The 112,988-nt window shown below is 63.0% G+C and carries 106 protein-coding genes, 3 tRNA genes and 1 riboswitch (1 of these 110 running past the window's edge); of the genes, 66 read left to right on the top strand and 43 right to left on the bottom strand.

Going from position 1 to position 112,988, the window contains the following annotated elements:
- The 3 genes in view from BN1143_RS02895 to BN1143_RS02885 are tightly spaced (at most 11 nt apart) and all read left to right on the top strand, a layout consistent with a single transcriptional unit that may run on beyond the window.
- Positions 1 to 385: the end of a CheR family methyltransferase gene (locus tag BN1143_RS02895; protein ID WP_017779178.1), read on the top strand. 419 nt of this gene lie to the left of the window's left edge; only the last 385 of its 804 coding nucleotides appear in the window; its start codon lies beyond the left edge, outside the window; the stop codon is at positions 383 to 385.
- 11 nt (positions 386 to 396) lie between these two features.
- On the top strand, positions 397 to 867 hold the full coding sequence (cheD, locus tag BN1143_RS02890; RefSeq protein ID WP_017779177.1) for a chemoreceptor glutamine deamidase CheD: 471 nt from the start codon (positions 397 to 399) through the stop codon (positions 865 to 867).
- 10 nt (positions 868 to 877) lie between these two features.
- Positions 878 to 1,939 (top strand): protein-glutamate methylesterase/protein-glutamine glutaminase, encoded by a 1,062-nt coding sequence (locus BN1143_RS02885; protein ID WP_017782069.1) that lies wholly within the window; start codon positions 878 to 880, stop codon positions 1,937 to 1,939.
- A gap of 46 nt (positions 1,940 to 1,985) precedes the next feature.
- On the opposite strand, the gene BN1143_RS02880 is transcribed toward BN1143_RS02885, so the two are convergent.
- The gene (locus tag BN1143_RS02880; RefSeq protein WP_042049602.1) at positions 1,986 to 3,218 is read right to left on the bottom strand and encodes a cysteine desulfurase-like protein; all 1,233 of its coding nucleotides are present in this window, start codon (positions 3,216 to 3,218) and stop codon (positions 1,986 to 1,988) included.
- Between the two features lie 330 nt (positions 3,219 to 3,548).
- Between BN1143_RS02880 and BN1143_RS02875 the strand changes: the two genes are divergently transcribed.
- From BN1143_RS02875 to BN1143_RS02845, 7 genes are all read left to right on the top strand, one after another.
- A tRNA-Tyr gene (locus BN1143_RS02875) sits at positions 3,549 to 3,633 on the top strand.
- 31 nt (positions 3,634 to 3,664) lie between these two features.
- Positions 3,665 to 3,749 (top strand) — tRNA-Tyr (locus BN1143_RS02870).
- 31 nt (positions 3,750 to 3,780) lie between these two features.
- Positions 3,781 to 3,865, top strand: a tRNA-Tyr gene (locus BN1143_RS02865).
- A gap of 134 nt (positions 3,866 to 3,999) precedes the next feature.
- Positions 4,000 to 4,272, top strand: coding sequence for a hypothetical protein (locus BN1143_RS02860; protein ID WP_042049600.1), 273 nt, complete (start codon positions 4,000 to 4,002; stop codon positions 4,270 to 4,272).
- A 740-nt stretch (positions 4,273 to 5,012) separates the two neighbouring features.
- A complete protein-coding gene (locus tag BN1143_RS02855; protein WP_042049599.1) occupies positions 5,013 to 5,750 on the top strand; it encodes an EAL domain-containing protein in 738 nt (245 codons plus the stop codon).
- Between the two features lie 219 nt (positions 5,751 to 5,969).
- Positions 5,970 to 7,334 carry a prephenate-dependent tRNA uridine(34) hydroxylase TrhP gene (gene trhP / locus BN1143_RS02850; RefSeq protein WP_005303943.1) on the top strand — a complete coding sequence of 455 codons (1,365 nt, stop codon included), beginning with the start codon at positions 5,970 to 5,972 and terminating at the stop codon, positions 7,332 to 7,334.
- A 1-nt stretch (position 7,335) separates the two neighbouring features.
- Entirely contained in the window at positions 7,336 to 7,584 is a 249-nt protein-coding gene (locus BN1143_RS02845) for a YfhL family 4Fe-4S dicluster ferredoxin (protein WP_005303946.1), read from the top strand.
- Between the two features lie 78 nt (positions 7,585 to 7,662).
- On the opposite strand, the gene alr is transcribed toward BN1143_RS02845, so the two are convergent.
- Both alr and dnaB read right to left on the bottom strand, forming a co-directional pair.
- Positions 7,663 to 8,736: an alanine racemase gene (gene alr, locus BN1143_RS02840; RefSeq protein WP_017784372.1), complete on the bottom strand. Its 1,074-nt coding sequence runs from the start codon at positions 8,734 to 8,736 to the stop codon at positions 7,663 to 7,665.
- 176 nt (positions 8,737 to 8,912) lie between these two features.
- Complete coding sequence (gene dnaB / locus BN1143_RS02835) at positions 8,913 to 10,307, bottom strand: replicative DNA helicase (RefSeq protein ID WP_010673258.1); 1,395 nt, start codon at positions 10,305 to 10,307, stop codon at positions 8,913 to 8,915.
- Between the two features lie 445 nt (positions 10,308 to 10,752).
- Here dnaB and BN1143_RS02830 point away from each other — a divergent pair, with 445 nt between their 5' ends.
- The 6 genes from BN1143_RS02830 (at position 10,753) to BN1143_RS02805 (ending at position 17,257) form a co-directional block, all read left to right on the top strand.
- Positions 10,753 to 11,613 (top strand): Tim44 domain-containing protein, encoded by an 861-nt coding sequence (locus BN1143_RS02830; RefSeq protein ID WP_005303956.1) that lies wholly within the window; start codon positions 10,753 to 10,755, stop codon positions 11,611 to 11,613.
- Positions 11,614 to 11,771: 158 nt separating this feature from the next.
- On the top strand, positions 11,772 to 13,313 hold the full coding sequence (locus tag BN1143_RS02825; RefSeq protein WP_042049597.1) for an EAL domain-containing protein: 1,542 nt from the start codon (positions 11,772 to 11,774) through the stop codon (positions 13,311 to 13,313).
- Positions 13,314 to 13,546: 233 nt separating this feature from the next.
- On the top strand, positions 13,547 to 15,385 hold the full coding sequence (locus BN1143_RS02820) for a bifunctional metallophosphatase/5'-nucleotidase (protein ID WP_010634889.1): 1,839 nt from the start codon (positions 13,547 to 13,549) through the stop codon (positions 15,383 to 15,385).
- A gap of 86 nt (positions 15,386 to 15,471) precedes the next feature.
- On the top strand, positions 15,472 to 15,813 hold the full coding sequence (locus BN1143_RS02815; protein ID WP_042049596.1) for a DUF2956 domain-containing protein: 342 nt from the start codon (positions 15,472 to 15,474) through the stop codon (positions 15,811 to 15,813).
- A 125-nt stretch (positions 15,814 to 15,938) separates the two neighbouring features.
- Entirely contained in the window at positions 15,939 to 16,274 is a 336-nt protein-coding gene (locus tag BN1143_RS02810; protein ID WP_005303968.1) for a hypothetical protein, read from the top strand.
- A gap of 113 nt (positions 16,275 to 16,387) precedes the next feature.
- The gene (locus tag BN1143_RS02805; RefSeq protein ID WP_042049595.1) at positions 16,388 to 17,257 is read left to right on the top strand and encodes a tetratricopeptide repeat protein; all 870 of its coding nucleotides are present in this window, start codon (positions 16,388 to 16,390) and stop codon (positions 17,255 to 17,257) included.
- A gap of 81 nt (positions 17,258 to 17,338) precedes the next feature.
- Here BN1143_RS02805 and BN1143_RS02800 read toward each other — a convergent pair whose 3' ends face one another.
- Positions 17,339 to 18,745, bottom strand: coding sequence for a sigma-54-dependent transcriptional regulator (locus tag BN1143_RS02800; RefSeq protein ID WP_042049593.1), 1,407 nt, complete (start codon positions 18,743 to 18,745; stop codon positions 17,339 to 17,341).
- Positions 18,746 to 18,884: 139 nt separating this feature from the next.
- On the bottom strand, positions 18,885 to 19,691 hold the full coding sequence (fkpA, locus tag BN1143_RS02795) for an FKBP-type peptidyl-prolyl cis-trans isomerase (protein WP_005303977.1): 807 nt from the start codon (positions 19,689 to 19,691) through the stop codon (positions 18,885 to 18,887).
- A gap of 119 nt (positions 19,692 to 19,810) precedes the next feature.
- Between fkpA and BN1143_RS02790 the strand changes: the two genes are divergently transcribed.
- The gene (locus BN1143_RS02790) at positions 19,811 to 20,779 is read left to right on the top strand and encodes a WD40 repeat domain-containing protein (protein WP_010634893.1); all 969 of its coding nucleotides are present in this window, start codon (positions 19,811 to 19,813) and stop codon (positions 20,777 to 20,779) included.
- Positions 20,780 to 20,793: 14 nt separating this feature from the next.
- Entirely contained in the window at positions 20,794 to 21,009 is a 216-nt protein-coding gene (locus BN1143_RS02785) for a SlyX family protein (protein WP_005303987.1), read from the top strand.
- Between the two features lie 60 nt (positions 21,010 to 21,069).
- On the opposite strand, the gene BN1143_RS02780 is transcribed toward BN1143_RS02785, so the two are convergent.
- A complete protein-coding gene (locus BN1143_RS02780; protein WP_005303992.1) occupies positions 21,070 to 21,708 on the bottom strand; it encodes an FKBP-type peptidyl-prolyl cis-trans isomerase in 639 nt (212 codons plus the stop codon).
- Between the two features lie 232 nt (positions 21,709 to 21,940).
- The gene (locus BN1143_RS02775) at positions 21,941 to 22,147 is read right to left on the bottom strand and encodes a YheV family putative zinc ribbon protein (RefSeq protein WP_005303994.1); all 207 of its coding nucleotides are present in this window, start codon (positions 22,145 to 22,147) and stop codon (positions 21,941 to 21,943) included.
- Positions 22,148 to 22,186: 39 nt separating this feature from the next.
- Here BN1143_RS02775 and BN1143_RS02770 point away from each other — a divergent pair, with 39 nt between their 5' ends.
- The 4 genes from BN1143_RS02770 to BN1143_RS02755 all read left to right on the top strand — a co-directional run bounded on the left by BN1143_RS02770 (position 22,187) and on the right by BN1143_RS02755 (position 25,345).
- On the top strand, positions 22,187 to 22,873 hold the full coding sequence (locus tag BN1143_RS02770) for a hypothetical protein (protein ID WP_042049592.1): 687 nt from the start codon (positions 22,187 to 22,189) through the stop codon (positions 22,871 to 22,873).
- A 182-nt stretch (positions 22,874 to 23,055) separates the two neighbouring features.
- Positions 23,056 to 23,955, top strand: a complete 900-nt coding sequence (locus tag BN1143_RS02765; RefSeq protein WP_005304001.1) for a chemotaxis protein — start codon at positions 23,056 to 23,058, stop codon at positions 23,953 to 23,955.
- Between the two features lie 56 nt (positions 23,956 to 24,011).
- Positions 24,012 to 24,995, top strand: a complete 984-nt coding sequence (locus BN1143_RS02760; RefSeq protein ID WP_042049591.1) for a hydrolase — start codon at positions 24,012 to 24,014, stop codon at positions 24,993 to 24,995.
- A 107-nt stretch (positions 24,996 to 25,102) separates the two neighbouring features.
- Positions 25,103 to 25,345: a YheU family protein gene (locus BN1143_RS02755; RefSeq protein ID WP_042049590.1), complete on the top strand. Its 243-nt coding sequence runs from the start codon at positions 25,103 to 25,105 to the stop codon at positions 25,343 to 25,345.
- A gap of 425 nt (positions 25,346 to 25,770) precedes the next feature.
- Here the strand turns inward: BN1143_RS02755 and BN1143_RS02750 are convergent, their stop codons facing one another.
- Positions 25,771 to 27,117, bottom strand: a complete 1,347-nt coding sequence (locus BN1143_RS02750; RefSeq protein WP_042049589.1) for a UDP-glucose dehydrogenase family protein — start codon at positions 27,115 to 27,117, stop codon at positions 25,771 to 25,773.
- A 221-nt stretch (positions 27,118 to 27,338) separates the two neighbouring features.
- Between BN1143_RS02750 and arnB the strand changes: the two genes are divergently transcribed.
- From arnB to BN1143_RS02705, 9 genes are all read left to right on the top strand, one after another.
- Positions 27,339 to 28,475 carry a UDP-4-amino-4-deoxy-L-arabinose aminotransferase gene (gene arnB, locus BN1143_RS02745; protein WP_042049588.1) on the top strand — a complete coding sequence of 379 codons (1,137 nt, stop codon included), beginning with the start codon at positions 27,339 to 27,341 and terminating at the stop codon, positions 28,473 to 28,475.
- A 6-nt stretch (positions 28,476 to 28,481) separates the two neighbouring features.
- Complete coding sequence (arnC, locus tag BN1143_RS02740) at positions 28,482 to 29,462, top strand: undecaprenyl-phosphate 4-deoxy-4-formamido-L-arabinose transferase (RefSeq protein WP_042049587.1); 981 nt, start codon at positions 28,482 to 28,484, stop codon at positions 29,460 to 29,462.
- Positions 29,459 to 31,450, top strand: coding sequence for a bifunctional UDP-4-amino-4-deoxy-L-arabinose formyltransferase/UDP-glucuronic acid oxidase ArnA (gene arnA, locus BN1143_RS02735; protein WP_042049586.1), 1,992 nt, complete (start codon positions 29,459 to 29,461; stop codon positions 31,448 to 31,450). Before arnC ends, arnA begins: the two co-directional genes overlap by 4 nt.
- The gene (gene arnD, locus BN1143_RS02730) at positions 31,443 to 32,342 is read left to right on the top strand and encodes a 4-deoxy-4-formamido-L-arabinose-phosphoundecaprenol deformylase (RefSeq protein WP_042049585.1); all 900 of its coding nucleotides are present in this window, start codon (positions 31,443 to 31,445) and stop codon (positions 32,340 to 32,342) included. The genes arnA and arnD overlap by 8 nt, the downstream gene beginning before the upstream one ends.
- Positions 32,343 to 32,411: 69 nt before the next feature.
- The gene (gene arnT / locus BN1143_RS02725) at positions 32,412 to 34,055 is read left to right on the top strand and encodes a lipid IV(A) 4-amino-4-deoxy-L-arabinosyltransferase (RefSeq protein WP_042049584.1); all 1,644 of its coding nucleotides are present in this window, start codon (positions 32,412 to 32,414) and stop codon (positions 34,053 to 34,055) included.
- Positions 34,055 to 34,399 carry an EamA family transporter gene (locus BN1143_RS02720; protein WP_017787715.1) on the top strand — a complete coding sequence of 115 codons (345 nt, stop codon included), beginning with the start codon at positions 34,055 to 34,057 and terminating at the stop codon, positions 34,397 to 34,399. The genes arnT and BN1143_RS02720 overlap by 1 nt, the downstream gene beginning before the upstream one ends.
- Positions 34,396 to 34,809 carry a 4-amino-4-deoxy-L-arabinose-phosphoundecaprenol flippase subunit ArnF gene (gene arnF / locus BN1143_RS02715; protein WP_042049583.1) on the top strand — a complete coding sequence of 138 codons (414 nt, stop codon included), beginning with the start codon at positions 34,396 to 34,398 and terminating at the stop codon, positions 34,807 to 34,809. The genes BN1143_RS02720 and arnF overlap by 4 nt, the downstream gene beginning before the upstream one ends.
- Positions 34,810 to 34,974: 165 nt before the next feature.
- Positions 34,975 to 35,844: a phosphoribulokinase gene (locus BN1143_RS02710; protein ID WP_010634905.1), complete on the top strand. Its 870-nt coding sequence runs from the start codon at positions 34,975 to 34,977 to the stop codon at positions 35,842 to 35,844.
- A gap of 15 nt (positions 35,845 to 35,859) precedes the next feature.
- Positions 35,860 to 36,393, top strand: a complete 534-nt coding sequence (locus BN1143_RS02705; protein ID WP_024943050.1) for a DUF4136 domain-containing protein — start codon at positions 35,860 to 35,862, stop codon at positions 36,391 to 36,393.
- A gap of 62 nt (positions 36,394 to 36,455) precedes the next feature.
- On the opposite strand, the gene BN1143_RS02700 is transcribed toward BN1143_RS02705, so the two are convergent.
- Both BN1143_RS02700 and BN1143_RS02695 read right to left on the bottom strand, forming a co-directional pair.
- Complete coding sequence (locus tag BN1143_RS02700; RefSeq protein ID WP_017763891.1) at positions 36,456 to 36,752, bottom strand: MliC family protein; 297 nt, start codon at positions 36,750 to 36,752, stop codon at positions 36,456 to 36,458.
- 49 nt (positions 36,753 to 36,801) lie between these two features.
- On the bottom strand, positions 36,802 to 37,206 hold the full coding sequence (locus BN1143_RS02695; RefSeq protein ID WP_005304045.1) for an OsmC family protein: 405 nt from the start codon (positions 37,204 to 37,206) through the stop codon (positions 36,802 to 36,804).
- 311 nt (positions 37,207 to 37,517) lie between these two features.
- Here BN1143_RS02695 and crp point away from each other — a divergent pair, with 311 nt between their 5' ends.
- Together crp and BN1143_RS02685 are read left to right on the top strand one after the other, a co-directional pair.
- Complete coding sequence (gene crp, locus BN1143_RS02690) at positions 37,518 to 38,156, top strand: cAMP-activated global transcriptional regulator CRP (protein ID WP_005304048.1); 639 nt, start codon at positions 37,518 to 37,520, stop codon at positions 38,154 to 38,156.
- 126 nt (positions 38,157 to 38,282) lie between these two features.
- Positions 38,283 to 39,083: a putative RNA methyltransferase gene (locus BN1143_RS02685; RefSeq protein ID WP_010634908.1), complete on the top strand. Its 801-nt coding sequence runs from the start codon at positions 38,283 to 38,285 to the stop codon at positions 39,081 to 39,083.
- Between the two features lie 59 nt (positions 39,084 to 39,142).
- On the opposite strand, the gene BN1143_RS02680 is transcribed toward BN1143_RS02685, so the two are convergent.
- From BN1143_RS02680 to BN1143_RS02665, 4 genes are all read right to left on the bottom strand, one after another.
- Positions 39,143 to 41,065, bottom strand: a complete 1,923-nt coding sequence (locus tag BN1143_RS02680) for a glycoside hydrolase family 19 protein (RefSeq protein WP_331428969.1) — start codon at positions 41,063 to 41,065, stop codon at positions 39,143 to 39,145.
- A 75-nt stretch (positions 41,066 to 41,140) separates the two neighbouring features.
- Positions 41,141 to 43,519: a M66 family metalloprotease gene (locus BN1143_RS02675; RefSeq protein WP_042049581.1), complete on the bottom strand. Its 2,379-nt coding sequence runs from the start codon at positions 43,517 to 43,519 to the stop codon at positions 41,141 to 41,143.
- 68 nt (positions 43,520 to 43,587) lie between these two features.
- Positions 43,588 to 46,197, bottom strand: a complete 2,610-nt coding sequence (locus BN1143_RS02670; RefSeq protein WP_042049580.1) for a glycosyl hydrolase family 18 protein — start codon at positions 46,195 to 46,197, stop codon at positions 43,588 to 43,590.
- A gap of 110 nt (positions 46,198 to 46,307) precedes the next feature.
- A riboswitch (cyclic di-GMP riboswitch) is annotated at positions 46,308 to 46,395 on the bottom strand.
- 174 nt (positions 46,396 to 46,569) lie between these two features.
- Positions 46,570 to 50,070, bottom strand: a complete 3,501-nt coding sequence (locus BN1143_RS02665; RefSeq protein ID WP_017779157.1) for a hybrid sensor histidine kinase/response regulator — start codon at positions 50,068 to 50,070, stop codon at positions 46,570 to 46,572.
- A 219-nt stretch (positions 50,071 to 50,289) separates the two neighbouring features.
- Here BN1143_RS02665 and BN1143_RS02660 point away from each other — a divergent pair, with 219 nt between their 5' ends.
- From BN1143_RS02660 to BN1143_RS02650, 3 genes are read left to right on the top strand one after another with little or no spacing between them, the layout of a single operon-like run.
- Positions 50,290 to 50,901, top strand: a complete 612-nt coding sequence (locus BN1143_RS02660; protein WP_042049578.1) for a DUF2975 domain-containing protein — start codon at positions 50,290 to 50,292, stop codon at positions 50,899 to 50,901.
- Positions 50,902 to 50,908: 7 nt separating this feature from the next.
- Complete coding sequence (locus BN1143_RS02655; RefSeq protein WP_005304071.1) at positions 50,909 to 51,118, top strand: helix-turn-helix domain-containing protein; 210 nt, start codon at positions 50,909 to 50,911, stop codon at positions 51,116 to 51,118.
- 6 nt (positions 51,119 to 51,124) lie between these two features.
- Complete coding sequence (locus BN1143_RS02650; protein ID WP_042049577.1) at positions 51,125 to 52,333, top strand: hypothetical protein; 1,209 nt, start codon at positions 51,125 to 51,127, stop codon at positions 52,331 to 52,333.
- A 74-nt stretch (positions 52,334 to 52,407) separates the two neighbouring features.
- Here the strand turns inward: BN1143_RS02650 and BN1143_RS02645 are convergent, their stop codons facing one another.
- The gene (locus BN1143_RS02645; protein WP_042049574.1) at positions 52,408 to 53,562 is read right to left on the bottom strand and encodes a 3-phenylpropionate MFS transporter; all 1,155 of its coding nucleotides are present in this window, start codon (positions 53,560 to 53,562) and stop codon (positions 52,408 to 52,410) included.
- Between the two features lie 266 nt (positions 53,563 to 53,828).
- Positions 53,829 to 55,922, bottom strand: a complete 2,094-nt coding sequence (locus BN1143_RS02640; protein ID WP_042049573.1) for a TonB-dependent hemoglobin/transferrin/lactoferrin family receptor — start codon at positions 55,920 to 55,922, stop codon at positions 53,829 to 53,831.
- Between the two features lie 188 nt (positions 55,923 to 56,110).
- Between BN1143_RS02640 and BN1143_RS02635 the strand changes: the two genes are divergently transcribed.
- From BN1143_RS02635 to BN1143_RS02625, 3 genes are read left to right on the top strand one after another with little or no spacing between them, the layout of a single operon-like run.
- A complete protein-coding gene (locus tag BN1143_RS02635; RefSeq protein WP_017763883.1) occupies positions 56,111 to 57,094 on the top strand; it encodes a ChaN family lipoprotein in 984 nt (327 codons plus the stop codon).
- A 60-nt stretch (positions 57,095 to 57,154) separates the two neighbouring features.
- Positions 57,155 to 57,706 carry a cysteine hydrolase family protein gene (locus tag BN1143_RS02630; RefSeq protein ID WP_042049571.1) on the top strand — a complete coding sequence of 184 codons (552 nt, stop codon included), beginning with the start codon at positions 57,155 to 57,157 and terminating at the stop codon, positions 57,704 to 57,706.
- A 39-nt stretch (positions 57,707 to 57,745) separates the two neighbouring features.
- Positions 57,746 to 58,150 carry a hypothetical protein gene (locus BN1143_RS02625; protein ID WP_017779150.1) on the top strand — a complete coding sequence of 135 codons (405 nt, stop codon included), beginning with the start codon at positions 57,746 to 57,748 and terminating at the stop codon, positions 58,148 to 58,150.
- 70 nt (positions 58,151 to 58,220) lie between these two features.
- On the opposite strand, the gene hutZ is transcribed toward BN1143_RS02625, so the two are convergent.
- Together hutZ and hutX are read right to left on the bottom strand one after the other, a co-directional pair.
- Complete coding sequence (hutZ, locus tag BN1143_RS02620; protein WP_011704904.1) at positions 58,221 to 58,778, bottom strand: heme utilization protein HutZ; 558 nt, start codon at positions 58,776 to 58,778, stop codon at positions 58,221 to 58,223.
- The gene (hutX, locus tag BN1143_RS02615) at positions 58,775 to 59,287 is read right to left on the bottom strand and encodes a heme utilization cystosolic carrier protein HutX (RefSeq protein ID WP_005304096.1); all 513 of its coding nucleotides are present in this window, start codon (positions 59,285 to 59,287) and stop codon (positions 58,775 to 58,777) included. Before hutX ends, hutZ begins: the two co-directional genes overlap by 4 nt.
- A 168-nt stretch (positions 59,288 to 59,455) precedes the next feature.
- On the opposite strand from hutX, the gene BN1143_RS02610 reads away from it, so the two are divergent.
- The 4 genes from BN1143_RS02610 to BN1143_RS02595 are packed head-to-tail and all read left to right on the top strand — an operon-like array spanning position 59,456 to position 62,992.
- Complete coding sequence (locus tag BN1143_RS02610; protein ID WP_042049569.1) at positions 59,456 to 60,295, top strand: heme/hemin ABC transporter substrate-binding protein; 840 nt, start codon at positions 59,456 to 59,458, stop codon at positions 60,293 to 60,295.
- A complete protein-coding gene (locus BN1143_RS02605; RefSeq protein WP_042049567.1) occupies positions 60,292 to 61,323 on the top strand; it encodes a FecCD family ABC transporter permease in 1,032 nt (343 codons plus the stop codon). The genes BN1143_RS02610 and BN1143_RS02605 overlap by 4 nt, the downstream gene beginning before the upstream one ends.
- A 14-nt stretch (positions 61,324 to 61,337) precedes the next feature.
- Positions 61,338 to 62,126, top strand: coding sequence for a heme ABC transporter ATP-binding protein (locus tag BN1143_RS02600; protein WP_042049566.1), 789 nt, complete (start codon positions 61,338 to 61,340; stop codon positions 62,124 to 62,126).
- A 50-nt stretch (positions 62,127 to 62,176) separates the two neighbouring features.
- Positions 62,177 to 62,992: a substrate-binding periplasmic protein gene (locus BN1143_RS02595; protein ID WP_017787701.1), complete on the top strand. Its 816-nt coding sequence runs from the start codon at positions 62,177 to 62,179 to the stop codon at positions 62,990 to 62,992.
- Here the strand turns inward: BN1143_RS02595 and BN1143_RS02590 are convergent.
- Positions 62,980 to 63,606: a YitT family protein gene (locus tag BN1143_RS02590; RefSeq protein ID WP_017787700.1), complete on the bottom strand. Its 627-nt coding sequence runs from the start codon at positions 63,604 to 63,606 to the stop codon at positions 62,980 to 62,982. The genes BN1143_RS02595 and BN1143_RS02590 overlap by 13 nt on opposite strands.
- A gap of 323 nt (positions 63,607 to 63,929) precedes the next feature.
- Between BN1143_RS02590 and BN1143_RS02585 the strand changes: the two genes are divergently transcribed.
- The 4 genes from BN1143_RS02585 to BN1143_RS02570 all read left to right on the top strand — a co-directional run bounded on the left by BN1143_RS02585 (position 63,930) and on the right by BN1143_RS02570 (position 67,354).
- Positions 63,930 to 64,949, top strand: coding sequence for an NAD-dependent epimerase (locus BN1143_RS02585; protein ID WP_017763875.1), 1,020 nt, complete (start codon positions 63,930 to 63,932; stop codon positions 64,947 to 64,949).
- 210 nt (positions 64,950 to 65,159) lie between these two features.
- Complete coding sequence (locus BN1143_RS02580; RefSeq protein WP_011704892.1) at positions 65,160 to 65,348, top strand: hypothetical protein; 189 nt, start codon at positions 65,160 to 65,162, stop codon at positions 65,346 to 65,348.
- Between the two features lie 206 nt (positions 65,349 to 65,554).
- Positions 65,555 to 66,409 (top strand): lytic transglycosylase domain-containing protein, encoded by an 855-nt coding sequence (locus BN1143_RS02575; protein WP_042049564.1) that lies wholly within the window; start codon positions 65,555 to 65,557, stop codon positions 66,407 to 66,409.
- A 108-nt stretch (positions 66,410 to 66,517) separates the two neighbouring features.
- Entirely contained in the window at positions 66,518 to 67,354 is an 837-nt protein-coding gene (locus BN1143_RS02570) for a phosphorylase family protein (protein WP_042049563.1), read from the top strand.
- 90 nt (positions 67,355 to 67,444) lie between these two features.
- On the opposite strand, the gene BN1143_RS02565 is transcribed toward BN1143_RS02570, so the two are convergent.
- Together BN1143_RS02565 and BN1143_RS02560 are read right to left on the bottom strand one after the other, a co-directional pair.
- The gene (locus BN1143_RS02565; protein ID WP_042049562.1) at positions 67,445 to 67,954 is read right to left on the bottom strand and encodes a YgjV family protein; all 510 of its coding nucleotides are present in this window, start codon (positions 67,952 to 67,954) and stop codon (positions 67,445 to 67,447) included.
- Positions 67,955 to 68,011: 57 nt separating this feature from the next.
- Positions 68,012 to 68,587 carry a Crp/Fnr family transcriptional regulator gene (locus BN1143_RS02560; protein WP_042049561.1) on the bottom strand — a complete coding sequence of 192 codons (576 nt, stop codon included), beginning with the start codon at positions 68,585 to 68,587 and terminating at the stop codon, positions 68,012 to 68,014.
- Between the two features lie 241 nt (positions 68,588 to 68,828).
- Here BN1143_RS02560 and ettA point away from each other — a divergent pair, with 241 nt between their 5' ends.
- The 3 genes from ettA (at position 68,829) to BN1143_RS02545 (ending at position 72,532) form a co-directional block, all read left to right on the top strand.
- Positions 68,829 to 70,496 (top strand): energy-dependent translational throttle protein EttA, encoded by a 1,668-nt coding sequence (ettA, locus tag BN1143_RS02555; protein ID WP_010634931.1) that lies wholly within the window; start codon positions 68,829 to 68,831, stop codon positions 70,494 to 70,496.
- A gap of 96 nt (positions 70,497 to 70,592) precedes the next feature.
- Entirely contained in the window at positions 70,593 to 70,928 is a 336-nt protein-coding gene (locus BN1143_RS02550; protein ID WP_010634932.1) for a hypothetical protein, read from the top strand.
- Between the two features lie 260 nt (positions 70,929 to 71,188).
- Entirely contained in the window at positions 71,189 to 72,532 is a 1,344-nt protein-coding gene (locus BN1143_RS02545) for an NCS2 family permease (RefSeq protein ID WP_042049646.1), read from the top strand.
- 77 nt (positions 72,533 to 72,609) lie between these two features.
- On the opposite strand, the gene djlA is transcribed toward BN1143_RS02545, so the two are convergent.
- Genes djlA through BN1143_RS02530 form a run of 3 tightly spaced genes read right to left on the bottom strand, consistent with a single transcriptional unit; the run spans position 72,610 to position 75,135 of the window.
- Positions 72,610 to 73,440 (bottom strand): co-chaperone DjlA, encoded by an 831-nt coding sequence (djlA, locus tag BN1143_RS02540; RefSeq protein ID WP_017779140.1) that lies wholly within the window; start codon positions 73,438 to 73,440, stop codon positions 72,610 to 72,612.
- A 19-nt stretch (positions 73,441 to 73,459) separates the two neighbouring features.
- Entirely contained in the window at positions 73,460 to 74,128 is a 669-nt protein-coding gene (gene murU, locus BN1143_RS02535) for an N-acetylmuramate alpha-1-phosphate uridylyltransferase MurU (RefSeq protein ID WP_042049560.1), read from the bottom strand.
- Positions 74,125 to 75,135, bottom strand: a complete 1,011-nt coding sequence (locus BN1143_RS02530) for an aminoglycoside phosphotransferase family protein (protein WP_042049559.1) — start codon at positions 75,133 to 75,135, stop codon at positions 74,125 to 74,127. The genes murU and BN1143_RS02530 overlap by 4 nt, the downstream gene beginning before the upstream one ends.
- A 174-nt stretch (positions 75,136 to 75,309) precedes the next feature.
- Between BN1143_RS02530 and lptD the strand changes: the two genes are divergently transcribed.
- Genes lptD through BN1143_RS02500 form a run of 6 tightly spaced genes read left to right on the top strand, consistent with a single transcriptional unit; the run spans position 75,310 to position 82,063 of the window.
- On the top strand, positions 75,310 to 77,742 hold the full coding sequence (lptD, locus tag BN1143_RS02525; protein ID WP_042049558.1) for an LPS assembly protein LptD: 2,433 nt from the start codon (positions 75,310 to 75,312) through the stop codon (positions 77,740 to 77,742).
- A 30-nt stretch (positions 77,743 to 77,772) separates the two neighbouring features.
- Positions 77,773 to 79,071 (top strand): peptidylprolyl isomerase SurA, encoded by a 1,299-nt coding sequence (gene surA / locus BN1143_RS02520; protein ID WP_005304159.1) that lies wholly within the window; start codon positions 77,773 to 77,775, stop codon positions 79,069 to 79,071.
- On the top strand, positions 79,071 to 80,066 hold the full coding sequence (gene pdxA, locus BN1143_RS02515; protein WP_042049557.1) for a 4-hydroxythreonine-4-phosphate dehydrogenase PdxA: 996 nt from the start codon (positions 79,071 to 79,073) through the stop codon (positions 80,064 to 80,066). The genes surA and pdxA overlap by 1 nt, the downstream gene beginning before the upstream one ends.
- Positions 80,056 to 80,868, top strand: coding sequence for a 16S rRNA (adenine(1518)-N(6)/adenine(1519)-N(6))-dimethyltransferase RsmA (gene rsmA, locus BN1143_RS02510; protein ID WP_005304162.1), 813 nt, complete (start codon positions 80,056 to 80,058; stop codon positions 80,866 to 80,868). Before pdxA ends, rsmA begins: the two co-directional genes overlap by 11 nt.
- A gap of 4 nt (positions 80,869 to 80,872) precedes the next feature.
- The gene (gene apaG, locus BN1143_RS02505; protein WP_005304166.1) at positions 80,873 to 81,235 is read left to right on the top strand and encodes a Co2+/Mg2+ efflux protein ApaG; all 363 of its coding nucleotides are present in this window, start codon (positions 80,873 to 80,875) and stop codon (positions 81,233 to 81,235) included.
- Positions 81,236 to 81,241: 6 nt separating this feature from the next.
- Positions 81,242 to 82,063: a symmetrical bis(5'-nucleosyl)-tetraphosphatase gene (locus BN1143_RS02500; RefSeq protein WP_005304169.1), complete on the top strand. Its 822-nt coding sequence runs from the start codon at positions 81,242 to 81,244 to the stop codon at positions 82,061 to 82,063.
- A 152-nt stretch (positions 82,064 to 82,215) separates the two neighbouring features.
- Here BN1143_RS02500 and BN1143_RS02495 read toward each other — a convergent pair whose 3' ends face one another.
- Positions 82,216 to 82,716: a 2TM domain-containing protein gene (locus BN1143_RS02495; protein WP_042049556.1), complete on the bottom strand. Its 501-nt coding sequence runs from the start codon at positions 82,714 to 82,716 to the stop codon at positions 82,216 to 82,218.
- A gap of 233 nt (positions 82,717 to 82,949) precedes the next feature.
- Complete coding sequence (locus BN1143_RS02490; protein ID WP_042049555.1) at positions 82,950 to 83,939, bottom strand: luciferase-like monooxygenase; 990 nt, start codon at positions 83,937 to 83,939, stop codon at positions 82,950 to 82,952.
- Between the two features lie 155 nt (positions 83,940 to 84,094).
- On the opposite strand from BN1143_RS02490, the gene BN1143_RS02485 reads away from it, so the two are divergent.
- The 3 genes from BN1143_RS02485 (at position 84,095) to BN1143_RS02475 (ending at position 87,990) form a co-directional block, all read left to right on the top strand.
- Positions 84,095 to 87,067, top strand: coding sequence for an HD domain-containing phosphohydrolase (locus BN1143_RS02485; protein ID WP_082038408.1), 2,973 nt, complete (start codon positions 84,095 to 84,097; stop codon positions 87,065 to 87,067).
- Between the two features lie 133 nt (positions 87,068 to 87,200).
- Positions 87,201 to 87,551 (top strand): hypothetical protein, encoded by a 351-nt coding sequence (locus BN1143_RS02480; protein WP_005304182.1) that lies wholly within the window; start codon positions 87,201 to 87,203, stop codon positions 87,549 to 87,551.
- 85 nt (positions 87,552 to 87,636) lie between these two features.
- A complete protein-coding gene (locus BN1143_RS02475) occupies positions 87,637 to 87,990 on the top strand; it encodes a hypothetical protein (RefSeq protein WP_042049552.1) in 354 nt (117 codons plus the stop codon).
- A 40-nt stretch (positions 87,991 to 88,030) separates the two neighbouring features.
- Here BN1143_RS02475 and BN1143_RS02470 read toward each other — a convergent pair whose 3' ends face one another.
- The 5 genes from BN1143_RS02470 to rplU form a co-directional block, all read right to left on the bottom strand.
- Entirely contained in the window at positions 88,031 to 89,725 is a 1,695-nt protein-coding gene (locus BN1143_RS02470; RefSeq protein WP_042049550.1) for an AMP-binding protein, read from the bottom strand.
- Positions 89,726 to 89,893: 168 nt separating this feature from the next.
- Positions 89,894 to 91,264, bottom strand: a complete 1,371-nt coding sequence (locus tag BN1143_RS02465; protein ID WP_042049548.1) for a YjiH family protein — start codon at positions 91,262 to 91,264, stop codon at positions 89,894 to 89,896.
- A gap of 393 nt (positions 91,265 to 91,657) precedes the next feature.
- Positions 91,658 to 92,860 carry an Obg family GTPase CgtA gene (gene cgtA / locus BN1143_RS02460; RefSeq protein WP_017763857.1) on the bottom strand — a complete coding sequence of 401 codons (1,203 nt, stop codon included), beginning with the start codon at positions 92,858 to 92,860 and terminating at the stop codon, positions 91,658 to 91,660.
- A 188-nt stretch (positions 92,861 to 93,048) separates the two neighbouring features.
- Positions 93,049 to 93,306 carry a 50S ribosomal protein L27 gene (gene rpmA, locus BN1143_RS02455; RefSeq protein ID WP_005304202.1) on the bottom strand — a complete coding sequence of 86 codons (258 nt, stop codon included), beginning with the start codon at positions 93,304 to 93,306 and terminating at the stop codon, positions 93,049 to 93,051.
- Between the two features lie 17 nt (positions 93,307 to 93,323).
- Positions 93,324 to 93,635 carry a 50S ribosomal protein L21 gene (gene rplU / locus BN1143_RS21680; protein WP_005304210.1) on the bottom strand — a complete coding sequence of 104 codons (312 nt, stop codon included), beginning with the start codon at positions 93,633 to 93,635 and terminating at the stop codon, positions 93,324 to 93,326.
- A gap of 242 nt (positions 93,636 to 93,877) precedes the next feature.
- On the opposite strand from rplU, the gene ispB reads away from it, so the two are divergent.
- The gene (gene ispB / locus BN1143_RS02445) at positions 93,878 to 94,849 is read left to right on the top strand and encodes an octaprenyl diphosphate synthase (RefSeq protein WP_010634945.1); all 972 of its coding nucleotides are present in this window, start codon (positions 93,878 to 93,880) and stop codon (positions 94,847 to 94,849) included.
- Positions 94,850 to 94,936: 87 nt separating this feature from the next.
- Here ispB and BN1143_RS02440 read toward each other — a convergent pair whose 3' ends face one another.
- The 10 genes from BN1143_RS02440 to BN1143_RS02395 all read right to left on the bottom strand — a co-directional run bounded on the left by BN1143_RS02440 (position 94,937) and on the right by BN1143_RS02395 (position 105,733).
- The gene (locus tag BN1143_RS02440; protein ID WP_042049546.1) at positions 94,937 to 95,125 is read right to left on the bottom strand and encodes a DUF2065 domain-containing protein; all 189 of its coding nucleotides are present in this window, start codon (positions 95,123 to 95,125) and stop codon (positions 94,937 to 94,939) included.
- Between the two features lie 128 nt (positions 95,126 to 95,253).
- The gene (gene hflC, locus BN1143_RS02435; RefSeq protein WP_005304220.1) at positions 95,254 to 96,138 is read right to left on the bottom strand and encodes a protease modulator HflC; all 885 of its coding nucleotides are present in this window, start codon (positions 96,136 to 96,138) and stop codon (positions 95,254 to 95,256) included.
- A gap of 3 nt (positions 96,139 to 96,141) precedes the next feature.
- A complete protein-coding gene (gene hflK, locus BN1143_RS02430) occupies positions 96,142 to 97,293 on the bottom strand; it encodes an FtsH protease activity modulator HflK (RefSeq protein ID WP_005304223.1) in 1,152 nt (383 codons plus the stop codon).
- A gap of 91 nt (positions 97,294 to 97,384) precedes the next feature.
- Positions 97,385 to 98,671: a ribosome rescue GTPase HflX gene (gene hflX, locus BN1143_RS02425; protein WP_042049545.1), complete on the bottom strand. Its 1,287-nt coding sequence runs from the start codon at positions 98,669 to 98,671 to the stop codon at positions 97,385 to 97,387.
- 63 nt (positions 98,672 to 98,734) lie between these two features.
- Complete coding sequence (gene hfq / locus BN1143_RS02420; RefSeq protein WP_005304228.1) at positions 98,735 to 98,998, bottom strand: RNA chaperone Hfq; 264 nt, start codon at positions 98,996 to 98,998, stop codon at positions 98,735 to 98,737.
- Between the two features lie 70 nt (positions 98,999 to 99,068).
- A complete protein-coding gene (miaA, locus tag BN1143_RS02415) occupies positions 99,069 to 99,986 on the bottom strand; it encodes a tRNA (adenosine(37)-N6)-dimethylallyltransferase MiaA (RefSeq protein ID WP_025202167.1) in 918 nt (305 codons plus the stop codon).
- A 93-nt stretch (positions 99,987 to 100,079) separates the two neighbouring features.
- Positions 100,080 to 101,954 carry a DNA mismatch repair endonuclease MutL gene (mutL, locus tag BN1143_RS02410; RefSeq protein ID WP_042049544.1) on the bottom strand — a complete coding sequence of 625 codons (1,875 nt, stop codon included), beginning with the start codon at positions 101,952 to 101,954 and terminating at the stop codon, positions 100,080 to 100,082.
- A 229-nt stretch (positions 101,955 to 102,183) separates the two neighbouring features.
- On the bottom strand, positions 102,184 to 103,749 hold the full coding sequence (locus BN1143_RS02405; RefSeq protein WP_042049543.1) for an N-acetylmuramoyl-L-alanine amidase: 1,566 nt from the start codon (positions 103,747 to 103,749) through the stop codon (positions 102,184 to 102,186).
- Positions 103,740 to 104,213 (bottom strand): tRNA (adenosine(37)-N6)-threonylcarbamoyltransferase complex ATPase subunit type 1 TsaE, encoded by a 474-nt coding sequence (gene tsaE, locus BN1143_RS02400; RefSeq protein ID WP_005304245.1) that lies wholly within the window; start codon positions 104,211 to 104,213, stop codon positions 103,740 to 103,742. Before tsaE ends, BN1143_RS02405 begins: the two co-directional genes overlap by 10 nt.
- An 8-nt stretch (positions 104,214 to 104,221) precedes the next feature.
- A complete protein-coding gene (locus BN1143_RS02395; protein ID WP_042049542.1) occupies positions 104,222 to 105,733 on the bottom strand; it encodes a bifunctional ADP-dependent NAD(P)H-hydrate dehydratase/NAD(P)H-hydrate epimerase in 1,512 nt (503 codons plus the stop codon).
- Positions 105,734 to 105,919: 186 nt separating this feature from the next.
- Between BN1143_RS02395 and queG the strand changes: the two genes are divergently transcribed.
- Together queG and ppgK are read left to right on the top strand one after the other, a co-directional pair.
- Positions 105,920 to 107,047: a tRNA epoxyqueuosine(34) reductase QueG gene (gene queG, locus BN1143_RS02390; RefSeq protein ID WP_042049540.1), complete on the top strand. Its 1,128-nt coding sequence runs from the start codon at positions 105,920 to 105,922 to the stop codon at positions 107,045 to 107,047.
- Between the two features lie 83 nt (positions 107,048 to 107,130).
- Complete coding sequence (gene ppgK, locus BN1143_RS02385) at positions 107,131 to 107,886, top strand: polyphosphate--glucose phosphotransferase (protein ID WP_042049539.1); 756 nt, start codon at positions 107,131 to 107,133, stop codon at positions 107,884 to 107,886.
- Between the two features lie 105 nt (positions 107,887 to 107,991).
- Here the strand turns inward: ppgK and BN1143_RS02380 are convergent, their stop codons facing one another.
- Positions 107,992 to 108,447, bottom strand: a complete 456-nt coding sequence (locus BN1143_RS02380; protein ID WP_010634952.1) for a hypothetical protein — start codon at positions 108,445 to 108,447, stop codon at positions 107,992 to 107,994.
- Between the two features lie 471 nt (positions 108,448 to 108,918).
- On the opposite strand from BN1143_RS02380, the gene metN reads away from it, so the two are divergent.
- The 4 genes from metN to rfaH all read left to right on the top strand — a co-directional run bounded on the left by metN (position 108,919) and on the right by rfaH (position 112,019).
- Positions 108,919 to 109,962 (top strand): methionine ABC transporter ATP-binding protein MetN, encoded by a 1,044-nt coding sequence (metN, locus tag BN1143_RS02370; protein WP_019840629.1) that lies wholly within the window; start codon positions 108,919 to 108,921, stop codon positions 109,960 to 109,962.
- On the top strand, positions 109,943 to 110,596 hold the full coding sequence (locus tag BN1143_RS02365; RefSeq protein ID WP_011704854.1) for a methionine ABC transporter permease: 654 nt from the start codon (positions 109,943 to 109,945) through the stop codon (positions 110,594 to 110,596). Before metN ends, BN1143_RS02365 begins: the two co-directional genes overlap by 20 nt.
- Before the next feature lie 25 nt (positions 110,597 to 110,621).
- Positions 110,622 to 111,422 carry a methionine ABC transporter substrate-binding lipoprotein MetQ gene (gene metQ / locus BN1143_RS02360; RefSeq protein WP_042049537.1) on the top strand — a complete coding sequence of 267 codons (801 nt, stop codon included), beginning with the start codon at positions 110,622 to 110,624 and terminating at the stop codon, positions 111,420 to 111,422.
- Positions 111,423 to 111,518: 96 nt separating this feature from the next.
- Entirely contained in the window at positions 111,519 to 112,019 is a 501-nt protein-coding gene (gene rfaH, locus BN1143_RS02355) for a transcription/translation regulatory transformer protein RfaH (protein WP_005304273.1), read from the top strand.
- 95 nt (positions 112,020 to 112,114) lie between these two features.
- On the opposite strand, the gene BN1143_RS02350 is transcribed toward rfaH, so the two are convergent.
- Positions 112,115 to 112,988: methyl-accepting chemotaxis protein (locus BN1143_RS02350; protein WP_042049536.1), on the bottom strand; the 874-nt coding region annotated here is incomplete at its 5' end.

Below are 112,988 nucleotides of genomic sequence, written 5' to 3'. Positions count from 1 at the left end.
GACCCGGGTGCTGGAACAGGCGAGAACGGGGCTCTATCCCATCGAACGGGCCCACAACATCCCGCTGCCATTGTTGATGAAGTACTGCCTGAAGGGGGTCGGCTTTCAGGAAGGCACCTTCATCATCGATCGCAAGCTGCGCGAGAAAGTGCAGTTTTACCATATCAACCTGAATCAGGAGTTGCCTGACATCGGGCTGTTCGATGTCATCCTGATCCGCAACGTGATGATCTATTTCAACCGGGAAACCAAGGGACAGGTGCTGCAGCGACTGGTGCCGCGCCTGAGAAAAGGGGGCTACCTCATCGTCAGTCACGCCGAGAGCCTGAACGGCCTGCCCCACGGCCTGCAACTGGTATCCCCTTCCATCTATTTGAAACCTTGAGTTTTTTCAGTATGAAAGAGGTCATGCTGCAACCGGGCGAGTTCTTCTTTGGGCAGGATGACGCCATCATCCGCACCCATCTTGGCTCCTGCGTGGCCATTACCATGTGGCATCCGGAGCAGAAGCGAGGTGGCATGTGCCATTACATGCTGCCCAGCCGCGGCCACAGCGCACCGGGTCTGGACGGTCGTTATGCCGATGAGGCAATCCAGCTGTTTATCCACGAAATAGGCAAGCACCCCGCCCCCATCCACGAATACGAGGTCAAGCTGTTTGGCGGCGGCAACATGTTTATCGAACAGCAAACGCTCAACACCATGAATGTGGCCATCAAGAACATCAAGGCGGCCTGGCAGCTGACCCAGCACCTGGGCCTGACCATCAAGGCCCACCATCTTGGCCATGCGGGACACAGAAGTCTGATTTTCGAGCTGGCCAACGGCAATGTCTGGGTACGTCATCATCGCTTGCCACACCGCTAAGGGGACGGGAATGAAACAGATAAGAGTCATGCTGGTGGATGATTCCGCCGTGGTGAGGCAGGTGTTGCAGGCCATTCTCGAGCAGGAGCCCGATATCAAGGTGATTGCCACCGCCTCCGACCCGCTGTTTGCACAAGAGAAACTGAAGAAGGAGTGGCCAGACGTGATCGTGCTGGACGTGGAGATGCCACGTATGGATGGCATCACCTTCCTCACCAAGATCATGGCCGAGCACCCCACCCCAGTGGTGATCTGCTCCTCCCTGACCGAGAAGGGGGCGGAAACCACGCTGCAGGCGATGGCCGCCGGCGCCGTCGACATCATCACCAAGCCCACGGTCGGTCTGAAAAGCTTTCTGCAGGAGTCGGCGCAGGAGCTGGCCATGGCGGTGCGCGCCGCCGCCCAGGCCAATGTCAGACGCCAAGTCAGAACCCAGTCCACCACGGTCGCCCCCAAGCTCAATGCCGACGCCATCATGGCGCCGGCCAGCCAGCATGCCATGGCCCAGACTACGGAGCGGATCGTGGCGATCGGCACCTCCACCGGCGGCACCCAGGCGCTGGAGGCCGTGCTGACTACCCTGCCCCGGGTCTGCCCCGGCATCGTCATCGTGCAGCACATGCCGGAGAAGTTCACCGCCTCCTTTGCCGAGCGGCTCAACAACCTGTGCCAGATAGAGGTGCGGGAGGCCAGAAGCAATGATCGGGTGATCCCCGGGCTCGCGCTCATCGCCCCCGGCGGCAAGCACATGCTGCTCAAGCGCAGCGGCGCCTACTATCACGTCGACGTGATGGACGGCCCCCTCATCAACCGCCACCGCCCTTCGGTGGACGTGCTGTTTCGCTCGGTGGCCAAGTTTGCCGGCAGCAATGCCACCGGCATCATCATGACCGGAATGGGGGATGACGGTGCACGCGGTCTGCGCGAGATGATGGAGGCAGGCGCCAATACCTTCGCCCAGGATGAGGCCTCTTGCGTGGTCTTCGGCATGCCCAAGGAGGCCATCAAGCTCGGCGCCGCTCGCCATGTCCTGCCGCTGCAGGATATCCATCACGCCATCGTGGGACGCTAGCAGACAAATGAGGTGACACAGCCCGGCCTGACCGGGCTGTGTTGTTTCAATGCGGCATATCGTCGAGCAGGGCGAACAGGCGATCAATCTCCGCCGAGGTGTTGTAGTGCATGCAGCCTATTCGCAGTACACCGTCGCTCACCCCCAGCTGCTCCACCAGCGCCAAGGCATAGAAGTGGCCGGCCCAACTGCATACCTGATGTTGCCCCAGAAACTCGGCCATCTCGGCCGGACTATGCCGGCTTGAAGTGAGGGCGAAGGTAGGAGTGCGCCCCTTGCTGCCCTGAATGCCGTGCAGGGTGAACCAGGGGCGCTCAACCAGCCTGGCCAGCAAATGCTCGCTGAGCTGCCGCTCATGGGCCTGGCTGCGGGCAAACGCCAGATCGAGGCGAGCTTCCAGCTCATGCTCAGTGCCGTCCAGCCCGGACAAGGAGGCCAGATACTCTACGGTCGCTTCTACTCCGGCCAGCGCCTCCCAGCTCTGGGTACCGGTTTCCCACTTGTAGGGCGCCACATTTTTGGCCGGCTCGACTTTGTAGGGGGTGAAATGCGCCAGGTGGCGATGCTTGCCGAAGAGGATGCCGAGGTGCGGGCCGAAAAACTTGTAGGCGGAGCAACCGAGGAAGTCGCAATCCCAGGCCTGCACGTCGATGCGCTCATGGGGCGCAAAGTGCACCGCATCTACATAGAGCAGGGCCCCCACCCCGTGCACCGCATCGGCGATACGCGGAATATCGACCAGAGTGCCTGTGGTGTTGGAGGCCGCCGTCACCGCCACCAGCCGGGTTTTGGGCCCGAGCAGGCTGAACAGATGCGCATAGTCCAACCCCCCGGTCGTCACATCTACTCTTGCCTGATGCACTACCACGCCGCGATCCGCTGCCGCTTGCTGCCAGCTGGAGACGTTGGAGTAGTGATCGAGCGCGCTGACGATAATCTCGTCCCCCGCCTGCCACTCTCTGGCCAAGGCACGACTCAGCGCAAAGGTCAGGGTGGTGAAGTTGGCGCCGAACACTATCTCTTCAGCCCGCTCCGCCCCCAGCAAGGCCGCCACCGCCAGCCTGGCCCGCAGGGCCTGCTGCTCGGTCGCCCTGGCCGAGAAAAAGGGGCCGCCCAGATTGGCGTTGAAGCGGCCGAGGTAATCTGTCATGGCCGTGAGCACGGCGTGTGGCACCTGGGCCCCGCCGGGGCCGTCAAAAAAAACGGGGGTTTTGCCTTCAACCAGCTGATTGAGAGCGGGGAACTGGCCGCGCAACACGGCGATATCGAGAGCCTGCATAGGAGAAGTCCACAATCCATGTTAACAGTTGAATAACATGGCGAGAGTAAAATGCGGCAGCAGCAATGTCCATCAGTGAAGCGGTCAGCCATCACACTTACAAAATAAGGTGAATTTTTCAGTATAAAACGCTGCCTGATGGCAACCGGCTGGTGCGACACCTCGCCACCATCCTGATCAATGCCAGACAGCAGCAGGGAAGTCGTTGATAAGCGTGAAAAATGAGCGACAAATATCAAAAAATGACCGAATGATACTTTTTTGTCGCCAGATATGCCCGCAAGGGGTTCACAAAGAGCGAAGATCTGATAGTATGCGCCTCGCACTTGGGGAGGGGTTCCCGAGCGGCCAAAGGGATCAGACTGTAAATCTGACGGCTCTGCCTTCGAAGGTTCGAATCCTTCTCCCTCCACCATTCAAGTGCAACAATCAGGAAAATACCCCGTGGAGGGGTTCCCGAGCGGCCAAAGGGATCAGACTGTAAATCTGACGGCTCTGCCTTCGAAGGTTCGAATCCTTCTCCCTCCACCATATTCCTGAACAATTTGTGTAGTACCCCTGTGGAGGGGTTCCCGAGCGGCCAAAGGGATCAGACTGTAAATCTGACGGCTCTGCCTTCGAAGGTTCGAATCCTTCTCCCTCCACCATCATTCAAGAAAACCCGGCCTAGTGCCGGGTTTTCGCTTTTCACGCATCTATCCATTTGACACTGTCAGATCTGACAATTGCCTGTGGGCCCGCTTTTGGAAACAGTATTGCCATATCGTTCAAGGACATGACCATGTTTGAGATCTGGGATGAAGCAGGGCAGGCGAAAGGATTGAACCTGCAGCAGTTGCAGCAGCGGCTGACCAGCTACCGGGGTGAGGTGATGGTGCGTTATATCAACCGCATCGGCTTGCCGACCACCCTGTTCCTGACGGTCGACAAGGGCCTCGCCTATCAGCGCTTCAAGGCCGACACCCCCCTGCTCGACTGGGACTGGCTGGCACAGGCCATAGAGCCAGAACAGCGCAAAACCCCATTGCAGCCGCTTGAGGCCATTGCCCGCTGATAGTCAGTGCCCGCGATACCGTTACATGCAGAAATGAATTCAATATCGGCGTTTATTTTAAAAGTTATGTCCAAGACTTTTGCTACAAGCTACTCACTATAGCTGGCCATGCGGCTGGATATATTTTCTCAACCAGGTAGTACATTTCTTCAATTCCCACCACAATCCCCCTATCATTATCCCTGCGAAATATCCCGCCAAGCTATGATTCCATGAAAACAACCTTGATAAAATACATTGAAAACTCGCCATCAATATTTTTTGTCAGTCACCAAGTCTGTTTCTCATAAACATTCGATTTGCCCCTCCCCTGCTGGCCTGGTTGATGACCCCAGAGGGAACGCCACCTAAGTCCTGCCGACTTTGCTCTGCTCAGGTGGTGACCAAGGCAGGCCAGCTAACGGGTAATCCAACGAATGGCAACCCTCACCAACACCTTGGCACCCGCCAGTTTGCGTGCCCAATTGTTACCAAATCATGCTGACCTGCCATACAGCGTTGACATACTTGTTCAAGCCGACATTTAGGCGCTGTTATTTAATGCCAGCATCCGGTTAACTTCTCTTCTGCATGATTACCTGCAGTCAGGAAGTATTGATTTTATATAAAAAATATATTTCATCGAGGCACATCCATATATCCAGCCGGCTAACTCATCCATATTATCAGAGAATTCCTACAGAACATTCCGCGCTCCCTCCGCTATTATCCACGGCCATATCCGTCAACAGGTGAGTGCCGTGTTTGCATTTCAAGAAGAGTACCCAATGAGTGACATGGCAAGCATCCCGGTGGCCGAGCTTGCTGTGCCCTTCTATCAGCCGATCATAGGGCGGGACCATCAGGTCAAGGGTTATGAGGTGCTGGCCAGACGCTGGGATCCGGCGCTGCTGAGCTATCAGGGCATCGACTTTACCTCTCTCAGTGAGGAGCAGACATTGCATCTGGACATCGTCATGCTCAGAGCCGTCATGCGAGATCTACCGACCCTGGCAAAGGTGGGCTCCTATCTGCTCTCCATCAACCTCAACCCGACCCTGAGCAGCCCCACCTATCAGAACCTGTTGCTGCTGGTGCTGATGCAGGCGCGCAAGCTGGGGATCGAGATCTGGTTCGAGGTGCTGGAGCACGCCCCACTGCACCCTCCGCATCGGGCGCTGATCGAGGTGCTGCGCGAGCACGGTGCCCACATCGCCTACGACGATTTTGGCACCCAAGCCTGCAACTTCCAGCGAGTGATGGCGCTACCCTACGAGATCATCAAGCTGGATCGCTCCCTGCTGCTGCAAGCCAGCAAGACACCCCATGCCCTGCGCATGCTGACCGGTCTGGTGGAGTACCTGCAGCGGCTTGGCATCAAGGTGGTGTGCGAAGGGGTCGAAACCCTGCAGCACATCGAGACAGCCAACCGGCTCGGCTGCGACTATCAGCAGGGCTACGCCTACGCCATGCCTTCCCCCCTCTCCCGCTGGGCCTGAGCGGCCCATTTTACCCGTCGACTCGCGCCGGGGATGATTCCCTGCCAAATTGCATGATGCGGTGAGGGCGAGTACAATCTCGCACCCCGTTTATCCGGCCGATGCCGGGTATGCCGTGACCGGGTGTGCGGTGTGAGTCTCCACTCCCGGCGCAGCTCAACCCATACGACGCCATCAGGTGGCGCCGTCCTGATTTGCAATCAGACATAAGAGTCCGACATGTTTAAACCAGAATTGCTCTCCCCCGCAGGTTCCCTCAAGAACATGCGTTACGCCTACGCCTATGGCGCCGATGCCGTTTATGCCGGCCAGCCCCGCTACAGCCTGCGGGTGCGCAACAACGAATTCGATCACGAGAACCTGCAGCTCGGCATCAACGAAGCCCATGCGCTGGGCAAGCAGTTCTACGTGGTGGCCAACATCCAGCCTCACAACTCCAAGCTCAAGACCTTCATCCGCGACATGCGCCCCGTGGTGGAGATGAACCCGGATGCGCTGATCATGTCCGACCCCGGTCTCATCATGATGATGCGTGAAGCCTTCCCGGACATGCCCATTCACCTCTCGGTGCAGGCCAACGCGGTCAACTGGGCCACGGTGAAGTTCTGGCATCAGATGGGCCTGACCCGTGCCATCCTCTCTCGCGAGCTGTCGCTGGACGAGATCGAAGAGATCCGCATGCAGGTGCCTGAGATGGAGCTGGAAGTGTTCGTCCACGGAGCGTTGTGCATGGCCTACTCCGGCCGCTGCCTGCTCTCCGGCTACATCAACAAACGCGATCCCAACCAGGGCACCTGCACCAACTCCTGCCGCTGGGAGTACAAGGTGCACGAGGGTAAAGAGGACGAGGTGGGCCAAATCGTCCATCGTCAGGAGCCCATCGCCGTGCAGAAAGTGGACCCGACTCTGGGCGCCGGCAAACCGACCGATGCGCTGGTGCTGCTGGAAGAGTCCAACCGTCCGGGCGAGTACATGAGCGCGTTCGAGGACGAGCACGGCACCTACATCATGAACTCCAAGGATCTGCGCGCCGTCGAGCACGTGGAGCGGCTGACCAGGATGGGCGTGCATTCGCTCAAGATCGAAGGCCGTACCAAGTCCTTCTACTACTGCGCGCGCACCGCCCAGGTCTATCGCAAAGCGATCGATGATGCGGTGGCCGGCCGGCCGTTTGACCGCAGCCTGATGGGCACCCTCGAGAACCTGGCCCACCGCGGCTATACCGAGGGCTTCCTGCGCCGTCACAACCACAGCGAATACCAGAACTACGACTACGGCTACTCGGTCTCCGACACCCAGCAGTTCGTCGGCGAGATCACCGGTCGCAACGGTGACATGGTGGAAGTCGAGGTGAAGAACAAGTTCCTGGTGGGCAACAGCCTGGAGCTGATGACCCCGCAGGGCAACCTCAGCTTCAATCTGGAGCAGATGCAGAACCGCAAGGGCGAGCTCATCGACACCGCGCCGGGCAACGGCCACGTGGTCTACGTGCCGGTACCGAAGGAAGTGGACGTTAACTACGGCATCCTGCTGCGCAACCTCGGCGAGCGCGAGGACACCCGTCAGCCCCACTCGGCCGCCTGAGATGTCCCTGCTCATCACCGACAAGTGCATCAACTGTGACATGTGCGATCCCGAGTGTCCGAACCAGGCTATCAGCCTCGGTGAGGAGATCTACGAGATCGACCCCAGTCGCTGCACCGAGTGCGTCGGTCACTACGAGAAGCCGACCTGCATCAGCGTCTGCCCCATCGACTGCATTATCTGGGATCCAGCCCACGTTGAAACCGAAGAGCAGCTGATGGAGAAGTTCGTGCGGATGCACAGGCAGTAAGAAGAAGCTGCAGGTCGCAACAACATCATAAAAAAAGCCCCGCATGCGGGGCTTTTTCACGTTTGGCGCTCACGGCAGCTAGACGTATTCCATAAAGACGCGGGAGGTGAGCTTGGTGATGAGCTCGTAGGGGATGGTGCCGATCTGATCGGCCACCCGCTCCACCGGCAGCCCCTCGCCCCACAGCACCGCCTCGTCGCCGGCCTTGTCGGTGGCGCCTGGGCCGAGATCCACCGTGGTCATGTCCATGGAGACCCGCCCCACCAGGGGTACGATGCGGCCATTGACCAGCACAGGCGTGCCGTTGGGGGCCATCCGTGGATAACCGTCGCCGTAACCGATGGCGATGACCCCGAGCCGGGTATCGCGATCCGACACCCAGTTGGCGCCATAGCCCACCGGCTCGCCCGCCTTGTGATCCCGCACCGCAATCAGTTGTGTCTTGAGGGTCATCACCGGCTGCAGGTCATAATCCGCCGCCACCGTATTGGGGAAGGGCGATACGCCGTAGAGAATGACGCCCGGGCGCACCCAGTCGCAGTGGGAATCCGGCCAGGCCAGGATGCCCGCCGAGTTGGCCATGGCCCGCTCGCCCAACAGCGGCGCGGTCAGCTGGCTGAACAGATCGATCTGCTCGCGGGTGGTGGGCTGCTCCAGCTCATCGGAGCGGCTGAAGTGGGTCATGATGTTGAACGGCTGCACCACGTTCTTGCACTTGCCGAGCCGCTCGATAAAGGCAGGCATCTCATCAGCCCGTACCCCGAGCCGGTGCATGCCGGTGTCGAGCTTGAGCCAAGCTACCACGGGGGCAGGCAGCTCGGCCTGCTCCAGCGCTTCGAGCTGCTCCCAGGTGTGCACCGCGGTCTGCAGGTTGTTGGCCGCCAGCACCGGCAGGTCGGCGGCGCTGAAGAAGCCCTCCAGCAGCACGATGGGCTTGACCACGGCGCAGGAGCGCAGCATCAGCGCCTCTTCGATGCGGGCCACCGCGTAGGCGTCCGCATCCACCAGGGTACGGGCAACCGGCAGCAAACCGTGGCCATAGGCGTTGGCCTTGACCACCGCAATGATCTTGCATTGGGGGGCGTGGCGTTTGACCACGGCGAGGTTGTGGCGCAGGGCCGCTGTATTGATTTGGGCGATAGCCGCTTTCATCTGTTTTCCCTTACGAGGGCATGATAACGCGCCAACGCGTCAGGCACCGGGTGGTGTCAGCCCTCAAATGTCATCGTCTAAGGCCGGACCGGCAGAATTGTCGAACCGGGAAAACTGTTTATGGAACTCTCTTTACCATCATCAGGGTGACGCACGCAGAGCGGGTCACCTGATGATCAGTAGTCATCATCAAACGCCGGACCCGCGTAGTTGTCAAAACGCGAGAACTGCCCCTGGAAGGTGAGCCGCACCCGGCCGATGGGGCCGTTACGCTGTTTGCCGATGATGATCTCGGCGATCCCCTTGTCGGGGCTGTCGTCGTGATAGACCTCGTCGCGGTAGATGAACATGATCAAGTCCGCATCCTGCTCGATGGAGCCCGATTCACGAAGGTCCGAGTTGACCGGACGCTTGTCGGCGCGCTGTTCCAGGCTTCGGTTCAGCTGGGAGAGCGCCACTACCGGGCACTGCAGCTCTTTCGCCAGCGCCTTGAGGGAGCGGGAGATTTCACCGATCTCCAGGGTACGGTTGTCGGAGAGGCTGGGCACCCGCATCAGTTGCAGGTAGTCCACCATGATCATGCTGATGCCGCCGTTGTCCCGCGCCACCCGACGGGCGCGCGAGCGCACTTCGGTCGGGGTCAGGCCGGAGGAGTCGTCGATGTACATCTTGCCCTTCTCCAGCAGCAGCCCCATGGTGGAGGAGAGCCGGGCCCAATCCTCGTCGTCGAGCTGACCGGTCCGCACCTTGGTCTGGTCGATGCGCCCCACCGAGGCGAGCATACGCATGATGATCTGCTCGGAGGGCATCTCGAGGGAGAAGATAAGCACCGGCTTGTCGGCGGTGAGCGCTGCGTGCTCGCACAGGTTCATGGCAAAGGTGGTCTTGCCCATGGAGGGACGGGCCGCGACGATGACCAGATCCGAGCGCTGCAGGCCAGCGGTCATCTTGTCCAGGTCGTTGTAGCCGGACGAGACGCCGGTCACCCCGTTGTGGGGGGTTTTGAACAGCTCTTCAATCTTGTCGACGGTCTGCTCGAGGATGAGCTTGAGCGGCTGGGGGCCCTCATTGGCACTGGTGCGCTGCTCGGCGATCTGGAACACCTTGCTCTCGGCAAGATCCAGCAGATCGTTGGAGGTACGGCCCTGGGGCTCGTAACCCGCTTCGACTATCTCGTTGGCGACCGAGATCATCTCCCGCACCACCGCCCGCTCACGCACTATCTCGGCGTAGGCGCTGATGTTGGCGGCACTCGGGGTGTTCTTGGCGATCTCCACCAGATAGGCGAAGCCACCGGCCTCCTCCAGTTGCTCGGAGCGCTCGAGCTCCTCCTGCAGGGTGATGAGGTCGATGGGGTTGCCCGCGTTGGAGAGGCGGGTCATGGCCTGGAAGATCAGGCGGTGCGGGCGGCTGTAGAAATCCTTGTCGATCACCCGTTCGGCGACCCGATCCCAGGCCTCGTTGTCCAGCATCAGGCCGCCCAGTACGGACTGTTCGGCCTCAAAAGAGTGGGGAGGTACTTTCAGCTGTTGTGTCTTGGCGTCTTTTTTCGCCGTCACTTGCTCTGCCATACACATAAAAACCGCAGCGGGAAGGGGACGGGAATTTTACAAAAGAAACCCCGCCATCGCGAGCGCAAATACGCGCTATTCACTTCTCTGTGGCCCAACCGCCCTCCTGTTGGTTGCTGCCATCGCCTCCTGATCTCCGTTGCCGCGCAAAACGGGGCTCAAACCACGATAAAGGGCCAGACCAGGGTCAGTTCACCCTTGCTCTGTCTGGTTTTGCTGCGCAGTTTGCGCTCCTTGCGGCTCAACCGTCTGTTTTTCATGGGACACACTCCTGCCATTGACACCCACACGACGTGGTTCTTCGTTCATGAATAATTCATGCCAATCATGGTACATATCGGCCCAAGCTGCGACACATTTAGGGACATGCAGCCTGCCATGCGCCTCGCTGAGCTTGCCAAAGCAGAGCATGCCCCACCCACAGACGAGAGTGAAAAGAGTCAAAATGAAAAAGATGCTGACCCTGTTTGCCGTGATCCTGGCCATTGGCCTGGGGGCACCTCACGCCGAAGCCAAGAAGTTTGGCGGCGGCAAATCCTTCGGCAAGAGCTACAAGACGGCGCCGGCCCAGCCCGCCGCCAAGCCGGTCGACACCAAGAACCCCACCGTGGGCGCCCAGACCCCGCCGAAAAAGAGCGGCATGATGGGTGGTCTGCTGGGTGGTCTGCTGGCCGGCGGCCTGTTCGCCTACCTGCTGGGCAGCGGTGCCTTCGAAGGCCTGCAAGGGATGGACTTCCTGCTGATCGCCCTGCTGGCACTGGGCGGCGTATTCCTGTTCCGCACCCTGCGCAAGGGCAAGATGGCGGCATCGCAGCAGCAACAGACGGCCTATGCCGGCTATCAGCCGCCCCAGAGTGCGGCTCCCCAGCAGTTCGAGCAGAACCACAGCGCCCCGCAGGCCACCGGTTTCGCCGACAGCGACGTGCCGTTCCGCCTGCCGCCAGGTTTTGACATGAACGGTTTCCTGGCCGGTGCCCGCGATCACTACCGCACCCTGCAGGAAGCCTGGAACAAGAACGATCTGGAGAAGATCCGCGAATACGTCAGCCCCGAGCTGTTCGAGCAGCTCAAGGCCGACCGCGCCGAGCTGACCGGTGAGCAGCACACCGAGGTGATGTATGTGGATACCCAGCTGGTGCGCGCCGACTACGGCAGCGACTGGGCCCAGGTGAGCGTGCGCTTCAGCGGCCGCTACATGGATCGCCAGGAGCAGGTAGAGGAGGACATCAAGGAGGTGTGGCACCTCGAGCGCAACCTGGCCAAGGACAATGCACCCTGGCACATCGTCGGCATCGAGCAGCTGTAAGCTCGACCAGCCAGAGATGACGGATAAAGGCGGCCTGCGGGCCGCCTTTGCTTTTTGGAGGTCGCTGAAGCCCCTTGTAGTGGCTAGGAGATTGAGGTGTGATTGTGTAGTATGTCCGACCTTTTTTTGTTCAATTGAACCTTCACGAGGCGTGGTACATGGTGTTCCCCTTTCTGCGTAGCAGCAACATGCCTCGTCTCCTGGCCAGCCTGCTCTGCTGCGCCATCCTGATCCTCATCTCCCTTGCCACCCTCTACTGGCAAACCTGGTCGATGACCCGGCAGCAGGCCCAGACCGCCGCCGAACGCGCCATCATGCAGATCGACAGCGCTCTCTCCCATTCGACCCAGGCGGCCAGGGCGGCCCTGCCGCTGGCCAGCCGCCCCTGTCGCGAGGTGGCCCGGGAGCTGCGGGTGCTGGTCGCCACCTCCCCCTATGTGCGCTCGATCAACCTCTCCCGCAACGGCCGCCTCTACTGCTCCTCCATCTTCGACGAGATCGATCTCGAGGACCGGCTGCAGGACGCTCGCCACGAGCGACTCAGACTGGAGGCCGTGACCCGGCTCGGACGCAAGCCGTCGCTGCTGTTTTATCACCTGAGTGAGGGGAATAACGCCGTGGTGGTCGCCATCAACCCCTATCACCTGAGCAAACCGCTGCAGTGGCGCCTCGCCGGGGCGCACAGCTGGGTACAGATAGGCGAGCAGTGGCTCGACCTGCGTGGCAAGGTGCACGATGGCCAACCGCCCAGGCTGCGGGGCTTCAACTACCGACTCGACTCGGCGGCATTCAACTACAGCCTCAATCAGGGATTTCCGCTGAGCGCCGTGCTGACCACCACCTTGCAAAAACAGAGCTCCATCATACTGCTGATCCTGCTCCTGGGAGGGCTGGCCGGCCTCGCCACCTACCGCTGGTGGAGCCATATCTCGACCCCGACCCAGGAGCTCAGACGCGCCATCATCAAGCAGGAGTTCATCCCCTATCTGCAACCCATCGTCGTCAGCCAGAGTGGCCAGCTGCACGGCTGCGAGGTGCTGATGCGCTGGCAGCATCACAGCCAGGGGCTGATCCGACCGGATCTCTTCATCCCGCTGGCGGAGGAGAGCGGCCTCATCATCCTGATGACCCAGACCCTGATGCAGCAGGTGCGACTGCAGTTCGCCCCCCATGCGGCGGCGCTGCCACCCCGCTTCCACTTCAGCTTCAACATCTGTGCCCGTCACTGCCAGCAGCTGAGCCTGGTGGATGACTGCCGCACCTTTCTCGCCGCCTTTGCCGCCAACGAGGTCACCCTGGTGCTGGAGCTGACCGAGCGCGAGCTCATCACCCCCAACCAGCTCACCGGGCAGCTGTTTGACGAGTTGCGGCAGATGGGGGTCAGGATAGGGCTGGACGACTTTGGTACCGGCCACTCCAGCCTCACCTATCTGCAGCAGTTTCACGTGGACTATCTCAAGATCGACCAGAGCTTCGTCGCCATGATCGGCACCAACGCCCTCTCCCGTCACATTCTCGACAGCACCATCAACCTGGCCACCCGGCTGGGGTTGAAAACCATCGCCGAGGGGGTCGAGACCCGGGAGCAGGCGGACTTTCTCACCGAGCGTCACGTCGACTACCTGCAGGGCTATCTCTATGGTCGCCCGCTCACCCCGCAACAATTTCTGCAGCGGCTGAACATCATTTCAACACCCTGAATCCCGCCCGGGCACGGCAGGGTTGCATCACCCGCCGTGCTGATGGAAAATCCCCGCCGCGCCCCTGTCCTGCTGCGCAAAATCACGCAAACGTTTATTTGCTTTATTAATGTGCAGTAGCTCAAAAGAATCAGCTCTGTTTATTTCCAATTATTACTTTTTGCCTAGAATCGCCACACTCCTGTCATGCAGGAACGATATACAGGACTATAACAACAAGAGGAATATTACCGATGAAGAAGACGCTACTGGCCGTCACCGTCTCAATTACCCTGTTCGGGCTGACCGCCTGCAATTCAGAAAACAGCAGCAAGGAACATATTCCGCTGGATCTGACCATTGCCCACATCAATGATACCCACGCCCACCTCGACCCGACCGAAAATGCCCTGGCGATCCAGCCGAGCGGGCAGGAGCTATTCAAGTTCAACGCCAAGCTGGGCGGCTATCCGCGCCTGAAGTTCAAGCTGGACGAGCTGCGCAGCCAGGCGGCCAGCGAAGGCCGCAACTTCATGGTGCTCAACGGTGGTGACGCCTTCCAGGGCACCCTCTACTTCACCCAGTTCAAGGGGGAAGAGGAGTCCCGACTGCTCTCCGACATGGGTATCGATGCCATGGTGCTCGGCAACCATGAATTCGATCTGGGCAACCAGGCAATTAAAGACTTCGTCTCACGGGTGAATTTCCCGGTATTGGCTTCCAATATGGTGAAATCCAGTAGCGCCACCCTGAAGGACAGCGAGAATATTCACGAATATGTCATTAAGGAAGTCAATGGCGAGAGCGTGGGTATTTTCGGACTGGTGCTGGAAAATATGCATGATATTTCCTCACCGGACAAAGACACCCAATTCCTGCCGATGATTGAGACCGCCCAGAAAATGGTCGATACCCTCAAGTCCAAAGGTGCCAACAAGATCATCATGGTCACCCATATCGGCCTGCAAAATGACCAGGCGGTCGCCAAGGCCGTCAACGGCATCGACCTGATCGTCGGCGGTCACTCCCAGACCTTCCTCGGTGACATCACCGAGCTCAACAGCATCGGCTACACCGCCCACAACCAGAACCCGGCCGACGACAACACCTATGCCCAGATCGTCAACAACCCGGACGGTGGCAAGACCTGTATCGTGCAGGCCGGTGAATGGGCCAAGGGCTACGGCCTGGTCAACGTCTCCCTGAGCAAGGAAGGCGAGCTCACCAAGTGTGAAGGGCGCAACACCCTGATGACCGGCGACGACTTCACCAAGGAAGTGGCCAAGAAGAAGGTTCCGCTGAGCGGCACCGAGCAGACCAACGTGGTCGACTTCATCAGCAAGTCCCCGGTCATCGAGATCGTGCCGGAAGACACCGCCATGCGCGACGTGATCGACACCGAGTACAAGCCGGCCGTGGCCGAGCTCGAGGCCAAGATCATCGCCGACGTGCCGACCAAGCTGCCCCACGTGCGCGTGCCGACCACCCCGGACGGCGCCGGCCTCATCGATCCCCTGGTGGCCGAATCCCTCTACTGGAAGCTCAACAAGCTCAACACCAAGGTGGACTTCACCATCCAGAACGCCGGTGGCGTGCGTGCCGACGTGAACGCGGGCCCGCTCTCGGTCGGTTACGTGATGGGTACCCTGCTGCCGTTTGGCAACAAGATCGCCGCCTTCAACCTCAAGGGCAAGGACGTGCGTGCCACCTTGGAGTATGCCGTTGACTACTCCATCGGTCTGGAGACCGGGATCGCCGCCTCCAGCGGTGCCTTCCCCTACGTCGGCCACCTGAGCTACACCTATGACGGCAAGCTGGCCAAGGGCTCCCGCATCACCAAGCTGGAGATGCTGGACGCCAACGGCCAGTGGCTGCCGCTGGATGACGAGAAGGTCTACCGCGTTGGTGCCAACACCTACATCGCCTCCGGCAAGGATGGCTACAGCGGTCTGCTCAAGCGCGAAGAGCTGCCCAACAAGGGTGACTACGTCGACTCCGGCGTGGGCGAGAACGAGATGTTCATGGAGTACGCCGAGTCCCAGGGCACCCTCAATCCGCTGCCCTATGCGACCGTGACCTACTACAAGCCCTGATCCGGCTCACAAGCTGTTGCAACGGCGCCTGAGGGCGCCGTTTTTATGGCATACTTCCCGCCAATCGATGCCGAGGAGACCCTTTGATGGCGAAGTACGACAAGATTTCCCCCGAGACCCAGCAGGAGGCGATGAAAATTGCCCGCGCCAACCAGAAACCGGGACAGACCAAGGAGCAGACCCAGCTGATCGCCCAGGGGATCCAGAAAGGCATAGACGAATACAAGAAGCAGATGAAGGCGCGGGCCCGCGAGGCCAATCGCCAGAAAAAACTGCAGGCCAAGGCCAAACAGTCTCACCCAGCGCAGCAGGATGAGGAGCAGGACGACCTCGTCGAACTGGTGGAAGTGACCCGCCAGCATCCCCTGCCCTGGCTGCTGCTGGGATTGAGCTGGCTCGGCTTTGCCGCCTGGTACTGGCTGCGCTGAGACACCACCGGCAAACCTTTGCCTGGGATCTTCTTCACAGCCCGGGCCCTTGTGGCTGGTCATCCCGGCTGCGGGCTGATTAAATCCCGCCACTGCTGTTTACCCCCTTTTTCAGGATACCCGTTATGAACCCGGCTCCCCTCTACCTGTTGGCCCCTCTGGTGCTGTTTATCGTGACCCTGCTGCTCTATCGCATCTCGCCGCTGCGAGCGGTCGCGGCCGGCAGCGCCCGCTGGTTCATCCTGCCCGCCTTCACCCTCTTCATTCTGCTCATCATCATCAATGGTGCGGCAGACCCGAGCCTGCGCAACCCGGCCTTCCACTGGCTGATGCCGGGGCTCGGCTTTGCCCTCAGCCTGTTTCCGGCTCTGCCCAAGGCACTGGTGCCGCGCCTCGCCATCAAGGAGGGAGCCTTCGCCGCCCTCGGCCTGATGCTGATGAGCCTGGCCATGGTCTACTGACCGGCTGGCCGCAGCCGTTGCCATTACTCAAGGGGCGCTCTGTGACGAGGGCCCCTTGTACAAACAATGGCTTGCAGGCATCTTGGTGAAAGGATCGCCAGCAAGGAGGCCAGATGGACAATCCGCCTGATTTCATGGCGCAGTGGGATTACAAGGACCCCGCCGCCACTGCCCTGCGTTTTCATGCTCGGCTGCCCGAGGCGCGCGCCGCCGCCGACCTGCAATACGAGCTGGAACTGCTCACCCAGATAGCCCGCACCCATTCGCTGCAACGTCAGTTTGCCGAGGCGCACCAGTTGCTCGACGAGATAGAGCCCCGCCTCACCGAGGCGACCCCGCGGGCCCGCCTGCGCGCCTTGCTGGAGCGCGGCCGCACCTTCAACTCCGCCGGCGACAAGGCCAGTGCCAGGACGCTGTTTGAACAGGCGTGGCAGCTTGGGCTCAAGCACAAGGAGCTCTATCTCGCCATCGATGCGGCCCACATGGTGGCCATCGCCGCCCCGCTGGAGGAGCAGAGCCGCTGGCATCAGCTGGCGATGGAGCTGGCGGAGCGCAGTCAGGATCCAAAGGTGCGCGGCTGGCTCGCCACCCTCTACAACAATCAGGGCTGGACCCTGTTCGAACTGGGCCGGCTGGAAGAGGCCCGCCAGTGCCAGCAAAAATGCCTGGCCTGGCACGAGCAGCACAACAATCAGGCCAAGGCCTTTATCGCCCGCTGGAGTCTGGCCCGCCTGAGCCGGGCCCAGGAACAACACGAGCAGGCCCGGGCCGAGCTGACCCAGCTGAAGGACGACATGGCTGCCGCCGGCGCGCCCGAGGATGGCTATGTGTTCGAAGAGCTGGGGGAGAATGCGCTGGTGCTGGATGATCCGGCCGCCGCCGAATACTTCGCCCGTGCCTGGTTTCTGCTGTCGCAGGATCGCTGGCTCAAGGCCAACGAGGCCGAGCGGCTGGCCAGACTCAAGGCGCTGGGCAAGCTCTAGTCAACCATCGTCAGAAACGCAGCGGGGCGGCCAATGGGCCGCCCCGCACGCTTCATCCCCCGAGGGGGTAGCCTCAGGACGTCAGACCAGGCTCGCCTCTTCCCAGCTCTGTTTCTTGCGATAGATGGTGGAGGGGCTGATCTCCAGCAGGGCCGCCGCCTTGGGAATGTTGCCGTCACAGCTGGCGATGGCCTGCTCTATGGTCTCTTTTTCCACCAGCCAGAGCGGGCGGATCGGGGCATTGGACATCACAGGCTCGGTGCTGCCGACCGGCGCCGGTGCGGATACCGCCAGCGGCAGGCCCCCCCGGCTGCCATTGAGGGGCGGCGGCAAGATGTCAGGGCTCACCAACTCGCGATCGTTGAGCACCACTATGTTGCGCACCACGTTCTGCAGCTCGCGCACGTTGCCGGGCCAGGGGTAGTCGAGCAGCACCCGCGCCGCCTCGGCATCGAAATCCTTGAAACGCTTGCTCTCTTCCTTGGCATAGCTCTGCAACAGGTTGCGCGCCAGCAGCAGTATGTCCTCGCCCCGCTCGCGCAGGGGCGGCAGGCTCAGCGGGATCACGTGCAGCCGGTAGTAGAGATCCTCGCGAAAACGCCCTGCTTTCACCTCCACCAGAGGATCCCGGTTGGTGGCGCAGACGAAGCGCACGTCCACCGTCTCCAGCTTGCCGCTGCCGACCCGCTGCAGGGTGCCGGTCTGGATGAAGCGCAACAGCTTGCTCTGCAGGTCGAGATCCATCTCGCAGATCTCGTCGAGGAACAGGGTGCCACCATCCGCCAGGCTGGCCGCCCCCTTGCGATCCCCCTGGGCGCCGGTGAACGACCCCTTCACGTGACCGAAGATCTCGCTCTCCATCAGGTCGTGGGGAATGGCTGCACAGTTGAGGGCGATGAAGGGTTGCTCGCGACGCGGGCTGCACTGGTGGATGGCCTCGGCGCACACCTCCTTGCCGGTACCGCTCTCGCCGGTGATGAACACGGTCGCCTTGCTCGGCGCCGCGCTCTCTATGATGCGATAGACCGCCTGCATCGGCATGGAAGCACCGATAAAACCGGCAAACGAGCTGCGCTCGAAGTTCTCCCGGTACTGGGCCACCAGCGAGCTGAGTTGCTGGTGCTTGAAGGCGTTGCGAACGGTGGCGCACAGCCGCTTGCCGTCAAACGGCTTGGTCAGAAAGTCGAAGGCGCCGAGCCGCATCGCCTCCACCGCCACGTCCACCGAGCCGTGGGCGGTGATCACCACCACCGAGCAGGGCAGCTGCTGTTCGGTGATCTGCTGCAGAATGTCCATGCCGGACATGTCGGGCAGCTCGAGATCCAGCAGCACCACGGGGGGTGGGCTGCTCAGCAGCTGGGCCAGGGCCTGCTGGCCACAGTCGGCCCGCAGCACCTCATAGCCATCCTGGACCAGATACTGTTCATAGACCACTGCCAGACTGCGGGTATCTTCCACCAGCAGAACTCGGGGTTTGCTTTCCGCCACGGCGCCATCCTTGCAATTGATTTTGTTGTCTATTTCGCCATCTTAGCACAGTTGGCGACTCTCTCTTTTATCCCGCCATTCGGCAGGATATACAAGCAAAAACGGCTCCCTAAGGAGCCGTTTTTTCAACGCGGGCCGTTTACTTCTTGGCGTTCTCGCCATCGGCAGCCGGCTTCTCGATGGCCAGCAGCTCAACGTCGAACACCAGCACGGCGTTGGCCGGGATGGAGCCTGCACCGTGCTCGCCATAGGCCAGCTTGGACGGCAGGAAGAACTTGAACTTGGAACCGACCGGCATCAGCTGCACGCCTTCGGTCCAACCCGGGATCACCTGGTTGAGCGGGAAGGTGGCCGGCTCGCCGCGATCGACGGAGCTGTCGAACTTGGTGCCGTCGGTCAGGGTACCGGTGTAGTGTACCTTGACGATGTCGGTGGCCTTCGGCTTGGCGCCGGTACCCATCTTCTCGACCTGGTATTGCAGGCCGGATTCGGTGCTCTTCACGCCCTCTTTCTTGGCGTTGGCGGCCAGGTACTCTTCACCCTTCTTCAGGTTTTCCACCGCATCCTTGTCAGCCTTGGCCTTGGTCAGCTCGTTGATCTTGGCATCGTATTGCTGCAGAACCTTCTGGATATCCTCGTCGGTCATCTTGGCTTCTTTGCCCAGACCGTCGGTGACGCCCTTCAGGATTACGGCATTGTCCAGTTTTATGCCGAGCTCCTGCTGGCGCTCCAGGGTATTGGCGATATAACGACCCATGGAGAGGCCAATTGCATAGCCGGATTGCTCTTCAAAGCTCTTGGCTTCAGCCTTGGGGGCCTCTGCCGGCTTGCTGGCTTCTGCCTTGACCTCTGCGGTATTCGCAGCAGTCTTCTCGTCTTTTTGGCAAGCAGTCAGACCTACGGCAACCGCCGCAGCCAACAGGGACACCTTCAGAAAATTGTTCATCAGTTTCTCCAAAACTCTAAATACCGCTCTCGGTTCCTTCGTGAAATGAGAGGTTTATCGTGATAAGCGCCTTATACTAACGCCGTGATCGCAGGTAACGAAAGCATGAGACAGGAAAAATGATAAAAAGTGCCATTTATCTCGTCGCGGTTTGCCTGATACTGACAGGCTGCGAACAGAGCTCATCGCCGGACCGGCAACTGACCCTCGCCAGCCAGGGGCTGCTGAGCGCCGATCTGGCCAGTGACGGCAAGCAGGCCATCGTCTCCAGCCTGGGCCAGGGCACGGTAGTGTGGGACCTGGAGCAGGACAAGGAGCGCTGGCGCTGGCGCCAGTCCGACAATCCGGACGACTTCGTCATCATTACCCGCTTCTCGGCGGACAACAGCCACGCCGTGACCGCCAGCCTGAATACCTTCGGGATCTGGCGCCTCAAGGATGGCCAGTCCCAAGGCTACTATTCGCTTCCTGAATCCAGGCTGAGGGACATCGCCCTCTCCGCCGACGGCCGCCAGGTGCTGATCGGCCGGGAAGACGGCAAGGCGGAGGTGGTGGACACCCGCACCGGCCGCAGATTGCAATTCCTCGGCCACACCGAGCAGGTCAACACAGTCGACATCTCCCCCAACGGCCGTTACGCCCTCACCGGCGGCAACGACTACAGCGCCTACCTGTGGGATACCCGCAGCGGCCAGGTGGTGTGGCGCTTCAACCACGCCGGCCGGGTGGTATTGGCCCGGCTAGACCCGAGCGGACGGCTCGCCTTCACCGCCGACAGCCGCCAGGCCAGCATCTGGGATCTGAAAACCGGCAAGGAGCTGAGCCGGCTGCAGTTCGACCACCGCTTCGAGGTCTACACCACGGCGCGCTTTGCCAACGACGGCAAGTGGCTCATCACCGGCGCCCCCTCCCGCCAGCTCTCCCTGTGGCAGGTGAGCGACGGCAGCCTGCTGCAGAGCTGGCGCGTCTCGCCCCATCCCAAGGTGAAACCACCGAGCGCAGTGGTCTACGGCGTGGCTTTGCGCGACAATAGCCACCTTGTCAGTGCCAGCTCCAGCGGCCTGGCCGAAATCTGGACTATCAAGTAAGGACCAAAAGGCCCATGAGTCAGCAATTAAACGATCGCCTCGAAACCCTGGAAAGCCGCCTCGCCTTTGCCGAATACACGGTGGAGCAGCTCAACGAGGAGGTCACTACCCAGGGGCGCGAGCTGGATCGGCTCAAGCATCGGATCCAGCTGCTGGTGGACAAGCTGCAGAGCGTGCAGCCAAGCCAGATCGCCAGCATGGCCGAAGAGACCCCGCCGCCGCACTACTGAGTGCGCAGCCATAAAAAACCCGCGCCAGGCGCGGGTTTTTTATCATCGGCAACGCCGAGATCAGTGCTGATGGCCCTTGCCACCGCAACCGCCGCCACCGCAGCAGCCGCCGTGACCATGGTCGTCGCCGTGGTCATGACCGTGATCGTGGCCGTGATGACCACCGCCGCAGCAACCGCCGTGTTCATGGTCGTGACCATGATCGTGGTCGTGGCCATGATCGTGACCGCAACCACCGGCACCGTGCACGTGGCCGTGGGCCAGCTCTTCGGCAGTGGCGGCGCGCACGTCCTTGATCTCGACCTTGAAGCCCAGGGTCACGCCGGCCAGCGGATGGTTGCCATCCACCTTAACGAACTCTTCGGACACTTCGACCACGGTCACCGGACGGTGACCTTCGTCGGTCTCGGCCACAAAAGTATCCCCTTCAGACACTTCCATGCCGTCGAACAGCTCGCCCGGCACTTCTTGCACCAGGTTCTCGTCGTACTCGCCATAGGCCTGGCTCGGCGTCAGGGTGACGTCGAACGCCTCGCCCACGCTGCGCCCTTCCAGCTCGGCTTCGAGGCCGGAGACCAGATAACGGGTACCGTGCAGATACACCAGAGGCTCTTTACCGACAGTGGTGTCGATGACTTCACCGTGTTCGTCGGTGACCGTGTATTCCAGCGTAACCACGCTCAGGGGAGCTACTTTCATGTCAGGGATCCTGCGGATAGAAAAAAACGGGCCCAGAATACCTCAAAAAGGCAGACAAGCATATGGTGGGCCCGGCTCAGTCGTGATGAAAAAGCCAGCAGGGGATGGCAATGCAAAGCAGCCCGCCATCCCGTTGGCCGGCACTCATGGGAGTGAGCGGCGCGCTGGTCCGTGCAGGCCGGCGACCGCCATCAGCCCGAGGGATGGGCACCGTCCGCGCTCTGCCCCTCCATTATTCCGGGCGAAACACCCCGATCACCTGCTCGGTCTCGCGGGTTACCCTGGCCACCTCGGCCTCGGTCTGCACCTGGGTGTCCCCGCACTCGACGCAGGTCACCTTCTCGACTCCATGCTCCATATACAGCATCATGGTGTCCATTTTGCCGCACGCCGGGCAGACAGCTCCGGCAATGAAGCGTTTTTTACGTCTGGTTTCCATTTTCGTTACCTCCGGGCAGCATCATATCAGGGTTTTTACATGCATCACGCCATCGAACATCAGCATTTTTTCACCCCCCATCTGCAAGTCGGCGTTCGCAAACGCGTACCGGCAGGGCAACTGCTGCGGATTGCACGGGGTGCGGCGCTGCTGCGACTCGGCGCCCATGAGCTGCTGCTGACGGCGGGAAGCCACTTCTGGCTCTGTGCCGATGCCCTTGCCGCGTTCAGCCCGCTGGCCGGCTGCCGTTACGATCTGCTGACCTGCTCGGTGCGTGTCGACCAGCCCGCCCAGGCGGGCTGGCTGCAACCCGGCCCGCTGCTGGATCCCCTGTTCGACAGCCTGGCCGACTGGCAGCGCCCCCGCGACTGGCACGGCGCCTACGGTCACCGGCTGCAGGTGCTGCTCGACGAGCTGCAGGGCTGCCCCATCCAGCCGCAAGCGGATGTTGCGCTGCAGACCGCCTGGCAGGGGCTGGCCGCTGGCCAGGCTGGCGGCAACGAGGCATGGCAGCAGGCGCTGGCGCAGCGCGGCCTCAGTGAGCCGGCACTGGCGGCCGATGCCCTGCGGGCGCAGTGGCAGCTGCTGCAGGCGGTGCGTCTGCTCAAGAGCGGCAGCAAGGCTCCTCAGGTGGCGAGCAAGCTCGGTTACGAGGATGAGAGCACCCTCGATCGCGCCAGCCAGCAGTGGCTCGGCTGCCCGCTGGCGACCCTGCTCGCGGTCTGACCGCCCCCTCGCAGCTCGGCCCCCGGCGCTTCGCACCAGGGCGGATCGCCGCAATAAATGGATGAAATGAGTCCAGTTTTACGGCAAACGGTCGTTAATAACGGAAGGGCCATTTCTCCTATAATCCTTTATGCTAGGGGCCTGAATCGACTGATACCGTTTTGACTCACAGGACATCTGCCATGAAAAGCAAGGCCAACCAATCCCAGGGCATGTTGCTGTTTCATCTCTCGGCCAAGCAATCCTTCGCCATCGGCACCCTCAAGGTAAAAGAGATAGTGCCCTACACCCAGCTGACGGCCATGCCGCACTCGCACCCGACCGTGCTCGGCGCCGCCAGCATGCGTGGCACTACCATCCCGGTGATCGACATGGCCATGGCGGTGGGTTATCGCCCGATCAGCCAGGAAGAGATGCCGCACTGCTTCATCATCATCACCGACTGCCGCCGCACCCTGGTGGGCTTTCTGGTGCGCGGCATCGACAAGATCACCGAATGCAACTGGCGCGACATAGCGCCGCCCCCCGCCTCCCTCGGCCACAACGTGTTCGTGACCGGCGTGACCCGGGTCAATGACCAGCTGATCCAGCTGCTGGACGTGGAGCTGATCCTCTCCCGGGTCTACCCGGACGACCCCAGCCACCTCTACCCGGTGCTGACCGACGTACAGCGTGAGCGGATCAAGCCGATGCGGATCCTGCTGGTGGATGACTCCTCGGTCGCCCGCCGCCAGCTGATGGCGGCGCTGGACTACATCAACATCCCCTACGAGGTGTGCACCAACGGCAAGGATGCGTTGACCCTGATGCAGACCCGGGCCGCCCAGAAGACCCCCATCGACATCCTGGTGAGCGACATCGAGATGCCGGGGCTGGATGGCTACGAGCTGGCCTTCGAGGTGCAGAGCGACGCCAAGCTGGCGGGTGCCTATATCATCCTGCACACCTCGCTCTCGAGCGAGATCAGCGTAGAGCGGGCCCACCAGGTGGGTGCCCACGAGGCGCTGACCAAGTTTGAAGCCAACGAGCTGATCCAGGCCATGCTGCGCGGTGCCGAGCACCACGACAGCCTGCCAGCCTGATCCCGACGGCGGGCAGCCCGGCTGCTCGCCGTTTCCTTTTCTGTCCCGGACCCAGCATGCTGATCGAAAGCCACTTTCACGCCCCCTGGTGGGCGCGCAATCCCCACCTGCAAACCATCCTGCCCAAGTGGCTGCGCCGCCAACCGGCCCGCTTCGTGGCCGAGCGCTTCGAGCTGGCGGACGGCGACTTCGTCGATCTCGCCTGGAGCGGCGAGATCAGCCGGGATGAGCGACCGCTCATCGTGCTGTTTCACGGGCTGGAGGGAAGCATTCACTCCCACTATGCCAAGGGGCTGTTCGCCCACCTGCAACGCCAGGGCAACGAGGCGGTGCTGATGCACTTTCGCGGCTGCAGCGGCGAGCCGAACCGGCTGCTGCAGGCCTATCACTCCGGTGCCATCGAGGATGCCCAGGCGGTGATCGCCGAGCTCGGCCGCCGCTTTCCCGGCAAGCCGCTCATCGCCATCGGCTATTCGCTGGGGGGCAACATGCTGGTCAATCTGCTGGCGCGCGCCAGCCCGCGCGAGCTGAAGGCGGCGGTGGTGATCTCGGCGCCGCTGCGGCTGGACAGCTGCGCCGATCGGGTCAATCAGGGCTTCTCGCGGGTTTATCAGCGTTATCTGCTGGGCACCATGCGCCACAACCTGCAGCAGAAGATCCGGCGACAGGCGGCAGCCAGCGCCCGCTGGCAGCCGCAGCAGGTGCGCGCCATCGCCACCCTGCGAGACTTCGACGAGCAGGTCACGGCGCCGCTGCACGGTTTTGACAGCGCCGATCACTACTACCAGCGCTGCTCGGGCCTGGGGATGCTGGCGCAGATCCCCATCCCCACCCTGGTGATCCACGCCGCCGACGATCCCTTCATGACCGAGGCGGTGATCCCGCAGGCGGAGCAGCTCTCCCCCATGGTGCGTTACGAGTTGAGCCGGCGGGGCGGCCACGTGGGCTTCCTGCACGGCACGCCCTGGCGGCCAAGATTCTGGCTGGAGGAGCGGATCAGCCAGTGGCTGCAGGAGCAGACTCAAGGTACGGGCCGGTAGCCATGGAGGCCGCTCTCTCACCTCATTGGCGGGCGGCCAGATAAATCCCTTGCGCTGGCCGACCACAGATAGACAATACCCGCTCTCTGGTAACGGAAGATGAAACCATGATAATCCCCTGGCAAGAGCTGGATGCAGACACCCTCAACAACCTGCTCGAGCACTTCGTGCTGCAGGAAGGCACCGAGTATGGCGAACAGGATGTCAGTCTGGCCGACAAGGTCGACGATGTTAGAGCTCAGCTGCAGCAGGGCGTGGCGGTGATCGTGTACAGCGAGCTGCACGAAAGCGTGAACATAGTGCCCAAGGCGACCCTCGACAGGGCGCAGGTGGACGACCTACTGCAATAGCCTGCCCATCGCCGTTGCGGGCCTGCCACCCTGGCCGCCCTTCTCCCTGTCTGTTCCCGCCGGATCTCCCTGCACCCGATAAAACAACATGGCCCTGCGCGACTGCGCAGGGCCATGTTGACTGGCATTGCTGCCATCTTGCCAAATCTTGTTCATGCCGGTTCTGCAAACACCCTGCGCCCCTGGCGCGGCCTGCCCTGTCTCCCCGATAGCAGATAACGACAAGGTTGACCGCAATAATTAAGCGCCGGGCCATATCGACAAAATAGAATAAATAAAGTGAAGCGCTTCGCAATATTAAATTATGATGACAAAACTCGCCCTCCCCATAAAAATAGTGAGAGCAATATCTCGCTTCAGCCAATATCCAGCAGATTAATCCGCCACACAGCTGATTATTGATGGCGGCCCGATATGACAAGATGTTATTTCATTACCGATTCGCCCCGGCCGATGGCGTAATAATGGAACCCATGATCTTTCATGCGACCCGGATCAAACAGATTGCGACCATCCACGATCAGGGGACACTTCAACGCCTGCTTGATGGCGGCAAAGTTGGGGGCCTTGAAGTGGTTCCACTCGGTGCAGATCACCAGGGCATCCGCACCAAACAGGGCGGCCTCCTTGGTGCCCATCAAGCGCAGCTTGTCGCAGTTGCCGTAGATCTGCTGGGCCTCCTGCATCGCCTCGGGATCATAGGCCTGCACGGTCGCACCGGCCTGCCACAGCGCCTCCATCAGGGCCCGGCTCGGCGCCTCGCGCATGTCGTCCGTGTTGGGCTTGAACGCCAGCCCCCACAGGGCGATGGTCTTGCCGGCCAGGGTATCCCCTTCGGAGCGGAAGAACGCTGACAGCAGCTGAAACAGCCGCGACTTTTGCAATTCGTTGACCCGCTCCACCGCCCGGATCAGCGGCGTGTCGTACTCCAGCTCCTGGGCCGTGGCCAGCAAGGCTTTGACATCCTTGGGAAAACAGGAGCCGCCATAGCCACAACCCGGGTAGATGAACTGATAGCCGATGCGCTGATCCGAGCCTATCCCCTGGCGCACCATCTCGATGTCGGCGCCGACCCGCTCGGCCAGTCCGGCCATCTCGTTGATGAAGCTTATCTTGGTGGCCAGCATGCAGTTGGCGGCATACTTGGTCAGCTCGGCGCTGCGCACATCCATGAACAGGATGCGGTCGTGGTTGCGGTTGAACGGCTCGTAGAGCTCGCGCATCAGCTGGCGGGAGGCCTCATTGGCGGTACCCACCACGATGCGATCCGGTCGCAGGCAGTCCTGGATGGCGGAGCCCTCTTTCAGAAATTCGGGGTTGGAGACCACGTCGAAGGAAAACGACTGATCCCGCTGCTGCAGGATGGCGTTGACCCTGGCGGTCACCTTGTCGGCGGTGCCCACCGGCACGGTCGACTTGTTGACTATGATGACGGGCCGGTCACGATGCCTGGCGATGGTTTCGGCCACCGTCAGCACGTGGCTGAGATCGGCGGAGCCATCTTCCCCCGGTGGCGTCCCCACCGCCAGAAACTGCACATCACCGTGTTCGACGGCCTGTACGGCATCCGTGGTGAACACCAGGGCACCGCTCTTGATGTTGCGTTGCAGCAGGGTGTCGAGCCCGGGTTCATAGATAGGGACATGACCGTCCATCAGGGCAGCCACCCGCTGTTCATCGACATCGACACAGATGACCTGGTGACCAACGTCGGCCAGCACGGTGGCCTGAACCAGGCCCACGTAGCCACTTCCAAATACAGTAATGTTCATATTGATACAACCAGAATGTCAGAGAATTTGTAATTTGGAAAAACAAAGAGTTTGGGGGGTTATAAATATTTATCACATTACCTAAGATGTCCGCACCAGTTAATTGTTACCAGCTGTTTCTGGACCATTGCAGGCCCGCTTTTATATCCGTATGTTGAGTAAAACCGTTTGGGGGAGCCCAATTTCGTGGGCGCTGATTAATATTCTTTGTTGGATCTCATATGCAAGATTTTCTGCCATTTTCACGGCCAGCCATGGGCGATGCCGAGATAAGTGCTGTCTGTGATGTATTGAAGTCGGGCTGGATCACCACGGGCCCGAAGAATCATGAACTGGAGCAGCAATTCTGCCATACCTTCGGCTGCCAGCATGCCGTCGCCCTCTGCTCCGCCACCGCCGGTATGCACGTCACCCTGATGGCGCTGGGCATAGGCCCGGGAGACGAGGTGATCACCCCCTCCCAGACCTGGGTCTCCACCATCAACATCATCACCCTGCTGGGGGCCGAGCCGGTCTTCGTCGACGTGGACCCGGATACCCTGATGACCAGCGTCGAGCTGATCGCCCCGCTCATCACCGCCAGGACCAAGGCCATCATCCCGGTGCACTATGCCGGCGCCCCCATCGACCTGGACCCCATCCTCGAGCTGGCCGGCCGGCACGGCATTCCGGTCATCGAGGATGCCGCCCACGCGGTCGGCACCCGCTATCGGGAGCGCTGGATCGGCGCCAGCGGCACCGCCATCTTCTCCTTCCACGCCATCAAGAACATGACCTGCGCCGAAGGGGGCATGCTGGTAACCGACGACAAGGCGCTGGCAGACAAGGTGCGGATGCTCAAATTCCACGGCCTGGGCGTGGATGCCTTTGATCGCATGAGCCTGGGCCGCAAGCCGCAGGCGGAGGTGATCACCCCGGGCTTCAAATACAACCTGGCCGACATCAACGCCGCCATCGCCCTGGTGCAACTGGCACGCCTGCCCGAGCTCAATGCCAAACGGGCCGAACTGGTGGCCCGCTACCAGGAGCGGCTGGCCGGTCTGCCGCTGGCACCGCTCGCCGTGCCGGGCTACCCCCACCTGCACGCCTGGCACCTGTTCATGGTGCGGGTCGACCCCGAGCGCTGCGGCCTCGATCGGGATCAGCTGATGCAGGCGCTGCAGGAGCGTGGCATCGGTACCGGTCTGCACTTTCGGGCAGCCCACACCCAGAAGTACTACCGCGAACGCTACCCGACCCTCAGCCTGCCCCATACCGAGTGGAACTCCTCACGCCTGTGCACCCTGCCACTCTTCCCGGACATGACGCTGGCCGACGTTGACCGCGTGGTCGCGGCCCTTATCGACATATTGGAGTAACCAAACGTGAACAACACTGACATCAAGCTGGTTTCGGTGGTCATCCCCGTCTACAACGAGGAGGCCAGCCTGCCCGTGCTGCTGAGCCGGGTCACCGCCGCCTGCGATCAGCTGTCGCAGGATTACGAGGTGATCCTCATCGACGACGGCAGCCATGACGGCTCCACCGAGCTCATCAGCGAAGCCGCCGCCCGCGAGGGCAGCAAGCTGGTCGGGGTGCTGCTCAACCGCAACTACGGTCAACATGCCGCCATCATGGCCGGCTTCGAGACCGCCAAGGGGGATCTGGTGATCACCCTGGATGCGGATCTGCAGAACCCGCCGGAGGAGATCCTCCGCCTGGTGGAAGCCGCCATGCAGGGCTACGACGTGGTGGGCACCATGCGCCGCAACCGCCAGGACTCCTGGTTTCGCAAGACCGCCTCCAAGCTCATCAACAAGTCGGTGCAAAAGGCCACCGGCGTGCACATGAGCGACTACGGCTGCATGCTGCGCGCCTATCGCCGCCACATCATCGACGCCATGCTCTGCTGCCAGGAGCGCAGCACCTTCATCCCCATCCTGGCCAACAGCTTCGCCCGCCGCACCATAGAGCTGGAAGTGGGCCATGCCGAGCGGGCCCATGGAGAGTCCAAATACGGGCTGATGCACCTCATCAACCTGATGTATGACCTGGTCACCTGCATGACCACCACCCCGCTGCGTCTGCTCAGCATCGTTGGCAGCGTGGTGGCGGGCATCGGCTTTACCTTCTCCATCCTGCTGATCCTGATGCGCCTCACTCTGGGCGCCGACTGGGCCGCCGATGGCGTCTTCACCCTCTTTGCCATTCTCTTCACCTTTGTCGGCGTGCAGCTGCTGGGCATGGGGCTGCTGGGAGAGTACATAGGCCGCATGTACACAGACGTGCGCGCCCGTCCCCGCTACTTCATCCACCGGATCGTGCGCACCGCCACCACCCCTTCGCAACAGGAAGCTGAACAATGAAAGTCGTCGTCTTTGCTTATCACGATATCGGTTGCACCGGCATCGAGGCCCTGCTCGAGGCAGGCTACGAGATCCAGGCCGTCTTCACCCACGCCGATGATCCGGGCGAGAACCGCTTCTTCGGCTCGGTCGCCCAGCTCTGCGCCGAGCACAACCTGCCGGTCTACTCCCCCGAGGACGTGAACCACCCGCTCTGGATCGAGCGCATTCAGGAGCTGGCGCCCCAGGCCCTCTTCTCCTTCTACTACCGCAACATGCTCAAGCAGGCGATCCTCGACATCCCGACCGTCGGCGCCTTCAACCTGCACGGCTCCCTGCTGCCCGCCTACCGCGGTCGCGCGCCCATCAACTGGTGCCTGGTCAACGGCGAGACCCAGACCGGCATCACCCTGCACCAGATGACCGCCAAGCCCGACGCCGGCGCCATTGTCGCCCAGCAGGTGGTAGCCATTGCCGACGACGACACCGCGCTGACCCTGCACGGCAAGGTGCGCCTCGCCGCCCGGGCGCTGCTGGAGCAGGAGCTGCCCAAGCTGCGCGCCGGCGACATCCGCCTCACCCCGCAGGATGAGAGCAAGGCCAGCTACTATGGCCGCCGCACCCCGGCCGATGGCGAGCTGCACTGGCACCGCCCGGCCCACGAACTGCACAACCTGGTGCGCGCCGTCACCCAGCCCTACCCGGGCGCCTTCAGCTTCGCCGGCGATCGCAAGCTGACGGTGTGGAAGAGCCACTGGCTGGCCCAGCAGAGCGACAAGCAGCCGGGCACCATCCTGAGCCAGGAGCCGCTGCGCATCGCCTGCGGTGAAGGAGTGCTGGAGATCGTGGCCGGTCAGGCCGAAGGGGGCCTCTATGTGCGCGGCGCCCAGCTGGCCCGCGAACTGGGGCTGGTCGAAGGGATGAAGATCGGCGCTAAGGCGAGCAATGCCCTGCGCAAGGCGCGGCTGACCCGGGTGCTGATCCTCGGCGTCAACGGCTTCATCGGCAACCACCTGACCGAGCGCCTGCTCCAGGATGGCGGCTACGAGGTCTATGGCCTAGACATCGGCTCCAGTGCGGTGGACCGCTTCATCGGTCACCCCAACTTCCACTTCGTGGAGGGGGACATCAGCATCCACACCGAGTGGATCGAGTATCACATCAAGAAGTGCGACGTGATCCTGCCGCTGGTGGCCATCGCCACCCCCATCGAGTACACCCGCAACCCGCTGCGCGTGTTCGAGCTCGACTTCGAGGAGAACCTCAAGATCGTCCGCTACTGCGTGAAGTATCACAAGCGGATCATCTTCCCCTCCACCTCCGAGGTGTACGGGATGTGCGACGATCACAGCTTCGATGAAGACAGCTCCCGCCTCATCGTCGGCCCCATCAACAAGCAGCGCTGGATCTACTCGGTCTCCAAGCAGCTGCTGGATCGGGTCATCTGGGCCTACGGCAAGAAGGAGGGGCTCAACTTCACACTGTTCCGTCCCTTCAACTGGATGGGGCCGCGTCTGGACAGCCTGGACTCCGCCCGCATCGGCAGCTCCCGTGCCATCACCCAGCTGATCCTCAACCTGGTGGACGGTACCCCGATCCAGCTGGTGGACGGTGGCGCCCAGAAGCGCTGCTTCACCGACATCGAGGACGGCATCGAGGCCCTGTTCCGCATCATCGAGAACAAGGGGAACCGCTGCGACGGCCAGATAATCAACATCGGCAACCCGGACAACGAGGCCAGCATCCAGCAGATGGCCGAGATCCTGCTCGCCAAGTTCGAGGCTCACCCGCTGCGCGACCAGTTCCCGCCGTTTGCCGGCTTCAAGCTGGTGGAGAGCAAATCCTTCTACGGCGATGGCTATCAGGACGTCTCCCACCGCCGGCCGAGCATCGCCAATGCCCGCCGCCTGCTGGACTGGGAACCGACCATCGAGATGGAAGAGACCATAGGCAACACCCTGGACTTCTTCCTGCAAGGGGCGGTCACCACGGGAGTCGAGCATGACTGAGGTAGGTCTGCGGATCGACGTCGATACCTTCAGGGGGACCCGTGACGGGGTGCCCCGCCTGCTGCAACTGCTCGACAAGCATCAGGTCAAGGGGAGCTTCTTCTTCTCGGTCGGACCGGACAACATGGGGCGCCACTTGTGGCGCCTGCTAAAACCCCGCTTTCTACTGAAGATGCTGCGCTCCAACGCAGCATCCCTCTATGGGCTGGACATCCTGCTGGCCGGCACCGCCTGGCCCGGCAAGTCCATCGGCAAGCAGCTCGGCTCCCTGATGCGCGACACCGACAGCGCCCGCCACGAGGTGGGGCTGCACGCCTGGGATCACCACGGCTGGCAGGCCAACACCGGCCACTGGGACGAAGCCGAGCTGATTCGTCAGACCCGGCTCGGGGTGGATGCGCTCAACCAGATCCTGGGGCGCGAAGTGGATTGCTCCGCCGCCGCCGGCTGGCGGGCCGACCCGCTCACCACCCAGGCCAAGGAGCAGTTCGGCTTTCGCTACAACAGCGACTGTCGCGGCAGCGGCCTGTTCCGGCCCCTGCTGCAGGACGGTCGCCCCGGCACCCCGCAGATCCCGGTCAACCTGCCCACCTTCGACGAGGTGGTGGGTCATCAGGTGACGGTCGACGGCTTCAACCGTTTCCTGCTGGATCAGCTGGCGACCCCACCGGTACAGGGCCCCCACGTCTACACCATCCATGCCGAAGTGGAAGGGATCGTGATGGCGGATCAGTTCGATGCCCTGCTCGGCGAAGCCAGGGCGCGCGGCATCCGCTTCGTGCCGCTCGGGGATCTGTTACCATCGGACCCGACCGGCTTACCTACCGGCCGGTTGGTACGCGGCACCCTGCCCGGACGGGAGGGCTGGCTCGGCTGCAAGGCCGAGGCCTGAGATGAATGACGCCACCTCGGGTGGCAGGACTAACCATAGCGCTAATCACACCATGCAACAGAGGATGTCATGACGTTGACCAAGTGGGCCCTGCCCCTGTTCTTTCTCTTCTTTTACCTGCTGCCGCTCGACCAGCGGCCGCTCTGGAGCCCGGACGAAAACCGCTACGCCGAAATAAGCCGGGAGATGGTGAGCACCGGAGACTGGGTGGTCCCCCACTTCCTGGGCTTGCGCTACTTCGAGAAGCCCATCGCCGGCTACTGGTTCAACAGCATCAGCCAGCAGCTGTTCGGTGACACCAACTTCGCCGTGCGCTTCGCCTCGGCCGCCGCCACCGGCCTCAGTGCCGTACTCATCTTCTGGTTCGCCCTGCAACTGTGGCAGTGCCGGCGCAAGGCCTTCCTCGCCGGGCTCATCTATCTGTCGCTGCTGCTCGTCTACGGCATCGGCACCTACAGCGTACTGGACGCCATGGTGACCCTCTGGCTCAACGCCGCCATGGTGAGCTTCTACATCATCCGCAAGGAGGGTTCCCTTGCCAGCCGGATCGGCGGCTATCTGCTGTTCGGCCTCGCCTGCGGCATGGGCTTTCTCACCAAGGGCTTCATCGCCCTGGCGGTGCCGGTGGTGGTCATAGTGCCCTACGTCATCTATCAACGCCGTCTGCTCGAGCTGGTGCGCTTCGGGCCGCTGGCCATCCTGAGTGCAGCCCTGCTGGCAGCCCCCTGGGCCATCGCAGTGCACCTGCGCGAGCCGGACTACTGGCACTACTTCTTCTGGATTGAGCACATCCAGCGCTTCGCCGCCGACAACGCCCAGCACAAGGCCCCCTTCTGGTACTACCTGCCCATGGGGCTGCTCGGCACCCTGCCCTGGCTCGGCCTGCTGCCCGGCGCCCTGCGCAAGGGCTGGCAGGAGCGCAAGATAAACCCGGAGACCCTCTACCTGCTGGCCTGGGTGGTGTTGCCCTTCCTCTTCTTCAGCGTGGCCAAGGGCAAGCTGCTCACCTACATACTGCCCTGCTTCGCCCCGCTGGCCATGCTGATGGCCGCCAGCGCCGTCGACCTGCTCAAGGAGGGGAAAGAGCGGGCCTTCAAGGTCAACGCCTGGCTGAACGGCCTGTTCGGCCTCATCTGCCTGATCGTGCTGGCGGTGCTGGCCTTCTCCCCCCGCCACGCCGTCTATGGCGAGGAGGATCACGGCGCGCTGGCGGTGGCCATGGTCATCTTCGCCGGCTGGAGTCTGCTCGGTTTCGTTCAGCTCAAGGCCATCAACCAGCGCTGGACCCTGAGCGCGCTCTGCCCCATGGTGCTGGCCATCGGCCTGCCCTGGGCACTGCCGCAATCGCTGATCGACTCCAAGCTGCCGGAGCGCTTCATCGAGGCCAACCAGGCCGTGCTGATGAAGTCAGGCACCCTGCTGGCCAACGACGTCGGGCTGGCCTCCTCCCTCGCCTGGGGCACCCGGCGCAGCGAGATCAACCTGTTCGACAGCAAGGGGGAGGTCCATTACGGCCTCAGCTACCCGGATGCAGCGGGGCGCTACGTGGCCCGCGCCGACTTCCCGGCCTGGCTGGCACAGGCGCGTAAAAATGGCCAGGTGGCCCTGCTGATGAAGACGGATCGCGACGGCAACACCGGGCCCGTGCCCCCCGCCGACGAGACCATCGTCAGCCACCGGCTGACCCTGCTCATCTACCACGGGGCCCAGTGATGGACATACTGCTGCTGTTGCTGGTGTGCCTGCTGACCTGCAGCGGCCAGATGCTGCAAAAGCAGGCGGTCATCAGCTGGCAGCGCCGCCCCTGCAACCACTGGCAGAAGCTGCGTTCCCCCTGGCTCATCGCCAGCGTGGCGGCCCTCGGCAGCGGCATGCTGCTCTGGATCTACCTGCTGCAGCGGCTGCCGCTCGGCATGGCCTACCCCATGCTCAGCATCAATCTGGTGCTGGTGCTGGTGGGCTCCAGACTGTTCTTTCACGAGCAGATCAGCTACCACAACTGGCTGGGGGTGGGCGCCATCATAGTGGGCGCCCTGCTGCTGGGAGGTTTGCTATGAGCGACGGCCATCAGCAGGCGCTGAAGGGGTATCTCTACGTGCTCGGCAGCATAGTGCTGGTGACGGTGGCCCAGCTCGGCATGAAGTGGGGAGCGATCCAGTTGCCGGCCTGGCAGCCGGATCTCGCCCTGATGCTGGCCCATCCGCTGCCGCTGCTGGTAATCCTGGCCGGGGTGGGCTGCTACGCCCTGTCGCTGCTCTGCTGGCTGGCGGCGCTGCACTCCACCCCGCTCAACATCGCCTACCCCCTGCTCAGCACCAGCTATGCGCTGGTCTACCTGCTGGCGGTCAACATCCCGCTCTTCGCCGAGCCGCTGGAGCCGGGCAAGGCGCTCGGGGTGCTGTTTATCCTGCTGGGGGCCGTGCTGGTGGGGATCAAGCCTGCGGCCAGCAACAAGCAGGCAGACTAGTTTTCTCTTGTTTGTCGCAAGGGCTGCCATGGCAGCCCTTTTTTTGTCTGCCGCCGATGCTGGCACGCCAGCGAAGCAGTTGCGCGGCGGTACTGTCAGACCGCACACTTGACCGAACTCGGAACATGCCCTTATAACGGAAACTCCCAAGGAAGAGAGAATTCTATGTCGGCCAAGCATCCCATCATTGCGGTTACCGGTTCGTCCGGTGCCGGCACCTCCACCTCCACCATCGCCTTTCGCTCCATGTTTCATCAGCTCGGTTATCAGGCGGCCGTGGTGGAAGGGGACAGTTTTCACCGCTACACCCGCCCGGAAATGGACGTGGCGATCCGCAAGGCGCGCGAACAGGGGCGCCACATCAGCTATTTCGGACCCGAGGCGAATGACTTCGGCCTGCTGGAGAGCTTCTTCCAGGAGTACGGCCAGAATGGCAGCGGCCAGTATCGGCGCTACCTGCACAGCTTCGACGAGGCGGTGCCCTTCAACCAGATGCCGGGCACCTTCACCCCCTGGCAGAACCTGCCGAACGACACCGACCTGCTGTTCTACGAAGGGCTGCACGGCGGCGTGGTCACCGAGGATCACAACGTGGCCCGCCACGTGGACTTTCTCATCGGGGTGGTGCCCATCGTCAACCTGGAGTGGATCCAGAAGCTCATTCGCGACACCTCGGAGCGCGGTCATTCGCGCGAAGCGGTCACCGACTCCATCGTCCGCTCCATGGACGACTACATCAACTTCATTACCCCCCAGTTCTCCCGCACCCACATCAACTTCCAGCGGGTGCCGACGGTGGACACCTCCAACCCCTTCAGCGCCAAGGTGATCCCGAGCCTGGACGAGAGTATGCTGGTGATACGGTTTCGCGGCATCAAGCAGGTGGACTTCCCCTACCTGTTGTCGATGATCGACGGGTCCTTCATGTCACGGATGAACACCATAGTGGTGCCGGGCGGCAAGATGGGCTTCGCAATGGAGCTGATCCTGCGCCCGCTGATCCAGCAACTGCTCGAAACCGGCAAGATCACCTGAGCCAAGGAGCTGACGATGCGGTTAGCATTTATCTCTGTGGGATTGGCCGCCCTGCTGGGTGGCTGCAGCAGCGGCCCCGCTGCACCGACCCTGGAGGCGGGCACCATGGTGGTGCGCCCGGCGGCCAGCTGGCCGTTCGGGGCGACGCCGCGCTATGCGCTGGCCGAGCAGTTCCAGTATGCCGGCGACAGCGCCGAGGGCTGGCTGGAGCCGGTCCAGCAGGCAGTCAACCAGGCGCTGGACAGCAAGGGGTGGCAGAGCGTGCCCCTCGACGAGGCCGACCTCTGGGTCGCCATCGGGGTGGCCGGCAGCAAGGATCTGAGCGACGGCGAGATCTTCGCCCGCCTCGGCATGACGCCCGGGCTGCAGGCCAAGGCCGATGCCCGCAAGGGGACCCTGGCCATCGTGCTGCTCGACCGGCGTACCCAGCAGGCGGTGTGGAGCAGCGCCATCTCCCTGGCTAGCGACGTGGCCATCGCCGAAGGGGATCGCCAGCAGCTGAGCCGGCAGCTGGCCGCCAAGATGCTCGACTCCCTGCCCACCCGCTGAGCTCTTCCTTTGAATGCAAAACGGCCTGCATCAAGCAGGCCGTTGCGATCACACCATGACAGTCACTTGCGCTGGCAAGTCAGCAGGGTTACCCCTTTCTGGCTGAGGATGGCCTGCTTCTCCTGGTTCCAGAAGGTGGTGACACCGTCGGAATACTTGGCACCGGACTCCGCCTCGACCCGGCCCAGCTTGTGGTAGACGCCGGCATAGGGGAACTGCACCATGTCGGCCTGGGCGTCATAGGTCACGGCCAGCATCTCTTCACCACACTGGTACTGGCTGAACTGGTATTGGGTCGGCTGCGGCATGCTGCAGGCCGCCAGTCCCAGCAGGGGGAGCAACACTATCATTTTTTTCATTGCACTTTCCTTATGTCATGGCGTTATTCGATCGGAATAATCACGGCTATCAGGCTTCAACAATTTGATAACTATGGGTAATTTCTACCGCTTTTTCCAACATCAGGGAAACTGAACAATATTTTTCCATCGACAGATCCACCGCGCGGGCCACCTGTTTCTCGGCCAGCCCCTTGCCGGTCACCACGAAGTTGAGGTGGATCTTCTCGAACACCCGCGGTACCGAGTCAGCCCGCTCTCCGGCCAGCTCCACATGACAGGCGGTCACGGATTGACGCGCCTTCTCCAGAATGGAGACCACATCAATTGAGCTGCAACCACCCACCGCCAGCAGGATCATCTCCATCGGGCTGGCACCCTCGCCGGGGTTGGCGCCGTCCAGGATCACCTGGTGACCGGACTCACTCTCGCCCACAAACTTCATGCCTTCCACCCAGCTGACCTTGGCTTTCATTTCACTTTTCCTCTTGATGACGACAGATCTGACCGACATAGCATACCCCAGACGGCGCGACAGCGGCACATATCCGCCATTTTCACGAACTTCCGGGCTAACTAGATCAAAATCAACATCTGATGCCCCCAGCTTCCTTACAATGGCGAACGGAGCGCAGCAGGGGTTGCAAGGGGAGCTGGCAAAAGCCCTCAAAGCCTTGTCAGCACAGACAAAGGCTCTTATCCTACTGCGACTAATACAAGGAATGGCAAGGTTGGCAGCTTGCCCGGACGCACGAGTCCATAAAAAGACACTACAGAGGAATTCTCATGGTCATTGGCAAACCGCAAAGCGATCCCACCCTGGAATGGTTCTTGTCGCACTGCCACATTCATAAGTATCCCGCCAAGAGCACCCTGATCCACGCGGGTGAGAAGGCGGAAACCCTCTACTACATCGTCAAGGGCACTGTGGCCGTCTTGATCAAGGACGATGAAGGCAAGGAGATGATCCTCTCCTATCTGAACCAGGGCGACTTCCTGGGCGAGATGGGCATGTTCGAGGAGAACGAGAATCCCGAGCGTTCCGCCTGGGTGCGTGCCAAAGGCTCCTGCGAAGTGGCCGAGATCTCCTACAAGAAGTTCCGCCAGCTGATCCAGGTCAACCCGGAAATCCTGATGCGCCTCTCCGGCCAGATGGCCAAGCGGCTGCAGCACACCAGCCAGAAGGTCGGCAACCTCGCCTTCCTGGACGTGACCGGCCGGATCGCCCAGACCCTGCTGAACCTGGCCAAACAGCCGGATGCCATGACCCACCCGGACGGCATGCAGATCAAGATCACCCGTCAGGAGATCGGCCAGATCGTCGGCTGCTCCCGCGAGACCGTCGGCCGGATCCTCAAGATGCTCGAAGAGCAGGAGCTGATCTCCGCCCACGGTAAGACCATAGTGGTGTTCGGCACCCGCTGATCCCCGCTACTGGCGGCCCCGCACTGGGCCGCCGGATAAAGAAGGCTGCCACGGCAGCCTTTTCTGATCGCCTCCCCTATAATCCCGAACGCCCCTGCCAGCACGGCTTTCGCCAAGAGAGATCCTATGCACCTTCAATGCCCCATTTGCCGCAGCCCCCTTCAGCTGCATGACGCCTCCAAGGGGCGCTACTGCGCCAACAAGCACCACTTCGATCCCGCCCCGGAAGGCTATCTGGATCTCATTCCCGGCAAGAAGAATCCCAAGGACAGTGACAGCCGCGCCCTGATGCGCGCCAAGCGCCACTTCCTGGAGCAGGGCCACCAGCTGCCGCTGGTCGAGGCGATGGCCAGCCTGCTCTCCCCCCTCGAACCGCGCGAGCTGATCCACCTGGGCTGTGGCGAGGGCTACTACTGCCGCGCCCTGGCCGAACGGCTGCCGGGCTGGCAGTTTGCCGGCGTCGACATCGCCAAGAACACCATCTTCGCCGCCAACAAGGCGCAGCCGGAGGGTCAGTTCGTCATCGCCGATCCGGCCCGTGCCCCCATCATGCCGGGCACGGCCCAGCTGCTGCTGGTCAACGATCTCAAGGTCAAGACCGAGCTGCTGGTCAACTGGCTGGCACCGGGCGGCTACCTGCTCTACCTGCAACCGGGGCCGCGCCATCAGTGGCAGCTGAGGGTCAGCCTCAACCCGGTCAGCATGGAGCACCCGCTGAGCTGGCCGAGCCTGGCCGGCCTCGACCCCATGGGTCAGCTGCGCTGCCAGTTCAGCATGCAGATGGATCAGGGCCTGCGCGAGCACATTCTGGAGACCAGCCGCCTCGGCTGGCGGGCCAGCGGCGAGCAGCGTCACGCCTTCACCCACCAAGGGCCGGACGCGCTGGAGCAGGATCTGCTGCTGAGCCTGTGGCAAAAGCCGCTGTGAGCGCATTCATCCCATGAAAAAAGGCCCTGACGGGCCTTTTTTATTGCGCGGAGATGCCGTTACAGCTTGATCCAGGCATCGCTCCAGGCCGTGCCCTTGCCGGGCTCATAGGCCCAGGCCGCACCGGCACACCAACCGGTGTAGGGATGGGGCTTGCACTGGTAGTTGCCGCCCAGATTGCTCACCTTGTCACCGGCTTTGTAGGCAGTACCCTCCTTATAGGGCGGGTTGCCATCCGGCGGCGTGGTACCGCCGCTGCCCTTGATCAGGATCTCGTGGGTGGCGCTGCGGCTCAGCCCCTTGTCGTCGGTCACCTTGAGCACGAAGCCGTAGCGGGTGTCGCTGGCCGGGGTCGGCGGCAGGGTGGCACTCAGGGTGGACTGGGTCAGATCCGAGGCGCTGGCCCCGGCCGGCAGGGTCCAGGCGTAGCTGAGGGGCTTGCCTTCCGGATCGCTCGAGCCCTGGCCGGAGAGCAGCACGGTGGCGCCGCCCAGCGCCTCGCTCGGGCCGCTGATGCTGGCCACCGGCGGCAGGTTGGTGCCACCGCCGTTGTCCTCGATCACCACCTCGGGGAAGAAGTGCTGCACGCAGCGGCTGTAGTCACGCTCCTTGAACGCGCTGAAACGGGTCTGGTAGCCCACCAGCTTGCAGGCGTAGCTCTTGCCGCCATTGGGGTTGCCCGGCACATAGCTCCAGTCGTTCTCCCAGTAGATGGGCAGGGCGCCGGATCCGGCCTCGTCGAACACCTTCATGTTCTTGCAGCCGAGCACCTCGTCGGCGGGCACCGGCACGCCCAGATACTGGGCCTGGGCCTGGTAGTAGGTGATCCGGTTCTGGGACTGGGCATGTTCGGCCGCACCGCCACACTCCACCCCGCCGTTGATGATCTGGGTGGTCACCCCGAAGCCCGGCACCAGGCCGTTCTGCCGATCGTGGGCATTGGGCTGCCAGGTGCCGTCGATCACGTGCAGCATGGAGGGCTTGGGCGGCTGCGGATAGACGAAGAAGAAGACGGCGCTGGCCAGGTTGAGCCAGGTGTCCGCCACTTTTTCCGGGTTGTCCAGCAGGGTGCGTACAGTGCCGAACATGGCCTCGGAGAAGGGGCCGTAGTTGTAGTTGTACGACAGCTGCTTGGCACCGCGACCGAAGTAGCTCTTGAACTCGCCGTTGTCGAACTTGCCGCACGGCCACTGCTGACCCTGCCACACCTCGGGGTTGCACTCGGCGTTGTAGCCGCCGCGCATCTGCTCGGTCCAGCCCATCTCCCGCACCCACACCAGCCCCTGGCGCCACTCGGGCTCGGGTCGCCAGTTCTCGTGGCCGCCGGTCTCCTGGGCGAAGTGGGCAAACATGGTGGCCAGCGACTTGCGGCAGATGGCCTCGGCGTTGCGCCCGTCGCTGTAGTCGCCGCAGAAGGCCGGGAACTTGGCCACCGCCTGCAGGAAGCCGCGATAGGTGTACTCCGGCGCCCGCAACGGGAACAGGAAATTGAACTGCGATTCGCTGAGCAGCCCCTCCACCCGTTTGACGTTGGCGGGGTTGAGCGGCAGACCGGGGGCCACCGCCTCGACCACGGCGTTGTCGCGGGTGGCGATGGAGGCCTTGACCGCCGTCATGGCCGGGAAGTCGGTGAGCGCCTGCTCCCTGGCATCCAGCTCGCTCTGGCTCAGATAGACGGGGCTGCCGTCGGCGGTACCGCTGCCGCCCTGATCAGGCGGAGTGACCCCCTCTCCGCCGGCGGGGGGCGTCACCTCACCCTCCCCCATCAGCGCCCACGGCGAGTCCCACTCGTTGGCCACCTGCACCCCCGGGCTCTGGCCCGGATTGGCGTACCACTTGGCCTCGTAGATCTGGCCGTTGAAGCTGACCTGGCTGCCGCCGGCATAGCCCTGATTGATGTCATAAGGGGTGGCGGCCCACAACTGGCCACTCAGACAGAGCGCGGCCAGCAGGGTGGCCACAGAGGACTTTCTTGTCATCATATTTACCTCTTGCTAGAGAAGGGCGGGGCTTGGCCCCCGCCCGTGGCACCTCGCGTTGCGCGAGGCGAAAAGGGATCAGCGCGTCGCCAACGGCATGCCGTTGACCGTGTAGCCGAGCCCGGCCGGGGCAGACGCAAGCTGGGCCTCGGCCTGTGACTGGTTGCGGCACAGCACGCTGGCACTGCGCGGCTCGCTCGCGGTCGGCACGTTGACGTGGAACTTGTTCATCACGCTGGCGTTCAGCCTGTGGTTGGCCAGCTTGAAGCGCAGCAGGCCGTCGCGGGTCTCCACCTGCAGCTGGCAGTCGCTGTTGCCAAGCCGCTCGCCGTCATCGCCATAGGCAAAGCCGTAGGCGCCGTGCAGCGCCGGGTAGAGGTAGCTCGGCAGCTGACCCTGCGGGTCGTAGTAGCCGACCAGGGTGGTCACCGGCACGCCGAAGGCGGCAGGCTTGCGATCTACCGCCAGATCCGCCGGCGCCCCCTCGTTCCAGCTGCTGCCGTCTGAGGTGTAGCTCTTCTTGAAGCCGCGCGAGACGGTGATCTGCTGGCCGTTGATGAAGAGGGTGCTGTTGTAGCCGGCGTTGTGGTCGATGCTGACGATGCGGCCGCGATTGACCGCCGAGGCCGCCGGCAACTGGATGTTGCGGGTCCAGTTGCCATCCCACATGGCCACCTTGACCAGATCGTACTCGGCCAGCAGGGCGGCCAGCCTGACCTCACCCAGGTCGCTCACCGGCGCGGTGATCTGCTCGGCGAGAGTGACCCGGTGGCGGTAGGGCTCCATCTTCGCCTGGCTTTCGTTCCACTTGCTGAAGCCGGTGGGCGAGCTGGCATCGAACACCGCCTTGCTCTCGAGGAAGCGCTGGATGATGGCGGCCGAGTTCGGGGTGTAGAGGGTGAAGCGGTTGAAGCCGGAGAGCGGCTCGCCGCCGGCCATGGCGTCGAAGCCGAACTTGCGGCCATCAAACGGGGCCTGGCACTGACCGTCCAGGCAGGCGCTCTGGCCGCTGCGGCTCGCAAAGAAGTTGGGGATGAAGCGGTTCTTGTCGCCATCCCAGCCCCAGGTGGCATTGATCTGGTCGGCGCTGCGGTGCACCGAGCCGGCAAAGCCGCCCACGTAGTGGCCGAGGCCGTAGTTGTGGCCCACCTCGTGGCTGAACTCGTTGCCAAGAGAGGCGTCCAGGGTGACGATGCCGCCCCCGCCGGAGCCGCCGTGCACCTGCACCCCGTTGGCGTACTTGCCACGGCTGTTGTGGGCCGCCAGCTGGGCCACCACGTAGGGATGGCTGCTCTCCCCCTCCCCGGCGGTGCTGTTGATGCCGTAGTTGGCGTTGTCGATGCCAAGGGAGACCAGCTCCTTGCCGATGCGCTGGCGCATGGTGCCGCTGTGCCAGCCCCCCTCGCTCGGATCAAAGTCGGTGAGCAGGGTGCCATCCGGCAGCATCACTTCCGGCAGCGCCAGCGGCGCATACTGGCTGACGACGAGGCGGCTGGCGGGAATGGTCTGGAAGTACTCCCGCTGGGCCTCTTTATCTTTGGCAAAGGCGAACTGGTCGCGCGGGCTGGTCAGCATGCCGATGTCGATGGTGTGAATGAGCAGCTCCCCCGGCGCCCCCACCTTGAGGTCGGTCAGCTCGCCGCTCAGATCCCCCTGGCTCAGGCGCAGGGTGAGACCGGGCATGATCCACTCGGCCGGCAGCACGGCGCTCCAGGCGTCGCTCGCATAGGTAATGCCGTTGTTTTCCAGCTCGCCATCGCGGATCCACTGGCCGCGCACGAACTTGAACTGCTGGCTCTGGCCGCGGGAGAGGGTCACCTGACGGCCGCTGAAGTAGACGGTGGAGTTGTAGCCGGCATTGGAGGCGAGGCGCACCATCTTGCCCTCCAGGCTCGCATCGCGGGGCAAGAAGATGTCGCGCACCCAGCGGCCGTCGGCGGTCTGGATGGTGACCAGGGCATGGGGCTGCAACTTGCCGAGCAGGAAGGCACCGCTCGGGTCGCTCAGCCTGGCCAGCTCGCTGCTGCTGTTGATGACGGTACTGGTGCCGGGGCCCGGGGTGAAGTCGACCCCCTCCTCCGGCGTCCCTTCCAGGTAGTAGGCGGTCTTGGGCAGGCGGGAAGGCGGCTCCAGAGTGAGGCTGCCAAGCAACTTGCCGGCGCCGTCGCGGGCCTCGAGCGCCAGCGGCGCCTCGTTGCCGGCCTGCAGCGGGCGCACCAGCAGCAGGCTCTTGCGCAGGGCGGTGAGGCGGGGCTGGTTGTCACCCTCCCGCGGGTGGGCGGGCAGGATCTGGCTCTGGGCAAACTGGACCCCGGCCAGCAGCGATCCCTGCAGAGCGTTCTGCGGGCGGGTGGTGTCAAAGACCAGTGGTGTGGGTGGCTGAACGGCGGCCAGCAGCGGGCCGCTTGCCAGGGCTGCGCCGATCAGGCAGGCAAGACGTGTGGTGCATGTGGTCATGGTGGTGCTCTTTTGTTGTTATGGGGGAAAAGGAGGGGCATGCCTGGCATGCCCCTGTGGATGGTGAATTACTTGCAGCTGGTGGCGCCGATGTCCTGCCAGACGTCGTGCTTGCCTGGCTCGTTGCCGCGGGTCCAGTACTGGGCCTTCCACTGGCGACCGTTGTGGCTGGTCACGTCACCGGCGTTATAGGCAACATTGGCATCCCAACCCAGCTGCACCTGGCTTATCAGCTTCCACTGATCGGCGCTGCGGCTCGGCTCATTGCCCTGGGTCCAGTATTTGGCCTGCCATACCAGCTGGTTGTGGCTCACCTTCTCGCCACCGTTGTAGGTGGTTGCAGCCTTCCAGGCCGGCCAGTTGGCGGCATCCGGATCGGTGGCGTTGCAGTCGCCACCACCGCTGACCGGGGTCACGGTGAGGCGGGTAGCGGCCTGGGCATCCAGTGCGCCGTCGGTCACGGTGACGGTGAGGTCATAGCCGGTCTCCACGGTTACGCTGGGGCCGGTCACTACCAGGGTCTTGCTGTTCTGACCGCTGGCGGTGAGCCCGGCCGGCACGCTCCACTGATAGCTCAGGGTGTCGCCGTTGGGATCGCTGGCGTTGGCGGTGATGCTCACCTGCTTGCCGGCCTGCACCGAGACCTTGTCCTGCACCGTGACGACCGGCGGCAGGTTCGGTTGCGGCGCCTTATTGGTCACCACTACCTGATCCTTGGCGCTGAGGTTGTGGTCATCGGTCACGGTCAGCTCGAACACCAGATTGACGTCCTGGCTCACCGCATCGACGGCCACCTTGGCCTTGGCCTGGGTGGCGTCGCTCAGGGTCGCCTTGGGACCGGAGATCTGGGCCCAGCTGTAGCTCAGTACCGCCCCTTCCGGATCGCGGGAGGAGGAACCGTCCAGCACCAGCTCGGCCGGGCCGGTCACCGCGAGATCGGTGCCGGCATTGGCCACCGGCGGCTTGTTGACCGGCGGTGTGCTATCGCCGTGGCCCAGCCCCTCGTGCATGGCGTTGAGAATGTCGCCGTTGTCGGCGTCGATTTCCCAGGCGAACATGCCCCCGAGCTGGTTGGCCAGCACGTACTGCCCCTTGGCCTTGACCGAGCGCTCGTCATCGAAGGTGATGAGCTCGCCGGTGGCAGCCTTGAACACGGACGGTGCCTCGGCCACTTCGTCATAACTGTACTGCCAGTCGCCGGCCATCTTGCCCTTGGCGATGCCGCGATAATCGATGACCCCCTTCTCCCAGATCCCTTCCGCTTCGGTGCCCGCAATCGGGCCGGTGGCGGTGCCGGTGAAGGGGTTGTTGCCCTGATACCCGCTGACGCCGGTCCAGCCGCGGCCATACATGGCGGCCCCCACCACCACCTTGCCGGGCTCGACGCCCTGACCCAGCAGCGCCTTGACCCCCTTGTCGGTGGTGTACTTGGTGTTGGGATCCCAGCTCGACTCGTAGAGCGCGGTCTGGTGACCCAACCCGGTGTTGGTCCAGGCGCCGTTGAAGTCGTAGCTCATCAGGAAGATGTGATTCATGTATTGCTGGGCGGCGCGATAGTCCACCTTGGCAATCTTGTCGCCGCCGGCACTGATGGCGGAGGTGAGCTCATAGGTGCGGCCCGTCTCTGCGCTCAGCTCGTCGAGCATGGCGCGCAGCTCCTTCATCAGCAGCACGTAGGTCTCGCCATCGGAGGGGCTGCCGAGGTTGGGGTTGGCCCCGAGGCCACCCGGGAATTCCCAGTCGATATCCACCCCGTCGAAGAATTTCCAGGTCTGCAGGAACTCCTTCACCGACCCGACGAAGGTGTCGCGCTTGGCCTTGTCACCGAAGAAGAAGAAGGGATCGGAGAGGGTCCAGCCACCGATGGAGGGGAGGATCTTCAGGTCCGGATAGGCCTTCTTGAGCGCCATCAGGTTGCCGAAGTTGCCCTTGTAGGGTTCGTCATAGGCTGTGAGGTTGCCCTGCCCCATCTGGATGGCGGCCCAGGGATCGTGGATGGAGACCTTGAAGTCCTCGCGGCCGGCACAGGAGCGCTGCAGCGCCTCGAAGCTGCCGGAGATCTCTTTGAGGCTGTCGTTGATGCCGTTGCCACCGCAGATCGGGGTGAAGCCATAGAGGATGTGAGTCAGGTTCTGGGCCGGGATCTTGTCCACGGTGAACTTGCGACCATAGACCCCCCACTCCACGTAGTAGGCCCCCATCACCTTGCCGGTCTTGTTGACGTAGGGCTTGTTGTTCTCCTTGAGCGGCGCCTTGAGCGGCAGCAGGTGGCTGCCGTCGGTGTCGGCCACCAGGATCTCTTTCTTGTCGGAGAGGGTGCAGCCGTCGGCGTTGCACAGGGCCACCTGCATCTGGTAGCGGCCCCCCTGGGTGACCTTGAAGTTGGCGGTGCCGGAGGCGGAGGCGGCGCCGGACCACACCTCCTTGCCGTCGAGCAGTACCTTGGCGGTCTGGCCGACATCACCGGACCAGAGGTTCCAGCTCACGCTGACCGGGGCACCATCCTTGTGAACCGTCACCAGCTTGTTGTAGGAGGTGGCGGCCTGGTCCACTTCGACGATGGCGAACTTGGTTTCGCCCCAGCCGATGGTGGGTTTGCCGGGGGCGGCAGCGAAGGCGGAGGAGGCGCAGAGCCCCCCGACGATCAGTGCCAGTACGGAGGGTTTTGGACTTAACATAGTTGAATATCCTTATTTCGTTCTTGGAATAGATAACGAAAAAGGCAACGCAACCTGACAGGTAACGCAGACAACATCGCACCATGGCTTGGCCCATGGACGAAACAACCTGTGGTGGCCCCGCTATCCTAGGTACCGCTGACCCTTAGACCGGAAGCTTTGCGTCCCGGACTTTCGTCCGGTTTGCCTTTTGCACAACTTGATTTGCGATAAAAATAATCGCGACCTGACTATAAGGGAGTCAAAGGAGAGAGGGCAAACCCTTGATTGATTATTAATAAGTCACTTTTTACCGGTTTTGAGCCTCAAACGAGAAGAAAAGGCACATTTCCGGGTCGGAAAGTGCCGATCTTGTCACTTGGGGGCCGCCGATTAAAAATCGGACGAATTCCCGGATTCGTGATCACCATCAAGTTTGGCCGGCCGCAAGATGCTGTTCATCAGCGCCCGCAGCTTGAGCGGTTTGACCGGTTTGCTGATGTAGCCGTAGCCGTGTTCCCGGATCTGCGCCTGCAGCTCGCTCTTGCGATCCGCGCTGATGATGATGCCGCCGATATGGTTGCCGTGAGCGAGGCGCAGCATGTGCAGCGCCTGCAATCCGGTCTTGCCGTCGTCCAGATGGTAATCGGAGAGCACCAGCTGCGGCAGGAAGCCGCCGGCGATGAGATCCTCCGCCTGGGCCTGGCTCTGGGCGCACACCACCTCGCAGCCCCAGCGCCCCAGCAGTGACTGCATGGCGATCAGGATATCGCTCTCGTTGTCGATGCAGAGCACCCGGATCCCCTCCAGTTGGCTGTCGCGCTGGGCGGGGGCCGCCACCTGCGTCGTTGCGACAGGACGGGTCGCCAGGTTGAGGGTGACGGCAAACACCGAGCCCGCCCCCGGCCAGCTGCGCAGGGTCAGGTTGTGGCCAAGCACCAGGGCGATGCCGCGGGCGATGGCAAGGCCGAGCCCCAGCCCCTGCTCCCGCGCAGTGCGGGAGTGATCGAGGCGGGAGAACTCGTCGAAGATCGCCTCCTGCTTGTCGGCCGGAATGCCGGGGCCGTTGTCCCACACCTCGATGCGCACCTTGTCGCCGAGCCGGCGACAGCCGAGCAGCACCCGGCCGCCCGGGTTGTAGCGAAAGGCGTTGGTGAGGAAGTTTTGCAGCACCCGCCGCAGCAGGCGCACGTCGCTGTAGACCGCGAGGCTGCTCTCCACCACCGAGAACTGGATCTCCCCCGCCTGGGCCAGCACCCCGAACTCCGCCTTGAGGTTATCGAACACGTCGCGCAGGGCGAAATCCAGCTTCTTGGCCTTGAACTTGCCCGCCTCGAGGCGCGAGATGTCGAGCAGATCGGTGATGAGATCCTCGGTCGCCCCCAGCGCATCGTCGATGTGGCGGGCGATGCGGGCCGGCTCGTCCGCCGGCGGCAGCATCTCCAGCAGGGAGGAGGTGAACAGCTTGGCGGCGTTGAGGGGCTGGGTCAGATCGTGGCTCACCGCCGCCAGGAAGCGGCTCTTGGAGTGGTTGGCCCGCTCCACCTGCTGGTTCACCAGCAGCAATTGGCGGTTGAGCTCGGAAAGCTCGTGGGTGCGCTCGGCCACCCGCGCCTCCAGGTGTTCGTTGGCCTCGCGCAGCACCCGCTCAGCGTCGCGAAACGGGGTGATGTCGGTAAAGGTCATCACGAAGCCGCCCGCCGGCATGGGGTTGCCCTGCATCTCGATCACCCGGCCATCGGGGCGCTCGCGGGCCGAGATGTGCTGGCTGCCGCGCTGCATGAAGGCGACCCGCCGCGCCACCTGGGCCTCCACATCACCGGGGCCGCACAGCCCCTGCTGGGCGTTGTAGCGGATGATCTCCTCGATGGGGCGGCCCACCTGGATGAGGCCGGGGGGATAGTGGAACAGCTCGATGTAGCGCCGGTTCCAGGCCACCAGCTTGAGTTCCCGGTCCACCACCGAGATCCCCTGCCCCATGTGTTCGATGGCCCCCTGCAGCAGGCCGCGATTGAAGCGAAACACGTCAGAGGCCTCGTCCACTATGGTGGCGATCTCTTCCAATTGCATGTTGCGCCCCTGCAGGGCCGAGGCCAGCACCAGCCGCGCGGACGAGGTGCCGAACACCCCGGCCAGCAGCCGCTCAGTGTGGGCGATGAGCTCGGCGGAGGCCTGCATCTGGGGCGCCAGGGTGCCGCCTCGCTCGCCGGCGAAACGGCCGAAGGCGCGCTTGACCCGGCTCGAGCCGACGAAGCGGGCCGCCAGCATCTCCAGCTCCTTGACCGAGACCCGCGCCTGATAGAGCGCCGTTGTGTCGCGGCTCGGCTTGCCGACGAAGTTGGCCGCCTGCAACCGCTCGCTCACCGCGGGGCGGGAGAGCAGGGAGCCCGCCACATAGCCGGCCAGGTTGAGCAACAGGCTCAGGAAGATGCACCAGGCCCCCAGGCTCAGGTCGCGCACCGCAGGCCAGTCGGGCGGCGCCAGCAGGGTCGCCAGTGGCGAGCCGGCCAGCAGGCCGCTCTCCGCCAGCAGGGTGGCGAACCAGAGGCTCACCCCGAGGGCGAGGCCGAGATAGACCCCCTTGCGGTTGCCGTGCCGCCAGTAGAGGCCGAGCAGCAGGGCCGGTGCGAACTGGGCCACCGCACCGAACGACAGATAACCGATGCGTGACAGGCTGGTGAGATCCCCGAGCCAGAGGTAGAGTCCCCAGGCCGCCAGCAGGATCAGCAGGATGGCGCCGCGGCGCACCTGCAGCAGCAGGCGCACCAGCCGCTCGTCCCGCCCCTGCTGCCAGAAGCGGCGCAGCAGCACCGGCAGCACCAGATCGTTGCTGACCATGATGGCCAGCGCTATGGTGCAGACGATCACCATGCCGGTGGCCGCCGAAGTGCCGCCGAGAAACGCCAGCAGCGCCATGCCGTCGAACCCGAGCGACATGGGGAGGCTGATCACATAGGTATCCGAGGCCATGCCGGCCCCCACCCACTGCTTGCCCGCCAGCGCCAGCGGCCAGATGAAGAGTCCCATCATGAACAGGTAGAGCGGGAACAACCAGCGCGCCCAGTGCAGATCCTGGCCCTGGTTGTTCTCCACCACGGTAACGTGAAACTGGCGCGGCAGGCAGATGACGGCGCACATGGCCACCAGGGTGTAGATGGCGAGCTCCAGCAGGCTGCCCGGCGTCACCGCCACCACCGCATCGAGAAAATCGCTGGCCACCAGGGTGCGGGCCTGGCTCGGCTTGCTGAGGATGAGCCAGAGCGCGAAGCTCCCCACCGCCATGAAGGCGAGCAGCTTGACCACGGATTCGAAGGCGATGGCCACCACCATGCCGCGGTGGTGCTCGGTGGCGTCCAGATGGCGGGTGCCAAACAAGATGCTGAAGAGGGCCAGCAGCAGGGCCACCCCAAGGGCCAGCCCGGCGGTATTGCCGGTGGGGCCGGCGGGCACAGGGTTGGCCATCAGCAGATCCAGCCCGGTGACGATGGCTTTGAGCTGCAGCACCAGGTACGGAAGTATGCCCATGATGGCGATCAGCGCGATCACCATGGCGAGGCGCTGGGACTTGCCGTAACGGGCGGCGATGAAGTCGGCGATGGAGGTGATGTGCTCGCGCTTGGCCACCAGGATGAGGCGAGCCAGCAAGCGCCAGCCGAACAGAAACACCAGCATTGGGCCCAGATAGATGGGCACGGGCGACCAGGGCGACTCGCTGGCCTGGCCCACCGTGCCGAAGAAGGTCCAGGAGGTGCAGTAGACCGCCAGCGACAGGCTGTAGAGCAGGGGCTGGCCCTGGAGGCGACGCCGTTTGTTCTTGTCCGCCACGTAGGCGATCAGAAACAGCAGCCCCAGGTAGGAGAGCGACAATCCGATCAGCAACCATCCCTGGTGCATCTGTAACCTCTTGTCCGTGTTGAAGATTCAAGCGCAGCAGCAGCCAGTCTAGAGAGCTGCCCGGAAAATGTCATCTCCTTATTGCGGCGAGAATTTATCGTTTTTCAATAAAAAACGGTTGAATAAATATCGAAAAACGATAAACATCAGGCTGTGTTTATTGATAAACGATAACTCGGCGCTACGCGTGGCCCACCCTTTCACTCAAAGAGGTAAACGATGAAACAGAACAAGCTCGAACGCATGAGCAGCCTGATCGAATGGATCCTGCTGGCTACTCTGCTGGCCACCCCCGTCCTGACGGTCATGGGGGTCTGGTCACACCTGATCGGCGGCAGCGACTACCTGCAGCAGGAGCTGCAAGAAGCGCTGAATGTGGAAGAGAGTTCGGTGCTCGGCAAGGTACCCCTGACCACGGAGTCGCTCCCGCAGGCCAGCACCCAACCCGCCGTTGCCGACTATCCCCTCACTTTGGGAACCCGCCTGCTGGGCACCCTGGTGATGCTGCTGCCGGATCTGGTGTTCATGCTGATGCTGTGGCAGCTGCTCCAGCTGTTTCGCGGCTACCGGCAGGCCATGCTGTTCACCTTCAGCCAGATCCGTCGCTACCAGTGGATCGGCCTGCTGCTCTGCGTCAGCTTCGTCACCAAGATCGGCACGACGCCGCTGCTGGACATAGTGCTCACCCTGCCGGGACCCGAGCTGCACGGCAAGATCAACATCAGCTCGTCGGACTTTCAGCTGCTGCTGGCCGGGTTGATCGTCTCGGCACTGGCCCTGGTGATGCGCGAGGCCAAACTGCTGGCCGATGAACAACAACTGACGGTGTGAGGATCCCATGCCCATCATCATCCGACTCGATGCCCTGCTGGCCGAACGCAAGATGACCGCCCGCGAGCTGGCCCTGCGGGTCAACATCACAGAAGCCAACCTCTCCATCCTGAAAAACGGCCATGCCAAGGCGGTTCGCTTCTCCACCCTGGAGGCGATCTGCCGCGAACTGGGCTGCCAGCCCGGGGATCTGCTGGCCTTCGAGGAGGAGCGTTGATCCCCTATGAGTCGCCATCTCACCCTGTGTGCCCTGTGGTTGCTGCCGCTGTGGGCCTGCGCCGCCGATGGCACCAGCGGCCCCCGCTACCTTGTAGAGCAGGGCAGCCGTGCCAATGAGTTGCAGATACGCCTTACGATGCAGGGCAATCCCCCTTTTACCCTGCTCCCCCCTCGTCAGTTGCCGAGCAGTTCCTCACCGGTTTCACCCAAGCTGGTCTGTCTTGCAGACAACCAGCCGGTGGCCCTCAACCAGCCCTTCTCCTGCCAAGAAGTCGGCTGGCAGGTAACCCTCACCCCGGCGCCAGCCCTGGGGGCCGATGCCTCGGCCCAGGAGTCGCTACTGTTTGCCCCCAATCGGTGGCTATTGACCGAATGGGGCAATCTGGTGCGCCAGCAAGGGAGTCGCCAAGGGGACGTCTGTCTGCCGGATGGCAGTTGCCAGCCGCTGCCGGACCTCAACCAGCCGCCGCTGATCCTGCCATTTGGTCTGGCCACAGTGCCCGTCACCGAACGGGATCCCAGGCTGCTGCTCAGCCATGACGAGACGGCCAATCAGCTCGATATGCCGGCCCTGCAGCAACAATTGAACGAGATCATCGACTATCTGGCTTTCCAGCTCGATGTCACCCCGCCCACTTACCCGTGGCGGCTGGTGTGGCTGGGACGGGATGTGGCGACCCGCTCCCTCGGCGGCGCCGCCGGGGATCAGGTGTTTGTCGCCAACTACCCCACCAGGGATGGCAAGCCGACCCCACAGGCGCCACTGCGTCTGCTGCGCACCTCCGCCCACGAGGCGGTGCACATCCTCAGCACCGCGCCACAGCCCACCTGGGTCAACGAGAGCCTTGCCGAGTACCTTGCCATCAAGGCGCTGCGCCGCTTTCGGCTGCATCAGGTCACGGCGGTCAACGAGCTGGCCGAACGGGGCAAGCAGTTGCCCCATGGCGAGAGCGGCCTCTATCGGGCGGCCCGCGAGGTGATGGCAGGGGATCGATCCTATTACCCGCTCTTTTACGTCAAGGGGAGCGCCTTCTGGGAAACCCTGGACAGGGAGCTGCAGCACAATGACGCCACCCTGGCCCGGCTGCTGCCCCAGCTGGGCTGGCTGCCGGATGGTCGCTTTGATACCGCATCCAATGAGCTGCTTGCTGGCACCATAGGCTCGGAGACCTGGCGCCGTCTGAGCCGCTACTATCTTGGCGAAGCGCGGTAACGCCGCACGCCGCAACGAAAAAGGGAGAGCCATGGCTCTCCCTTTTGCTGTGTGATGATTCAGACGGGTCGGTATCAGACCGGAGCATGCCCCTGCCCAGACGGCGCAGCTGGGCGCAGGCGCAGCACGAACACCGGCAGCACCACCAGCACCATCAGGAAGAAGATACTGCCCCCCAGCGGTTCGTAAAGCAGACCGCACAGGGTCATCAGGGCGGCCACCGTCATGCCGAGCCCCAGCGCCGCATAGAGCGCCTGGGTCGGGATCAGCTGCTCGGCCGGCAGCTGGCGGGTCATGAAGCGCACGGCGCCGAGGTGGCTGACGCAGAAGGTGACCGCATGCAGCAGCTGGCCCGCCACCAGCACCAGGATCTCGGTGGAGGCACCGAGCAGGATCCAGCGCACCACGCAGCCCAGCGCCCCCACCAGGAACAGGGTCTGGGCGCCGAAGCGGTTGAGGAAGCGCTTGTCGGCGGCGAACATGCCGATCTCCGCCACCACCCCCAGCGCCCACAGATAGCCGATGGTGGTACCGCTGTAGCCCGCCGCCTTCCAGTGAATGGCGCTGAAGCCGTAATAGGCGGCGTGACTGCCCTGCAGCAGGGCGGAGATCAGCAGGAAGCGGCGCACCTGGGGGGACTTGAGGGTATCGAGCAGGGAGGCCTTGGCCCGCTCGCCCTGGATGTCCCGCGGCACCGGGTGCAGCGGCAGCCAGCTGAGCAGCAGCATCAACAGCAGCCCGGCCACCATGGTGTGCAGCACCCACTCGCTGCCAAAATTCCCCACCAGGGCCCCCACCAGGGTCGAGGCGACGATGAAGGCAAAGGAGCCGCACAGGCGTACCTTGCCGTAGTCGAGGTGCGCCTGCACCACCATGCGGGTAGCCAGCGCCTCCCCCACCGGCATCAGGGTCGGGTAGATGAAGTTCGCCACCAGGGTCAGTCCCACCAGCCACCAGAGATTGTGGCTGAGATAAAAGCCGAGGAAGGCCAGCAGACTGAGCAGGCAGAGCAGGCGGGTGACCGGCAGCAGGTGCCCCGCCCCCTTGATCTGCCCCATCACCATCAGGTTGCCGGCAAAGCGGATTGCCATGCCGGCACCGAGCAGCAGGCCTATCATCTCGGCGCTCACCCCGATCCCCTCCAGCCAGAGCGACCAGAACGGCAGATAGGCACCATAGACGAAGTAGAAAGCACCAAAAAACAGGGCTAACCAGGAGAAGGCGGGCATAGATCCTCGGCAAGGGGGAAGATGGGGCACAAATGATAACCGATTTGCCGGTGGGGATCCTGCGATCCCGGGCGGGAAGCCGCTCAGATAATAGTGAAAAACATCAATAAAATTGAACTATTGGCGCAAGACTGGTGTCTATCGAGTAACACCTCCTCCTGGTTAGTGTTGCAATCCTTCCACCCGCCACCGGCGGGTTTCTTTTTGGCCGCTCGCTTGCGCCATGAAAAAGGGGCCCGCAGGCCCCTTGTCGTGATGGGTATTCATCAGAACACGTACTTGACCCGTGCACTCAGGTTGCGGCCCGGCTCGGTCTTGTTGCTGGTGCTGGCACTGGCGCTCTGCCCCGTGATGCTCTCGTAGTTGACGTACTCCTTGTCAAACAGGTTGAAGACGCCCACGTTGAACTGCAGATCCTGCACCGGCTTGAACTGGGCGTAGATGTCCACCACGCCCCAGCCCGCGCTCTTGATGTTGTCGTTGCCCTTGGCATCCTTGCCCACCTTGCTCATGTCGTCGGCAAAGCGCAGAGCGGTGTTGATGTTCCAGTTGGCCTGCTCCAGTCGTACCCCCAGGGTCCCCTTGAGCGGGCTCAGGCTGTTGATGTAGTTGCCATCGCCATCCTTGCCCTCGATGTAGGAGAGGTTGCCCCAGACGTTGACCAGATCGTTCAGCCAGTAGTCCGCCTTGGCCTCGGCCCCCTTGGTGGTGGCCTTGTCCAGGTTCTGGTACTGGTAGACGGCGGTGCGCCCTTCGGTGCTCACCTGGCCCAGCTCGATGAAGTCGTCGTACTTGTTGTAGAAGGTGGCCACTTCATAGCTGAAGCCGCCGGCGCTGCCGCGCACCCCCAGATCGATGCCGTCGCTGCTCTCGGGCTTGAGGTTGGTGTTGGGCTCGATGCGATAGCCGTACGCCTGGTGGTTCAGGGTGGAGAAGGCGTTGTCATACATGGGGGTCTTGTAGCCGTGGCTGTACTGGGCGAACAGGTTGGCCGCCTCGTGCGCCTTGAATACCAGTCCCAGCTTGGGCGAGAACTCCCCTTCGGAGAAGCGTTTGAGATTCTCGCCCGTGTAGGCGGGATCCTGATCCGGGTTCATCCGGTAGTAGTCATAGCGGGCCCCCGGCGTCAGCACCCAGCGCTCGCCGAACTTCAGCTCGTCGAACGCCCACAGGGCGCCGTGCTCTGTGGTGGTGGAGGGGAAGCTCAGCTCGCTGTAGCCTTCAAAATCCCCCGGCACGGTCGGCGCCTTGAAGCGGGTCCGCTCGTTGTCGGTGTGCTCATACTCCAGGCCCCAGGCCAGTCGCTGGCTATCCAGCGCCTTGCTGAACTTCACCTGGGCGCCCAGACTCTTCTGCTCGAAACCGTTGTGATCCAGCGAGTTCTTGGTCACATAGGGGTTGGTCGGCCGCACCGGGTATTTGGAGGAGGCGTACTGATCCATGGTCTGCTTGGTGCGGGCGTAGTAGATCTTGCTGTCGATGCGATCGACCCAGGGCGCCTGCAGGGCGATGCCGTGATCCAGCACCAGCGACAGGTTGTCGGTATCCTTGTCGGTGATCGGCTGGTTGAAGACAGAGCCCGCCTTGGTGAGGTCGACCGCGTCGGGATCCTGACCCTCGGTGAAGTAGTCGACGGTCAGCTTGAGGAACTGGCTATCGCTCAGGTTCCACTGGCTCTTGAACAGCACGGCCTGACTGACGATGTCGAACTCGTTCTTGTCGCTGTCGTAGTTCTGGGTCACCCCGCCGTCACGCCAGGTGTAGCGCAGCAGGTTTTCCAGCTCGCCGGTACGCAGGGCACCGGTAAAGCCCGCCATCTTCTGGTGGCTGCTGGAGGCATAGCCGGAGGTGGCGTCCAGATAGCTGTCGCGCCCCTTGAGGAAATCCGCCGCATCCTTGGTAGTGATGGCGATGACGCCACCCAGTGCATCGGAGCCGTAGGCGGCCGAGGCCGGCCCCTTGACCACCTCGACCTGCTTGATCATGTCGGTGTCGAAATAGCTCTGGCCCACGCCGCCGTTCTTGTAGGCGTCATTCTCGCGCACGCCGTCGCGCACTATCTTGACCCGGTTCTCACCCATGCCGCGAATGATGAAGGTCTGGGCATCGCCGGCACCGCCGAGGGCGGTGACGCCCGGCTCGTAACGGAACAGGTCGGCGACGTTGCTCACCACCTGCTCTTCAATCTGTTCGGCGGTAATGACCGAGATGGGACCGGAGACATCTTCCAGTTTCTGCTCCATCCGGGAGCCACTGACCACCATGACGTCATCTGCTTTCTTGTCCGCCGCAAAAACCGGGGAAGCGAGGCCGGCCGCCACGGCAAGGGCGACCAGCGATAGGGTGTTGTTATGGGCCACTGCAAATCCTTATTGAGAACTGTTATCAAACAGCAGGCATCTTACTCACCTCTCAACAAAGATCAATAATAAACGGAATCATTCTCATTTTCTTTTGTTATAATTAGGTTCTACACTACGCCCCTCTGTTTTCCCGCCCGCCATGCTGCCATTGTATGGTGCAGGCACCTCATCGCTGCGAGACACCCATGACCCGACTTCTGCCCCTGCTCACCCTGCCCCTGCTGCTGGCCGCCTGTGCCACGACGGCCCCCGTCAACGATGCCGGCACCCTCTATCACTATCAGCTCAAGGCCACTCAGGGGGATGCGCTCACCCTGGAGCAGGCCCTGGCCCGGGTGGCGGATGCCGACATAGTGCTGGTGGGCGAGCTGCACACCCACCCGGCGGTGCACCTGCTGCAGGCCAGAATGCTGGCGGGCCTGGCCGACACGGCACAGGCAGACGGCCGCCCCCTGGTGCTCTCCATGGAGCAGTTCAGCCGCGCCGATCAGCCGGTGCTGGATGCCTACCTGGCCGGTCGCATCGGCGAGGCAGCCCTCATTCGCGACGGCAACGCCTGGCCCAACTACCCGAGCGACTATCGCCCGCTGGTGGAGTTCGCCAAGGCGCGCCACCTGCCGGTCATCGCCGCCAATGCGCCCAAACCGCTGGTGAGCTGTGTCGGCCAGGAGGGGCCGGCCTGGCTGGATCAGCTGCCCGCCAGCCGTCGCAGCCAGCTGGCCCGCACCCTCACCCTCGGCGATGACCCCTATCGCCAGAAATTCATGGCATCGCTCCATCATGGGGATGCCGACGGCAACGCCCGCCGTTTTGCCGCCCAGACCAGCTGGGACGACACCATGGCCGAGAGCATGGTGGATTACCTGCGCAGCCACCCGGGCCGGCGCATCATGCACATCGCCGGCAACTTCCACGTGGAGGGGGGACTGGGGCTGGCTAGCCGCATCGCCAGCCGCAACCCGGCCCTCAAGGTGGCGCTGGTCGTGCCTGAGCTGACGGCGCCGCAAGCGGGTAAGGAGCAAGCAGCGGCAGCCGGCCGGGTGGCCGACGTGCGGGTCGGCATCGCCCCCCTGCCGGAACGCTGGCTAAATGCCGATGAAATGAAGCAAGATATGGGCGCACTGCATCAATCCCGCAGTCGTGACTGCAGCCAGTGGCTGCAACCCTGACCTTGCGTCTGAGGAGCCCAGTGGCTGCCACCCTGACAAACAATTGCCCAAGGATTTCATATGGATGTGTTACTGGTCATCGACATGCAACAGGGGCTGTTCACTCAGCCTCGCCATCAGGACGCCCAGGTCATCGCCAATATCAATCGATTGGCCGAGCGCGTGCGGGCAGAACAGGGTCGTGTCATCTATGTGCAGCACGATGCCCCCGGTTCCGAAGTGGATCCCGCCAGTCCGGGCTGGCAGCTGCACGCCGATCTCGCCCCGCAGGGGCATGACAGCCGGGTGAGCAAGACAGCCTGCGACAGCTTTCTCGATACCGAGCTCGGTTTCCTGCTGGCGGAGCAGCCGGTAGACAGGCTGCTCGTCTGCGGCTGTGCCACCGATTTTTGCGTCGACACCACATTGCGCAGCGCCGCCGCCCGCGGTTTCGAGGTGGTGGCGGTGACCGACGCCCACACCACGGCGGACCGACCCCACCTGAGCGCGGAGCAGATCATCGAGCACCATCACTGGATGTGGCGTCACCTCAGCCTGCCAAAAGGCAGAAGCGTGACCCTGCTCACGACGGATGAGCTGCTCGGCGCCACCCAACCCGAGCCGGCATGTTAATCTGCCCGCTTTGAAGCGATCACCCGATTGGAGTCTTGTGTGCGTCTACTCTCTGCCGTTGCCTTCACGCTGCTGTTACCGGCAATCACCGCCTGCTCCGGCTTGCCGGGGCGCCAGCCGGATGGCCCGGCCCCCCTGTTCAGGACCCACATCAACGAGGAGGGGAGCAAGCGCTTCACCTTCGAGGCCGCCCCGCTCGATACCCTGCCTACCCGCCTGCAGAACGATGACGGCAGCAGGCTGAGCAGGAACAAGAGCCTGCTGGAGCGGCGCGAAGCGCTGCAGGATGCCCAGCTCACCCAGGCGCTGACCGAACGCAAGTACTGCCGCGAAGGCTACATAGTGCTCAGCCAGACCTCCTGGAAGATCCGGGGTGAATGCAACGAGACCGCCACCCGGGCCGACCGCGACGCCTTTCCCAACAAGGCCTCCTGGCAGGATTGAGGGAAAACCGTCCATAAAAAAACGGGCAGCCCCAGGGCTGCCCGTTTTGTCATGTTCGTGATCGCGTAGATCAGACCGGCGCATCGGCCGGGCTGGTCAGCTCGGCACCGTTGTCGACGCGCTTGTGCCCTTCCACCAGGTGGACGAAGTCCACCAGCTCGTCGCCGGAGACCCGGAACGCCTGGCCGAAGCCCTTGACGAACAGCCCCTGCTCAGGCTTGAGGCGAAACAGCACGAAGTCCTTGAGGTTGGAGAGCCCTTTGACTATCTCGCCGAAGCGCCCTTCCAGCGCCGCAATGGCCTGCTCCCAGCGCACGTCGTCGCGGGCCACCACTTCGGCCACCGCATCGAAGGTGAGGCGCTTGCGGGCAAACAGTTCGCGGGCCCCGTTCTCGTCCTCGATCAGCATCAGCGACACCTTGGGCACCTGTTGCAGGTTGCGGGCGTGGCGGGCGATCTCGGAGATGAGCACATAGTAGCCATCTTCCTGCAGCACGAAGGGGGCATAGCTGGCATTGGGGTTGCCTTCACTGTCCACCGTCGCCAGCTGCAGGGTGCGGCAACCGTCGCGAAACTCGCGGATCTCCGGTTGCAGGCGGTTCTGCAGACGCTCCTGACGTTCACTCATGCTTTGACTTCCTCTTGATACTGGTGGCGCAGGGCCATGAAGCGTTCCACCTGGGCCGGCAGCAGCTGACGCTGCTCGTCACGCCCCAGATAGACCTTGAAAATGCAGCGACCGCTGTGGCCGAAGAACTGGAAGGAGTGCCCCTCCTTGCCCATGAACAGCTTGCTGACCAGAGCAATACCGACCACGTTGTCGAGCTTGAGGTGGCCGTGCATCTCGCCGTCACGCCCCATCAGGTTGTAGTAGCCACGGGCGCTCTTGCCGCGGGGGAAGGGGGCCTTCACCTCGAAGATGGAGCCGTCGGATTCGACGATGGTGGTCACCTGGCCCCAGTCGGCCAGATCCGCCAGCAGGGCTTCTGCCTGCTCGGCGGGCACCAGGGTAACCAGCTCGGCCGGCAGGTGGCGCACCACCTCCCATTCGCTGACGGCCAGCTCGGCGGCGATGGTGGACGGGTGAGCGCCGGGATCTTGTGCCAGCAGCCCATGAATGCGTTGTGCAATGCTCATCGGTTCTCCCTTGGGATGCCTGCGGCATCCCTGTTCTGTCATGGCGGATACTGTAATGAAGGCCCCAAACCAATGCAATTGATAATCGCTTTCATTCTCAGTGCATTTTTTTCGACGGCTTGATATTCTCGGCGGCAATCCCACTTCATTCACCCTTCGGAGGTTAGCATGGGCCGTCGTTTTGCCCTCGCACTCAGCCTGCTCGGCTGCTCAGCCCTGTCCCTGCCCACTCTGGCGCAGGAACGTATCGTCAGCATAGGCCCGGCCACCACTGAACTCATTCTGGCACTCGGGGGCGAGCAGAGCCTCATCGCCACCGACATCAGCAGCCCGGAGCCGAAGAACCTGCCGCGGGTTGGCTATCACCGCGCCCTCGCCGCCGAAGGGATCCTGAGCCTGGCGCCGACCCGGCTGGTCGGCAGCGACGAGATGGGGCCGCCGCCCGCCCTGGAGCAGCTGCGCCGGGCCGGGGTCGCGGTGGACGTGCTGCCCACCGCCCCCACCCTCGCCAACCTCAACCAGCGCATCGATACCCTGGCCACCCTGCTCAAGGACCCGGCCGCCGGCACCCGTCTGAAGGCCGAAATCCAGACCCAGAGCGAGCTGCTGGCCGCTCAGGCCAAGCAGAACAAGCCGCTCAAGGTGGTCTTCCTGCTATTGCACAAGGGCCAGCCCACCAGCATCGCCGGCGGCAACACCACCGCCAGCGCCCTGCTCACCCTGGCCGGCGGCATCAACCCGGTGGCCCAGCTGCAAGACTACAAGCCCGTCTCCACCGAATCCCTGATCGAACTGCAGCCCGATCTGGTGCTGGTGAGCGGCCGCGACTGGCAGCAGTATCAGGATCCTGAAACCGTGCTGAGCCAGGTGCCCGCCCTTTCCGCCACCCCGGCCGGCAAGAACAGAGCCATCCATGCCATCGATGGTCACGCCCTGCAAGGGGGGCTCAGCCTCACCTCGCTGCAGCAGGCCAGCCAGATCGCCAAGTGGATCAAGCTGGGTTCATGATGCGTCTGCCACTGCCCTGGCTGCTGTGCCTCACCGGCGGCGCACTGGCGCTGCTGCTGGTCGGGTCGCTGGCCACCGGCCCCATGACCCTCTCCTTTGGCGAGAGCCTGCGTGCCCTGTTCGCTGGCCAAGGGAGCGGGATTGAGGCCCATAAATTGCTGATCGTGCAGGAGATCCGCCTGCCACGCACCCTGCTCTGCATCGCCGTGGGGGGGATTCTCGGCCTCTGCGGCGCCGTGATGCAGGGGCTGTTTCGCAACCCCCTGGCCGACCCCGGCATCATCGGGGTCTCCGGCGGGGCGGCGCTCGGGGCGGCGCTGGCCATCGTGCTGCTGGCCCCCCTCGGCCAGCAGTGGCAGAGCCTGCTCGGCCTCGGCCTGCTGCCCCTGCTCGCCTTCCTCGGCGGGGCGCTGACCACCACCCTCGTCTATCTGCTCGGCACCCGGGAGGGAGGCACCTCGGTCACCGTCATGCTGCTGGCCGGCGTCGCCATCACGGCGCTCTCTGGCGCCGTGATCGGTCTGCTCACCTATCTCGCCGACGATCAGATGCTGCGCAACCTGAGCCTGTGGCAGATGGGGTCGCTGGCGGCAGGCAAGCCGGTGGACGTGGCGCTGGCGCTGCTGACCCTGGTTGCCCTGCTCATTCTGTTCATGCGCGATGCCAACCCCCTCAACGCCCTGCTGCTGGGTGAAGGGGAGGCCCGCCACCTCGGCATCCAGGTGCAGTCCCTCAAACGGCGGCTGATCCTGCTCACTGCCGCCGGGGTCGGCGTGGCGGTGGCGGTGGCCGGCATGATAGGTTTCGTCGGCCTGGTGGTGCCCCATCTGGTGCGACTGCTGGCCGGCCCCAACCACGTCCGGCTGCTGCCGCTCTCCGCCCTGCTCGGGGCCGCCCTGCTGCTGGGCGCCGACATGCTGGCCCGCACCCTGCTGGCACCGGCCGAGATGCCGGTCGGCATCATCACCGCCCTGCTGGGCGCCCCCTTCTTCATCTGGCTGCTGGTCAAGGGCCGCCGCACCCTTTAACCGGAGGACTCATCTTGTCAACTTCATCGACCCTGCTGCACTGTCGCCAGCTCAGCCTCAGCCGGGGCGGCCGCCCCATCCTGGACAGGCTAGATCTCAGCCTGCAGGCGGGCAGCCTCACCGCCCTGCTCGGCCCCAACGGCGCCGGCAAGAGCTCGCTGCTCAAGTGCCTCACCGGCGAGCTGGAACATGAGGGGGAGATAGATCTGTTTGGCCGGGAGCGGCGGGAGTGGGCCGGCAACGAGCTAGCCCACCGTGTAGGCGTGTTGCCGCAGAGCTCGTCCCTGAATTTCCCCTTCCTGTGCGAAGAGGTGGTGGCCATGGGCCGGCTGCCCCACAGCGAGCCGACCAGCCGGCGCGACGAGATAGTGCGGGCCGCCATGACCCATGCCGGGGTGGATCATCTGGCCGGCCGCCTCTATCCCGGTCTCTCCGGCGGGGAGCGCCAGCGGGTGCAGTTCGCCCGGGTGCTGGCCCAGATCTGGCAGGCCCCGGAGGAACCGCAACAAGCGCGGCTGCTGCTGCTCGACGAGCCCACCTCGGCGCTCGATCTCAAGTACCAACACCAGCTGCTCACCATGGCCCGCGCCCTCGCCGCCCGCCATACCGCCGTGCTGGTGGTGTTGCACGACCTCAATCTGGCGGCCCGTTACGCCGACCGGCTGGTGATGCTGGAGCAGGGCAGAGTGATGGCCGACGGCACCCCGCGCGAGGTGCTGACGCCTGATCTCATCGACCGGCTCTATGACTACCCGGCCCGGGTGATCACGGATCCGCAGGGGATGTATACCGTCGTCCTGTAGGGCGATTTCTCGCTCATACTGCAAGGGTGTCAATCACGGATGCTTGCCCCATGCCTGCTCGTCTGCTGTTGCTCTGGCTCCTCTCCCCTCTCTGCGTTGCCGCCCCCCTGCGTCTGGTCGTCCAGGAGTTTGCTCCCTACAGCTTCATGGGCAGTGACAACCAGCCGACCGGCGCCATGGTGGACATGGTCAAAGAGGCGTGCAGCTACTGGCCTGAGGGGTGCCAGATAACGCTGCGCCCCAATCTGCGGGCCAGAAAGGAGCTGGATCTGGGGGAAGTGGACGGCATGTTTCCGCTCGCCTGGAGCGATGCCAGGGCAAAGACGCTGAGCTACTCGGTACCGCTGTGCAAGGCGAGCTGGGGCATCTTTGCCCACGTCGATGAAATTGACGCGCCGCTGACTCTGGCTCGCCTTGGTCACGCACGGATCGGGGTGACCAGAGGCTCCTTCAGCGAGACCTTGCTGCGCCAGCTGGACGACACCCTGCACCAGCAGGGGATCCCCCCGATGCAGCTGGAACTCAACGTCAACGATGATTATGCGAACCTGCTCAAGATAGAACGACAGGGGCGCTACAACCTCTACTTCTCCAACCTGGATGTGGCCCTCTATCGACTCAACCTCAGTGGCGCCTCGAAGATCAAACTATGGCAGAAGAGTCACGAGGCGAACTACTACATCGCCTTCAACCGCCAACGCATGAGCGAGGCGCAGCTGGCAGCCTTCAACCAGATCCTGATCCGGCTGGAAGCCCAGGGCAATCTGCTGCGGCACAGGGTGCACTGGGGCCTCTCCTCACCACTGCCCGATCATCGGCTGCACACCCTTTTTCCACCCGGCTCACAGAAGCCTCACGCCAACTGATAGCGACCCGGCTTGTGGTTGAGTGTCAACACCAGGTTACAGATGATGGCCGCCACCACGGAGAGGGCCAGGATCCAGGGCTGCACCACGAAGAAGGAGGCGATGACGATGGTGCAATCCAGCCCCATTTGCAGCTTGCCGGCGCGGATGCCGAAGCGATCCTGGATAAACAGCGCCAGGATGTTGAAGCCGCCCAGGCTCGATTTGTGGCGGAACATGATGAGCAGCCCCATGCCGATCAGGGTGCCACCGATGAGCGCCGCGTAGACCGGCTCAATCTTGCCTATCTGCAGCACGCCATTGAGGTGATCCGTCATGAAGGAGACGGTCGCCACCGAGACGAAGGTGTTGAGGGTGAAGCGCGGCCCCATCCTGAGCCAGGCCAGGGCATAGAAGGGCAGGTTCATGCCGAAGAACAGCAGGCCGAAGCTCAGCCCGGTCACCTGCTGCAGCAGCAGTGCCAGCCCGGCAGTGCCGCCGGTGAGCAGGCCCACCTGATGAAACAGAAAGATGCCGAGAGAGACGAAGCCGGCGGCGGTCAGCAGGGCGATGATGTCTTCATAGAGGGGGTGCGCAGTACGAACGGACTGCGCCGAGACAGGGGTGTTGTCCATAACCGGTATCCAATAGCGAAGTGAAAGAGTGTCTGTTGCCCGCAGAGCGGGCGCGAGCCCTGTCCACAGGGCTTCGTTATGGGATTCAGTCTATTTTTTGCGACCATGATCACAATAGTCACCACCCACGCCCCGTTTTGGTGCCTGTCATTCTCCATTGACAGCCGCTGCACCAAGATGCAGCATGCCGCGCCTGAGCCGCCCCCACTTTGACGAAAAGGGCGGTTTGCCATGGCACAGACGCGCCGGCTCTGCTACAACGCGCGCAGCCTCAACTCCAGCACCACCATCAGGAGCCCCATGATCTGCACAGGACCCCAGCCATGAAGTATCTGGTCACCGGCGCCGCCGGCTTTATCGGTTTTCACGTCGCCAGACGGCTGTGCGAGGCGGGTCATCAGGTGGTGGGGCTGGACAACCTCAACGACTACTACGAGGTGAGCCTCAAAGAGGCTCGCCTGGCGATGCTGACCCCCTTCCCCCACTTTCGCTTCGTAGAGGGCGAGCTGGCGGACCGGGCCGGCATGGCCGCCCTGTTTGCCGAGGGGCAGTTCGAGCGGGTGATCCACCTGGGCGCCCAGGCGGGAGTGCGCCACTCGCTGGAAAACCCCTTTGCCTACAGCGAGAGCAACCTCACCGGCATGCTGACGGTGCTGGAGGGGTGCCGCCAGCACGACATCCAGCATCTGATCTACGCCTCCTCCAGCTCGGTCTACGGCATGGGCGAACAGCTGCCGTTCAGTGCCGATCAGCAGGTGGACCACCCGGTCTCCCTCTATGCCGCCACCAAGAAGAGTGGCGAGCTGATGGCCCACGCCTACTCGGCACTCTACGGTCTGCCCACCACAGGGCTGCGCTTCTTCACCGTCTACGGCCCCTGGGGACGACCCGACATGGCCATCGCCAGGTTCACCCGCGCCATCCTGGCGGGCGAGCCCATCGACGTCTACAACCAGGGCGATCTCAGCCGCGACTTCACCTTCATCGACGACATCGTCGAGGGGATCCTCGCCGTCGCCGAGCTGCCACCCCGCCCCAACCCTCACTGGCACGCCGGCGAACAGAGCCCGGCCGAGAGCGCCGCCCCCTACCGCATCCTCAACATCGGTCATGGCCAGCCGGTGCGGCTGCTCGACTTCATCGAGGCGCTGGAACAGGCGCTGGACAAACCCGCCATCAAGCGGATGCTGCCGATGCAGGCGGGCGACATGCACGCCACCTGGGCCGACAGTGAGCCCCTTCACACCCTCACCGGCCTGCGCCCCGCCACCTCCATCGAGGAAGGGGTCGCCGCGTTCGTGCGCTGGTATCTCGACTACTACCAACCCGCTGAGCTGGAGTAGCCATCCCGACCGGACACTGGGTGCGCCCTGCCACGGCCGGCTGAAAATTGTTTGATGAGTTAATGGAATGGCGCCGCACCACCTCCCCCCTTAGGATGGGGATGTGAGGCGGATGGCGGTTTGCCGGGCACCGGCTGGGGTATACTGGCCGCACTTGGTGCCACACGGGCACGCATCCGCCCCCTCACCATGATGAGAAGGAGTCACCTCATGATCCGTATTCTGCTGTTGCTGGGCGCCGCCCTGTCTGCCTACGGACTGCAACAGAGCCATACCCTGGCGCCGCTGCTGAGCCTGCTCGGCCTGCTCTCGCTCTGGGTGGCGAGCGAAATTCGCCTGATGTATCGCCAGCTGCCCGCTGCCGAGCCGGACGAGCAGCCCTATCACCTCGACGTCTGAGGGCCAGGGACAACTGATTTAGCCACCTCTTTATCGCCACCGACCACCTGGATGCACGGCCAGCCCCTGCTAGGACTGCATCGGTCATTGGTTCCATATCGTTTTGATCTCTGGATACCCGGATCAATAACAACAGGATCCACTGGATTAATGGCAGAACGGGCCATGTTCCCCTATATCTTCTGTACCCCAACAGGAGAGAATCCATGTCGAGCCTCAGCGAAAACAGGCTGTTTTTGCTGCTTTTTTTATCGCTGTTGCTGGCCGGTCACGTGCAGGCAGCGGCGCAAAGCAGGGATTTCAGACAGGCGCCCAAGGCGCTCAGCGCACTGAAGCAAGGTCAACAGGCACAGAGTCAGGGCAACCTGACCCAGGCCATCCACTTCTACTGCGCCGCCGCCACCACGGGTAACCCGGAAGGGTATTTTCGCATCGGCCGCCTGCTCGCCACCGGCCCGGGCTCGGTTCGCAACCCCCGCATGGCCAACGCCTACCTGGCCATGGCGATCCGTCTTGGCAACCAGCAGGCCATCCGTTACTACAACAGCCGGGTCGGCAATGCCGTGATGGGGGAGCAGTGCGGCAGCGGCGTCGGCGGATCCGGCGGTTACTTCGCCGCCATCCCCACCACCCCCTTCAATCTGGAGGCCTATCTGGCCCGCCAGTCGCCCGCCAAACAGAAGCTGGCCAACATGCTGCGCCACGCCGCCAAGCGCCACCGCATCGACGAGCGGCTGGTACTGGCCATCGCCATCGCCGAATCCAACCTCGACAGCCGCGCCGTCTCCCCCAAGAATGCCCAGGGGCTGATGCAGCTCATTCCCGAGACCCAGCAGCGCTTCGGGGTGACCCGCCCCTTCGATCCGGAGCAGAACATCAAGGGGGGCGTGGCCTACCTCAAGTGGCTGCACACCCATTTCGATGGCAACTGGACCCTGATGTCGGCGGCCTACAACGCCGGCGAAAAATCGGTGGAGCAGTATGGTGGAATCCCCCCCTATCAGGAGACCCAGCAATATGTGCGGCGGGTGCTCTACTTCGCCGGCCACAAGCAGCCCTGAACCCGACTTCCTGCCGGCCTGCTATTGACAAAAACCACACCTGCATTTACGCAATCGTTCGCCTTTCGGTAGGATCCGGCGCTTTCTCGCACGTTCTACAGGTAATCCATGAATTTCATCAAACGCTGCTCGCGCCTGCTCACCCTGTTTGCCCTCTTCTCCTCCGCCGTCGTGGCAGCCACTCCGGCCCCCGCCCCCATCCTGATCCAGGGGGCAATGGATGTCGAAGTCGAGACCCTGGTGGCCGCCCTCAAGGACAAGCAAGAGCTGACCGTGGGCGCCTGGACCTACTGGCAGGGCACTCTCTCGGGTTATCCGGTGGTCGTCTCCCGCACCGAGGTGGGACTGGCCAATGCCGCCGCGGCCACCACCCTCGCCATGGAGCGCTTCCGGCCGCGCCTCGTCATCAATCAGGGCACGGCGGGCGGCCACGATCCGGCGCTGCACCGGGGCGACATCGTCATCGGCACCAAGAGCTTCAACATGGGGGCCTACCGCAGTGACCTGACGCCCGCCGAGCAGGGCGTCGATCCGAGCAAATGGCACAACTTCGAGGTCACCATGCGCCTGCGCGACAACGGCAAGCTGGTGGAACACACCGCCTTTGCCGGCGATCCCGAGCTGGTCGGCCGCGCCCTCGACATGGCTGACCGTTATCGCCACGGTCGGGTGGTCCCCGGCATCATAGGCACCGCCGACGAGTGGAACCGCCAGGTCGCCCGCATCAACTGGCTGCACCAGACCTACCAGACCGCCGCGGAAGAGATGGAAACCTCCTCCGCCGCCCTGGTGGCCGAGGCCTACAAGGTCCCCTTCGTCGGTATCCGGGTGCTCTCCAACAGCGATCTGCACGGCGAGGTGTTCGATCCGCAAACCGCCATCCACTGCCAGCAGTTCGTCATCGATTACGCAAAGGCGCTCATCAACGGCTTCAACAAAGCCTGATAGCTCCAAAGAGGCCGCCACTGTGGCGGCCTCTTTGCCCTACGACACCCATGCTGCGGCATTACCCGCTTTTTTCTCGGCAGACTGACCTCAGCCGGCAGGTAACACCTTGCGCCCATAGTGGCGGTAGTAGCCCACCAGATTGCTGACCAGAAACAGCCCCTCCATCAGCGCCGCCACAGGCGACCCCACCAGCAGGTTGTTGACCAGCCAGCAGAGGGTGCCCAGCAGCATCCAGCGCCGCAGCAGGCGATCATCCGGGCAAAACGCAGCCCGGGTCTGCAGCAGGCTGGCCAGCAACCCCAGCAGGGCGAGCGGCCCCTGATAGGTGGCGAGCACCGCGAGGCAGGACAACCCAATAAAGAGCCACATCAAGAGGCGGTGAGTGGCCAGCATGCTGACCACGAAGCGCAGACTCGCCAGCCAGAGCAGCAGGGCGGCAGACCACTGTCCCAGCAGCGCAAAATGGGCGCCATTGAGGGCGCAGGAGAGCGCCAGACAGGCCAGAATGGCCCGGCGCGCCCGCAGCTGAAACGACAGCAGATCCAGCAGCAGCGCCAGGCTCACCACCAGTTGTGACCACAAAAACAGCGACATCATCCCCACTCCAGGCTTGTTCGAGGGGCCCAGCATGGCGGGAATGGGCGCGGCGCGGCATTAACCCGTGTTAATGCGCCGGCGGATCCGCGACAGGGTGACCGGGCTGATGCCGATGTAGTTGGCGAGCTGCACCTGGGTGAGCCGCGCCGGCCAGTGGGGGAAGGTACGGCAGAGCTCCCGGTAGCGCTCTTCGGGGGAGTGGAGCAGCAAGAAGGCCTCCTTGCACTCCTTGTAGCACAGCTGTTGGCGCAGCAGGGCCATGCAGACCGGCTGCCAGGCGGGTTCGTCCAGCAGGGCGAGCGGCACCCGCACCAGTTGCAGCGCCGTGACGGCCTCCAGCTGGTAGCGGGCAGGCGACCCGGTGAGCCAGCTGTCGTAAAGCAGGCAGAGCTCCCCTTCGAAGTAGAACTCCTTGCAGCGCTCCTGCCCGTCCCGGGCGTAGTGGCAGGCGCGGGCGATGCCCCGCTCGATATAGAAAGCCGACTCCTGCATTGCCCCCTGAGCCAGCAGCGGCTGACCCGGCTGCAAGGTCAAACGAGGCAGGCGGGCGGCAAGCGGCTCACCGATGGCGGGCGCCAACCCCATGGCGACGAGGGTGGCCGCCAGAGACGGGGCTGAAGGCAGGCTGGTCATGCAAACTCCGGGGCAAACTGGGCCTTCATCATGCCAAGTTTGGCAGCCCGTTGCAGCAGGCTGTGATGGCCCCGGCAAAGGGGATGGCCGGCCGGGTGCCACCTTTGCCCCCCCTCGCCCATTGGTTTACAATCGACGGGTTTTTTGGAACCCGGTTGGCGACCCGCCGACCTGGCCCCACCACGACATCAGTCTGTTAGTGCCAAGACATTAACCTGCTGAAAAGGAAGAGAATTAGCCAATGGCTCAATTTATTTACACCATGAACAGGGTCGGCAAGGTAGTGCCGCCCAAGCGTCATATTCTCAAGAACATCTCCCTCTCCTTCTTCCCGGGCGCCAAGATCGGCGTGCTGGGTCTGAACGGCGCCGGTAAATCCACCCTGCTGCGCATCATGGCGGGCATCGACACCGAGATCGAAGGGGAAGCCCGCCCGCAACCCGGTATCAAGATTGGCTACCTGCCGCAGGAGCCGAAGCTGGATCCGGAGCAGACCGTACGTGAAGCGGTCGAAGAGGCCGTTGGCGAAGTGAAGCGCGCCATGGCCCGGCTGGACGAGGTCTATGCGGCTTACGCCGACCCGGATGCCGACTTTGACAAGCTGGCCCGCGAACAGGGCGAGCTGGAAGCCATCATCCAGGCCCAGGGCGGCCACAACATGGAAAACCAGCTGGAGCGTGCGGCCGATGCCCTGCGCCTGCCGGCCTGGGATGCCAAGATCAAACACCTCTCCGGTGGTGAGCGCCGCCGTGTGGCCCTGTGCCGCCTGCTGCTGGAAAAGCCGGACATGCTGCTCTTGGACGAACCGACCAACCACCTGGACGCCGAGTCCGTGGCCTGGCTGGAGCGCTTCCTGCACGACTACGAGGGCACCGTCGTGGCCATCACCCACGACCGTTACTTCCTCGACAACGTGGCCGGCTGGATCCTGGAGCTGGACCGCGGCGAGGGTATCCCGTGGGAGGGCAACTACTCCTCCTGGCTGGAGCAAAAAGATGCCCGTCTGGCGCAGGAAGCCAGCACGGAAGCGGCTCGTCGCAAGTCCATCGAGAAAGAGCTGGAGTGGGTTCGTCAAAACCCGAAAGGCCGTCAGGCCAAATCCAAAGCCCGTATGGCCCGCTTCGAAGAGCTCAACACCAACGACTACCAGAAGCGCAACGAGACCAACGAGCTGTTCATTCCGCCCGGACCGCGCCTCGGCGACAAGGTGGTGGAAGTGGCCAACCTGCGCAAATCCTATGGTGACCGGGTGCTGATCGACGATCTGTCGTTTGCCATTCCGAAGGGGGCCATCGTCGGTATCATAGGTCCGAACGGCGCCGGTAAATCCACCCTGTTCCGCATGATGTCGGGTCAGGAGCAGCCGGATTCCGGCGCCATCACCTTGGGCGAAACCGTGGTGCTGGCCTCTGTCGATCAGTTCCGCGACAGCATGGACGACAAGAAGACGGTGTTCGAGGAAGTCGCCGACGGCCAGGACATCCTGCGCATCGGCAACTACGAGTTCCCGAGCCGCGCCTACATCGGCCGCTTCAACTTCAAGGGAGCCGATCAGCAGAAGCGGGTCGGTGAGCTCTCCGGTGGTGAACGCGGCCGTCTGCACCTGGCCAAGCTGCTGCAGACCGGCGGCAACGTGCTGCTGCTGGATGAACCGACCAACGACCTGGACATCGAAACCCTGCGCGCCCTCGAGAACGCCCTGCTGGAGTTCCCGGGCTGCGCCATGGTCATCTCCCACGACCGCTGGTTCCTCGACCGCATCGCCACCCACATCCTGGACTATCAGGACGAGGGCAAGATCGAATTCTTCGAAGGCAACTTCACCGAATACGAAGAGTGGAAGAAGAAGACCTACGGCGCCGAGGCGGTCCAGCCGCACAGAGCCAAGTACAAGCGCATCGCCAAGTAAACCGGCAAATGCGACAAGGGGAGCCCAGGCTCCCCTTTCTTGTGCCCGATGGCTTACAATCCAAGACGGATACCTTTTATGCATGGATGTAGCAAGATGACGACCCAGCCCACCACAGAGAAGAAACTGACCATCCAGATCCGGGTTGAACCGGGCTGCCTCGGGCCGGACGGCAAGGCGCACATCGAGACCTTCTGTGCTGCCGCCGCCAGGATCTTCGCCGCCGTGGAGCCGGAGCTGGTGAACTGGACCCTGCTGCCCCGCTATGACAAACAGCTGCCGGAACAGGAGTTCTTCATCGACGGCCGCAAGCTGAGCGAGGAGCAGGCCAGCCTCTTCCTGCGCCGCATGGGGCGGGAACTGGGAGAGGTGCAGGACAAGCTCGACTCCGTTCTGGCCCAGCTGGTGGAGCGTTACTTCAAGACCCTCTGACCCGACCCCTGCCCCTCAAAAGGTTCTCCAGCGAGAACCTTTTTTATTTTCGGCCTGGAAAACGTTTGAATTTTTGCTCTATTCATTGATCCGCCTCGCAGATCCGGGGTTTGTAAACGGCGCCGCCTGTGTAAAAATGTGCGCGCTGTCACGGTATCAGGACGAGTCTGGTTGTTTAACCACCAGAAAGCGGGCGTCACTCCCCCATGGAGGATGCCCCTCTCCTGCTGCTTATTTCACGTCACCTATTGGAATCCAACATGAATCAACCACACCAGGCCCCCACACAGGCCGCCGGGCAAGGATTGCTTGAGCGTCTGTTTGCCCTGAAGGGCCATGGCACCAACGCCCGCACCGAAGTGATCGCCGGCATCACCACCTTCCTGACCATGGTCTACATCGTCTTCGTCAACCCGCAGATCCTCTCTGCGGCCGGCATGGACACCCAGGCCGTGTTCGTCACCACCTGCCTCATCGCCGGCATCGGCAGCATCCTGATGGGCCTGCTCGCCAACCTGCCCATCGCGCTGGCACCGGCCATGGGCCTCAACGCCTTCTTCGCCTTCGTGGTGGTGGCCGGCATGGGCTACTCCTGGCAAGTGGGCATGGGCACCATCTTCTGGGGCGCCATGGGTCTGCTGATCCTCACCCTGCTGCGGGTGCGCTACTGGCTCATCGCCAACATTCCGCTCACCCTGCGGGTCGGCATCACCGCCGGCATCGGCCTGCTGATCGCCCTGCTCGGCCTGCACAACGCCGGCATAGTGGTGGCCAGCCCCGCGACCATGGTGACGGTGGGCAACCTCACCTCCCTGCCCTGCCTGCTGGGGCTGCTCGGCTTCTTCCTGATCTGCATCTTCTCGGCCCGCGGCGTCCACTCCGCCGTGCTGATCGCCATCGTGGTGACCACCACCTTGGGCTGGCTGTTTGGCGACGTCACCTTCAAGGGCTTCGTCTCCATGCCTCCCAGCATAGAGCCGGTGTTCGGCCAGCTGGATCTGATGGGGTCGCTCGACATCAGCCTGGCCGGGATCATTTTCTCCTTTATGCTGGTCAACCTGTTCGACTCCTCCGGCACCCTGATCGGCGTCACCAACCGTGCCAAGCTGGCCGATGACAAGGGTCACTTCCCGCGCATGAAGCAGGCCCTGCTGGTGGATAGCGCCAGCTCCGTCGGCGGCGCCTTCATGGGCACCTCCTCGGTCACCGCCTTCATCGAGAGCAGCTCAGGCGTCGCCGTAGGCGGCCGTACCGGTCTGACCACCATCGTGGTCGGCCTGCTGTTCCTGCTGGCCATCTTCTTCTCTCCGGTGGCCGCCATGGTGCCGGCGTATGCGGCGGCGGGGGCCCTCATCTACGTGGGCGTGCTGATGTGCTCCGAGCTGACCAGGGTGAAGTGGGAAGACCTGACCGAAGCGGTGCCGGCCTTCATGACCGCCGTCATGATGCCATTCAGCTTCTCCATCACCGAGGGGATCGCCGTGGGCTTCATCTCCTACTGCGTGATGAAGGCGGGCACCGGCCGCTGGGGCGAGATCAACCCCTGCGTGCTGGTGGTGGCCCTGCTGTTCGTGCTCAAGTTCGTCTGGGTCGACAGCCACTAAGCCGCGACGAACAAATACTGCGCAAACAAAAATGCCCGTCAGCGACGGGCATTTTTTTATGGCTGATGAAGGGGCGCTCAGCGAATGCCGCGCGCCTCGCGGATCCACTCCCAGGCCTGCTGGATCTCCTGGGTCTTCTCCTTGGCCATCTCCATCATTTCGGGCGGCAAGCCCTTGGCGGCCAGCTTGTCCGGGTGATGCTTGCTCATCTCCTTGCGGTAGGCGCGCTTGATCTCCTGATCGCTGTCGCTCTCGCTCACCCCCAGCAGCTGGTAGGCATCCTTGAGCCGGTCACGGGAAGGGGCCTCCTGCCGATACTGCTGGCCACCCTGCCCGCCATTCTGATACTGACCGCCGTGGGCCCGATTGAAGAAGTTCATCTGCGCCTCGGCCATCGCCAGGATACGAGCCAGCTCGATGCGGCTAAAGCCCAGTTCGTCGGCGATGGTGTGCAGGATGGCGCGCTCGCTGGCCTCAACCTTGCCATCGGCGAAGGCGGCCTGCAGCTGTACCTCGAGGAAGAAGCGTAGGATATCGCGCTGGCCCTGGCTGGCCTGGCGAAACTCGGCCAGGGTCTCCCGCAGCGGGAAGTCCGCCTCCTTGCCCTGGCGGAACGACTCCTGAGCGCGAGCCCGCTGCTCGCCAGCCAGCCGCATCCGGTCCATCAGGTTGGAGGCGACCCGGATCTCCTGCTCGGTCACCTGGCCGCTCGCCTTGGCGATGTGGCCCATGACGGCGAAGGTGGCGTGGAAGAAGACCGCCTGTTGCTGCTGGGTGGGGGCACGGCGAAAATTCAAGCCCATGCCCCGATCGAAACGATGGCCGATCCACAGGCCTAGCAGGGCACCGAAGATGTTGCCGAGCAGAAAACCGAAGAAGGCGCCAAGCACCTTACCCCAAATACGCATGGTTCAAGACCTCGTGAAATTAATGAGTGCGTCCTTGCAACTGAGCGTCCAGCTCGTGCAGCCGCTGGGCCGTCCCTATGTCGCGCCACTCGCCGGCCAGCAGGCTGCCACCCACCCTGCCTTTCGCCATCCACTCCCGCAGCAGGGGCGCCAGCTTGCGTGCCCCCGCCGCCAATCCGGCAAAGGCGGCGGGATCATAGAGCCCGACGCCGCTGAAAGTCAGCGCAGGGGTATCAACCACCTTGCACGCCTGCAGCGCAAAATCCCCCGCCGGATGCTGCGGCGGGTTGGGCACCAGCCAGAGGTGGGCCAGCTGGTCGCCAAGGGGCTGGCTCACCAGGGTGCGATAGTCCAGGTCGAGCCAGGTATCGCCGTTGATCACCAGAAACGGCTCATCCCCCAGCAGCGGCAGCGCCTGTACGATGCCGCCGGCGGTCTCCAGCGCGCTCTCCTCGGCCGACCAGTGGATGGAAACCCCGAGCGCACGGCCATCGCCGAGCGCTTCCACCAGCTTGTGACCAAGCCAGGCGTGATTGATGACCAGGTCGGTCACGCCGGCCGCCTTGAGTTTGTCGATATGGTGCACGATGAGCGGCTTGCCCCCCACCGCCAGCAGCGGCTTGGGCAGGCTGTCGGTGAGCGGGCGCATCCGCTCGCCGCGCCCGGCGGCCAGAATCATCGCCTTCATGACGCCACTCCGCTGCGGGCCAGCCCGGGCAGCACCACCTGCTCCAGCCACTGGCCGAAGCGGGCCAGCACCGGATAGGCGGCGCCATGGCTGCGGCAGACATCCACCACGTAGCCCAGGGTACGGGGAATATCCTTGAGGTAGCCGGACTTGCCGTCGCGGTGGTAGAGCCGGGTGAAGATGCCCGCCGCCTTGAGGTGGCGCTGCATGCCGGTGAGGTCAGCCGCGCGACGAAACGCGGCGTAATCGAGCCCGCCCAGCAGACTGGCTTGCTGCAAAGTGTCAAACCCGAGTGCCATGCCCTGCTCGATCACCGCGTCCGGCCAGCGCACGTAGCAGTCTTTCAGCAGCGAGACCAGGTCATAGCTGAGCGGCCCTATGACCATGTCCTGGAAGTCGATGACGGCCAGCTCGCTGTCGGCCGGGGTCTCACCGCCGCACACCATCAGGTTGCGGCTGTGAAAATCCCGGTGCATCACCCCCTGGGGCTGGGCCAGGTTGTTCTCGGTGAGGCAGGCGAAGGTCTCGGTCAGCAGCTGCTGCTCTTCATCGCTCAGGGTCAGTTGCAGATGGTGACCCAGCAGCCACTCGGGGAAAATGCTGTTCTCCCGCGCCATGAAGGCGGAATCAAAAGGCTCAAGGTCCAGCTCAACCGCGCCGAGACGGGGCAGCAGCGCGATGGCCTTGCCGTACCAGGCCTGCACATTGTCTGCGTTCAGGCAGCCGATAAGCTGGGTATCCCCCAGATCGGTCACCGCCAGCAGCCCCTGCTCGTAGTCCACCGCCCGCACTTCGGGGGCCAGCAGACCGCTGGTGTGCAGGGCCGAGGCATTACGGACAAACTCATGATTCTTTTCGGTTTTAGGGTTGGCATCCACCCAGATCAGGCCACCGCCACGGTGGTAGCGGCGAAAACTGGCGTCACCGGAAATGAGGGTCAACTGAAGGCTGGCATCACCGGAAATCCGGCGCGCCCAGTGCAGCAAGAGGGAATCGCGATCGTGCATAAGTCGGGGACCAAATTGGAAAGCAGCACTTGGCTGTTAGCCCTGGCCGCAATAATGCTTTATCATTGCCGGCTAACATAAAGCAATGACATGCAATGTCAACTCGATGAATCCTGTCGTAAAATGCATGTCTTGAATCAGCCGTAGCTACCACGGATTGCGCGAGTCTTTCACATGACAAAACGGACACTGGGATACTCCTATCCCATCGCCCTGACCATCAGCCTTGTTCCTGCCCTGACCCCTGCCATCGTGCAGGCAGCGCCGCTGACGCCGCCTCCCGCCACCGGGATCCTGGACGGGCTCTGCTATGACTATGTCCCCAAGATTGAAAAACTGGCGCCCGGCACCGACGCCAATGCCCAGCCCGTGGAGGTGGATGCCGATCGCCTCGAAGCCAAGCAGGGCGGCACCGCCGTCTATCAGGGCGACGTCAAGGTGCGCCAGGGCGTGCGCAAGTTCGATTCCGACTACGCCGAGCTCGATCAGAAGAGCCGGGACGTCATCGCCATCGGCAACATCTATTACAACGACGGCCAGATCACGGTCACCAGCGACAAGACCCTGAAATCCAACCTGGATACCAAGAATTCCGAGCTGGAAGAGGGCAAGTATCAGGTGCATGGCTCGCCGGTGCGCGGCTCCGCCGACCGGGTCACCATGACCAACAACAACCAGAACATCACCCTGGAAGGGGCCCAGTACACCACCTGCCCACCGGGCCAGGAGGTCTGGACCCTGAAGGCGGGCAGCATCGACATCGATCAGACCGAGGTGTTCGGGGAAGCCTGGAACGCCAGCCTCTGGCTCTACGACTACCCGGTGTTCTACTTCCCGTACATCAACTTCCCCATCAAGGATGAGCGCAAAACGGGTCTGCTCTACCCGGGTTACACCCAGAGCTCCAAGAACGGCATGGACATCACCCAGCCGTTCTACTGGAACATAGCCCCCAACTACGATGCCACCATCACCTCCCGCTTCATGGACAGACGAGGCCTGATGGAGCAGGTGCAGTTCCGCTACATGCCGGATCCGGCTCACGTGGGCAGCCTCTATTTCGAGAACCTGGCCAACGACAAGCAGTACGACGAGACCCCGAGCCTCAACCAGGCCATGTCCGACGGTCACCGTTACCTGCTCAACGCAAACCACACCTCGCTGTTTGCCGACAACGCCATGCGGGTGTCGCTCGACTACACCAAGGTGCGGGATCGGGATTACAACTACTTCAACGACTTCTCCCCCAAGGTGGGTACCCAGGTCGAGAACCAGTTGCAGCAGTCTCTGATGGCCGGTTACTTCCAGCCCAACTGGAACATCAACACCGAGGTGCGCACCTACCAGATCCTGCTGGCCAGCGCCCAGCAGCCCCACGAGCTGATGCCGCGCATCGACCACAACTACTACCAGCAGGGCAGCTGGTACGATCTGGCCTGGAACACCGAGATCACCAAGTTCGGCTACAACAATGCCCAGGCCATCGCCCAGAACCAGGGCGGCGCCTACACCGGCACCCGGGTCTACACGGCCCCGACCCTGACCATGCCGCTGATCAACGAGGCTGGCTACTACCTCGACAGCCAGTACAAGCTGATGTACACCCGTTACGATCAGGAAGTGCCGGACAACATGAGCCAGACCTTCGTCAGCCGCTTCACCCCTGCAGGGGCCAACGGAGTCACCCTGGACGAAGGGATCATCACCCGCACCCTGCCCTCATTCCGCCTCAAGGGCGGCATGACCTTCGAGCGCAACCAGAACTGGTTTGGCGGCGATGCCAACCAGACCCTGGAGCCGGAGTTCCAGTACCTCTATGTGCCCTACAAGGATCAGGACAACATAGGCGTCTATGACTCCACCACCATGCGCCAGGACTACTACAGCCTGTTCAGCGACCGCCGCTACGCCGGCCTGGATCGCATCAGCGACTCCAACAGAGTCTCCATCGGCCTCACCAGCCGGGTATATGATGAGGTCGGCGATGAACGAATTCGGCTGGCCGTTGCCCAAGCTTTCGATTTCGTTGCGCCCAGGGTCAAGCTCTATCCCAGCGAAACCCTGACCACCAACACCCGCTCCCCGCTCTCCTTCGAGGGGGATGCCAAGATCAACGAGCAGTGGTTTGCCCATGCCGGCGCGCAATATGATATGGACCAGAGCCGGCTCAGCTCCGCCAACAGCGCCCTCGAATATCGCCACGAGAAGCTGATCAGCCAGTTGAACCACCGTTTCGTGCGCGACGCCAACTACGATCTCGAAAACCGGGGACAGGTCACCGACCTCAACCAGATCGGCCTGCTGTTGACCACGCCGCTCAACGATCAGTGGCACCTGTACGGGGGTTACTACCAGGAGCTCAACCAGAGCGTGAAGTCTGATCGCAAGGTGGGCCTGAAGTACGACTCCTGCTGCTGGAGCATCAACTTCAACCTGGAGTGGGTCAACACTCCGGACAACGTGACCCTGCGTCCGACCTCGGAGCGCAGCCTGGGCATTCAGTTTGAAATGAAAGGATTGGGTAGCGTGGGTACCGGCACCAAGGGCACCTCCCTTGACACCGAAGCACTGCCTTACATTCGTCCGTTTAACCTGCGAGACCAATAAGCGGTCTGGCAAACGCCTTGAGAGATGGATATGAAGAAGACGTTGATTTCCCTGCTGACTGCAGGCCTGTTCGGAGCCATGAGCCAGGGTGCCTTCGCCGCCCCCGAGCTGATGGACAAGGTGCTTGCCGTGGTCAACAAGGACGTGGTGCTGGCCAGCCAGCAGGAGGCCCTGGTCCAGAAGGTCAAGATCTCCGCCCAGGAAAACGGCCAGTCCCTGCCCGATGACGCTACCTTGCGCAAACAGGCGCTGGACCGCCTGATCCAGGAGAGCCTGCAGTTGCAGCTGGCCGAGCGCCAGGGCCTCAAGATCAGCGATACCCAGCTGGAGCAAGCGATCCAGAGCATCGCCGCCGACAACAAGATGACCCTGGATCAGCTGCGTGCCCAGCTGGATCGCGAAGGGCTGACCTATGCCCAGTATCGGGAAGAGGTGCGCCGCGAGATCCTGATGAACGAGGTGCGCCGCAACCAGGTGCGCCGCCGCATCAACATCTCCGAGCAGGAGGTGAAGCAGGTAGTGGATATCCTGGCCAAGCAGGGTCAGCAGCAACAGCAGTACCATGTCGGCCACATCCAGGTTGCCCTGCCGGACAACCCTAGCGCCGAGCAGCTCAACGCCGCCAAGAGCAAGATTGAACGCATCCTGGCCGCCCTCAAGCAGGGCGCCGACTTCCGCAAGATGGCCATTGCCGAGAGCAGCGGACCCAAGGCGCTGGAAGGGGGTGACTGGGGCTGGATGAGCCCGCAAGAGATGCCGACCCTGATGGCCGAGGCCGTGCAAGGTGCCAAGAAGGGCGACATCGTCGGCCCGCTGCGCTCCGGTGCCGGTCTGCACATCATCAAGGTGTTCGACAGCAAGGGCCAGCAGCAGGTGGTGCAGACCGAAGTGCGCGCCCGCCACATCCTGATCAAGCCCTCCATCATCCTGAGCGAAGAGAAAGCCAAGGGGATGCTGGATGGCATCCTGCACGACATCAAGAGCGGCAAGGCGAGCTTCGCCAGCCTGGCGGAGAAGTACTCCGAGGATCCGGGCTCCGCGGTGCAGGGTGGCGAACTGGGCTGGTCCGATCCCAACGTCTACGTGCCCGAGTTCCGCGACATGGTCAACCGCCTGCAACCGGGCCAGATCAGCGAACCCTTCCGCACGACCCACGGCTGGCACATCGTCCAGCTGGAAGAGCGCCGCAGCCAGGATGCCACCACCAAGGCCCAGGAGCAGCGCGCCTATCAGCTGATCTACAACCGCCGCTTCACCGAAGAGTCCCAGGCCTGGCTGGACGAGCTGCGTGACGAGGCCTACATCCAGATCGAAGGCGCCGGCAGCTGATGACCTGTCGTCGCCTCGCCATTACCCCGGGTGAACCGGCCGGGATCGGCCCGGATCTGGTGCTGCAGATAGCCCAGCAGGATTGGCCGCACCAGCTGGTGGTGATCGCCGATCCGGCGCTGCTGCGCGAACGGGCCGCCCTGCTGGGGCTGCCCGTCGAGCTGCTGCCCTATGATGCCGGTCAGCCGGCGCAGCCGCAGCGGGCGGGTACCCTCACCGTCTGCCCGGTTCCCCTCGGCGCCGCCGTGATACCGGGCAAGCTGGACGAGGGCAATGGTGCCTACGTGCTGGCCACCCTGCAGCGCGCCTGCGACGGCAACATAAGCGGCGAATTTGCCGCCGTGGTGACCGGGCCGGTGCACAAGGGGATCATCAACCAGGCTGGCGTCTCGTTCAGCGGTCACACCGAGTTCTTCGCCCAGCAATCCAACACCGCCGACGTGGTGATGCTGCTGGCGACCGAAGGGCTGCGGGTCGCGCTGGCGACCACCCACATTCCGCTGGCCTATGTGGCGATGGCCATCACCGAGGATCGCCTCGGCAAGGTGATCCGCATCCTGGATGCGGATCTCAAAGCCAAGTTTGGCATCGCCAAGCCCCGCATTTACGTCTGCGGCCTCAACCCCCACGCAGGGGAAGGCGGCCACCTCGGCCGTGAAGAGATTGACGTGATCGAACCCGCCCTGGCCGGCCTGCGCCAGGAGGGGATCGATCTGGTCGGCCCGCTGCCGGCCGATACCCTGTTCCAGGAGAAATACCTCAAGGATGCGGATGCGGTACTCGCCATGTACCACGACCAGGGGCTGCCCGTGCTCAAATACAAGGGCTTCGGCAGTTCGGTCAATATCACCCTTGGACTCCCTTTCATCCGCACTTCGGTGGATCACGGCACCGCACTGGATCTGGCAGGCAAGGGCCTGGCCGACTCCGGCAGCCTGATCACCGCGATCAACCACGCCATCAAGATGGTAGAGAAAAAAAGATATGAGCAGTAAGGTGCACATGGGCCACACGGCCCGTAAGCGTTTCGGTCAGAACTTCTTGCACGATCGCTACGTGATCGACCAGATCGTGGCCGCCATCAATCCGCAACCGGGTCAGAACCTGGTGGAAATCGGCCCGGGTCTGGCCGCGCTGACCGAGCCGGTCGCCGCCCAGATGGACAAGATGACCGTAGTCGAGCTGGACCGGGATCTGGCGGCGCGCCTGCGCGAGCACCCGACCCTGAAGGACAAGCTCACCGTCATCGAAGCCGATGCCATGCGTTTTGACTTCAGCACCCTGATGGGGGAAGGCAAGGGGCCGCTGCGCATCTTCGGCAACCTGCCCTACAACATCTCCACCCCGCTCATCTTCCACCTGTGCGAGTTCGCCGATCGGGTAGAAGACATGCACTTCATGCTGCAAAAGGAAGTGGTGCTGCGTCTGGCCGCCGGCCCGGGCAGCAAGGCCTATGGCCGTCTGAGCGTGATGACCCAGTACTACTGCCAGGTAGTACCTGTGCTGGAAGTGGGCCCTGGCGCCTTCAAGCCGGCGCCCAAGGTGGATTCTGCCGTGGTCCGTCTGATCCCGCACAAGAACCCCACCATAGTCGCGAAAGACATTCGTTGCCTGAACCGGGTCTGCACCGAGGGCTTCGGCCAGCGTCGCAAGACCATTCGCAACAGCTTCTCCAACTTCATCACGGACGCCCAGCTGACCGAGCTTGGTATCGATGGCAACCTGCGCCCGGAGAACCTCTCCCTCGAGCAGTTCGTCATGATCGCCAACTGGCTGGCGGATCAGCCAAAGGCCTGATCCCGTGGCAACCCCGCACATCCTGGTCCGCCCATACCCCTCGTATGTGGCGGACAGCAAAGACCCTTACCAGTTCCACTATCTCATCGAGATCGAGAACCTGGGGCCCGGCCCGGCGCAACTGCTGCGCCGACGCTGGCTCATCACAGATGCCAATGGCAAGATGCTGGAAGTCGAAGGCCCCGGCGTGGTCGGCGAGCAGCCGGTCATCGCCCCCGGCGAGACCTTCCGCTATCAGAGCGGCGTGCCGCTGGCCACCCCGCTCGGCGTGATGGAAGGGAGTTATACCCTGCAAGACGAGTCGGGGCAGCAATTCGAGGTGCCCATCGCACCCTTTACGCTGGCCGTCCCCCACATTATCAACTGAGGTTTCATGGCGAACTGTTTTGTTGGCGATATCCAGGGCTGTTACGACGACTTGCGCCGTCTGCTGGATCTGGCCGAGTTCGATCCCGCTAACGACGTACTCTGGCTGTGCGGCGATCTGGTCGCCCGCGGCCCGGACTCCCTCAACACCCTGCGCTTCGTCAAAGGGCTGGGCAACCGTGCCGTCACCGTGCTCGGCAACCACGACCTGCACCTGCTGGCGGTCGCCGATGGGGTCGCCCCACTCAAGAAGAAAGACAGACTGCAGGAGCTGATGGACGCCCCGGATCGGGACGAGCTGCTGGAGTGGCTGCGCCACCGCCCGCTGCTGGCGGAGCACCCCGACCTGCCCATCATGATGGTGCATGCCGGCATCTCCCCGGCGTGGGACGCCCGCACCGCCCGCAACTGTGCCCGCGAGGTGGAGAGCCTGCTGCGCGGTGATCAGTACCAGTGGTTGCTGCACAACATGTATGGCGATCAGCCCGATGGCTGGCAGGACGATCTGGTCGGGATCGAGCGCTACCGCTACATCATCAACACCTTCACCCGGATGCGCTTCTGCTATTTCGACGGCCGGCTCGACTTCAAATGCAAGAAGGGCCCCACCGAGTCGACCCCGGGCCTGCGCCCCTGGTTCGAGCAGCGCGAACACCATGTGGACGACCCCATTCTGGTGTTCGGCCACTGGGCGGCCCTGATGGGCAACACCGGCAAGCAGGATATCAAGGCGCTCGACACCGGCTGCGTCTGGGGCAACAGCCTCACCCTGTGGCGTTATGAAGATGATGCCCTGATCGCGACCCCCTGCCCTACCTACGCCAAGTGACGATAAGTGGCTGAACCTGGGCAACCCTGTGGTGCCATGAAGATGATGCCCTGATCGCCACTCACAGTCCCGCCAACGCCAGGTAGCTGCAGACAATAAAACAAAACGGGCCCGGTATTGCCGGGCCCGTTTTTTATGGTGCACAGCTCACCCTAGAGCTTGCGTCCCAGTCGTTTCTCGATCTGCTGTCGCTCCCACTCGGGGCCGAACAGCTTGAAGGGCTGGAACAGGTTGATGGCATGGGAGATCAGCCCCAGCCCCCAGCCCAGTGCCGGCCACCAGGCCCAGATATAGCCCGGGTTGCTCAGATAGTTGATGACAAACAGCCCGCATATTACCAGCAGGTAGCTGGCGATGTGGTAATAGAAGCCCTTGAGCCCCTCCACATAACGCATGGCGGCCCGCTCCTCTACCGATACCCGGATCTGATCCCGTTCCATCGTGTCACTCCCTCTCATCTCATGCTCCTGTTGGCTTGTACCGTCAAGTTGCGCCACCTCGAGCTCAAAGACGGCGGCCAGGGCCTTGATGGATTCCAGTCCGGGCTGCTGACCCTGCTCGATCCGCTGAATGGTGCGAACGCTCAGGCCGGTAAAGGCGGCCAACTGCTCCTGTGACCAGCCCCGCTGCAATCTCAACTTCCTGACGATCATCTCGAACTCCTTGTGGTTGATTGACGGGGCCAGCATAGGGGCCGGAGGGTGGCATGCGACACGACAGCAGCCTGACACCAACCTGACTTTCCTTTTAATTCAGTGCATTAGATAAAATAGAGAGAGCAGAAATCCCATCAGTCCTCCCCACAACGCCCCCTCTCGATGACCTGACAGCAGGGCGACAGAGGCGCTTCTAGCAAGATAGCGCCCTGCTCTTCGGGGAGTCGAGCTTATAGCGCCTGCATCAGCTCGGCGGCAATTTCAAAGGAGCGCAGCCGCGCCTGATGATCGACGATGGGACCGTTGAACATCAGCTCGTCGGCCCGGGTTTCCGCCAGCAGCGCCTTGAGGCCGTGGCGTACCTGATCCGGGTTGCCCACCAGCGAGCGGGCCAGGGTCTGCTCCATCGCCACCAGCTCGCGCTCGGACCACTCCTCGCTCAGTTCGACGACGGGCGCCGGCAACTTGCCCGCGTTGCCGCGATGCAGGCGCAGGAACTGCTGCTGCAGGGTAGTGAACTGGAAGCGCGCCTCCCGCTCGCTGTCGGCGGCGATCATGTTGATGCAGACCACCGCATGGGGCTTGGGCCAGCGGGCGGAGGGGCGATACTGGGCGCGGTAAATTTCCAGCGCCTGCAGCAGCATGGCGGGGGCGAAGTGGGAGGCAAAGCCGAACGGCAGCCCCATGGCCGCCGCCAGCTGGGCGCTGTAGAGGCTGGACCCCAGCAGCCAGATGGGCAGATGCAGCCCCTGGCCCGGCACCGCCTGCACCGCGCCCACCTCGTCGCCAAAGTAGCCCATCAGCTCGCGCACATCCGCCGGGAAGTCATCCACCTCGCCGCTGCGCTGGCGTCTGAGTGCCCGCATGGTGCGCTGATCGGTGCCCGGCGCGCGGCCAAGGCCGAGATCGATGCGATCCGGATAGAGTGACGCCAGGGTGCCGAACTGCTCGGCAATGACCAGCGGCGAGTGGTTCGGCAGCATGATGCCGCCGGCGCCGATGCGCAGAGTATTGGTGCCGCCGGCCAGGTGGCCGATCAGCACAGAGGTGGCGGCGCTGGCGATGCCCGGCATGTTGTGGTGCTCGGCCAGCCAGTAGCGGTTGTAACCCCAGCGCTCGGCATGACGGGCCAGATCCAGCGAGCGGCGAAACGATTCGGCCGGCTGGGAGCCTTCGGCAACGGGCACCAGATCGAGCACGGAATAGGGGATGGCAGACATGGGTCACTCCATTGATTCACAGACCAGTAACAAGGGGGGCAATGTAGCACGGGATACCTGAATGAATCACCTGATCGGTCGGCAAAATTGACGGACACGGGTTCCGGGAGCACCAGCAGGGGGAGTTTCTCTCTGTCACATCTCGATCTCTCTGAATGGGTTATTGTGTTTATTGTCATCCTGCAGGCACACTGCAGGTTGATCGTCTCTGCAATCGCCCGTGTGACAAGGATGTGTCCATGACAACTGCCAGGCCAGGTCGTAAACCCTTCTATGTGCATATCGCCACCCTCTTCATCCTGCTGTTCACCCTGCTCGGCAGCGCCCTCATCGCCTTGCAGTTCCAGCAAGGGGCCCGCCAGGGGCTGGAGCACGAGCGACAGAACTTTCTGCAGTATCGCCAGCAGCTGGCCCTCGCCCTGCAACTGAACGAGCGGCCGGCCCGCATGTCGCTGAGCCTGCTGCGCAGCGGCCAGCTGGCCGCCATGACCACACTGACCGAACGCCTGGCCTACCTGCCGCAACTGGCGGAGGTGCTGGCCAACAGCCCCAGCTATGGGGCCGTCTATGCCGGCTACGAGGATGGCGACTTCTTTCTGGTGCGCAAACTGACCGAGCGGGCCAAGACCCAGCTGGGGGGCGTGCCGGCCACCAGCAGCCTGCTGGTGCAGAGCCTCAGCCAGGGCAAGGGAGAGTTTCTCTATTTCGATCAGCGGCTGAGCCTGCTCGAGCGGCGCCCCATGCCGAACTACCGCTACGATCCCCGCAGCCGCGACTGGTACAAGCAGGCCCGCTGGCGAGCGGGGATCGCCACCACCAACCCCTACCTCTTCTTCACCACCAAGGAGCCAGGCATGACCCTGGCGGTGGAGAGCGACGACAGACGCGCCGTGATCGGGCTCGACACCAGCGTCGAGGGGTTGTCAGCCCTGATCGGCAAGCTGCAGCTGCCTGCCCAGAGCCAGGTGATCCTGTTCGATGAGTACGCCACCCTGCTGGCCGCCGATCCCAGGCACCTGCCCAGCTTCGAGCAGCTGAGCCAGCTGCCCATGCTGGCCAGCCTGCCCCACCCGGCCCTGGCGGACCTGCAACAACGGATCATCAGCCAGCCCACCTTGCTGAGCGACCCGGCCGAGCTCAACCTGACTGCCGCCGATGGCAGCGACTGGCTGGTCAACCTCTCCCCCCTCGGGAGCGACTCCCCCTTCCATATCGCCCTGCTGGTGTCGGCCGACCTGCTCTATCAGCAGGCCAGAGACGAGGCCCTGGTCAATCTGGGCTGGGCGCTGGCGGGCCTGCTGCTGCTGCTGCCGGTGATCTGGCTGGTCTCGCGGCGTACCGCCACCCCGCTGCTGGCGCTCACCAAGGAGGCGGAGCGGATCCAGCACTTCGATTTTGGCGAGAGCCGGGTCCCCGAGTCTTCTATCCGCGAGATCGACGATCTGGCCCATACCATGTCAGGCATGCGGCTGACCCTCGGCAACTTCATGAACATGGGACGGGCACTGGCGGCCGAACACCGCTTCGACTCCCTGCTCAGCCGCATCCTGCACGAAACCATCGCCGCGGTGCAGGCCGAAGGGGGTTGTCTCTACCTGGCTCAGGAGCAGGGGATGGTGGCGGTGCAGGCGCTGTGGCGCAAAGCACCGCTGCCGGCCGGGCAGATCCGCTGGCAGCAGGCCCTGTTTGGCGAGCTGGCCCGGGGTGAGCGGCTCAGCCTCGCCATCGACCAGCAGGGCTGGCAGCAGCATCTGGCCGACTGGGGCCCCTTCCCCGGCCCCTGCCAACTGGTGGCCGAGCCCCTGCGCAACCATCGCCAGGAGCTGATCGGCTGCCTGCTGCTGATCCTGCCTGACTGCTCGGCCCGTGAACTGGCCTCGCGCATCAGTCTGATCGAGGCGCTGGCGGGCACCTCGGCCTCCGCCATCGAGAATCAGCGCCTGCTGGAGGAGCAGAAACAGCTGCTGGAGTCCTTCATCGAGCTGATGGCCGGCGCGATCGACGCCAAGAGCCCCTACACCGGCGGCCATTGCCAGCGGGTGCCGGAGCTGACCCGGATGCTGACCGAAGCCGCCTGTGCCCAGCAGCAGGGGCCGTTCGCCGAGTTCCGGCTCAACGAGGAGGAGTGGGAGGCCATCCATATCGCCAGCTGGCTGCACGACTGCGGCAAGGTGACTACCCCCGAGTTCGTGGTGGACAAGGCCACCAAGCTGGAGACCCTTTACGATCGGATCCACGAGATCCGTACCCGCTTCGAGGTGCTCAAGCGCGACGGCTACATAGAGGCGCTGGCGGCCCGCCTGCCGGCATCGGAGCGGGAAGCGGCCAGGGCGGCGGTGGCACCGCTCTGGAGCACCCTGGACGAGGAGTTCGCCTTCGTCGCCGAGTGCAACCTGGGCGGCGAATGGATGGCACCGGAGAAGCTGACCAGGCTGGATGCCATCGCCAGCCGCACCTGGCTGCGCACCCTGGACGATCGGCTCGGCATCAGCCGGGAGGAGCTCAAGCTGCGCCAGGGGGAGCCGGCCGCACCGCTGCCCTGCGTCGAGCCCCTGCTGGCGGACAAGGCCGCCCACCTCATCCCCCGCCCCGTCCACGATCAGCTGGACGAGCGCAATCCCTGGGGCTTCAAGGTGCGGGTGCCCACTCACCTCTACAACCGCGGCGAGCGCTACAACCTCGCCATCGGCCGCGGCACCCTCACCGAGGAGGAGCGCTACAAGATCAACGAGCACATCATCCAGACCATTCGCATGCTCGAACGCCTCCCCTTCCCCCGCCATCTGCGCAGCGTGCCCGAGATTGCCGGCGGCCATCACGAGCGGATGGACGGCAAGGGCTACCCGCGCCAGCTGCTGGGCAGCCAGATGAGCATCCCCGCCCGCATCATGGCCATCGCCGACATCTTCGAAGCGCTGACCGCCAGCGATCGCCCCTACAAATCGGGCAAGACGGTCTCCCAGTCGCTGGCCATCATGCAGAGCATGGTGCGCGAGCAGCACATCGATCCCGCCCTGTTTGCCCTGTTCGTCAGCAGCGGCATCTGGCGCGATTACGCCGGGAGATTCCTCGCCCCCGAACAGCTGGATCAGGTGGATGAAAACGCCCTGCTGGCCGGACTAGCCTAGGGCCGGGTCATATTTTCTTACATTTGCGGGCTGGCCTGAACGCCCCCGGCTGGTTATAACGGTGCCCCTATAGCGAAGGGGGAGCAATAGACTCCCCCTCACTCTTTGTCACACCACACTGTTCAGGTTATCTATGTCAAAACATCTCATCATGCTGGGCGCGCTGACGCTGTCCGGCTGCTCCCTGCTGTCTCCCCCCGCCCCGACCGTCACCCCGGTACACCTGGCCGATGCCAGCCAGCGCGGCTTCTACATCGAGTGCAGCAGCATGACGGCCTGCTTCCAGCAGGCCAACCAGACCTGCCCGCAGGGCTACCAGGAGACGGATCGCCGTCAGCAGACGCTCTACAGCACCCAGTACACCGCGGGCAGCTATGACGACGAGAAGAAGGTCTACAAGGCTGGCAAACCCTATCGCATGGCCAACACGGTGCACTCCCTGACCATCCAGTGTCCGGTCGATATGGGCATCACGCCGCGCTGATCCACGCTTTGCGGCCGGCACGAGGCAGATGGCCCCGGCCGGCCGCTAGCCACCCTTTTCTTGTTTCATCGAGCACCACTCTCTTATGTCACCCCGAATTTTCCTGCTGGGCAGCCTCTTGCTGTCCGGCTGCGCCCTGCTGCCGGCGCCCGCCACCGTCACCGAACTCGCCTCCGCTAATCCCGCACTGCAACGCTTCCAGATCGAGTGCGCCGCACTGGAGGAGTGCCAGCAGCAGGCGACGCTGAGCTGCCCGCTCGGCTATCAGGAGACCGAACGCCGCCAGCACACCTTCACTTCCCATCAGATGAGCATGGGGGCCGCCGATCCGATGACGGGATTTCGCCCAAGCTTCCCCCAGAGCAGCACCTTCACCACCCATACTCTGCTGGTGCAGTGCCCCCGCAAGCCGACACAGCCCCACCCGCTGGGACGCTGACAAAAGGGCCCGCAGGCCCTTTTTTCCGATGTCGCCACGCTCAGCGCATCGCCTCGGCGTGCTGGCGGGCCAGCTCGTCGCTCATCAGTTCCCGCATCCTGAATTTTTGCAGCTTGCCGGTTACCGTCATGGGGTACTCCTCCACGAAACGGATGTATCTTGGCACCTTGAAATAGGCGATGCGGGCCGACAGGAACTGCTTCAGCTCCTCCTCGCTGGCCTCTTGGTGGGGCCTGAGCTTGACCCAGGCACACACTTCCTCGCCATAGCGCTCGCTGTCGACCCCGAACACGGCTGCATCCTGCACCGCCGGATGATCATAGAGCCGCTCCTCGATCTCGCGCGGGTAGATGTTCTCGCCACCGCGAATGATCAGCTCCTTGCTGCGCCCGACGATCCGTACATAGCCCTCTTCATCCATGATGCCGATGTCCCCCGAGTGCAGCCACCCTTCCTCATCTATGGTATCCGCCGTCTTGGCCGGATCCTGCCAGTACCCTTGCATCACCCCGTTGCTGCGACAGCAGATCTCTCCCCGCTCGCCGATGGCCACTATCTCTCCGCTGGGGTCGACCAGCTTGATCTCGGTGTGACCGATGGCGCGGCCGACCGTGGTGACCCGCTTGTCCAGCGGCGCGTCGATGGCAGTCATGTGATTGATGGGACTGCACTCGGTCTGGCCGTAGGCGATGGTCACCTCGGTCATGTGCATCAGGGTCTGCACCTTGCGCATCAAGGGCTCGGGGCAGATGGCACCGGCCATGATGCCGGTGCGCAGGGAGGAGAGATCGAACTGATCAAACTCCGCCAGCTCCAGCTCGGCGATGAACATGGTCGGCACCCCGTGCAGGGCGGTGCAGCGCTCCTCGCTCACCATCCGCAGGGTGGCCGCCGGATCGAAGGCTTCGGCCGGAAACAGGGCGCAGGCCCCCACACTGATGCAGACCAGATTGCCGAGCACCATGCCGAAACAGTGGTAGAGCGGCACCGGGATGCAGAGCCGATCCTGCTCGCTGAACGCCATGCCTTGCGCCACCTGGCGGCCGTTGTTGAGGATGTTGCTGTGACTGAGGGTAGCCCCCTTGGGGTTGCCCGTGGTGCCCGAAGTGAACTGGATGTTGATGGCGTCATCGGGTTTGAGGGTGGCGGCCACCCGGGCCAGCCAGGCCGGATCCTGCAGGTCGCCCAGAGCCAGCACCTCGGGAAAGTTGAGCATGCCGGCGCTTTGCTGCTCCCCAAGCCGGATCACCATCTCCAGGCTTGGCAGCCGGGATGATGTCAGGCGGCCTGGCGGACAGCTCGCCAGCTCGGGGGCCAGCTCGCCCAGCATGGCGAGGTAGTCGCAACCCTTGAACGCGCTGGCGCAGATCAGGGCCCGACAACCCACGTTGTTGATGGCAAAGGCGAGCTCGTAGTTGCGGTAGGCGGGGTTGATGCAGACCATGATGGCCCCGATGCGGGCCGTAGCGAACTGCACCAGGCACCACTCGATGTTGTTGGGCGACCAGATGCCGACCCGATCCCCTGGCCGGATCCCGAGCGCCAGCAGGCCCAGCGCCAGCCGGTCTATCTGGGTCAGGTATTCCCGGTAGTTCCAGCGGATCTGCTGGTGGCGCACCACCACGGCGGGCCGCTCGGGGAAACGTTCCGCCACCTCTTGCAGGTAGGCGCCTATGGTCTGGTGAAGCAGCGGCTGATCGCAAGGACCGGCCCGGTAGCTGAGCAGTGAGGTCATGGGGTGACTCCTGGCCACATAGGTTGGTATTGCCTACTGCTCGGCTGGCGTGTTTTTTCAGCTTGTTACATTAATGTAAAATCACTCCTCGTAAAAGACTCACTTTGGTCTAATAGCGGCCATAAAAAACGGCCAACCGAAGTTGACCGTTTACAGACGCGGGGCAGATCAGAACAGCAGGTGCGCCACCCCGGCGATGACCGGCAGGGTGATCAGGGTGCGCAGCAGGAAGATCACGAACAGCTCCCACAGCTTGACCGGGATCTTGCTGCCCAGCAGCAGGGCGCCCACTTCCGACATGTAGATGAGCTGGGTGACCGACATGGCGGCGATCACGAAGCGGGTCATCTCGCTCTCGATGGTGGAAGCCAGCACCGCCGGAATGAACATGTCGGCGAAGCCCACCATGATGGTCTTGGAAGCGGCTTCCGCCTCCGGCAGTTGCAGCAGCTCCAGCAAGGGGACGAAGGGGGCCCCCAGCCAGTTGAAGATGGGGGTGTGCTCGGCCAGCATCAGGGCACAGGTACCCACCGCCATCACCACCGGCAACACGCCAAACACCATGTCCAGGGCATTCTTCACCCCTTCCCGCGCCACGGCGCCGAGATCCGTCATGCTGTCGGCCTTGGTCAGGGCCCGCTCATAGCCATAGCTCAGCACGCTGTGCTGATGGGGGATCGCCTCCTGCTTGCGGCACAGGGGAGTACCGTCGCTGTAGACATCCTTCTTCCAGGAGAGCGGCGGCAGGCGCGGCACCACGATGGCGGCCACTACCCCGGCCAGGCAGACGGTCAGGTAGAAGGGCACGAACATGTGTTCCAGCTTCACCTGGGAGATCACCACCAGGCAGAAGGTGATGGAAACGGCAGAGAAAGTGGTGCCGATGACGGCGGCTTCCCGCTGAGTGTAGAACTTGCCTTCGTACTGTTTGCTGGTGAGCAGGATGCCGACGCTGCCATCCCCGAGCCAGGAGGCGAAGCAGTCCACCGCGGAGCGGCCCGGCAGGCGGAACACTGGACGCATGATGCGGGTCATCATGGTGCCGACGAACTCCAGCAGACCGAAATCGAGCAGCAGCGGCAGCAGCAGGCCGGCGAAGATGAAGACGGAGAACAGCACCGGCAGCAGATCGTGCAGCACCAGACCACCGGTTGCCCCGGAACGCAGCACCTTGGGACCGGCCTCGAAGAAGGTCAGCAGCACGAAGATGCCGCCAAGCACCCGTACGCAGGCCCAGAAGGGTGAGACGTTGAACAGGCTGTTGAGGAAGGGGCGCTTCACCAGGATCGCCGGCTTGAACAACCAGGCAATCAGAGTCATCAGCATGGTGGTGGTGATGATGGCGCTGACCATGGCCACCAGATAGTCGGCAAACACTCTCTGTACCAGCTTCGCCAGTACGGCTACCGGGATGGTAACGTTGCCGTCATAGAGAACGGGAGTCATGAACAGCAGGATCCCGATGAGTGACGGGACCAGGAACATCAGCACGTTGCGACGGGTATTGAGCGCAGGTGCTTGCAGAGTCTTTTCCAGCATGGTTTACAGCCTTAATGTTACTTTTCCTTAGCCAGGCGAACCTGCATACCCATGCTCTCACCCGACAAAACGGGCGCAAGAATACTCCAAAAAAATGCACAAACAAGCTTTTAATGGATCATTTCAAGCATAAATATTTTTACAGGCAAACCTTCCATAAGAATGTACCCAAACAGATGCACATATCAATTCATTACAAATGGTTAGCACATTGTTTCGTTAAGGTTACATTCAGGAGCGCAGTATAATCAGTTGCGGTTGGCAGGCAATAAGTGACATGAGAAATATATCTATATGGTGATCCAGTCGATCCCCATAAAAAAACCGGAGCCTGGCAAGGCTCCGGTTTTTCAGCGGCGGGTGGCGGCGCTGCGCGCACCCGCAGGATGGGGGTCAGTCACGCACGTAGATGACTTCCACGCCATCATCGTCTTCGTCGTCCCAGTCATCGTCGTCCAGCGACTCGTCAAACGCCTTGGAGGCAGCCAGCGCATCCGCTTCGGCCTTGGCCAGCTGGTTCTTGTGGTAGTCGTCCCACTTGAACTCCACCTTCTCGATGGCTTCCTTGGCATCTTCCGCCAGCTGACGGGGCATGGTATCCAGCAGATCAAGGATGTCGTAGCAGACCTTCTTGGTCCCTTCCTTGCTGATGGCGGTGATGGCGTAAACCGGCCCTTCGTGGTTCAGGGCGGCCTTCACGCGCTCCATCACTTCACCTGCCTCTTCTTCCAGGATCAGGTCCATCTTGTTGAACACCAGCCAGCGTGGCTTGCTCGCGAGCTCCGGGCTGTACTTCTCCAGCTCACGGACGATGGTCACGGCATTCTCGGCCGGATCGGAGCCATCCACCGGGCAGATATCCACCAGATGGACCAGCACACGGCAGCGCTCGAGGTGCTTGAGGAAGCGGATACCGAGGCCGGCTCCTTCGGCTGCACCCTCGATCAGGCCCGGAATGTCGGCAATGACGAAGGAGCGGGAGTTCTCGCCACGTACCACGCCCAGGTTCGGCACCAGCGTGGTGAAGGGGTAGTCGGCCACTTTCGGACGGGCCGCAGAGACGGCACGGATGAAGGTGGACTTGCCGGCGTTGGGCAGGCCAAGCATGCCGACGTCGGCCAGCAGCAGCAGCTCCAGCTTCAGGGTACGTACTTCACCCGGGGTGCCGTTGCTCTTCTGGCGCGGCGCACGGTTGACCGAGCTCTTGAAGCGGGTGTTGCCAAGACCGTGGAAACCACCCTTGGCGACCAGCAGCTTCTGCTCGTGGTGGGTCAGATCCCCCAGCAGTTCGCCGGTATCTTCATCGGTCGCACGGGTACCGACCGGCACGCGCAGGATCTTGTCCTTGCCGCGACGACCGGTACAGTTGGCGCTCTGGCCATTCTCGCCACGCTCGGCGGCGTGGAAACGCTCGAAACGGTAGTCGATCAGGGTGTTCAGGTTTTCATCGGCAACCAGATACACGTCGCCACCGTCACCGCCGTCACCGCCGTCCGGACCGCCGTTCGGAATGTATTTCTCCCGGCGAAAGCTCACACAACCGTTACCACCGTCACCGGCATCGACTCGAATCTGGACTTCATCAACAAACTTCATAGGTAACCGTCACCTTAATTCGAAAAACCGATACGCCATTATAGTGGTACAGACCCCTGCGGGCGATACGCATCTTGCCAGTCGCCCCTTCAGAGCCAGGGTCGGCTGCGTGCCGTTTTTTCGTCAACTACATCAGAAAAACAAAAGCCCCGCCTGTTGGCGGGGCTTCGGATCCTTGCGGTCCGTAATTACTCAGCAACGATGCTTACGTACTTACGGTTCAGCGGACCTTTGACTTCGAACTGCACCTTGCCGTTCGCGGTAGCGAACAGGGTGTGGTCCTTGCCCAGACCAACGTTCTCACCAGCGTGGAACTTGGTGCCGCGCTGACGAACGATGATGCTGCCAGCCAGAACTGTTTCGCCGCCGAAACGCTTCACGCCCAGGCGTTTAGCTTCTGAATCGCGGCCGTTGCGGGATGAACCGCCAGCTTTTTTGTGTGCCATCTATCGTACTCCTCTAATTAAGCGCTGATGCCAGTGATTTTGACTTCAGTGAACCACTGACGGTGGCCCGCTTGCTTACGGTGGTGCTTACGACGACGGAACTTGACGATAGTCACTTTCTCGCCACGGCCGTGAGCCACAACTTCAGCTACAACCTTGCCACCTTCAACGAAAGGAGCACCTACTTTAAAAGTGTCGCCTGCAGCAACCATCAGCACTTCGTTGAAGTCGATGGTAGCGCCAGTCTCAACGTTCAGCTTTTCCAGACGAACGATTTGACCTTCGGCCACACGGTGTTGTTTTCCGCCGCTTTGGAATACCGCGTACATTTGATTAACTCCGTAAAGGCGTGTCTTTTGCTCAAGGCCAGACACGCGCAAAAACCTATAACAATGGGCGGGCATTCTACGCAAATCGATTTGCTCAGGCAAGGCCAATTTAGCAAAAAGTTTATTTTGTGCGCATATCTGCCGCCGTGAATAAACGCTTAACTGTAACCCATTGTGAAATCGTGTAGAATCCCCGCCATTGCTAAAATCGCAGTCATCACTGCCGTCACGTTACGAGACTTATGGACCAACAGACTATCCGTGCGCTCTGTGCCGCCGACATGACGGCGGTCAATGAACTGATCCTGGCGCGACTCCAGTCCGATGTCAGCCTGATCAACCAGCTGGGTTTCTATATTGTCAGTGCAGGCGGGAAACGGATGCGCCCCATGCTGACCGTCATGGCCGCCCGCGCACTGGGATATGAGGGTGAGGATCATCTGAAACTGGCTGCCATCATCGAATTCATTCACACTTCCACCCTGCTGCACGACGACGTGGTCGACGAATCCGACCTGCGCCGCGGCCGGGAAACCGCCAACGCCATGTTCGGCAACGCCGCCAGCGTGCTGGTGGGTGACTACCTCTACAGCCGCTCCTTCCAGATGATGAGCGAGCTCTCCAACCTGCGGGTGATGGAGATCCTCTCCGAGGCCACCAACACCATCGCCGAAGGGGAAGTGCTGCAGCTGATGAACTGCAACGACCCGGATACCACCGAAGAGAGCTACATGACGGTCATCTATTGCAAGACCGCCAAGCTATTCGAAGCCGCCACCCGTCTCGCCGCCGTGCTGACCCATCAGCCCGCGCCGATCGAACAGGCGATGACCGACTACGGCAAGTATCTGGGCACCGCCTTCCAAATCATCGACGACGTGATGGACTACTGCTCCCAGAGCGACGAGATGGGCAAGAACGTGGGCGACGATCTGGCCGAAGGCAAGCCGACCCTGCCGCTGTTGCGTGCCATGGAAGTGGGTAGCCCGGAAGAGCGCCAGCTGGTGCGCGACGCCATCGAGCACCGCAACGGCATGGAGCACCTCGACCGGATCCTGGCCATCCTCGACCGTACCGGCGCGCTGGAGTACTCCCGCATGCGGGCCCGGGAAGAGGCCGACAAGGCCATCGCGGCCCTCGCCATCCTGCCGGACTCCCGGCACAAGCAGGCGCTGGAAACCCTGGCCCACATGGCGGTGCAGCGCAGCGCCTGATGCCAGCCGGCGGACAATAAAAAAGAGGCCAGAGGGCCTCTTTTTTATTGTCCGCACTCACTGTACCACTGTCGTTTCAACCAGGAGCTAGCGGGCCAGCGCCCACAAGATAACGGCCCCGGCCACCACCAGACAACCGCCGATACGGCGCAACTGCTCGGCCGGCTGATCGCTCAGCAGCCGCAACATCTGCTGCCAGGCGCGCGGCATCAAGAGCGGCCCCAGCCCTTCGAACAGCAGCAGCAAGCCCAGCCCCACCAGGATGGATGTCAGCATACAACCTCCTTTCTCGTCTGAATGCGCCCCAACCACAAGCGCTTCACACACTGCCCCCCGCTGCCAGCCGATGACCGGCAAACAAAAGGGCCTGAATCATCAGGCCCTTGGGTCAAATCACGACGTGCTTACTGCTTGCTGCCGTGCGGCGACTTGAGGTAGCGGAAGAACTCGCTGTCCGGCTTGAGGACCATCAGGTCATTGCCACCGGCGAAGCTCTTGCGATAGGCCTCCATGCTGCGCACGAAGCTGAAAAACTCGGGGTCTTTCTTGTAGCTGTCGGCATAGATCTTGGCGGCCTCGGCATCCCCTTCACCACGCAGCTGACGGGCGTTACTCTCGGCATCGGCGATCATGACGGTCACCTTGCGGTCGATGTCGGCACGCAGGATCTCGGCCTGCTCGCGGCCCTGGGAGCGATGCTCACGGGCTACCGCGGTCCGCTCGGCACGCATCCGCTGATAGATGGAGCTGGAGACTTCCACCGGCAGGTTGATCTGCTTGATGCGCACATCCACCACCTTGATGCCGAGCTCGGAGGAGCGCGCCATCTTCATCAGGGCATCTTCCATCACGGTACTGCGCTCGCCAGAGACGATGTCCTTGATGGTGCGATTACCAATTTCGGAACGCAGACCGTTGTTGATCTTGCGCTTGAGCAGGTCTTCGGCCTGGATCTTGTTGCCACCGCCGGTCGCCAGGTAGTACTTGGAGAAGTCCTCGATCTTCCACTTCACGTAGGAGTCGATGATGAGGTCCTTCTTCTCGGAGGTGACGAAGCGATCCGCCTGCCCTTCCAGGGTCTGGATACGGGCATCCATCTTGCGAACCTGGTCGATGAGCGGCACCTTGAAGTGCAGGCCCGGCTCGTACAGACGCGGCTCGCCGGATTCAACCCGCTTCACCTTGCCAAACTGCACCACGATTCCCTTCTGGCCTTCATCGACGATGAAGACCGAAGAGAAGCAGACCATGGCGGCCACAGCGATGACACCAATAGCTAGCTTTTTCATCTATCAGTTTCTCCCTGAGCTGAAACGGTCGCCGCTGCGCAGCGGGGTCGGCGTGGAGTTGGCTCCTTCGTTGGACGGCGGGGTCTGTTCTACCACCGGCGCACCTGCCGGACGAGCCGGTTGCACCGCATTGGCCTTGCCGGAGAGCTTGTCGAGCGGCAGGTAGATCATGCTGTTGTTGCCAGCCGGCATGTCGACCACCACCTTGTTGGCCTGCTGATAGAGCTCTTCCATGGTTTCCAGGTAGATACGATCACGGGTCAGCTCGGGCGCAGCCTGATACTGGGGCAGCAGCTCGTTGAAGCGAGCGACTTCACCCTTGGCCTTCAGCACGATCTGGGACTTGTAGGCTTCGGCCTCCTGCTCCAGGCGCTTGACCTGGCCGCGGGCCTTCGGCTCCACTTCACGGGCATAGGCTTCGGCTTCACGAATGAAGCGCTGTTCATCTTCCTGAGCGGAGATGGCGTCATCGAACGCATCCTTCACCTCTTCCGGCGGACGCGCCGGCAGGAAGTTGACGTCGACGATCTGCAGACCCATGTGATAGGGCTCGATGATGCTGTCGATCACCTGCCAGGTCTCCTGACGCACCTTCTCACGACCCGTAGTCAGCACGTCGTCCATCCGGGTATGACCCACCACGTAGCGCAGGGCGCTGTCGGTCGCCTGGCTCAGACTCTCGTCGGCGTTGGTGACGCTGAACAGGTACTGCTCGGGATCGACCACGCGATACTGCACGTCCATCTCGACCCGTACCACGTTCTCGTCCTGGGTCAGCATGAAGCCGGAGGCCGGCAGGGAGCGGACCGACTCCACGTCCACCGGGATCACCCGGTCGATGAAGGTCGGTTTCCAGCGCAGGCCCGGATCCACGTTGTGGGAGTACTCGCCAAAGCGCAGCACCACGCCACGCTCGGCTTCGCGAATGGTATAGAAGCCGCTGACGACCCACACCACTACCGCCACCACCAGCGCGATGGAGAGGCCGAACTTGCCGACGTCACCACCACCCGATTTGCCGCCTCCCAGCAGACCACCAAAACGGCGGCTCACCTTGCGCAGCATTTCGTCCAGATCAGGGGGTCCCTGATTCTTGCCGTTGTTCCCCCAGGGGTCACGGTCTTTGCCGTTATTACCAGGCTCATTCCAAGCCATCAGCGTCTCCATTAATACATGCGGATGGATATCATCTCTATCGGGCCATCAACCGTTGATGAAGCCAGCAAACATTCATCTCATCGACGAATCAATGCCTGATAAAGCGTTGTAAACTCTCACCTTCTTGCTTCACGAGGCGGTTCCAATCAGCCAGTTGCAGGCGGACTTCCAACACAAAATCCCCCTCCTCGCTGAAACCTTCCTGCTCGATGCCCTTGAGGCGATAGAGCGCACTGCGCAATCTGGCGGCCGAAGGGGGCAACTGCAGGGTGTGGTGCACCATGGAGCCGGCCAGCAGCTCGGTCAGGGCAACAAACAGATCGTCACACCCCTCGCCAGTCTGGGCAGACAGCCAGACCCGCACCGGGCGCCCCTCTTCGTCACGCTCCAGCCCGACCGGGTGTTCACCCAGCTTGTCGATCTTGTTACAGATCATCAGCTGGGGGCGGTCATCGGCTTCGATCTCGGCCAGCACCTGCTGCACCGACTCGATATTCTCCTGCATCTGCTCGTCGGCACAGTCCACCACGTGCAGCAGCAGGTCCGCTTCGCGAGTCTCCTGCAGCGTCGCCTTGAAGGCCGCGACCAGATCATGGGGCAAGTGTCGAATAAATCCAACTGTATCCGCCAGAATCACATCACCCACATCCCGGATCACCAATTTGCGCAGAGTCGGATCCAGGGTTGCGAACAATTGGTCGGCAGCATACACGCTGGCAGCTGTAAGTTGGTTGAACAAAGTGGACTTTCCGGCGTTGGTGTAACCCACCAGAGAAACGGTCGGCACCTCGTTGCGGTTGCGGGCACGACGTCCCTGTTCCCGCTGCTTGGCCACCTTGTCGAGCCGGCGCAAAATCGCCTTGATGCGTTCACGCAACAGGCGGCGGTCGGTTTCCAGCTGGGTTTCACCCGGGCCGCGCAGGCCGATCCCCCCCTTCTGACGTTCAAGGTGGGTCCAGCCTCGCACCAGGCGAGTAGAGAGATGGCGCAACTGGGCCAGTTCGACCTGCAACTTGCCTTCGTGAGTACGGGCACGCTGAGCGAAGATATCGAGGATCAGGCCGGTCCTGTCCACTACCCGGCACTGGAACAGACGCTCCAGGTTGCGCTCCTGGGCAGGGGTCAGGGCATGGTTGAAGATGACGACCTCGGCGTCCAGCATCTGGACCTGGGACGCGATCTCTTCAGCCTTGCCGCTGCCGACAAAAAATTTGGCGCTGGGCGCACTGCGGCTGGTGGTGATCACCCCCAGCGCATTGACCCCGGCCGAGCTCACCAGCATCTTGAGCTCTTCCAGATCCTCCCGCTCACCCTCATCACTGAAGTTGACATGTACCAGAACGGCCTGTTCGCCGGCTTCATAACGGTCAAACAAGCGCTTGCTCCTTGACAGGAATCATGATGAATCTGGGTTGACGAGTCGCCTCGTCCCGGGATATCACGCCTCGGCTTCACCCTGCTCTTCGCCAGCCGCGCCCTGGGCGTGCTGGTGATGGTTGACGGCACGGGCCGGCACCACGGTGGAGATGGCGTGCTTGTAAACCATCTGGCTCACGGTGTTCTTCAGCAAAATGACAAACTGGTCAAACGATTCGATCTGACCCTGCAGCTTGATGCCGTTCACCAAATAGATAGAAACAGGAATCCGCTCACGGCGCAGCGCATTCAAAAACGGGTCTTGGAGAGATTGCCCCTTAGCCATCTTCTTTTCCTTATAGTTTGTTGTTTTTAAACACCGGATATCAATATAACAACCTGATTATACAGGAGTGTCAAGCCACTCCGGCACGGGCGACGACCCTTGCCAGATTGCCAGACTCACCAGATTCCAACCAGGTCACATCAGACCAACCGCGCAACCAGGTCATTTGACGCTTGGCCAACTGGCGGGTGGCAACAATTCCGCGATAGCGCATCTCATCATACTCCACTTCCCCCGCCAGGTAGTCCCACATTTGGCGGTATCCCACGCAGCGGATGGAGGGAAGATCCGGGGTGAGATCGCCCCGTTGGTAGAGGCCCCTGACCTCCTGTTCAAAGCCGCCCTGCAGCATCTTGTCAAAGCGCAGCTCGATGCGCTGGTGCAGCACGGCGCGATCGCTCGGCGCGATGGCAAACTGCAGCACCCGATAGGGCAACCCCTCCCCCTGCACCTGGGTCAACTCGGTGAGGGTCTTGCCGCTGATGCGGTAGACCTCGAGCGCCCGGCTGAGCCGCTGCGGGTCATTGGGATGGATGCGGGCCCCGGCCACCGGGTCGATGCGCACCAGCTCATCGTGCAGCGCTTGCCAGCCAAGGCGGGCGGCTTCCTCCTCGATGCCGGCCCGAATGACGGGGTCGGCGGAGGGCAACGGAGAGAGTCCCTCCAGCAGCGCCTTGAAATAGAGCATGGTGCCGCCCACCAGCAGCGGAATGCGGCCGCGCTCGGCAATCTCTTTCATCTCCCGCAGCGCATCACGGCAAAAATCGGCCGCCGAATAGCTCATGGCGGGATCCAGGATGTCGATCAGCCGGTGTGGCGCCTGCGCCAGTTCGGCCGGCGTAGGCTTGGCGGTGCCGATATCCATGCCGCGATAGATGAGCGCGGAATCCACGCTGATGATGTCGCAGGGCAGCGCCTGGCACAGTTCAATGGCGAGATCCGTCTTGCCGGAGGCCGTCGGCCCCATCAGAAAAATTGCAGTCGGCAAGTCAGCCACGTGAAAAACTCCCCTTGCATGGTCGCCACCCCTTAGCGGCGCACCTGCAAAAAACTGGTTTATGGATTCAAGAGGGCATTTCCCTCAATGGCCATCGGCGAACTCGGCCAGCACGCTCGCCAGCGACAGCGGGCGCACCATGCGAACGTCTGCCAGTTGGTCACTGAAATCGGCAACAAGTTCCGTCAGCAAGCGGTTGGCCGTGGCAAAATCATATACTTTTTCGCGACTTATCCCCTGCTCCACCAGCCATTGGCATAGTACTTCAGCCTGCTGGCCAGTATCACTGTCAGATCCGCTCTCGATCAGTTGCAGCAATTCGGGTAATAAGCGCACCAGATCGGTCTGGCGCAGCAGCGCCGGCACCCGAGTCAGGATCATGGTGTCGCGCCCGCCGCTTTTCAACTCCAGCCCCATCCGTTTGAGCAAACGCTCCTGCGTTTCCACCAGCGCGACCAGGTTTTTCGGCAGCTTGAAGGAGACCGGCAGCAGCAGCGGCTGGGCCGCCAGCCCCTGGCCCCAGGTTTCCAGCAGCCAGTGGCGCAGCAGCAGGCGCTCGGCCCGCACCAGCGACAGCAGGGCCAGCCGGTTGTCTCGCTCCAGCAGCAGATAGGCCTGCTCCACCAGGGTCAAGGCCCGCCACGCCCCCGCCTTGGCCGCCACGGCGGCAACAGGCATGGTTTCAGCCTCTGCCAGCGGCGTGTCATGCACCGTCGGCAGGGTGGTGAGTAGGGCTCCCATGCCGCGCATCGCCTCCCGGCTCGGGGGCTCGGGCGGCTGGTAGTTGCCGGGTCGCCCGGCGCCACTTCCTTCCCGCACTTCCCGGGCCGGGGCCCGGTAGTTGTGCTCGGCACCATACCACTCGGCTCTGGGCGCCTGGCCCGGATACTCGATGGGGGCACTGACCGGCAGCTCGACCAGGGTCTCGGCCAGAGGCTGGTCGCTCTCGTCGCTTGCCGCCCCTGGCTGGCGCAGGGCGGTAAAGAGCGCCTGGAAGATGAAGTCGTGAATGAGGCGCGCCTGATGAAAACGCACCTCGTGCTTGGCCGGATGGACGTTGACGTCCACCTGACGCGGATCCAGCTCGATGTAGAGCACGTAGGCCGCGAACCGGTCGGTCGGCAGCAGTTCGTCATAGGCCTGGCGAATGGCGTGGTTGATGAGCTTGTCGCGCATCATGCGGCCGTTGACATAGGTGTATTGCAGATCGTTTTGCGGTCTGGCGCCGGCGGGCGTGGCCAGCCAGCCCCACAGCCGCACGTCGCTGTGCTCGCTCTCCACCGCCAGCGCGTGGTGCATGAAGGGAGAGCCGCACACCGCGGCGAGCCGGCGCTCCTGCTCCGCCACCGTGTTGGCGGCCTTGTACTGGCGCACCACCTTGCCGTTGTGGCGCAGGATCAGGGTGACGTCGAAGCGGGAGAGCGCGATGCGACGCACCAGCTCGTCGATGTGGGCAAACTCGGTCTTTTCGCTGCGCATGAACTTGCGCCGGGCCGGGGTGTTGAAGAAGAGGTCCACCACCTCCACAGTGGTGCCCACCGGGTGGGCCGCCGGCTTGACGGTGACGCTCATCTCGCGCCCTTCGGCCTGTGCCTGCCAGGCTTCGGACTGCTCCGCCGTACGGGAGGTAAAGGTGAGACGGGAGACCGAACTGATGGAGGCGAGCGCCTCGCCGCGAAAGCCCAGGCTGTTGATCCCTTCCAGATCGTCGAGGGTCGCCACCTTGGAGGTGGCGTGGCGCGACAGCGCCAGCACCAGCTCATCCTTGGCGACGCCACCGCCATTGTCGCGAATGCGAATAAGCTTGGCACCGCCCTTGTCGATGTCGATCTCGACCCGGTCGGCCCCTGCATCCAGGCTGTTTTCCACCAGCTCCTTGACCACGGAGGAGGGCCGCTCCACCACCTCACCGGCAGCAATCTGGTTGGCCAGAATCGGCGGCAATATACGGATTGGCATCGCTTACTCCTGCTGGTTGAACGGGATGGCTGTGGCAACCGCCCCGACTGGGCGCCACGCCGCCGTATCACAGCCCGCGCTCGTCTGGCTGGCCAGCACTGGGGACAAGGTACGGATCGGCATCGCTGACTCCTGATGGTTGAAGGTGCGGGTAATCGGCGGGGGCGATGAGGACTAGCCGGGTCAGCCCTTGCCACTGGCAGGGACGGACCCGGCGCCTCATCCAGCGCTACTTTTGCGGGATATAGAGCACCTGCCCTATCTGGATGTCCCGCGACTTTAGCTTGTTGATCTCCACCAGTCGCGCCTGACTGACCCCGTATTTCTCGGCGAGCCGGGAGAGGCTCTGCCCGCGGGTGACCACATGACGGATCATGTTGGCCTTGTCGTTGCTCTGCACGCTGGTCACCGGCACGCTCGGCTCCTTGGCTGCCACCACGTAGGGCTTGATCACCCCGGCACCGGACGAAGAGCCGCCGACGCTGCTGACCGGCGCCCCGCCGTCGCTGCTGCGGTTCGGTTCGGTGGCCGGCATCCGGTTGGTTACCACCTGCTGCACCGGCTGCGCCGCCAGTTTGCTGACGGCGACCGGCTTGCTGGCTGGGGCGGGTCGGCTGACCGCGGCCTGCTTGTTGCTGGCCTGCCCCTTGCCGGTGAGCATGGCGCCCTTGGTCGGGTGAGCCCGGTAGTAGTTGCGGATCCCCTCGAAGATGGCGCGAGCCAGTTGATCCTGATAGCTGGAGGTCGCCAGCAGCTTCTCTTCGGCGTGGTTGGAGATAAAGCCCGTCTCCACCAGCACGGAGGGAATGTCAGGCGCCTTCAGCACCGCCAGGCTGGCGTGTTCCGGCGCCTTCTTGTGCAACCGGGCCACCCGGCCCAGCGAGCGCAGGATCTGGCGGCTGACGTCATAGCCCTCGGCCCGCGACTTGTCCATGGAGAGGTCGAGGAAGGTCTGCGCCAGGTAGGGGTTGGGATCGGATTCGGCCAACACCTTGCCAACGCCCCCCAGCAGCTCGCCCTGTTTCTCCTGCTTCTCCAGCCAGCTGCCCATCTCGCGGTTGGCACGGTTGGTCGACAGCACCCAGACGGAGGCGCCGCGCGGGGTCGAGTTGTGGAAGCTGTCGGCATGCACCGACACTAGCAGGTCGGCCTTGGCCTTGCGGGCAATCTCGGAACGCTTGTTCAGATCGACGAAGTAGTCGCCGCGCCGGGTCAGCACGGCGCGCATGCCGGGTTCGCGGTCGATGAGGGCGGCCAGTTTCTGGGAGACCGCCAGGGTCACCCGCTTCTCGTAGGTACGGCGCGGGCCGATGGAGCCCGGGTCTTCCCCGCCGTGGCCCGGGTCGATGGCGATCACCACCCCCTTGCCCTTGCCGCCCACCGGTGCCGCCTGAGCGGTGGCAGAGGCCTTCTCTTCATAGGGCAGGTCGATCACCAGCCGGTGGCCGTAGGGGCCGGCCGGCGCAAGCGGAAAGACCACCGGCTTGATGGCTGAACTCAGGTCCAGCACCAGCCGCAGCCCGCCTTTTTCCAGCGGCGAGCTCTCGCGGATCTTGCGCACCAGCTCGCTCTTGTTCTCGATGCGGGCCAGATTGGTGACGTTGCTCGCCCCTTTCAGGTCGATCACCAGCCGGTCCGGGCCGGTCAGGGTGAAGTAGTTGTAATTGGGGGCGCTGCTCATGTCGAGCACCACCCGGGTGTTGTCCGGCGATGGCCACACCCGCACGCTCTTGAGCTGATTCGCCCAGGAGGGTAAGGCCAGCAGGGAGAGGGCAATAACAAGGATCAAGCGCACGTAGATGACAACCGTTCCAGAATGGCTTCGCCAATAGCAGTGCGGGCGTCAATCTGCACCTCACGCTGCTCGTTTGCATAACTCAGGGTGATCTCGAGATCCGGCGCAGGCAGCCAGCCGTCGCCCTTTTCCGGCCACTCCACCAGACAGAGGGTGTTGGCGCCGAAGTAGTCGCGGATCCCCATGAACTCCAGCTCTTCCGGGTCGGCCAGCCGATAGAGATCGAAGTGGTAAAGCTGCCAGTCGGCCAGCTCGTAGGGCTCCACCAGGGTGTAGGTCGGGCTCTTGACCTTGCCCTCATGACCCAGCCCCTGCACCCAGCCACGAGTCAGGGTGGTCTTGCCGGCCCCGAGGGCCCCATGCAGGAAGACAGTGGTCGCCTGCTGGCAGGCGTGGGCCAGACGGCCACCCAGTGCCACGGTTGCTGCCTCGTCCGGCAGTGTCATCATCAACTGTTTTGCCATGTTCTTCTTTAGCTTGTTATGGTGTCGGGATTAACCAGTCGACGGATAAAGGGCAGCAGGTCTGATGCCAGCATGCCCCGCTCTCCGTCTGCAGCGGCCAGATCGGCCGCTTCCCCGTGGATCACGGCGCCCAGTCGGGCTGCCTCGGCGGCAGACCAGCCCTGGGCCAAAAGGGCGGCGATTATACCAGATAACAGGTCGCCCATGCCGCCACTGGCCATGCCGGGATTGCCCTCGTTGCAGAGCGCCATCCCCTTGCCGTCGTGGATCAGCGTCCCCGCCCCCTTGAGCAGCACCACACCGCCGAAGCGCTGCTGCAGACGCTGCACCGCGGCAAAGCGATCCGCGGCGATCTCGGCAATGGTGCAGCCCAGCAGGCGGGCCGCCTCGCCCGGATGGGGCGTGAGCACCCAATTATCCTGATGACGAGGACATTGCGCCAGCCAATTCAATCCATCGGCATCCAATACCAGTGGCACCTGCTCGTTAACAAATGACTCAAAATGGCGCCGACCCCACTCATCCTGACCCAGACCCGGTCCCACCACCCGCACCGAGGCCCAGCTTTCATCCCCGCCGGCCTGACTGCCCATCAATTCGGCCTGGTAGAGGCTGGCGGGCAGGTGATCAGGATGCTGGCACACCCGGACCAGACCAGCACCGGCCCGCAGGCAGGCGCGCGCGGCCAGCACGATGGCCCCCTGCATCCCCGCATTGCCCCCCACCAGCAGCACCTTGCCGTGGGAGCCCTTGTGGGACGAGCGCTGGCGCGGCGTCAGCCTGGCGCGAAGAGAAGGATAATCGACGCGCGCGGCGGCCGCCTGCCACTCGGGCGGCGCGGTGACGCCGAGGGTGTCGCAGTCGAGCCGACCAACGCAATCCACCCCGTCGGCGGTGAGCATGCCCTGCTTGATGCCGATGAAGGTGAGGGTACGGCTGGCGCGCACCACGGCTCCCATGGCGCAGCCGGTATCGGCATTGAGGCCGGAGGGGAGATCCACCGCCAACACGGGCACCTGCAAGCCATTGATTGTTGCGACGATCTTTGTCATGAGCGGTGACAGCCGGATATGGACACCGGTGCCAAGCAGTGCATCTATCACCAGATCCGGGGCCGGCAGCCGGTCGAGTTCCCGCTCCTCGGGCGACACCACTGTGCCCCCCATCGCCAGCCACTCGTCGGCGGCCCGCCTGGCATCCCCCATCAGCTCGGCGGGATCTCGCACGGCAATCACCTGGGGCTCAAGACCCAGCTGTCTCGCCAGGCGGGCCAGCACGTAGCCGTCGCCACCGTTGTTGCCGGGGCCGGTAAAGATCCACCAGCACCGGCTGTGCGGCCAGTGGTGGGTGGCGTAGGTGCGCAGCGCAGCGCCGGCGCGCTCCATCAGGGCATAGAGGCTCAGTCCCTCGCGTTCGGCCCACTCCCGCTCCAGGGCACGGATCTGTTCAGTCCGCCACAGTGATTGTGGTAAGCTCTGCCCCTCTTTCCCGCTGATAGCATCCCCGATGACCTGTTCCATGACGGCTCCTGACTCTCATCCATTGATCCGGTCCGGCGGGCACCGGGCTCATGATGCAGTATGACGGCGGCAAACGCCCTCATCGGTTAACCTTGGCAGCAAGCCCCCAGAGATGCGATACAGCATGACAGTACACTCCCATCCCGGTGCACGCTCAGGCCGCCCGCCAGCAGGACCGGCGGCGCCATGACCACGGCCGAACTTCATCAACTGGCCCAAGATATCAAGCTCTGGGCGAACGAGCTAGGATTCGACCAGGCCGGCATCACCGACACGGATCTCACCCTCGAAGAGCCCAGGCTGCAAGCCTGGCTGGACGCTGGCTATCACGGCAGCATGGACTACATGGCGCGCCACGGCATGATGCGGGCTCGCCCCCACGAGCTGCTACCGGGCACCTTGCGGGTGCTGTCGGTGCGGATGAACTATCTCCCGTTCGAGGCGGGCTTCGCCGCCACCCTGCGCGATCCCACCCTCGGCTACATCAGCCGCTATGCCCTTGGTCGCGACTACCACAAGCTGCTGCGCAGCCGGCTCAAGCAGTTGGGGGAGCGCATCGAGCAGCGCTGCGAGGCGCTGGGCTGGCGCCCCTTCGTCGACTCGGCCCCCATTCTGGAGCGACCGCTGGCGGCCAAGGCCGGCCTCGGCTGGGTGGGCAAACACTCGCTGCTGCTCAACGAGTCGGCGGGCTCCTTCTTCTTTCTGGGGGAGCTGCTGCTCAGCCTGCCGCTGCCGCTGGATGCGGCGGTGGAGAAAGAGCAGTGCGGCAAGTGCGTGGCCTGCATCAACATCTGCCCCACCGGCGCCATTGTCGCCCCCTACGTGGTGGATGGCCGCCGCTGCATCTCCTATCTCACCATCGAAAACGACGGCCCCATCCCCGTAGAGTTCCGGCCGCTGATGGGCAACCGCATCTATGGCTGTGACGACTGCCAGCTCATCTGCCCCTGGAACCGCTACGCCAATGCCAGCCCTGAGCCCGACTTCAGCCCGCGCCCCAATCTGCACCGCCCGCCCCTCTTGACCTTGTGGGGCTGGAGCGAGAGCGAGTTTCTCAAGCACACGGAAGGCAGCCCCATTCGCCGCATCGGCTATCAGCGCTGGCGCCGCAACCTGGCGGTGGCCCTTGGCAACGGCCCGGCCAGTCAGGAGGTAATGATGGCCCTGCAGCAGGCGCTGACGGAAGCCGAGCCCATGGTGGCCGAACATATCGAGTGGGCGCTGGCGACCCTGGCCCGGCGCCAGCAGGATGACAACAAAAAGACCCGCTTGCTGATCCGCTGCATCGAAAAAGGTCTGCCGGATCACGCATAGACGATCTGCCCCTTGCCGGATCCAGGTCATTTTTTCATGCTCTGCCGACGGTCGATGGTCGGCACAACAAAAGGAACAAGCTGATGCAGATGTTGGGAGTGGATATCGGTGGTTCGGGGATCAAGGGATGCCTGGTCGACACCGCAACGGGCGAGCTGATTGGCGAACGCCACCGGCTGGTGACGCCGCAGCCGGCCACCCCGGCCGCCGTGGCGCATACCCTCAAGGCGCTGGTGGAACACTTCGACTGGAAGGGCCCGGTGGGCTGCGGCTTTCCCGCCACCATCCACAACGGCATCGCCAAGAGTGCGGCCAACATCGACAAGAGCTGGATTGAGACCGACGTCGCCCACCTGTTCGGCGACGTGACCGGCCAGCCCTGCCACGTGCTGAACGACGCCGATGCGGCCGGTCTGGCGGAGATGCGCTACGGCAACGGCCGGGATCGCCAGGGGGTGATCATCCTCATCACGGTCGGCACCGGCATCGGCACCGCCGTCTTCGTCAACGGCCATCTGCTGCCCAACACCGAGCTGGGTCACCTGATGCTGGAAGGGATGGTGGCCGAGCACTACTGCTCGGACGCGGTGCGCAAGCGCGAGGATCTCTCCTGGGGCCGCTGGGGCAAGCGCTTCAACAAGTACCTGTCTCGCCTCGAGTTTCTGTTCTCCCCCGACCTCTTCATCCTGGGCAGCGGCAGCGCCGCCAAGCTCGACAAGTTCATCGACAAGATTGAGACCCGTGCCCCGCTGGTAGCGGCCGCCAACCTCAATCAGGCCGGCATCATAGGCGCCGCCCTGCACGCCGCCGAACTCACCGCCGCCCGCCAGTCGGCATGAGCCCGTCGTGAACAACAAACAGCAGAGGCCCGGCATTGCCGGGCCTCTGCTGTTTTCCCCACACATTTTTCACTATGCGCCGCACACCTCGACAGCGGCCATCCCCTAGAGGTCGTCGAGCCGATGGGCGCCGTGCACCAACCGGGTCAGGCGGGTCTGCTCCTGCGTGGCCAGGCCACCGAGCAGCCGCACCGTCTCCTCGGTCGGACACTCCCGGGCCAGATGGCTGAGCTCACCGATGAGTTTCTCCTCCTGCCGGCACACCAGCTGCACTATGTCCTGGGTCTGGGCCGTGGCGGGCAGGTCAAGGCGCCGGATCCCGGGCAGCAGATCCTCGCTGAAGCCCCGCTCCAGCCAGGTCTCCTTCACCCCTTCGCCAAGTTCGCTCAGGTAGTCATCCAGCTGGGTACCAGCCGCCTCCTCCCGCTGCTGCAGATAGGCCAGCAGCAGCCGGCTGCGCTCGCCATCCACCTGGGTCATGAGGCGCCCGTAACAGAGTCCAAGCTGGTGATGCACCTGCTCCAGATAGAGCAGCAAGTCTTTGATTTGTTGAAATCGCATCAGGTTGCCCTCCTGTATGTCGTGCCCATTCAGTATAAAAAACAGGCTATTGCAAGCCAAGCCAAAGCACGGCCCTTGTTGTGCTGCATCAAGAAGCCGGCCAAGAAAGCAGCGATCGACACAAAATGGAATGATTTGTGCCAACCCGGGGGGAGTAAAAGGATGAGCAGCTGAATCCGTCTCACGACTAATAAAGGAAGTGATAATGGTGTATTTGCCATTTGATATTCGGCAATCCTACTACACTGCCAAATACAATATTGATGTGAACCGGATCACCGTCGGCCTTAGTCAACCAGTGGCAATCCTTAGCACTTTTTTAGACGTCTAGATGTATAAACACGCGTTGACACGGCCATCCAGACATCTTAGCATCATCCTCCATGATGGCAGAGCAACCCAGTGAAACCTCTGCCCAATTCACCCGCCTGTAGCGCCCTGTGCTTTAAGGCTGTTAGCACGGAAGAATCCATGATTAAGTTGATCGGTCTCAACAAAGTCTACGGTAAAGGCAGTGATGCCGTGCACGCCCTGCGTGATGTCAGCCTGCATGTGCCGCAAGGCAAAATTTTCGGGGTGATCGGTGCCTCCGGTGCCGGCAAGAGCACCCTCATCCGCTGCGTCAACCTGCTGGAGCGCCCGACGGATGGCCAGGTCATCGTCGACGGCCAGGATCTGGTCGCCCTGAGCGAGCGGGATCTGACCCAGGCCCGCCGCCAGATCGGGATGATCTTCCAGCACTTCAACCTGCTGGCCTCCCGCACCGTCTCCGCCAACATCGCCTTTCCGCTGGAGCTGGCGGGCTGGAGCAAGGACAAGATCCAGAGCCGGGTCACCGAACTGCTGGTGCTGGTCGGGCTGGAAGCCCGCGCCCACGCCTATCCGTCAGAGCTATCCGGCGGCCAGAAGCAGAGGGTCGCCATCGCCCGGGCGCTGGCCCCGGCCCCCAAGGTGCTGCTGTGCGACGAGGCCACCTCGGCCCTCGACCCGCAGACCACCCGCTCGATCCTGACCCTGCTCAAGGAGATCAACGTCAAGCTGGGTCTCACCATACTGCTCATCACCCACGAGATGGACGTGGTGAAGGGGATCTGCGACGAAGTGGCCATCATCAGTGACGGCCGGCTGATCGAGCAGGGCGAAGTGGCCTGGTTCTTCAGCAATGCCAAGACCCAGCTGGCGCGGGATTTCATCCACTCCACCATCCACCTGGAAGTGCCCCAGGAGTATCAGGATCGGATGAGTAGCAATCGAGTACCCGCCAGCTATCCGCTGGTGAAACTCGGCTTTACCGGCAGCACGGTCGACACGCCGCTCATCTCGGAGGCAAGCCGCCGCTTCAACATCGACATCAGCATTCTGAGCGCCGACATCGAGTACGCCGGTGGCGTCAAGTTCGGCTTCCTGCTGGCGGAACTGTTCGGGGATGAGGTCCAGTGCGAGGCCACCCAGCAGTTCTTCATCGACAACCATATTCAGCTGGAGGTAATGGGTTATGTCCGAAGCAATGATTAATCTGCTGTTCACGGCCCTGGGCGACACCCTCATCATGGTGTTTGCCTCCGCCCTGTTCGGCTGCCTGCTCGGTCTGCCGCTCGGCGTGGCGCTGCACGTGACCAAGGCCGGCCAGATCCTGGCCAACCCGCTGCTCAACCGCACCCTGGGCATGGTGGTCAACGTGGGTCGCTCGGTACCCTTCATCATCCTGCTGGTCGCCATCATCCCGCTGACCCGGCTGATCGTCGGCACCAGCATCGGCACCATCGCCGCCATCGTGCCGCTGACCGTCGGTTGCATCCCCTTCATCGCCCGCCTGGTGGAAGGGGCCCTGATGGAGGTGCCGGACGGCCTGCTGGAAGCGGCCAAGGCGATGGGCGCCAAGCCATTGCAAATCATCACCAAGGTGCTGCTGCCCGAGGCCCTGCCCGGCATCCTCAACAGCGTCACCATCACCCTCGTCACGCTGGTGAACTACTCCGCCATGGCTGGTGCCATCGGGGGCGGTGGACTGGGCGATGTGGGTATTCGCTACGGCTATCAGCGCTTTGACCCGACCGTCATGCTGGTCACCGTCGTGATCCTGGTAGTGCTGGTTCAACTCATCCAGAGCGCGGGTGAGCGCCTGGTCAACAAATGTGATCATCGTTAATCGTCGATTTCTGACAGGAGGTTTTATGAAATTTGGCATCAAATCCGTAGCGGCTGCCCTGCTGGCTACCCTGGTACTGGCCGGTTGCGGTCAAAAAGAAGAGAACAAGACCCTGAAAGTGGGCGCCATCGCCGGTCCCGAGACCGAACTGGTTGAAGTGGCCGCCAAAGTGGCCAAGGAGAAATACGGCCTGACCGTCGAGGTGGTCAACTTCTCCGACTACGTCACCCCGAACGTGGCCCTGAACGATGGCAGCGTTGACGTCAACGCCTTCCAGCACAAGCCCTATCTGGATGCCCAGATCCGTGATCGCGGCTTCAAGCTGGTGCCGGTCGGCAACACCTTCGTCTACCCGATCGCCGGTTACTCCAAGAATATCAAGGCCCTCTCCGAGCTGAAAGATGGTGCCCAGATCGCGGTGCCGAACGATCCGACCAACCTGGGCCGCTCCCTGATCCTGCTGGAGAAGCAGGGTCTGCTGAAGCTCAAAGAGGGTGCTGGTCTGGAAGCGACCGTGCTGGACATCGCCAGCAACCCGCGCAACTTCAAGATCGTCGAGCTGGAAGCTGCCCAGCTGCCGCGCTCGCTGGAAGACGTGGACTTGGCCATCATCAACAACACCTTCGCCGGTCAGATCGGCCTGACCCCGACCGAGAACGGCCTGTTTGTCGAGGACAAGGAGTCCCCCTACGTCAACCTGATCGTCGCCCGCGACAACAACAAGGACGACGAGAAGGTCAAACAGTTCGTACAGGCCTTCCAGACCGATGACGTCTACAAGAAAGGGCTGGAACTGTTCAAAGGCGGCCTGGTGAAAGGTTGGTAATCACTCACTCGGCAAAAAAGGCCACGCAATGCGTGGCCTTTTTTATTGCTGCCGCTATCATATCGGCGAGCACGGCAACACGAACATATTCATCACATGAAAAAATGGTATCTGGCCTACTGCAAGCCAAAAGAAGAGGCCCGCGCCCGCGCCCATCTCGAAGCCCAGGGGATCGAGTCCTACTATCCCATGGTGGAAATTGAAAAACTGCGGCGGGGCAAGCGAGTCCCGGTGCGGGAGCCCATGTTCCCCAACTACCTGTTCATCTACGTGGATCTGGAAGAGGTCACCCCGGTCACCCTGAAGTCCACCCGCGGCATCAGCCGGATCATCCACTTCGGGCGGGAGTGGACTGCCATCAACAGCCAGCTGGTCTATCAGCTGATGAGCCGGGACGACAGCGACGAGGCACGCGCCAGCTACGCCAACCTGCCAACCCAGGGCGACAAGGTATTGATAGAATCCGGTCCGCTGGCCGGCTTTGAGGCCATCTATCTGGAGCCGGATGGCGACAAACGCGCGATCCTGCTGGTGAGCCTGCTCAACCAGGAGACCAGCAGCAGCTTCGACAACCAGTCCTTCCGCCGGCTGGAGTGACCCGCCAGGTCAGAGCAACCATCTCTTGCCAGCAAGGCTGAAAAGAAACGGGGCAGGCCAAGCGGCCTGCCCCGTTTTCATGGGCCTTGTCAGCCTCAGGCATCCAGTTCGAAGCGGCTGATCACCGCCGTCAAGCGGCCGGTATCCTGCGCCAGCCTGGCCACTATCTCCTCCCCCTGCTGGCTGCGCTGGCTCGACTGCCGGCTGAGCCCGGCGATCTCCTCCACCGTGCCCGCCACCTCCTGCGCCACCCGCGACTGCTGCTCGGTCGCGGTGGCGATGGCCCCTAGCTGACCCGACAAGTCCTGCACCAGCTGCAACATGGCGTCCAGGGTCGCGGTCACCGAGTCGACGGCGCCGCGCCCCTCCTCCACCAGCCGGGTACCGCTGCCGACCGTGTTGACGGTCTGGCGGGTCTGCTGCTGGATGCTGGCGATGGTCTGGCTGATCTCCTCGGTGGACTGGCTGGTGCGGCTCGCCAGCAGGCGCACCTCGTCGGCCACCACCGCAAAACCGCGCCCCTGCTCGCCAGCCCGCGCCGCCTCGATGGCGGCGTTGAGCGCCAGCAGATTGGTCTGCTCGGCGATGGTGGCGATCACCTCGGTGACGCGTCCCACCTGCTCGCTCTGGCTGCTGAGCTGGCCCATCGCCTCGTTCGCCTGGGCAATCATGGCGGCAATCTGCTGCATGGTGGCCGTCATGCGGGTCAGCTCGTGGCCGCCCTGGCGGGTCTGCTGCTCGGCCTGCTGGGCGGCCCGCGCCGCTTCGGCGATATTGCCCGCCACATCCCGGGTGCTGACCGACATCTGCTCGATGGCCGCCGCCACCGTATCGACCCGCTGATTCTGGCTCGCCAGATCGGTGACGATGGCGCGGGTGGTGCTGCTCACCTCACCGCAGGCCCCGTCTACCTGCCCCACCGCCCCCTGGATCTCCCCCACCAGCTGGCGCAGCTCGCCGCACACCTGG

The sequence above is a fragment of the Aeromonas dhakensis genome (assembly GCF_000820305.1).
Taxonomy (GTDB): domain Bacteria; phylum Pseudomonadota; class Gammaproteobacteria; order Enterobacterales; family Aeromonadaceae; genus Aeromonas; species Aeromonas dhakensis.
Note: the sequence above shows the minus strand (reverse complement) of the source record. Positions and strands in the feature narration are given on the sequence as shown.

Coding starts and splice junctions, on each gene's coding strand:
- BN1143_RS02465 (WP_042049548.1), bottom strand. CDS start 91,264: ATGCTGGAAAAGACTCTGCAAGCACCTGCGCTCAATACCCGTCGCAAC.
- BN1143_RS02820 (WP_010634889.1), top strand. CDS start 13,547: ATGAAGAAGACGCTACTGGCCGTCACCGTCTCAATTACCCTGTTCGGG.
- BN1143_RS02825 (WP_042049597.1), top strand. CDS start 11,772: ATGGTGTTCCCCTTTCTGCGTAGCAGCAACATGCCTCGTCTCCTGGCC.
- BN1143_RS02790 (WP_010634893.1), top strand. CDS start 19,811: ATGATAAAAAGTGCCATTTATCTCGTCGCGGTTTGCCTGATACTGACA.
- trhP (WP_005303943.1), top strand. CDS start 5,970: ATGTTTAAACCAGAATTGCTCTCCCCCGCAGGTTCCCTCAAGAACATG.
- BN1143_RS02545 (WP_042049646.1), top strand. CDS start 71,189: ATGAATCAACCACACCAGGCCCCCACACAGGCCGCCGGGCAAGGATTG.
- arnT (WP_042049584.1), top strand. CDS start 32,412: ATGACGTTGACCAAGTGGGCCCTGCCCCTGTTCTTTCTCTTCTTTTAC.
- BN1143_RS02495 (WP_042049556.1), bottom strand. CDS start 82,716: ATGATCGTCAGGAAGTTGAGATTGCAGCGGGGCTGGTCACAGGAGCAG.
- pdxA (WP_042049557.1), top strand. CDS start 79,071: ATGACCTGTCGTCGCCTCGCCATTACCCCGGGTGAACCGGCCGGGATC.
- BN1143_RS02635 (WP_017763883.1), top strand. CDS start 56,111: ATGACCCGACTTCTGCCCCTGCTCACCCTGCCCCTGCTGCTGGCCGCC.
- BN1143_RS02810 (WP_005303968.1), top strand. CDS start 15,939: ATGAACCCGGCTCCCCTCTACCTGTTGGCCCCTCTGGTGCTGTTTATC.
- BN1143_RS02760 (WP_042049591.1), top strand. CDS start 24,012: ATGCTGATCGAAAGCCACTTTCACGCCCCCTGGTGGGCGCGCAATCCC.
- BN1143_RS02765 (WP_005304001.1), top strand. CDS start 23,056: ATGAAAAGCAAGGCCAACCAATCCCAGGGCATGTTGCTGTTTCATCTC.
- BN1143_RS02860 (WP_042049600.1), top strand. CDS start 4,000: ATGTTTGAGATCTGGGATGAAGCAGGGCAGGCGAAAGGATTGAACCTG.
- BN1143_RS02885 (WP_017782069.1), top strand. CDS start 878: ATGAAACAGATAAGAGTCATGCTGGTGGATGATTCCGCCGTGGTGAGG.
- BN1143_RS02680 (WP_331428969.1), bottom strand. CDS start 41,065: ATGATGACAAGAAAGTCCTCTGTGGCCACCCTGCTGGCCGCGCTCTGT.
- rpmA (WP_005304202.1), bottom strand. CDS start 93,306: ATGGCACACAAAAAAGCTGGCGGTTCATCCCGCAACGGCCGCGATTCA.
- BN1143_RS02550 (WP_010634932.1), top strand. CDS start 70,593: ATGACGACCCAGCCCACCACAGAGAAGAAACTGACCATCCAGATCCGG.
- BN1143_RS02705 (WP_024943050.1), top strand. CDS start 35,860: ATGCGGTTAGCATTTATCTCTGTGGGATTGGCCGCCCTGCTGGGTGGC.
- BN1143_RS02780 (WP_005303992.1), bottom strand. CDS start 21,708: ATGAAAGTAGCTCCCCTGAGCGTGGTTACGCTGGAATACACGGTCACC.
- BN1143_RS02695 (WP_005304045.1), bottom strand. CDS start 37,206: ATGAAAGCCAAGGTCAGCTGGGTGGAAGGCATGAAGTTTGTGGGCGAG.
- BN1143_RS02815 (WP_042049596.1), top strand. CDS start 15,472: ATGGCGAAGTACGACAAGATTTCCCCCGAGACCCAGCAGGAGGCGATG.
- BN1143_RS02595 (WP_017787701.1), top strand. CDS start 62,177: ATGCCTGCTCGTCTGCTGTTGCTCTGGCTCCTCTCCCCTCTCTGCGTT.
- BN1143_RS02710 (WP_010634905.1), top strand. CDS start 34,975: ATGTCGGCCAAGCATCCCATCATTGCGGTTACCGGTTCGTCCGGTGCC.
- murU (WP_042049560.1), bottom strand. CDS start 74,128: ATGAAGGCGATGATTCTGGCCGCCGGGCGCGGCGAGCGGATGCGCCCG.
- rplU (WP_005304210.1), bottom strand. CDS start 93,635: ATGTACGCGGTATTCCAAAGCGGCGGAAAACAACACCGTGTGGCCGAA.
- BN1143_RS02585 (WP_017763875.1), top strand. CDS start 63,930: ATGAAGTATCTGGTCACCGGCGCCGCCGGCTTTATCGGTTTTCACGTC.
- BN1143_RS02480 (WP_005304182.1), top strand. CDS start 87,201: ATGTCAAAACATCTCATCATGCTGGGCGCGCTGACGCTGTCCGGCTGC.
- BN1143_RS02700 (WP_017763891.1), bottom strand. CDS start 36,752: ATGAAAAAAATGATAGTGTTGCTCCCCCTGCTGGGACTGGCGGCCTGC.
- BN1143_RS02665 (WP_017779157.1), bottom strand. CDS start 50,070: ATGCACCAGGGATGGTTGCTGATCGGATTGTCGCTCTCCTACCTGGGG.
- rfaH (WP_005304273.1), top strand. CDS start 111,519: ATGAAAAAATGGTATCTGGCCTACTGCAAGCCAAAAGAAGAGGCCCGC.
- BN1143_RS02565 (WP_042049562.1), bottom strand. CDS start 67,954: ATGATGTCGCTGTTTTTGTGGTCACAACTGGTGGTGAGCCTGGCGCTG.
- hflK (WP_005304223.1), bottom strand. CDS start 97,293: ATGGCTTGGAATGAGCCTGGTAATAACGGCAAAGACCGTGACCCCTGG.
- BN1143_RS02660 (WP_042049578.1), top strand. CDS start 50,290: ATGAAACAGAACAAGCTCGAACGCATGAGCAGCCTGATCGAATGGATC.
- BN1143_RS02570 (WP_042049563.1), top strand. CDS start 66,518: ATGAATTTCATCAAACGCTGCTCGCGCCTGCTCACCCTGTTTGCCCTC.
- BN1143_RS02685 (WP_010634908.1), top strand. CDS start 38,283: ATGCACCTTCAATGCCCCATTTGCCGCAGCCCCCTTCAGCTGCATGAC.
- surA (WP_005304159.1), top strand. CDS start 77,773: ATGAAGAAGACGTTGATTTCCCTGCTGACTGCAGGCCTGTTCGGAGCC.
- metN (WP_019840629.1), top strand. CDS start 108,919: ATGATTAAGTTGATCGGTCTCAACAAAGTCTACGGTAAAGGCAGTGAT.
- BN1143_RS02655 (WP_005304071.1), top strand. CDS start 50,909: ATGCCCATCATCATCCGACTCGATGCCCTGCTGGCCGAACGCAAGATG.
- BN1143_RS02380 (WP_010634952.1), bottom strand. CDS start 108,447: ATGCGATTTCAACAAATCAAAGACTTGCTGCTCTATCTGGAGCAGGTG.
- BN1143_RS02610 (WP_042049569.1), top strand. CDS start 59,456: ATGGGCCGTCGTTTTGCCCTCGCACTCAGCCTGCTCGGCTGCTCAGCC.
- BN1143_RS02845 (WP_005303946.1), top strand. CDS start 7,336: ATGTCCCTGCTCATCACCGACAAGTGCATCAACTGTGACATGTGCGAT.
- BN1143_RS02500 (WP_005304169.1), top strand. CDS start 81,242: ATGGCGAACTGTTTTGTTGGCGATATCCAGGGCTGTTACGACGACTTG.
- BN1143_RS02560 (WP_042049561.1), bottom strand. CDS start 68,587: ATGACCAGCCTGCCTTCAGCCCCGTCTCTGGCGGCCACCCTCGTCGCC.
- BN1143_RS02750 (WP_042049589.1), bottom strand. CDS start 27,117: ATGAACATTACTGTATTTGGAAGTGGCTACGTGGGCCTGGTTCAGGCC.
- BN1143_RS02675 (WP_042049581.1), bottom strand. CDS start 43,519: ATGACCACATGCACCACACGTCTTGCCTGCCTGATCGGCGCAGCCCTG.
- BN1143_RS02785 (WP_005303987.1), top strand. CDS start 20,794: ATGAGTCAGCAATTAAACGATCGCCTCGAAACCCTGGAAAGCCGCCTC.
- hflC (WP_005304220.1), bottom strand. CDS start 96,138: ATGAAAAAGCTAGCTATTGGTGTCATCGCTGTGGCCGCCATGGTCTGC.
- BN1143_RS02770 (WP_042049592.1), top strand. CDS start 22,187: ATGCATCACGCCATCGAACATCAGCATTTTTTCACCCCCCATCTGCAA.
- BN1143_RS02775 (WP_005303994.1), bottom strand. CDS start 22,147: ATGGAAACCAGACGTAAAAAACGCTTCATTGCCGGAGCTGTCTGCCCG.
- rsmA (WP_005304162.1), top strand. CDS start 80,056: ATGAGCAGTAAGGTGCACATGGGCCACACGGCCCGTAAGCGTTTCGGT.
- fkpA (WP_005303977.1), bottom strand. CDS start 19,691: ATGAACAATTTTCTGAAGGTGTCCCTGTTGGCTGCGGCGGTTGCCGTA.
- arnD (WP_042049585.1), top strand. CDS start 31,443: ATGACTGAGGTAGGTCTGCGGATCGACGTCGATACCTTCAGGGGGACC.
- BN1143_RS02470 (WP_042049550.1), bottom strand. CDS start 89,725: ATGACCTCACTGCTCAGCTACCGGGCCGGTCCTTGCGATCAGCCGCTG.
- ppgK (WP_042049539.1), top strand. CDS start 107,131: ATGCAGATGTTGGGAGTGGATATCGGTGGTTCGGGGATCAAGGGATGC.
- BN1143_RS02605 (WP_042049567.1), top strand. CDS start 60,292: ATGATGCGTCTGCCACTGCCCTGGCTGCTGTGCCTCACCGGCGGCGCA.
- arnF (WP_042049583.1), top strand. CDS start 34,396: ATGAGCGACGGCCATCAGCAGGCGCTGAAGGGGTATCTCTACGTGCTC.
- djlA (WP_017779140.1), bottom strand. CDS start 73,440: ATGCGTATTTGGGGTAAGGTGCTTGGCGCCTTCTTCGGTTTTCTGCTC.
- cheD (WP_017779177.1), top strand. CDS start 397: ATGAAAGAGGTCATGCTGCAACCGGGCGAGTTCTTCTTTGGGCAGGAT.
- queG (WP_042049540.1), top strand. CDS start 105,920: ATGACCACGGCCGAACTTCATCAACTGGCCCAAGATATCAAGCTCTGG.
- BN1143_RS02720 (WP_017787715.1), top strand. CDS start 34,055: ATGGACATACTGCTGCTGTTGCTGGTGTGCCTGCTGACCTGCAGCGGC.
- BN1143_RS02440 (WP_042049546.1), bottom strand. CDS start 95,125: ATGCTGACATCCATCCTGGTGGGGCTGGGCTTGCTGCTGCTGTTCGAA.
- tsaE (WP_005304245.1), bottom strand. CDS start 104,213: ATGGCAAAACAGTTGATGATGACACTGCCGGACGAGGCAGCAACCGTG.
- hfq (WP_005304228.1), bottom strand. CDS start 98,998: ATGGCTAAGGGGCAATCTCTCCAAGACCCGTTTTTGAATGCGCTGCGC.
- BN1143_RS02590 (WP_017787700.1), bottom strand. CDS start 63,606: ATGGACAACACCCCTGTCTCGGCGCAGTCCGTTCGTACTGCGCACCCC.
- arnB (WP_042049588.1), top strand. CDS start 27,339: ATGCAAGATTTTCTGCCATTTTCACGGCCAGCCATGGGCGATGCCGAG.
- ispB (WP_010634945.1), top strand. CDS start 93,878: ATGGACCAACAGACTATCCGTGCGCTCTGTGCCGCCGACATGACGGCG.
- BN1143_RS02830 (WP_005303956.1), top strand. CDS start 10,753: ATGAAAAAGATGCTGACCCTGTTTGCCGTGATCCTGGCCATTGGCCTG.
- BN1143_RS02395 (WP_042049542.1), bottom strand. CDS start 105,733: ATGGAACAGGTCATCGGGGATGCTATCAGCGGGAAAGAGGGGCAGAGC.
- BN1143_RS02530 (WP_042049559.1), bottom strand. CDS start 75,135: ATGCACGATCGCGATTCCCTCTTGCTGCACTGGGCGCGCCGGATTTCC.
- BN1143_RS02490 (WP_042049555.1), bottom strand. CDS start 83,939: ATGTCTGCCATCCCCTATTCCGTGCTCGATCTGGTGCCCGTTGCCGAA.
- mutL (WP_042049544.1), bottom strand. CDS start 101,954: ATGCCAATCCGTATATTGCCGCCGATTCTGGCCAACCAGATTGCTGCC.
- arnA (WP_042049586.1), top strand. CDS start 29,459: ATGAAAGTCGTCGTCTTTGCTTATCACGATATCGGTTGCACCGGCATC.
- cgtA (WP_017763857.1), bottom strand. CDS start 92,860: ATGAAGTTTGTTGATGAAGTCCAGATTCGAGTCGATGCCGGTGACGGT.
- BN1143_RS02485 (WP_082038408.1), top strand. CDS start 84,095: ATGGGTTATTGTGTTTATTGTCATCCTGCAGGCACACTGCAGGTTGAT.
- BN1143_RS02475 (WP_042049552.1), top strand. CDS start 87,637: ATGTCACCCCGAATTTTCCTGCTGGGCAGCCTCTTGCTGTCCGGCTGC.
- metQ (WP_042049537.1), top strand. CDS start 110,622: ATGAAATTTGGCATCAAATCCGTAGCGGCTGCCCTGCTGGCTACCCTG.
- crp (WP_005304048.1), top strand. CDS start 37,518: ATGGTCATTGGCAAACCGCAAAGCGATCCCACCCTGGAATGGTTCTTG.
- hutZ (WP_011704904.1), bottom strand. CDS start 58,778: ATGAGTGAACGTCAGGAGCGTCTGCAGAACCGCCTGCAACCGGAGATC.
- BN1143_RS02580 (WP_011704892.1), top strand. CDS start 65,160: ATGATCCGTATTCTGCTGTTGCTGGGCGCCGCCCTGTCTGCCTACGGA.
- lptD (WP_042049558.1), top strand. CDS start 75,310: ATGACAAAACGGACACTGGGATACTCCTATCCCATCGCCCTGACCATC.
- BN1143_RS02650 (WP_042049577.1), top strand. CDS start 51,125: ATGAGTCGCCATCTCACCCTGTGTGCCCTGTGGTTGCTGCCGCTGTGG.
- BN1143_RS02630 (WP_042049571.1), top strand. CDS start 57,155: ATGGATGTGTTACTGGTCATCGACATGCAACAGGGGCTGTTCACTCAG.
- hutX (WP_005304096.1), bottom strand. CDS start 59,287: ATGAGCATTGCACAACGCATTCATGGGCTGCTGGCACAAGATCCCGGC.
- BN1143_RS02670 (WP_042049580.1), bottom strand. CDS start 46,197: ATGTTAAGTCCAAAACCCTCCGTACTGGCACTGATCGTCGGGGGGCTC.
- BN1143_RS02880 (WP_042049602.1), bottom strand. CDS start 3,218: ATGCAGGCTCTCGATATCGCCGTGTTGCGCGGCCAGTTCCCCGCTCTC.
- ettA (WP_010634931.1), top strand. CDS start 68,829: ATGGCTCAATTTATTTACACCATGAACAGGGTCGGCAAGGTAGTGCCG.
- BN1143_RS02575 (WP_042049564.1), top strand. CDS start 65,555: ATGTCGAGCCTCAGCGAAAACAGGCTGTTTTTGCTGCTTTTTTTATCG.
- alr (WP_017784372.1), bottom strand. CDS start 8,736: ATGAAAGCGGCTATCGCCCAAATCAATACAGCGGCCCTGCGCCACAAC.
- dnaB (WP_010673258.1), bottom strand. CDS start 10,307: ATGGCAGAGCAAGTGACGGCGAAAAAAGACGCCAAGACACAACAGCTG.
- BN1143_RS02755 (WP_042049590.1), top strand. CDS start 25,103: ATGATAATCCCCTGGCAAGAGCTGGATGCAGACACCCTCAACAACCTG.
- BN1143_RS02805 (WP_042049595.1), top strand. CDS start 16,388: ATGGACAATCCGCCTGATTTCATGGCGCAGTGGGATTACAAGGACCCC.
- BN1143_RS02365 (WP_011704854.1), top strand. CDS start 109,943: ATGTCCGAAGCAATGATTAATCTGCTGTTCACGGCCCTGGGCGACACC.
- BN1143_RS02645 (WP_042049574.1), bottom strand. CDS start 53,562: ATGCCCGCCTTCTCCTGGTTAGCCCTGTTTTTTGGTGCTTTCTACTTC.